The sequence below is a fragment of the Shewanella sp. 1CM18E genome (assembly GCF_023161665.1).
Classification (GTDB): Bacteria; Pseudomonadota; Gammaproteobacteria; order Enterobacterales; family Shewanellaceae; genus Shewanella.
In genome coordinates this window covers 115344-230686 of sequence record NZ_JALNTW010000005.1, presented here as the reverse complement: position 1 = coordinate 230686, position 115343 = coordinate 115344, and the positions used below count along the sequence as shown (strand labels likewise).

The 115343-nt window shown below is 43.9% G+C and carries 99 protein-coding genes (2 of these 99 cut by a window edge); 38 read left to right on the top strand and 61 right to left on the bottom strand.

Going from position 1 to position 115343, the window contains the following annotated elements; translation table 11 throughout:
• Both MSG37_RS09810 and greB read right to left on the bottom strand, forming a co-directional pair.
• Nucleotides 1-1223, bottom strand: partial view of a Tex family protein gene (locus MSG37_RS09810; RefSeq protein ID WP_248470462.1) — the 5' portion only. The gene continues 1126 nt to the left of window position 1, outside the view; 1223 of the gene's 2349 nt are visible here — the first part of the coding sequence; the start codon lies at nucleotides 1221-1223; its stop codon lies beyond the left edge, outside the window.
• Nucleotides 1224-1363: 140 nt separating this feature from the next.
• Nucleotides 1364-1843 (bottom strand): transcription elongation factor GreB, encoded by a 480-nt coding sequence (greB, locus tag MSG37_RS09805; protein WP_248470461.1) that lies wholly within the window; start codon nucleotides 1841-1843, stop codon nucleotides 1364-1366.
• A 440-nt stretch (nucleotides 1844-2283) separates the two neighbouring features.
• Between greB and ompR the strand changes: the two genes are divergently transcribed.
• The 3 genes from ompR (at nucleotide 2284) to MSG37_RS09790 (ending at nucleotide 6390) form a co-directional block, all read left to right on the top strand.
• Nucleotides 2284-3009, top strand: coding sequence for a two-component system response regulator OmpR (gene ompR / locus MSG37_RS09800; RefSeq protein WP_220778309.1), 726 nt, complete (start codon nucleotides 2284-2286; stop codon nucleotides 3007-3009).
• A 17-nt stretch (nucleotides 3010-3026) separates the two neighbouring features.
• Nucleotides 3027-4349: a two-component system sensor histidine kinase EnvZ gene (gene envZ / locus MSG37_RS09795; protein ID WP_248470460.1), complete on the top strand. Its 1323-nt coding sequence runs from the start codon at nucleotides 3027-3029 to the stop codon at nucleotides 4347-4349.
• 91 nt (nucleotides 4350-4440) lie between these two features.
• Nucleotides 4441-6390, top strand: coding sequence for a methyl-accepting chemotaxis protein (locus tag MSG37_RS09790; protein ID WP_248470459.1), 1950 nt, complete (start codon nucleotides 4441-4443; stop codon nucleotides 6388-6390).
• Between the two features lie 81 nt (nucleotides 6391-6471).
• Here MSG37_RS09790 and MSG37_RS09785 read toward each other — a convergent pair whose 3' ends face one another.
• The 10 genes from MSG37_RS09785 to caiT all read right to left on the bottom strand — a co-directional run bounded on the left by MSG37_RS09785 (nucleotide 6472) and on the right by caiT (nucleotide 17492).
• The gene (locus MSG37_RS09785; protein WP_248470458.1) at nucleotides 6472-6945 is read right to left on the bottom strand and encodes a peroxiredoxin; all 474 of its coding nucleotides are present in this window, start codon (nucleotides 6943-6945) and stop codon (nucleotides 6472-6474) included.
• Between the two features lie 84 nt (nucleotides 6946-7029).
• A complete protein-coding gene (locus tag MSG37_RS09780; protein WP_248470456.1) occupies nucleotides 7030-7926 on the bottom strand; it encodes a LysR substrate-binding domain-containing protein in 897 nt (298 codons plus the stop codon).
• Nucleotides 7927-8115: 189 nt separating this feature from the next.
• Nucleotides 8116-9057 carry an alpha/beta hydrolase gene (locus MSG37_RS09775; RefSeq protein WP_248470455.1) on the bottom strand — a complete coding sequence of 314 codons (942 nt, stop codon included), beginning with the start codon at nucleotides 9055-9057 and terminating at the stop codon, nucleotides 8116-8118.
• Between the two features lie 145 nt (nucleotides 9058-9202).
• The gene (gene caiE / locus MSG37_RS09770; protein WP_248470454.1) at nucleotides 9203-9811 is read right to left on the bottom strand and encodes a carnitine operon protein CaiE; all 609 of its coding nucleotides are present in this window, start codon (nucleotides 9809-9811) and stop codon (nucleotides 9203-9205) included.
• A gap of 132 nt (nucleotides 9812-9943) precedes the next feature.
• Nucleotides 9944-10795 carry a MaoC/PaaZ C-terminal domain-containing protein gene (locus MSG37_RS09765; protein WP_248470453.1) on the bottom strand — a complete coding sequence of 284 codons (852 nt, stop codon included), beginning with the start codon at nucleotides 10793-10795 and terminating at the stop codon, nucleotides 9944-9946.
• 93 nt (nucleotides 10796-10888) lie between these two features.
• The gene (gene caiD / locus MSG37_RS09760; RefSeq protein ID WP_248470452.1) at nucleotides 10889-11674 is read right to left on the bottom strand and encodes a crotonobetainyl-CoA hydratase; all 786 of its coding nucleotides are present in this window, start codon (nucleotides 11672-11674) and stop codon (nucleotides 10889-10891) included.
• 61 nt (nucleotides 11675-11735) lie between these two features.
• Nucleotides 11736-13289 carry a crotonobetaine/carnitine-CoA ligase gene (gene caiC / locus MSG37_RS09755; RefSeq protein ID WP_248470451.1) on the bottom strand — a complete coding sequence of 518 codons (1554 nt, stop codon included), beginning with the start codon at nucleotides 13287-13289 and terminating at the stop codon, nucleotides 11736-11738.
• 10 nt (nucleotides 13290-13299) lie between these two features.
• Entirely contained in the window at nucleotides 13300-14526 is a 1227-nt protein-coding gene (gene caiB, locus MSG37_RS09750) for an L-carnitine CoA-transferase (RefSeq protein ID WP_248470449.1), read from the bottom strand.
• 231 nt (nucleotides 14527-14757) lie between these two features.
• The gene (gene caiA / locus MSG37_RS09745; RefSeq protein WP_248470448.1) at nucleotides 14758-15894 is read right to left on the bottom strand and encodes a crotonobetainyl-CoA dehydrogenase; all 1137 of its coding nucleotides are present in this window, start codon (nucleotides 15892-15894) and stop codon (nucleotides 14758-14760) included.
• A gap of 41 nt (nucleotides 15895-15935) precedes the next feature.
• Complete coding sequence (caiT, locus tag MSG37_RS09740) at nucleotides 15936-17492, bottom strand: L-carnitine/gamma-butyrobetaine antiporter (protein WP_248470447.1); 1557 nt, start codon at nucleotides 17490-17492, stop codon at nucleotides 15936-15938.
• A 922-nt stretch (nucleotides 17493-18414) separates the two neighbouring features.
• Here caiT and MSG37_RS09735 point away from each other — a divergent pair.
• The 6 genes from MSG37_RS09735 (at nucleotide 18415) to MSG37_RS09710 (ending at nucleotide 24751) form a co-directional block, all read left to right on the top strand.
• A complete protein-coding gene (locus tag MSG37_RS09735) occupies nucleotides 18415-19188 on the top strand; it encodes an electron transfer flavoprotein FixA (protein ID WP_248470446.1) in 774 nt (257 codons plus the stop codon).
• 13 nt (nucleotides 19189-19201) lie between these two features.
• Nucleotides 19202-20143, top strand: a complete 942-nt coding sequence (locus tag MSG37_RS09730) for an FAD-binding protein (RefSeq protein ID WP_248470445.1) — start codon at nucleotides 19202-19204, stop codon at nucleotides 20141-20143.
• An 88-nt stretch (nucleotides 20144-20231) separates the two neighbouring features.
• Nucleotides 20232-21521 carry an FAD-dependent oxidoreductase FixC gene (fixC, locus tag MSG37_RS09725; protein ID WP_248470443.1) on the top strand — a complete coding sequence of 430 codons (1290 nt, stop codon included), beginning with the start codon at nucleotides 20232-20234 and terminating at the stop codon, nucleotides 21519-21521.
• Nucleotides 21518-21805: a 4Fe-4S dicluster domain-containing protein gene (locus MSG37_RS09720; RefSeq protein ID WP_248470442.1), complete on the top strand. Its 288-nt coding sequence runs from the start codon at nucleotides 21518-21520 to the stop codon at nucleotides 21803-21805. Before fixC ends, MSG37_RS09720 begins: the two co-directional genes overlap by 4 nt.
• Nucleotides 21806-22074: 269 nt before the next feature.
• Nucleotides 22075-23415, top strand: coding sequence for an MFS transporter (locus MSG37_RS09715; protein ID WP_248470441.1), 1341 nt, complete (start codon nucleotides 22075-22077; stop codon nucleotides 23413-23415).
• Between the two features lie 202 nt (nucleotides 23416-23617).
• Nucleotides 23618-24751 (top strand): hypothetical protein, encoded by a 1134-nt coding sequence (locus tag MSG37_RS09710; RefSeq protein ID WP_248470440.1) that lies wholly within the window; start codon nucleotides 23618-23620, stop codon nucleotides 24749-24751.
• 158 nt (nucleotides 24752-24909) lie between these two features.
• Here the strand turns inward: MSG37_RS09710 and MSG37_RS09705 are convergent, their stop codons facing one another.
• Nucleotides 24910-26412, bottom strand: coding sequence for an arylsulfatase (locus tag MSG37_RS09705; protein WP_248470439.1), 1503 nt, complete (start codon nucleotides 26410-26412; stop codon nucleotides 24910-24912).
• Between the two features lie 4 nt (nucleotides 26413-26416).
• A complete protein-coding gene (locus MSG37_RS09700; protein WP_248470438.1) occupies nucleotides 26417-26803 on the bottom strand; it encodes a DUF4345 domain-containing protein in 387 nt (128 codons plus the stop codon).
• A gap of 311 nt (nucleotides 26804-27114) precedes the next feature.
• Between MSG37_RS09700 and MSG37_RS09695 the strand changes: the two genes are divergently transcribed.
• Nucleotides 27115-28533, top strand: a complete 1419-nt coding sequence (locus MSG37_RS09695; protein WP_248470437.1) for a magnesium transporter — start codon at nucleotides 27115-27117, stop codon at nucleotides 28531-28533.
• Between the two features lie 64 nt (nucleotides 28534-28597).
• Here the strand turns inward: MSG37_RS09695 and MSG37_RS09690 are convergent, their stop codons facing one another.
• From MSG37_RS09690 to MSG37_RS09675, 4 genes are all read right to left on the bottom strand, one after another.
• On the bottom strand, nucleotides 28598-29797 hold the full coding sequence (locus MSG37_RS09690) for a hypothetical protein (RefSeq protein WP_248470436.1): 1200 nt from the start codon (nucleotides 29795-29797) through the stop codon (nucleotides 28598-28600).
• A gap of 14 nt (nucleotides 29798-29811) precedes the next feature.
• Nucleotides 29812-30795: a hypothetical protein gene (locus MSG37_RS09685; RefSeq protein ID WP_248470435.1), complete on the bottom strand. Its 984-nt coding sequence runs from the start codon at nucleotides 30793-30795 to the stop codon at nucleotides 29812-29814.
• A 23-nt stretch (nucleotides 30796-30818) separates the two neighbouring features.
• A complete protein-coding gene (locus MSG37_RS09680; RefSeq protein WP_248470433.1) occupies nucleotides 30819-31382 on the bottom strand; it encodes a hypothetical protein in 564 nt (187 codons plus the stop codon).
• Between the two features lie 227 nt (nucleotides 31383-31609).
• Nucleotides 31610-32371, bottom strand: coding sequence for a class I SAM-dependent methyltransferase (locus MSG37_RS09675; protein ID WP_248470432.1), 762 nt, complete (start codon nucleotides 32369-32371; stop codon nucleotides 31610-31612).
• Between the two features lie 282 nt (nucleotides 32372-32653).
• Between MSG37_RS09675 and MSG37_RS09670 the strand changes: the two genes are divergently transcribed.
• The 3 genes from MSG37_RS09670 to rlmJ all read left to right on the top strand — a co-directional run bounded on the left by MSG37_RS09670 (nucleotide 32654) and on the right by rlmJ (nucleotide 37366).
• Nucleotides 32654-34945, top strand: coding sequence for an OmcA/MtrC family decaheme c-type cytochrome (locus MSG37_RS09670; RefSeq protein ID WP_248470431.1), 2292 nt, complete (start codon nucleotides 32654-32656; stop codon nucleotides 34943-34945).
• Nucleotides 34946-35231: 286 nt separating this feature from the next.
• On the top strand, nucleotides 35232-36467 hold the full coding sequence (locus MSG37_RS09665) for a helix-turn-helix domain-containing protein (protein WP_248470430.1): 1236 nt from the start codon (nucleotides 35232-35234) through the stop codon (nucleotides 36465-36467).
• A gap of 56 nt (nucleotides 36468-36523) precedes the next feature.
• The gene (rlmJ, locus tag MSG37_RS09660; protein ID WP_248470429.1) at nucleotides 36524-37366 is read left to right on the top strand and encodes a 23S rRNA (adenine(2030)-N(6))-methyltransferase RlmJ; all 843 of its coding nucleotides are present in this window, start codon (nucleotides 36524-36526) and stop codon (nucleotides 37364-37366) included.
• Nucleotides 37367-37583: 217 nt separating this feature from the next.
• Here the strand turns inward: rlmJ and MSG37_RS09655 are convergent, their stop codons facing one another.
• From MSG37_RS09655 to MSG37_RS09645, 3 genes are all read right to left on the bottom strand, one after another.
• Nucleotides 37584-37811, bottom strand: a complete 228-nt coding sequence (locus MSG37_RS09655) for a hypothetical protein (protein ID WP_248470428.1) — start codon at nucleotides 37809-37811, stop codon at nucleotides 37584-37586.
• A 101-nt stretch (nucleotides 37812-37912) separates the two neighbouring features.
• Nucleotides 37913-39307: a M28 family peptidase gene (locus MSG37_RS09650; protein ID WP_248470427.1), complete on the bottom strand. Its 1395-nt coding sequence runs from the start codon at nucleotides 39305-39307 to the stop codon at nucleotides 37913-37915.
• A 121-nt stretch (nucleotides 39308-39428) separates the two neighbouring features.
• Entirely contained in the window at nucleotides 39429-40307 is an 879-nt protein-coding gene (locus MSG37_RS09645) for a LysR family transcriptional regulator (protein WP_248470426.1), read from the bottom strand.
• A gap of 103 nt (nucleotides 40308-40410) precedes the next feature.
• Between MSG37_RS09645 and MSG37_RS09640 the strand changes: the two genes are divergently transcribed.
• Nucleotides 40411-41838 (top strand): MATE family efflux transporter, encoded by a 1428-nt coding sequence (locus MSG37_RS09640; protein ID WP_248470425.1) that lies wholly within the window; start codon nucleotides 40411-40413, stop codon nucleotides 41836-41838.
• Nucleotides 41839-41872: 34 nt separating this feature from the next.
• Here MSG37_RS09640 and MSG37_RS09635 read toward each other — a convergent pair whose 3' ends face one another.
• The 3 genes from MSG37_RS09635 to MSG37_RS09625 are packed head-to-tail and all read right to left on the bottom strand — an operon-like array spanning nucleotide 41873 to nucleotide 44223.
• Nucleotides 41873-42583 (bottom strand): lytic transglycosylase domain-containing protein, encoded by a 711-nt coding sequence (locus MSG37_RS09635; protein ID WP_248470424.1) that lies wholly within the window; start codon nucleotides 42581-42583, stop codon nucleotides 41873-41875.
• Nucleotides 42580-43602, bottom strand: a complete 1023-nt coding sequence (locus MSG37_RS09630) for a DUF3137 domain-containing protein (protein WP_248470423.1) — start codon at nucleotides 43600-43602, stop codon at nucleotides 42580-42582. Before MSG37_RS09630 ends, MSG37_RS09635 begins: the two co-directional genes overlap by 4 nt.
• A gap of 51 nt (nucleotides 43603-43653) precedes the next feature.
• The gene (locus MSG37_RS09625; protein WP_248470422.1) at nucleotides 43654-44223 is read right to left on the bottom strand and encodes a LemA family protein; all 570 of its coding nucleotides are present in this window, start codon (nucleotides 44221-44223) and stop codon (nucleotides 43654-43656) included.
• A 1060-nt stretch (nucleotides 44224-45283) separates the two neighbouring features.
• On the opposite strand from MSG37_RS09625, the gene MSG37_RS09620 reads away from it, so the two are divergent.
• The 3 genes from MSG37_RS09620 (at nucleotide 45284) to yfcE (ending at nucleotide 49601) form a co-directional block, all read left to right on the top strand.
• Nucleotides 45284-46903, top strand: a complete 1620-nt coding sequence (locus MSG37_RS09620) for an AbgT family transporter (protein ID WP_248470421.1) — start codon at nucleotides 45284-45286, stop codon at nucleotides 46901-46903.
• Nucleotides 46904-47260: 357 nt separating this feature from the next.
• Nucleotides 47261-48880, top strand: coding sequence for an AbgT family transporter (locus MSG37_RS09615; protein ID WP_248470420.1), 1620 nt, complete (start codon nucleotides 47261-47263; stop codon nucleotides 48878-48880).
• 163 nt (nucleotides 48881-49043) lie between these two features.
• Entirely contained in the window at nucleotides 49044-49601 is a 558-nt protein-coding gene (gene yfcE, locus MSG37_RS09610) for a phosphodiesterase (protein WP_248470419.1), read from the top strand.
• Between the two features lie 96 nt (nucleotides 49602-49697).
• On the opposite strand, the gene MSG37_RS09605 is transcribed toward yfcE, so the two are convergent.
• The 3 genes from MSG37_RS09605 to MSG37_RS09595 all read right to left on the bottom strand — a co-directional run bounded on the left by MSG37_RS09605 (nucleotide 49698) and on the right by MSG37_RS09595 (nucleotide 55064).
• Nucleotides 49698-52856, bottom strand: a complete 3159-nt coding sequence (locus tag MSG37_RS09605; protein WP_248470418.1) for an efflux RND transporter permease subunit — start codon at nucleotides 52854-52856, stop codon at nucleotides 49698-49700.
• Nucleotides 52857-52865: 9 nt separating this feature from the next.
• Nucleotides 52866-54017: an efflux RND transporter periplasmic adaptor subunit gene (locus tag MSG37_RS09600; RefSeq protein ID WP_248470417.1), complete on the bottom strand. Its 1152-nt coding sequence runs from the start codon at nucleotides 54015-54017 to the stop codon at nucleotides 52866-52868.
• A 357-nt stretch (nucleotides 54018-54374) separates the two neighbouring features.
• Complete coding sequence (locus MSG37_RS09595; protein ID WP_248470415.1) at nucleotides 54375-55064, bottom strand: DNA-3-methyladenine glycosylase I; 690 nt, start codon at nucleotides 55062-55064, stop codon at nucleotides 54375-54377.
• Between the two features lie 174 nt (nucleotides 55065-55238).
• Here MSG37_RS09595 and MSG37_RS09590 point away from each other — a divergent pair, with 174 nt between their 5' ends.
• Nucleotides 55239-55883 carry a glutathione S-transferase family protein gene (locus tag MSG37_RS09590; RefSeq protein ID WP_248470414.1) on the top strand — a complete coding sequence of 215 codons (645 nt, stop codon included), beginning with the start codon at nucleotides 55239-55241 and terminating at the stop codon, nucleotides 55881-55883.
• On the opposite strand, the gene MSG37_RS09585 is transcribed toward MSG37_RS09590, so the two are convergent.
• From MSG37_RS09585 to prlC, 3 genes are all read right to left on the bottom strand, one after another.
• Nucleotides 55880-56452 (bottom strand): thioesterase family protein, encoded by a 573-nt coding sequence (locus tag MSG37_RS09585; RefSeq protein ID WP_248470413.1) that lies wholly within the window; start codon nucleotides 56450-56452, stop codon nucleotides 55880-55882. The genes MSG37_RS09590 and MSG37_RS09585 overlap by 4 nt on opposite strands.
• Before the next feature lie 105 nt (nucleotides 56453-56557).
• Nucleotides 56558-56755: a hypothetical protein gene (locus MSG37_RS09580; protein ID WP_248470412.1), complete on the bottom strand. Its 198-nt coding sequence runs from the start codon at nucleotides 56753-56755 to the stop codon at nucleotides 56558-56560.
• Between the two features lie 185 nt (nucleotides 56756-56940).
• The gene (prlC, locus tag MSG37_RS09575; RefSeq protein ID WP_248470411.1) at nucleotides 56941-58980 is read right to left on the bottom strand and encodes an oligopeptidase A; all 2040 of its coding nucleotides are present in this window, start codon (nucleotides 58978-58980) and stop codon (nucleotides 56941-56943) included.
• 276 nt (nucleotides 58981-59256) lie between these two features.
• Here prlC and MSG37_RS09570 point away from each other — a divergent pair, with 276 nt between their 5' ends.
• The 3 genes from MSG37_RS09570 (at nucleotide 59257) to gorA (ending at nucleotide 62296) form a co-directional block, all read left to right on the top strand.
• Nucleotides 59257-60039: a hypothetical protein gene (locus MSG37_RS09570; RefSeq protein WP_248470410.1), complete on the top strand. Its 783-nt coding sequence runs from the start codon at nucleotides 59257-59259 to the stop codon at nucleotides 60037-60039.
• A gap of 106 nt (nucleotides 60040-60145) precedes the next feature.
• Entirely contained in the window at nucleotides 60146-60616 is a 471-nt protein-coding gene (locus MSG37_RS09565; RefSeq protein ID WP_248470408.1) for a hypothetical protein, read from the top strand.
• Between the two features lie 324 nt (nucleotides 60617-60940).
• Nucleotides 60941-62296, top strand: coding sequence for a glutathione-disulfide reductase (gorA, locus tag MSG37_RS09560; RefSeq protein ID WP_248470407.1), 1356 nt, complete (start codon nucleotides 60941-60943; stop codon nucleotides 62294-62296).
• 106 nt (nucleotides 62297-62402) lie between these two features.
• Here gorA and MSG37_RS09555 read toward each other — a convergent pair whose 3' ends face one another.
• From MSG37_RS09555 to bamE, 3 genes are all read right to left on the bottom strand, one after another.
• Nucleotides 62403-64355 carry a BCCT family transporter gene (locus MSG37_RS09555; RefSeq protein ID WP_248470406.1) on the bottom strand — a complete coding sequence of 651 codons (1953 nt, stop codon included), beginning with the start codon at nucleotides 64353-64355 and terminating at the stop codon, nucleotides 62403-62405.
• Nucleotides 64356-64941: 586 nt separating this feature from the next.
• The gene (locus tag MSG37_RS09550; RefSeq protein WP_248470405.1) at nucleotides 64942-66033 is read right to left on the bottom strand and encodes an NADH:flavin oxidoreductase; all 1092 of its coding nucleotides are present in this window, start codon (nucleotides 66031-66033) and stop codon (nucleotides 64942-64944) included.
• Between the two features lie 272 nt (nucleotides 66034-66305).
• Nucleotides 66306-66671 (bottom strand): outer membrane protein assembly factor BamE, encoded by a 366-nt coding sequence (bamE, locus tag MSG37_RS09545; protein ID WP_248470404.1) that lies wholly within the window; start codon nucleotides 66669-66671, stop codon nucleotides 66306-66308.
• 1088 nt (nucleotides 66672-67759) lie between these two features.
• On the opposite strand from bamE, the gene MSG37_RS09540 reads away from it, so the two are divergent.
• Together MSG37_RS09540 and MSG37_RS09535 are read left to right on the top strand one after the other, a co-directional pair.
• A complete protein-coding gene (locus MSG37_RS09540) occupies nucleotides 67760-68995 on the top strand; it encodes a carbohydrate porin (RefSeq protein WP_248470403.1) in 1236 nt (411 codons plus the stop codon).
• 163 nt (nucleotides 68996-69158) lie between these two features.
• Nucleotides 69159-70262: a hypothetical protein gene (locus tag MSG37_RS09535; protein WP_248470402.1), complete on the top strand. Its 1104-nt coding sequence runs from the start codon at nucleotides 69159-69161 to the stop codon at nucleotides 70260-70262.
• A gap of 113 nt (nucleotides 70263-70375) precedes the next feature.
• Here the strand turns inward: MSG37_RS09535 and MSG37_RS09530 are convergent, their stop codons facing one another.
• From MSG37_RS09530 to MSG37_RS09510, 5 genes are all read right to left on the bottom strand, one after another.
• On the bottom strand, nucleotides 70376-70825 hold the full coding sequence (locus MSG37_RS09530) for a hypothetical protein (protein WP_248470401.1): 450 nt from the start codon (nucleotides 70823-70825) through the stop codon (nucleotides 70376-70378).
• 995 nt (nucleotides 70826-71820) lie between these two features.
• The gene (locus MSG37_RS09525) at nucleotides 71821-72975 is read right to left on the bottom strand and encodes a M20 aminoacylase family protein (RefSeq protein WP_248470400.1); all 1155 of its coding nucleotides are present in this window, start codon (nucleotides 72973-72975) and stop codon (nucleotides 71821-71823) included.
• An 81-nt stretch (nucleotides 72976-73056) separates the two neighbouring features.
• A complete protein-coding gene (locus MSG37_RS09520; protein ID WP_248470399.1) occupies nucleotides 73057-74043 on the bottom strand; it encodes a DMT family transporter in 987 nt (328 codons plus the stop codon).
• A 39-nt stretch (nucleotides 74044-74082) separates the two neighbouring features.
• The gene (locus tag MSG37_RS09515; protein WP_248470398.1) at nucleotides 74083-74862 is read right to left on the bottom strand and encodes an aspartate/glutamate racemase family protein; all 780 of its coding nucleotides are present in this window, start codon (nucleotides 74860-74862) and stop codon (nucleotides 74083-74085) included.
• 63 nt (nucleotides 74863-74925) lie between these two features.
• Nucleotides 74926-76092: a Xaa-Pro peptidase family protein gene (locus MSG37_RS09510; RefSeq protein ID WP_248470397.1), complete on the bottom strand. Its 1167-nt coding sequence runs from the start codon at nucleotides 76090-76092 to the stop codon at nucleotides 74926-74928.
• Between the two features lie 339 nt (nucleotides 76093-76431).
• Between MSG37_RS09510 and MSG37_RS09505 the strand changes: the two genes are divergently transcribed.
• The 4 genes from MSG37_RS09505 (at nucleotide 76432) to MSG37_RS09490 (ending at nucleotide 80267) form a co-directional block, all read left to right on the top strand.
• Nucleotides 76432-77112: a PAS domain-containing protein gene (locus tag MSG37_RS09505; RefSeq protein ID WP_248470396.1), complete on the top strand. Its 681-nt coding sequence runs from the start codon at nucleotides 76432-76434 to the stop codon at nucleotides 77110-77112.
• A gap of 19 nt (nucleotides 77113-77131) precedes the next feature.
• Nucleotides 77132-77515: a RidA family protein gene (locus MSG37_RS09500; protein WP_248470395.1), complete on the top strand. Its 384-nt coding sequence runs from the start codon at nucleotides 77132-77134 to the stop codon at nucleotides 77513-77515.
• A gap of 82 nt (nucleotides 77516-77597) precedes the next feature.
• A complete protein-coding gene (locus MSG37_RS09495; protein WP_248470394.1) occupies nucleotides 77598-78776 on the top strand; it encodes a diaminopropionate ammonia-lyase in 1179 nt (392 codons plus the stop codon).
• Nucleotides 78777-79316: 540 nt separating this feature from the next.
• Entirely contained in the window at nucleotides 79317-80267 is a 951-nt protein-coding gene (locus MSG37_RS09490; RefSeq protein WP_248470393.1) for a putative sulfate exporter family transporter, read from the top strand.
• Between the two features lie 359 nt (nucleotides 80268-80626).
• On the opposite strand, the gene MSG37_RS09485 is transcribed toward MSG37_RS09490, so the two are convergent.
• The 8 genes from MSG37_RS09485 to MSG37_RS09450 form a co-directional block, all read right to left on the bottom strand.
• Nucleotides 80627-81340, bottom strand: a complete 714-nt coding sequence (locus MSG37_RS09485) for a DJ-1/PfpI family protein (RefSeq protein WP_248470391.1) — start codon at nucleotides 81338-81340, stop codon at nucleotides 80627-80629.
• 208 nt (nucleotides 81341-81548) lie between these two features.
• Nucleotides 81549-82733 carry an HD-GYP domain-containing protein gene (locus tag MSG37_RS09480; RefSeq protein ID WP_248470390.1) on the bottom strand — a complete coding sequence of 395 codons (1185 nt, stop codon included), beginning with the start codon at nucleotides 82731-82733 and terminating at the stop codon, nucleotides 81549-81551.
• 221 nt (nucleotides 82734-82954) lie between these two features.
• On the bottom strand, nucleotides 82955-83191 hold the full coding sequence (locus tag MSG37_RS09475) for a hypothetical protein (RefSeq protein WP_248470389.1): 237 nt from the start codon (nucleotides 83189-83191) through the stop codon (nucleotides 82955-82957).
• Between the two features lie 26 nt (nucleotides 83192-83217).
• Nucleotides 83218-83976 carry a DNA-binding protein gene (locus MSG37_RS09470; protein WP_248470388.1) on the bottom strand — a complete coding sequence of 253 codons (759 nt, stop codon included), beginning with the start codon at nucleotides 83974-83976 and terminating at the stop codon, nucleotides 83218-83220.
• An 82-nt stretch (nucleotides 83977-84058) separates the two neighbouring features.
• Complete coding sequence (locus tag MSG37_RS09465) at nucleotides 84059-84595, bottom strand: core component of ECF transporter (protein WP_248470387.1); 537 nt, start codon at nucleotides 84593-84595, stop codon at nucleotides 84059-84061.
• The gene (locus MSG37_RS09460; protein WP_248470386.1) at nucleotides 84592-85233 is read right to left on the bottom strand and encodes an energy-coupling factor transporter transmembrane component T; all 642 of its coding nucleotides are present in this window, start codon (nucleotides 85231-85233) and stop codon (nucleotides 84592-84594) included. The genes MSG37_RS09465 and MSG37_RS09460 overlap by 4 nt, the downstream gene beginning before the upstream one ends.
• 19 nt (nucleotides 85234-85252) lie before the next feature.
• A complete protein-coding gene (locus tag MSG37_RS09455; protein ID WP_248470384.1) occupies nucleotides 85253-86617 on the bottom strand; it encodes an ABC transporter ATP-binding protein in 1365 nt (454 codons plus the stop codon).
• 17 nt (nucleotides 86618-86634) lie between these two features.
• Entirely contained in the window at nucleotides 86635-88587 is a 1953-nt protein-coding gene (locus tag MSG37_RS09450; RefSeq protein WP_248470383.1) for a TonB-dependent receptor, read from the bottom strand.
• A 464-nt stretch (nucleotides 88588-89051) separates the two neighbouring features.
• On the opposite strand from MSG37_RS09450, the gene MSG37_RS09445 reads away from it, so the two are divergent.
• From MSG37_RS09445 to MSG37_RS09435, 3 genes are all read left to right on the top strand, one after another.
• Nucleotides 89052-90398 (top strand): isochorismate synthase, encoded by a 1347-nt coding sequence (locus MSG37_RS09445; protein WP_248470496.1) that lies wholly within the window; start codon nucleotides 89052-89054, stop codon nucleotides 90396-90398.
• Between the two features lie 233 nt (nucleotides 90399-90631).
• The gene (locus MSG37_RS09440) at nucleotides 90632-91291 is read left to right on the top strand and encodes a 7-cyano-7-deazaguanine/7-aminomethyl-7-deazaguanine transporter (RefSeq protein ID WP_248470382.1); all 660 of its coding nucleotides are present in this window, start codon (nucleotides 90632-90634) and stop codon (nucleotides 91289-91291) included.
• A gap of 122 nt (nucleotides 91292-91413) precedes the next feature.
• The gene (locus MSG37_RS09435) at nucleotides 91414-91872 is read left to right on the top strand and encodes a GNAT family N-acetyltransferase (protein ID WP_248470381.1); all 459 of its coding nucleotides are present in this window, start codon (nucleotides 91414-91416) and stop codon (nucleotides 91870-91872) included.
• A 99-nt stretch (nucleotides 91873-91971) separates the two neighbouring features.
• Here the strand turns inward: MSG37_RS09435 and MSG37_RS21320 are convergent, their stop codons facing one another.
• The 3 genes from MSG37_RS21320 to MSG37_RS09425 form a co-directional block, all read right to left on the bottom strand.
• Entirely contained in the window at nucleotides 91972-92094 is a 123-nt protein-coding gene (locus MSG37_RS21320) for a hypothetical protein (protein WP_282446628.1), read from the bottom strand.
• A 557-nt stretch (nucleotides 92095-92651) separates the two neighbouring features.
• Nucleotides 92652-94790 carry an ATP-binding protein gene (locus tag MSG37_RS09430; RefSeq protein WP_248470380.1) on the bottom strand — a complete coding sequence of 713 codons (2139 nt, stop codon included), beginning with the start codon at nucleotides 94788-94790 and terminating at the stop codon, nucleotides 92652-92654.
• Between the two features lie 78 nt (nucleotides 94791-94868).
• A complete protein-coding gene (locus MSG37_RS09425) occupies nucleotides 94869-96290 on the bottom strand; it encodes a sigma-54 dependent transcriptional regulator (RefSeq protein ID WP_248470379.1) in 1422 nt (473 codons plus the stop codon).
• 227 nt (nucleotides 96291-96517) lie between these two features.
• Here MSG37_RS09425 and MSG37_RS09420 point away from each other — a divergent pair, with 227 nt between their 5' ends.
• From MSG37_RS09420 to moaA, 6 genes are read left to right on the top strand one after another with little or no spacing between them, the layout of a single operon-like run.
• Nucleotides 96518-97330, top strand: a complete 813-nt coding sequence (locus MSG37_RS09420; RefSeq protein ID WP_248470377.1) for a substrate-binding domain-containing protein — start codon at nucleotides 96518-96520, stop codon at nucleotides 97328-97330.
• Nucleotides 97327-98034, top strand: coding sequence for an ABC transporter permease (locus MSG37_RS09415; RefSeq protein ID WP_248470376.1), 708 nt, complete (start codon nucleotides 97327-97329; stop codon nucleotides 98032-98034). The genes MSG37_RS09420 and MSG37_RS09415 overlap by 4 nt, the downstream gene beginning before the upstream one ends.
• A 5-nt stretch (nucleotides 98035-98039) precedes the next feature.
• Entirely contained in the window at nucleotides 98040-98774 is a 735-nt protein-coding gene (locus tag MSG37_RS09410) for an energy-coupling factor ABC transporter ATP-binding protein (RefSeq protein WP_248470375.1), read from the top strand.
• 51 nt (nucleotides 98775-98825) lie between these two features.
• Entirely contained in the window at nucleotides 98826-99428 is a 603-nt protein-coding gene (gene mobA / locus MSG37_RS09405) for a molybdenum cofactor guanylyltransferase MobA (RefSeq protein WP_248470374.1), read from the top strand.
• An 8-nt stretch (nucleotides 99429-99436) separates the two neighbouring features.
• The gene (locus tag MSG37_RS09400; protein WP_248470373.1) at nucleotides 99437-101236 is read left to right on the top strand and encodes a bifunctional molybdopterin-guanine dinucleotide biosynthesis adaptor protein MobB/molybdopterin molybdotransferase MoeA; all 1800 of its coding nucleotides are present in this window, start codon (nucleotides 99437-99439) and stop codon (nucleotides 101234-101236) included.
• Nucleotides 101237-101257: 21 nt separating this feature from the next.
• A complete protein-coding gene (gene moaA, locus MSG37_RS09395; RefSeq protein WP_248470372.1) occupies nucleotides 101258-102244 on the top strand; it encodes a GTP 3',8-cyclase MoaA in 987 nt (328 codons plus the stop codon).
• A 194-nt stretch (nucleotides 102245-102438) separates the two neighbouring features.
• On the opposite strand, the gene MSG37_RS09390 is transcribed toward moaA, so the two are convergent.
• A complete protein-coding gene (locus MSG37_RS09390; protein ID WP_248470371.1) occupies nucleotides 102439-103905 on the bottom strand; it encodes a hypothetical protein in 1467 nt (488 codons plus the stop codon).
• 760 nt (nucleotides 103906-104665) lie between these two features.
• On the opposite strand from MSG37_RS09390, the gene MSG37_RS09385 reads away from it, so the two are divergent.
• Both MSG37_RS09385 and mutM read left to right on the top strand, forming a co-directional pair.
• On the top strand, nucleotides 104666-105118 hold the full coding sequence (locus tag MSG37_RS09385; RefSeq protein WP_248470370.1) for a hypothetical protein: 453 nt from the start codon (nucleotides 104666-104668) through the stop codon (nucleotides 105116-105118).
• A 102-nt stretch (nucleotides 105119-105220) separates the two neighbouring features.
• Nucleotides 105221-106036 (top strand): bifunctional DNA-formamidopyrimidine glycosylase/DNA-(apurinic or apyrimidinic site) lyase, encoded by an 816-nt coding sequence (gene mutM / locus MSG37_RS09380; protein WP_248470369.1) that lies wholly within the window; start codon nucleotides 105221-105223, stop codon nucleotides 106034-106036.
• A 37-nt stretch (nucleotides 106037-106073) separates the two neighbouring features.
• Here the strand turns inward: mutM and MSG37_RS09375 are convergent, their stop codons facing one another.
• From MSG37_RS09375 to modA, 11 genes are all read right to left on the bottom strand, one after another.
• Nucleotides 106074-106739 carry a VTT domain-containing protein gene (locus tag MSG37_RS09375; RefSeq protein ID WP_248470368.1) on the bottom strand — a complete coding sequence of 222 codons (666 nt, stop codon included), beginning with the start codon at nucleotides 106737-106739 and terminating at the stop codon, nucleotides 106074-106076.
• A gap of 112 nt (nucleotides 106740-106851) precedes the next feature.
• The gene (locus tag MSG37_RS09370; RefSeq protein ID WP_248470367.1) at nucleotides 106852-108351 is read right to left on the bottom strand and encodes a capsule assembly Wzi family protein; all 1500 of its coding nucleotides are present in this window, start codon (nucleotides 108349-108351) and stop codon (nucleotides 106852-106854) included.
• A 6-nt stretch (nucleotides 108352-108357) separates the two neighbouring features.
• Nucleotides 108358-108837, bottom strand: a complete 480-nt coding sequence (coaD, locus tag MSG37_RS09365) for a pantetheine-phosphate adenylyltransferase (protein ID WP_248470366.1) — start codon at nucleotides 108835-108837, stop codon at nucleotides 108358-108360.
• Between the two features lie 201 nt (nucleotides 108838-109038).
• Nucleotides 109039-109719, bottom strand: coding sequence for a TIGR01621 family pseudouridine synthase (locus MSG37_RS09360; protein WP_248470365.1), 681 nt, complete (start codon nucleotides 109717-109719; stop codon nucleotides 109039-109041).
• Between the two features lie 45 nt (nucleotides 109720-109764).
• Complete coding sequence (locus MSG37_RS09355; protein WP_248470494.1) at nucleotides 109765-110988, bottom strand: HAMP domain-containing sensor histidine kinase; 1224 nt, start codon at nucleotides 110986-110988, stop codon at nucleotides 109765-109767.
• Between the two features lie 82 nt (nucleotides 110989-111070).
• Nucleotides 111071-111748, bottom strand: coding sequence for a response regulator transcription factor (locus tag MSG37_RS09350; RefSeq protein WP_028766736.1), 678 nt, complete (start codon nucleotides 111746-111748; stop codon nucleotides 111071-111073).
• 3 nt (nucleotides 111749-111751) lie between these two features.
• On the bottom strand, nucleotides 111752-112273 hold the full coding sequence (locus MSG37_RS09345; protein ID WP_248470364.1) for a hypothetical protein: 522 nt from the start codon (nucleotides 112271-112273) through the stop codon (nucleotides 111752-111754).
• Between the two features lie 43 nt (nucleotides 112274-112316).
• Nucleotides 112317-112667: a NirD/YgiW/YdeI family stress tolerance protein gene (locus MSG37_RS09340; protein ID WP_248470363.1), complete on the bottom strand. Its 351-nt coding sequence runs from the start codon at nucleotides 112665-112667 to the stop codon at nucleotides 112317-112319.
• Between the two features lie 168 nt (nucleotides 112668-112835).
• Nucleotides 112836-113939, bottom strand: coding sequence for an ABC transporter ATP-binding protein (locus MSG37_RS09335; protein WP_248470362.1), 1104 nt, complete (start codon nucleotides 113937-113939; stop codon nucleotides 112836-112838).
• On the bottom strand, nucleotides 113920-114600 hold the full coding sequence (gene modB, locus MSG37_RS09330; RefSeq protein WP_248470360.1) for a molybdate ABC transporter permease subunit: 681 nt from the start codon (nucleotides 114598-114600) through the stop codon (nucleotides 113920-113922). Before modB ends, MSG37_RS09335 begins: the two co-directional genes overlap by 20 nt.
• Nucleotides 114600-115343, bottom strand: the 3' portion of a protein-coding gene (modA, locus tag MSG37_RS09325; RefSeq protein ID WP_248470359.1) for a molybdate ABC transporter substrate-binding protein. 36 nt of this gene lie beyond the right edge of the window; only the last 744 of its 780 coding nucleotides appear in the window; its start codon lies beyond the right edge, outside the window; its stop codon occupies nucleotides 114600-114602. Before modA ends, modB begins: the two co-directional genes overlap by 1 nt.

Here is a 115343-nt window from a genome sequence, read left to right as displayed (position 1 = left end):
AGCTCAGCTTTAACTTGGCTGATAAGATCAGCCGCTAGCTTGTCGGTCTCGCGTGATGCAGTGCCATTACCTACAGCGATTAGCTCAACCTTGTGCATTTTAGCTAAGTTTGCCAAGGTTCTAACTGACTTATCCCACTGGTTTTGCGGCGCATGTGGGAAGATAGTGGTGTGCGCCATCAGCTTACCCGTATCGTTAACGATAGCCACTTTCACGCCCGAACGTAGACCTGGATCTAAGCCTAGAGTTGCTTTCGCGCCTGCAGGAGCAGCCATGAGTAAATCACCTAAGTTGCGCGCAAACACTTTAATCGCTTCTTGCTCAGCAACATCGCGCATACGTCCAAGAAACTCAGTTTCCATCTGTAGCGCAATTTTCACTTTCCAAGTTGCCGCAACAACCGTTTTTAACCAAGCATCAACGTTAGAATCGCTAAGGCCAAGCTTAAAGTGCTCGATAATAATCACTTCACAGTAACTGGCTTGCTTAGCATCTTGATGCGGATCCGCATTGATATTAAGGCTCAGCATGCCCTCATTACGGCCCCGTAGCATGGCTAACGCACGATGCGATGGCACCTTGGTTAGTTTTTCAGAGTGTTCAAAGTAATCTCTGAATTTAGCACCTTCTTTTTCTTTACCCTTTACCATGCGGCTTTCAAGTACTGCATTTTGCTCTACTTGAGTACGGATTTTTTGCAGTAGCTCAGCGTCTTCAGCAAAACGTTCCATCAAGATAAAACGCGCACCGTCAAGCACAGCTTTAGCGTCGCTAAAACCTGCCGCAGCATTGATATATTCAGCCGCTGCGGTTTCACAATCTGCTTGGCGATTCGCCAATAAAAAGTCTGCTAACGGCTCAATACCTGCTTCAATAGCAATTAAGCCTTTAGTACGGCGCTTTGGCTTATACGGTAGGTATAGATCTTCTAGGCGAGTTTTACTATCAGCGGCATTAATTGCAGCTTTCAGCTCAGGAGTTAACTTACTTTGAGCATCAATGCTCGACAAAATAACATTACGGCGCTCATTTAAATCGCGTAAGTAACTTAAACGGCTGCTTAAGGTACGTAATTGTGCGTCATCCAAGCCACCTGTGGCTTCTTTACGGTAACGAGCAATAAAGGGTACTGTTGCACCATCGTCGAGTAATGAAATAGTGTCGGTAACTTGTTGCTGGCGAACGTTAAGTTCTTCAGCGATGAGCTGTGCAATATTCTGCATAAATAGAGGTCGAGCCTAGTTGATAAATGGGAATTTGCCAAAGATACCACAGCACATGGCTTTGGTTAATGCTAATACTAAGACAATTATGCTAATTACGCCGCTAAACCGCAGCGTGTGCGTCACATAAGTTGGAGAAACTACTCAAAACCTTGATAAGAGATGCGGTTGATATACCAAACTTGCTCGCCAGCAGGGGTCTTGATCACTGCTTCGTCATCAACCTCTTTTTTGAGCAGACCACGCGCCATAGGAGAGTCGATTGAGATGTAGTCTTTACGGCCAAAAATCTCATCGTATCCCACAATCTTAAACTGTAACTGCTCGCCATTATCGTTTTCAATTTCAACCCAAGCGCCAAAAAATACCTTGCCTTCTTGCGCAGGCGAGTAATCAACAACTTGCACATTTTCTAGGGTTTTACGCAAATAACGAACCCTACGGTCTATTTCACGCAGTTTTCTCTTATTGAAAGTGTAATCGGCGTTTTCGCTTCGATCACCCAAACTTGCGGCCCAGCTTACTATCTTAGTGATTTCAGGTCGGTGCTCACGCCAAAGATAATTTAGTTCTTTTTGCAGTTTTTCGAAACCTTCACGGGTTACGATAGCGGTTCTCATAGCGTCTACTTTCTATATTAAGGGTAACGGGAATAATCGGCATTTTAACCGAGGCTGCTAGCTCTACTCTAGCGTAATTGCACGCTACAGACTAGAAATCAAAGCCTAAGCCTCGCTTCAGTTATCGTGTTTCACATCTCATCGCAGACTGAGTTTTTAACCCTGAGCTCAGCAAAATTTACGTTATTGCCCCGATAATCGACAAAACAGCAAATTTGTTACAATTTAACGGGCCACAATGCGTTATAAAAAACATTATAATTCAGAGCATTAAAACTCTATTCTCAATTAACTCATGCTTAGATAGTGAACTAATTGAAATCTCACTAGTCATTTAATTAGCAAAGACGCTATATTAAGCAAGTACATAAGATTAATAACAAATTAGCTAGATAAGCGACAACATAAGCGCATATTGATAGCAATAAGGGGCCACAAGCATGGGACAAGAAACCTCAAAGATTCTCGTTGTTGACGATGATATGAGATTACGCGCACTACTAGAGCGTTACTTGATGGAGCAAGGTTATCAAGTACGTAGCGCAGCCAATGCTGAGCAGATGGACCGTTTGCTAGAACGCGAGAATTTTCACTTACTTGTGTTAGATCTTATGTTGCCCGGTGAAGATGGACTGTCTATATGTCGTCGTCTGCGGCAAACTGGTAACCCTATCCCAATTGTTATGCTCACGGCTAAAGGCGATGAAGTCGATAGAATAATCGGCCTAGAGCTTGGGGCTGATGATTATCTGCCAAAACCATTCAACCCGCGCGAACTTTTAGCGCGAATTAAAGCAGTTATGCGCCGCCAAACGCCTGAAGTTCCGGGCGCACCGACCCAGCAAGAAGAAGAGATCACCTTTGGTGAGTTTTCGCTTAACCTGGCAACGCGTGAAATGCACCATGGCGAAGAGAGTATTGCATTAACCAGTGGTGAATTTGCCGTACTTAAAGTACTCGTTAGCCACCCTCGTGAACCACTGTCTCGCGATAAACTAATGAATCTTGCCCGAGGTCGTGACTATTCAGCCCTAGAGCGCTCTATTGACGTGCAAGTTTCACGCTTACGCCGCCTGATTGAAAAAGACGCCGCCAATCCTCGCTATATTCAAACAGTGTGGGGCTTAGGTTATGTGTTTGTGCCTGACGGTCAATCGCGTAAATAGTATTGTCATTATAAAACATGCCTTTAACTAGACGTTGGTGGCAGCGACTCCTGCCACGTAGCTCTTTTAGCCAAACAGTAATGCTGATTGGCTGTTTGCTGCTGACTAACCAACTGGTTTCTTATATTTCGGTAGCGGTTTACTTTATTAAACCCAGCTACCAACAGATAAATCAGCTTATTGCCAGACAAGTGAAACTACTGTTTGTTGGTGGTGTAGATATTGGTCGCGAACATTTAACTATGGTCGATGCACTTAATGCTAAAGTCAGCGACGATACCATGCACTTTTATAACCAAAAACAAGCACGGCAAGCCGGTATTGAGCGAGCAACTTACTACAGTTTTCTCTCTTCACAAATGTCTGAATATTTAGGCGGCGAGGCAGAAGTACGCATTGCCCAAGGTGAAGAGTTCGAGATCTGGATCCGTCCACCTCAAGCGCCGTCCATTTGGATTAAAGTGCCGCTAAAAGGCTTAAATGAAAAGAACTTATCTCCATTAACTTTGTACTTAATGGTGATTGGCGCCTTGAGTGTTGCCGGCGGTTGGTGGTTTGCACGCCAGCAAAACCGACCGTTACGTCGTCTACAAAAAGCCGCAATCGCGGTATCCCGTGGTGATTACCCTAAACCACTACCGTTAAGCGGCTCGACTGAGATCGTTGAGGTGACTAACACCTTTAATCAAATGTCTCACAGCATGAAACAACTCGAACAAGACAGAGCATTGTTGATGGCGGGGATCTCACACGATCTGCGTACTCCGCTAACTCGTATTCGCTTGGCTTCTGAAATGATGGTTGAAGAAGATCAATACCTTAAAGACGGTATTGTTAACGATATCGAAGATATGGATGCCATCATCAACCAGTTCATTTCATATATCCGTCAGGATCAAGAAGGTTGCCGTGAGTTGGCGCAAATCAATGATCTTATTCAAGATGTGATTCAAGCGGAGTCGAATCGAGAAGGTAAAATTGATTCTGAGCTCAGCGAATGCCCGCCAATTCTCATGCAAGATATAGCCATTAAGCGGGTGATCAGTAACTTAGTCGAGAATGCTTACCGTTATGGTAACGGCTGGGTAAAAATCAGCTCACAGTTTAATGGTCAGTTCGTCGGATTTAGCGTTGAAGATAACGGTCCTGGAATCAAAGAAGAACAAATTCCTAAGCTGTTTCAGCCATTCACCCAAGGCGATACTGCTCGTGGTAGCGTAGGCTCGGGATTAGGGCTCGCGATTATCAAACGAATTGTAGACAGGCACCAAGGTAAAGTTATTTTAACTAACCGCACCGAGGGTGGACTCCATGCTCAGGTTTGGTTGCCGATTGAATAACAATGATGAGTTTAATTCACTGTTTGTTGTAATTTTTTTGTAACCCTAATGCCATATTCTTACGCCAATTAAAAAAAGATTGGCGTGACTTATGAAAATCTCAACCCTATCACTTTCAGCCTCTGCTCTGCTGTTACTTATCGCAGCTTTACTTGCAGGCGTCGTTTTTTGGAGCAGTGATAAGCGCCAATCTATCGAGCAACAAACCATACAGCTACAACAAATCCAAACATTGTTTCTAGTTGAAGTCAGGCGCGATCTTGACAGTTATTTATCCACTGGCGATGCTGGACAGCTTGAGCGAGCTAAGCTCAACTTAATCAGTATTCAAAGCCAGATAAATCAGCAGCATAATTTGGACATTACTGAGATCCAGTCTTCAATCGACAACTTTATCAATGCCTTAGATAAAGATTATCGCGCAGCGGGTAAATTGGCAGGCAACCCACGCCAGCTATTAGCTCACGCTGAATCAGAAATGATAGATAACAACCGCCGCCTTGCTGAATATGCGTTTCAAGGGCAAAGCGAGCATCCTAGTTTAGCCGAGCAATATCTTGCATTAACCTCACAGCTGCCGCCAATCATTTACGGTTTATCTCAAGTTACCGCTGGGTACCTAATCGACAAAGAACAGCGATTAAAATCCATCTTAGCCACACTTATTAGTGAACTAGAAGCATGGCACGATAAACTCGATGCACTGGTGCTTATAGGCGTTTATGAAACCGTAGAAGCCGATGAATTTGCCCTTGGTGACGATGAAGCTGAACAAATTGAAATCGGCGAAAGTTACCGTAATGAATTATTAAGCTTAAGCAATCGATACAATAAAGAAGTAGCCAATACTCACGCACTATTGATAGAAAATCAGCGTACACAGCAAGCGCTAATCGAAGATGTTGCAGTTATAGAAAAGCAATTACTTGATCTCGGCCAACAACAAAAAAAACAAAATCATCTACTTAAAAAAGAGTTGATGATTGCCATCTATACCATGGTGTCGGTTCTAATCGCATTTGCCATTGGCTACTTAGTACTTCAGCAGCGCCGAGTGATTAAGCCGTTAAAGCACCTCAATACTGCATTTTCAAAGTTAAGCGAGTCTAATAGTCGTGAACGTTTAGCAATACAACGTCGCTGCGAAACCGGACAGATTGCCGGCCACTTTAATCAACTGCTGCACCGCTTTGAACAAGAAGATGAACAGCAAAGACAACAAATCACTTTAGTCTCGCAATCACTATCGCAACTTGTTGAACGCATTAACCATATCTCAGTTAGCACCGAGCAAACCCAAAGTATTGTATTAACGGCACAAAGCCAAACCGAACATATCCGCGTTCTCGCTAAAGACGTTAGCCAAACCACGGACCAAGTAGAAAAGTCTGCGCAGCAAACTATGGTGCAAATGCAGCAAAGCCAGCAAGAGTCACAAGCAGTTCTCGATGCAACCGAAGAAACCCAAACCGCCGTGCAACATTGCCATCAATCACTTTCAAGCCTAACCACATCTGTTTCTGACGTGTCACGCATTATTGATGTTATCGGTAATATTGCCGAGCAAACTAACTTACTTGCGTTAAACGCAGCAATTGAAGCCGCCAGAGCCGGCGAGCAAGGGCGCGGCTTTGCAGTAGTAGCCGAAGAAGTGCGTAATCTATCTCAGCGCACACAAGTGTCATTGAAAGAAATAATGCAAATTCTGAATCAGCTAACCCAAGCTAACGGCGATTTGGAGCTAAGAGTACAAGGTATTGAAGAAGCTACTCAAGCGCAGAAATCCCGAGCTCAAAGTCTATGGCAAGCCGCACAAAGCGTACAAAGCCAAGCGAGTGAAATGGTGAGTACTGCTCAACAAGGCGCTAATAGCACCCTTGAGCAAGTCGCACACTTAGATGAGTTTGTAGCCGCAATGCAAAGCCTTAAAGAGCATGCACAAGCGTCATCAAAACAAAGCGATGTTATTGCCAAAGAAGTGCAGCAGAGTGTAGAAAGTATTGAGGTAAGCCTAGGAATACAAACAATAAAAACAGCCTAAAGGCTAAACAAATACAAAAAAGGAGCTTAACAGCTCCTTTAAATTTAATTCAGAGGTTATTCCCTGAAGTAAAAATCAACTCTAAAGCGTGGCTAAAATCGCCTCAGCGGTGCTCACTTCAAATGATTTTGGTGCTTCTACATTCAAGGTTGTCACCACGCCATTATCCACCACCATGGCATAACGCTGCGAGCGTACGCCGCCAAAGCCTACAGTATCCATATCTAGCCCTAAAGCTTTAGTGAAACTAGCATCACCATCAGCAAGCATCATCAGCTCAGCTGCATTTTGGCTATCGCCCCAAGCTTTCATCACAAATGCGTCGTTAACCGAAACACAAGCAATTAAGTCAACGCCCTTAGCTTTAAGTTGATCGGCAAATACAATAAAGCCTGGCAGATGTGCTTCAGAGCAAGTTGGTGTAAAAGCGCCTGGTACAGCAAATAACACCACTTTTTTACCTGTAAATAGCTCAGCAACATCATGGTTAACCATGCCATCTTTAGTGAGCTGAGCCAGCGTGCCCGCTGGGAGTTTTTGGCCTTGTTCAATCATCAGAATATCCCTTCGTTATGTGTTCAGTGATCAACATGCTAGTTGAATTAAGAGTAAACAAAAACCATAACCCTGTAAGGGCTTTTAATTATCAGTGGTTATTGTGGCGTATTCTTTAATGATCCAATCAACGATCTTCATAATGCGTGCGTCCCTTTTTCTTGAAGATTTATATGCGATTGAATAGGTCCATCCTGTATAACAATGCGGTAAATCTAATTTGATTAGGTTTCCAGAGTCGACTTCAACCTGCAATGTTTGCTCTAACCCAAGAACAATACCCTGACCAAAAATTGCAGCCTGAACAGCTAGCATATTGTGGTTATAGATAAACTTTCTCTGTAACGGCCCAACACCGACTTTGTTAACTCTAAACCACCCTTCCCAATCTACGCCATAATCTTTATGTTTTGAGTAGAGCAATGTTTGCTCATGAAACGTTTCCAACGAAACATTCGGGTGTTTATCTAGGTATTCTGGACTGCAATATGCCACCAGCTTTTCTTCCACTAATGGAATAATGGTGTAACCATCTTGAATCTCACGAGTGATAATAAAAATATCTGCGAGCATATCACTCATTTCAACATCATCTTGAAACATACCCACATTAATGTTGAACTCTGGATGCTGCTTTCTAAACTCAGCCATTTTGGGAACTAACCAGCGAGCTGCCAATGAGTTATAGGAGTGAACTCTAACTTCGTTGGACATGTCGGGGACTAGACTGGCGCAAACACTGTTTAAATCATAAAAAACGGGGGCTAATCTTTGACGCAGTTCAAGGCCTGACTCTGTTAGGGTTATCTTGCCCGCATTGCGATGAAATAGCTTTTCTAGGAAATAATCCTCAAGCAGTTTTATTTGTTGCGAAACAGCGCTTTGAGTTATGCACAATTCATTCGCAGCAAGAGAACAACTTTCTAATCTCGCGCATGATTCAAAAACCTGTAACGCCCTTAATGGAATGTTATTGTTCATAATTTATATACAAAGTTTAAATGCATGATGCGCCAGATTAGCACAGAGGTTTAAACTAAAAATGTAACTCTGAGCACATAAGGATAGGAATATCCTGCTGTTTATAGACTAGTTAGCAATTATTCGAATAAGCTCACGAAACTGTCTATTTTGCGAGCAACACCTAGCATTCAATTACATTGGTGACATTTAGATCTTTAGTAGATCTTGCTTAAGTTCATCAAGAAATTCATCGGCTTGATCGAATACGCCTAGCATTTTAATGAATCCATGGATTACCCCCTCAAAACAACGATGTTTAACTTTGACTCCATCGCTTTGCAGGGCTTGCGCATAAAGAAAGCCGTCATCACATAATGGGTCAAATTCGGCGGTATAAATAAAGGTTGGCGGTAAGTATTTATGACTTTGGGCATTAAGAGGAGAACAATAGGGATTTAGTGCGTCAGCTTCACTACGTAAATAGTGTCCCCAATAGTATTTCATACTGGCCCGCTGTAGCAGGTAGCCTTCAGCATTCGCATGAGCAGAAGGCGTATCCCAACCATATTGGACTGCTGGATACACCAAGACTTGATATGCCAGCTTAGGTCCATTTTCATCGCGCAATCTTAGTGTTACAGCAGCCGCAAGGTTACCACCCGCACTGTCACCTAGGATCCCTACCCTCTGAGGATCTAACCCAAGTAGTTCTGCATGTTCAAAGATCCACAAAGTTGATGAGTAGCAATCATCCATCGGGATGGGAAATTTATGTTCTGGTGCTTTTTGGTAGTTAATTGCTACAACAACAGAACCAGTGCGGTTTGCAAGCGCCCGACTAAAATGATCGTTGGTCTCGATATTCGATACAACCCAACCGCTACCATGAATGAAAATGATGGCAGGCTGCGGTTCATCATTGGCACACACTACTGGACGATAAATTCGAACAGGAAGATCTGCTGTGGGGCCGGGAATAAAACTATGTTCAATGGCAACAATAGGCTCTAGCACTCGCTCAGCTCGTGCTTTAGTCAGTTCATTCATATCTAGACGCCTAGACTCGGCTGGAGTCATATCCTCATAAGGCTTGGCGCCAGAGTCGCTAACTTGCTGTAAATACAGTGCAACTTTTGGGTCTAAAGGCATACAACTTTCCTTATATATCAATATTTAAACTGCTGTTAATACAAAATGAGGTGTACCGCCTGAGGCGCTAACAGATTTAAGCTTTATTGGGGTCGTACTCCCTCTTAAACCTTGAGCCATAAAGGCTCACTCAGGCGGAACCTAATCAATCGAGTTGCGTAAAACTTGCCTGAGGGAGTACTTGAGTCGTCCCTTTTAGCCTTGATCTATCAGGTTCAATCTGAACCAATGGCATTACTGGCTGCATGTTCTTTGCCGAGCGTCGTGACAACTCCTGATACTCCAGAGTATTGAGTCCTTTCCAATGCAGATCTTGTTCAGTTACCTCACGAACATACTTTGCTGGTTGCCCCATCAATACCTGCTTAGGCTCGCCTTGATAGCCCGCTTTTACAAAGCTCATAGCTGCAACCATGCTGTTTTCGCCAATAATCGCGCCGTCCATCACTACAGCGTTCATTCCCACCAATGCGTTACGCTTAATTACACAGCCATGTAAAATAGCACCATGACCAATATGACCATCTTCCTCTACAACCGTATCCATGTCGCAGTATCCATGCATAATGCAACCATCTTGAAGGTTACTGCCACGTTGTAATATCAGCCGCCCGTAATCTCCACGCAATGATGCATTAGGCCCAACATACACATTAGCCGCTATGATCACATCACCTATAAGAACCGCTGTGGGATGTACATAAGCTGTTGGGTCAACGACTGGTATTAATCCTTCAAATTCATAGCAGGGCATAAGCTAATTACTCTAAAAAGTTTGACTGACTCATCACTTAGCAATAACGCCTCGAGCATTAAAGCCACTATTACTAAGTACCGAATCCTTTAAGTGCTGTTTAGACAGGAGGCAAACACCTCCTATTTCGACTTACTTCCACTCAACTAATCCAAAATTGAGATAAAAAGTCTCTGGGTCATTTGCATCCATCACTCTAAAGTGCACACAGTTATCGCCCCACTTCCAGATCTGGGTTTTCACTCTGCATCCTGGATATAAAGATTTAGTTAACCGAGTCTTGAAGCGCGTAAGACGTTCTGGCTCACCAGTAATCATGGCTTGGATAACATGACGACATGCAACACCTGCGGTACTTACACCATGCAGATTTGGCTTAGGATGGCCAAACTCCTGAGCATAATCCCAGTCCACATGCTGCGGATGATCGTCACCTGATAAACGGTAGATAAGCGCTTGGTTTAATGGAATATCTTGCTCTATTTCAAAATCAGGAGCGCGCTCAGGGATCTCAACAATATCAGTAGGAGCCTTGGGGCCGCCAAAACCACCGTCATACAAAGCGCAATCCCAGCTTTCATTGGTAAACAGCTTTACTCCTGCTTCATCGAACGTTTCACCTATATGTTGAGCTAAACAGCCCCGCCCTTCACCGCGATCATATAGCCCTTTCAACAGCACCTTAGTGGTCAATTTCCCGGGGTTAGTAGGTAACGGCTGATGGATTTGTAAATCAAATCCCCAATGAAGTGAACCTCCCCAGTTAAAGCCGTAATCGATAGTTTTAGTCACTTCAGCATCAACGATCTGAGTGGCTGCAAAGATAGGTAACACCTTTAAGTTTTTTTCATACACATAATCGAGATCTGTTTTGCCATCACTACCTGCACCGCAACCTAATGCAAATAGCATCACATCTCTGGCTGTATATTCATTAATAAATGGGCCATAGGTTTGCCCTTGCATCTCTAATTTCAACGCCATCTGTAAATCCTTTCATTACCTACAAACAGTTAAATTAAGGCCTGACATTTCAGTGAAATATCAGGCTTTATCGAGAGTCAAAATCTAAGAAAACTATCTACCTTTCCAAACAGGATCGCGCTTTTCAGAGAAGGCTAATGGACCTTCTAGTGCATCTTCAGAGTGCAGCACTGATGGATAGTTTTTCAAACCGCCAGTTCGAATATGGCGATAACCATCTTCAACTGAAAGCTCACTCGTTTCACGGTAGATTTCTTTGATAGCTGCAATTGCTAACGGTGCGCCCTGAGCAATTTGCTGTGCAAGCTCACGCGCACTTGCCATTAATTGATCACTTTCAACCACACGATTTACTACACCCCAACGCAATGCTTCCTCCGCGCCCATACCACGACCAGTCATCATCAATTCATTTACGATTGCAGGCGGTAACAATTTAGGTAAACGCAACATTCCGCCGCTATCAGGTACAATGCCTAACTTAGCTTCTGGCAGAGCAAAACTCGCATTTTCAGAGCAAATAATCATATCTGCAGCTAACGCTAGCTCAAATCCGCCACCAAATGCATATCCATTTACAGCTGCAATCACAGGCTTATCAAGATCAAAGATTTCAGTTAAACCTGCAAATCCACCTGGGCCAAAATCTGCATCAGGCGCTTCGCCTTCAGCAGCTGCTTTTAAATCCCAACCTGCAGAGAAGAAACGTTCACCTGCACCAGTGATAATCGCCACACGTAACTCAGGATCTTCACGAAATGCTAAGAAGACCTCACCCATTTCAAAACTTGTTTTAGCGTCAATCGCGTTGGCTTTTGGTCTATCAAGAGTAATTTCTAAAATAGCGCCATTGCGGGTAACGTGTAATGATTCACTCATGCTAATACTCCAATATAGAGCCAATTCAGACTCATTTATTAAAAAGCTAATTAAGTTAACTTCACATCAGAAGTTTTTTTTGTACTTTGTAGGTACAGGTTCTTGGAAAAGATTTTTTTATTTCGACAAAAGATGGAACTTTAAATTTAGCCATATTCTCCGAACAAAAATTAAGAATTTGGTCAATACTTAAAGACACACCCTCATTAAATATTACAAAAGCTTTAACTGCTTCATCTCTAATTAAATCTGGCACACCAATAACAGCAGCATCTAGAATAAATGGGTGAGACATTAAAACTTTTTCAATTTCCGAACTTGAAATGTTTTCTCCCGACCTTTTAATCATATTTGTCTTTCTATCGACAAAATAGAATAGACCCATTTCATCCGCATAGGCTTTATCACCGGTATATAGCCAACCATCGGCACTTAATACTTCTTCGGTCGACTTTTGATCTTGATAATAACCCTTCATGATCGTTCGACCCGGCACGCCTTTAACCCAAAGATCACCAATCACATTAGCAGCTAGTTCTTGACCATTTTCATCGGCAATTTTAGCTTCATAGCCAAGACCAGGGCGACCGATTGACGGCCAATGTCGCTCCTCTGCTGGACTATCACCAATCAGGCCGACTAAGGTTTCAGTCATACCGTAAGAGTTAAACAGCTGCACATTAAAACGGGTTTCAAAATCAAGTTTTTCTTGATCTGAAATATGCAAGAAAAACAACATGTCACGTAGGCAATGGTCTTGCTCAGTGGCTACTTTTGGTTGCAACATCAAGGTGCGAACGATCATTGGCATACTATGGGTTAGTGTTGCCTTATAGTCACAGATTTGCTGCCAAAATTTACGTGCACTGTACTTCTCTAGCATCACCAACTTAGCGCCAACGGTAAAGGCCGCCATTGCCGCATTACATTGAAAATCTATGTGAAAACTCGGCATCATGGTTAAGTATGTATCGTCGCTTCTCAGACAGGTTTGCCACGCTGTGTAATAGCCTGCAAATTGCAAGTTACAATGAGTGATCTCCACTCCTTTTGGCCGTGACGTTGTCCCTGAGGTAAATAATATTTCGGCCACATCGTCACTACTAATCGTGACCTGTTTGACTAATTCGCTCTTTTGTTGGCTAACAAGAACATCGAAGTTCATTGAATCAGATATATCTATACTAGTGGTTCTTGTAACCAAAATATTATTTATTGAGTTACCTACTTGCTGTTTCATCTTGCTATAAATAGACAGAAACTCTTCTTCTATAACGACGGCTTTAACATCACATTTATTAATAATGAATTGACTCTCAGAAAATAGGTATTGATTATTGATAGGGACAATAATCGCACCTATTTTTGCGAGACCAAACCAACAGAAAATAAACTGCGGACTGTTATATAACTGCACTGCAACTTTATCGCCTTTATTAATACCCAAATTTAAAAATAAATTAGCTGTTCTATTAATTTCGTCATTAAGCTGACTATAAGTAAACTCTTGGACATCGCCGGCAGCATCCTCATAAACCAACGCTGTGTTATTACTAAATTTACGAGCACGCTCTTCCCACATGCATCTTAATGTTTTGCTACCAACGATATCCATTCTTCTAGCCTCACTTACACTCAGATACTTTTGCTAAGCCTTTTTCGCTTAAGCTCTGAATTTGCTCTTGTGAGTAACCAATATCTTCCAAGATTGCTGCGGTATCCATGCCATGCTTTGGCATACCACGCCAGATTTGACCTGGGTTATTCTTGAACTTAGGCATCACGTTCGGACCTCTGTAGGTCTTACCGTCAATGTTCTTCCACTCAGTAATAGACTCGCGTGCAATATATTGCGGATTGCTATCTAACTCAGGAATGGTCAACACTTTTGCACAAGCAACATTTAGCTCAGCGAATCTTGCCAATACTTCTTCAATGCTCTTTTGTGCTAAGTACTCGTCTAATGCATCTTCAATCTGGTAACCAAATGGACACTCAATACGATGAATAAGCTGCGTACCTTGAGGCACCTCCTCGCCACCATATAAATGCATGATATTCATATCTTTGAACATCTCTTCAATTTGCATACCGCCAACAAGCTCCATAACGATATAGCCATCATTGCATTTGTATAGGCCACAACCTGCATAGTAAGGATCTTTACCCTTAGTCATACGTGGGCAGACCTCGCCACCATTAAAGTGATCCATCATGAAATACTGCCCCATACGCAGCATCACTTCATACATAGCTACGTCGATACTTTCACCCACACCAGTTTCACGAACACGGTATAAAGCAGCTAGTGCTGAAGTTGTTGCCGTCATACCTGAAAAGTAATCCGCCGTGTATGGGAAGGCTGGCATTGGTTGGTCAATATCGCCGTTTTGGATCAAGTAACCACTGAATGCTTGAGCAATAGTGTTATATGCCGGCAAGTTAGTATATTCGTCAGTACCGTACTGACCAAAACCCGACAAGTGAGCAATTACTAACTTTTTGTTTTGCTCCCATAACACCTCATCGGTAATACCACGACGCGCAAAAGCAGGACCTTTACTTGCTTCAATAAAGATATCTGTAGTTTCCATTAGCTTAAGAAACGCATCACGGCCTTCATCTTTAAAAATATTAAGTGATAATGCATGAAGGTTACGGCGCGATAGTTCAGGGTAATTAGGCTGTACGCGAATGGTGTCAGCATAAGCAACGTTTTCAATCCAAATAACTTCTGCGCCCCACTCGGCAAGCATTTGTGCCGCGAATGGACCCGCAATTTCAATACCAGAAAACACCACTCTTAAACCAGCAAGAGGACCAAACGTAGGTGTAGACAATTTATTTGACATAATACCCATCTCTCTAAATATTCGAATAAAAACTCATCACGGCTCAATGCCGAGACAATAGTCATAGTTGAGATTTACCAAGCATTACAGCAGTGAAAGGCAAGCGTTGAGATTTGAGCTGCAGTGTCGATCTGCTTAAAATTAAAAAGAAGCGCTCAAATCCCACACTAGATACTGCCCAGATTAAGTACTCACTAACTCAGCACTTAATCTGTTAATCACCATGGTAAATTAGCGATAGCGTTTTAATACTTCACGGCCTAAGGTCAGGATCTGCATTTCATCAGAACCACCAGAGACACGGTCAACACGGATATCGCGCCACATCCGGCTAATACGGTGTTCACCAGCAATCGCATAACCACCTAGCACTTGCATTGCGGAGTCAATCACTTCAAAGCCAGCATTAGCACAGTAGAACTTGCACATCGCAGAATCACCCGAGGTCATGGTGCCGTTATCACACTTCCACGCCGCTTCATAAACCATGTTTTTCATACTGTTAAGCTTGATAGCCATGTGAGCAAACTTGTCTTGGATTAACTGGAAACGACCAATTGCTTCACCGAACTGAACGCGTTGGTTAGCGTATTTAGCCGCATCTTCAAACGCACAGTACGCTGCACCATAGTTAGTTAACGCCACTAAGAAGCGCTCTGAATCAAACTCTTCTTTAACACGCATGAAACCGTTGCCTTCGATGCCGAAAATATCTGACTCTTCTAGCTCAAACTCGTCGAATTGAAGCTCACAACAGCTATCCATTTTTAGGCCTAACTTTGGTAACTTACTCATCTTGATGCCAGGCTTTGACATATCGACAAACCACTCACTAAAGATTGGTGTTTCAGAGTCTGCATCTTTAGCCATCACCACAATGTACGGCGCACCCGCAGCACTGGTAATGAAGCACTTACTACCCGTTAAATACACCTTGCCATCGCGACGCTTATAAGTGGTTAGCAAACTGCCCACATCAGAGCCAGCACTTGGTTCAGTGATCGCCGAGTTCCACATTTGCTTACCAGTACCGCGTAGCGCCATGATCTTATCAATCTGCTCTGGACTACCATGTCTTAGCATCGTGCTGATCCCAGGTAGTTGATACAAGACGTACGTTGGAGCGCCTAAACGGCCTAGCTCTTCCCAGATCACTGCAAGCGTGACCATGCCTTCGTTAAATCCACCATGTTCTTCTGGCAACAACAAACTATCGATGCCCATTTCGGCAAGCTCTTTCACAAAACGCTCTGGATATTGGCTATTTTCATCACATTCTGCGAAATAGTTTTCCCAGTTTTCTTTAGCCATTAAGTCGCGGATACCTGCTACAAAAAGCTCTTGTTCGTCGGTTAATTTAAAATCCATTATTTATTCCTCTAAATTTCAGCAGTGGATCCCAGGTGTGGCTAAGCCTCTTCACCGACAGGTTTCCAATTATTTTTACGAGCATCTTTTAAGAAAGAGATGATAATCATGATGTTAACGATAATGAGCGGCGCACCACCGGCAATAATTGCGGTTTGCAATGGCTTCAAGCCACCAAGCGATAAAAGTACGATACCGATTACACCAACAAGCACAGACCAACCAACACGAACCCAAACTGGCGGTTCGTTATCGGCGTCAGCACCTTTACAGGTAGACATAGCCAAGGTGTAAGAACAGGCGTTAACTAAAGTCACTGTCGCAAGGAAACATAGAATGAAGAATCCCCACATTGTGATCGTACTGAAAGGTAATGCAGCCCATGTTTCGATGATCGCTCTCGCTGCGCCATACTGCTCAATCAGCTGTGGCATATTGACAAGATTTTCGTTCATCAAGCTCATAGTGTTACTACCTAGAATGGTCCATAAGAACCAGGTAGAAGCAGTTAAACCAGCCACCATAGTCAAACAAAGTTCACGTACGGTGCGGCCACGAGAAATTTTAGCTAAGAAGATACACATTTGAATGCCGTACACTACCCACCAAGCCCAGTAGAACACAGTCCAGTCTTGTGGGAAGCTTCCTTCACTTACAGATGCTGTATAGAACAACATACGAGGAAGTAGCTCTAGCATTACGCCAATAGAATCAGTGAAATAATTGATAGTGAAGCTGGTTGCACCAATAAGGAACACCCATACCAACATAATGATGCTCAAGTAACTACGTAAGTCACTCGCAATTTTGACACCTTTAGTTAGACCAAAAGCAACACAGATAGCATTAAATATAATCCATGCCGAGATGATTACGGTATCAACTTCAGGGGTACGTGGAATACCGAATAACCATTGAATACATTCAGTTACTAGCGGAGTCGCCAAACCTAAACTGGTACCCATAGCAAGAATTAGGGCAACAACATAAACGTTATCGATAAAGATACCGATGAAACCTTTGTGATGCTTACCCAATACAGGTTCTAATGTGCCGCTTGGGCGAACAACATCCATTTTCTTTACAAAAAGGAAGTAACCAAGTGCCACAGTAAAGAAGCCATAACCCATCCAAGGTAAAGGACCCCAATGGAACAAACTGTATGCAAGCCCTAACTCTTTAGCCTGAACAGATAATGGTTCAAGGTCGAAAGGAGGGTAAGTTACGTAGTAGTAAACCTCTAGAGAGCCCCAAAACAATACCGCTGCAGAGGTACAAGAGGCAAACATCAGGAAGATCCAACTTCCTGTACTAAACTCAGGTTTTTCCTGACCTAAACGGTTATTAGAATATGGACCCCATGTCAACCAAGCCCAGCCAGCTCCCATGAAAATCATATACCATTCAAATGCCCAACCCCATGTATGGGTCAAGTAATGAAATACTTCTTGAATCGCAACATTCGCCGCATCTAAGTCCCTTACTGTAAAGTAAGAAAGCAATACAACGGCGATTAATGAAGGAAAAAAGATAATCGGGTCAATAGTGACCTTTCTCTTTCCTGCTTTGGCATCTACATCCATCGTTTTATTGTTCATATTAATACTTCTCCCTCTCTATTCTAAGAGGATAATAGTTAAAGTTTTAAACTGAGTATTTACCGAATTATTTTATTACCTAGAAATAAAAGTCAAAAAACAAATATAACCAAGCATTTTAATCAATCACCAAACAACAATTTTAATTACTTATAAAAATGGATACATATAAGTAATTAATAAATCTAAATGAGCCCGCTGATTTGCGTAAGAATCATGCCAGCCATAATTTTGCTATACAGTGATCGTTATCACGTTCATTTGAAATAGAAACTCAACGGCTTAAAACTGGCAAAAATCGAGTTGTAAAAAATAAACTTTAATTTATGAAAAAACTAATAAATATTATCCCCAGGAACCCAAACACACCACTAAAAAACTCACAAAACCAGATAAAATCGATATATATCAATAACTAAAGACAAAACCAACTAGACGTAAAACACTAAATTAGAGCACTTTTAAACAACCAAAAAAGTTTATAAACAAGCTAAAAAACACTAAAAACTGTAATTCTAATAAGCGTATTAGAATTACTTAACAGGTATATTTAAGCTCTACTAATGAGATTATTAGCTCCAGTAAAAAGACCATTAGCCCACCTAATACCGATATTAATAAATCTAAAAACAACTTAAAAAAGCATATTAGTGAAACTAATATAGCTGTTAGAAAGACTAACTTCACCCCATCTATAAGTGTGACGAACATAACATTAGCTTGCTAATTTATCGCCATATAATTGATTCAACTTAGAATGGTTAACAAGAAGAAAAGTTTAATAACCTCTTTTAGAAATTTAATATCTTTAAGCGTTATTAATTTAAAACCCATTTTAACAATACCAAAACTAATAATTAGTTATGACATTCAAATTCTTATATTAGGTTTCTAAATACTTCGTATTTTAACGGGAGAAATAATGAAAATTATTACGTGTTATAAGTTAGTACCTGAAGAGCAAGATATCTCAATCGCATCTGATGGTAGCTTAGATACCAATAAGGCCTCACCTAAAATTAATCCATTCGATCTCTGTGCAGTAGAAGCTGGCGTCCAACTCAAAAGCCTTTTAGGTGACTGTAGTATCACTGCGATGAGTATTGGTGGTAAGGCGTTAGAAAACCCTAAATCACGAAAGGATATTCTTTCCCGTGGCCCAGATGACTTAACAGTTGTGGTAGACGAGAAATTTGAACACCTGCTACCACATCAGACAGCACGTGTATTGATGGCTGCAGCACAAAAAAGTGGTTTTGATTTAATAATCTGTGGTGATGGTTCTGGCGATTTATACGCTCAACAAGTTGGCTTACAGTTAGGTGAGCTACTAGGCATCGCCAATATTAATGCTGTTAGTAAGATTATCGCGGCAGAGCCGGGCAAGATTACAGTTGAGCGCTCATTAGATGATGAAGTAGAAGTATTAGAAATTTCACTACCAGCGGTAATTTCTGTATCTGCAGATATTAATGAACCAACTATCCCATCGATGAAAACGATTCTAGCGGCAGCTAAAAAGCCAGTAACAAGCCTAAGCACGACAGATCTTGAACTAACAGAGTTTCCAGCTTTAGTTGAACTCGTCTCTGTTATCGCGCCAAAACAAAAGGCTCGCCAAAATATAGTGATCGAAGGTGACGATGAGCAGCAGCTTGCCGAATTCGCAGAACACTTACGTAAAGCACTTAACTAATTAAGGATAAATGATGAGCAAACTATCTAATATTTGGGTATTTAGCGATATCGCTTCCCGTTTACCTGAAATGATCGCAGCAGGTGCTGCACTAGGTGAAAAAGTATCTGCATTTATTATTGGCGCAGAATCTGAAATTACAGCTGCTTACACATTAGGCGCAACCCACGTTTATTACTTAGGTGAAAAAGATAGTCAAAAAATTACTGAAGACTATAGCCATACGATTGCACAAGTTATTGCAGCAAATAGCGAAAATAGCTTAGTGCTACTTGCACCAACTAAACGTGGCAAAGCCCTCGCCGGTAAATTAGGCGTGCAATTACAAGCTGGTGTTGTAAACGATGTTACCGAAATCAACGTTGAAAACGGTGTATACGCTAAGCATATGGCCTACGGTGGTTTAGCGATAGCTGAAGAAAAAATCAACAGCCAAGTAGCAATTATAACGTTGAGTAGCGGCGTGTATGAAGCATTGCCGGTAGATCCTAGCCGCACAGGTGAAGCTATTAATGTAGCTTTTGTTGAACCAACAACAAGCATTACATGTATTGAGCGCCGAGTTAAACAAGGTGAAAGTGTTGACTTAGGCAAAGCTAAACGCGTTATCGGTGTAGGTAGTGGTATTGGTAGTCAGGAAAACCTACAAGTCGCCAATGAATTAGCAGCACTAATGGGCGCAGAGCTAGGTTGTTCTCGTCCTATAGCTGAAACTGAAAAATGGATGGAGCGTGAGCGCTACATCGGTGTATCAGGCGTAATGCTAAAACCAGAAATTTATCTAGCATTGGGTATTTCTGGCCAAATCCAACATATGGTTGGTGCTCTAGGTTCTCAGACAATTTTGGCTGTTAACAAAGATAAGAATGCGCCCATTTTCCAATATGCGGATTACGGTATTGTTGGTGATATCAATAAAGTCATGCCAGCACTTATTAGCGCTTTAAAAGCTTAACTGAAAACAGTTTATATCGTTATTTCAATCGCCTCACTCTTCACTATGAGAGGGGCGACTAGCCAAATATATGTAGAGAGTGACGAGTATGTCAGAAGAATCATTTGACGCTATCATCGTAGGAGCCGGGCTTGCAGGCAGTGTTGCTGCCTATGTTCTTGCGAAAGAAGGCGCAGACGTTCTAGTTATTGAACGCGGCAACTATGCTGGTAGCAAGAATATGACTGGAGGCCGTTTATACAGCCACAGTTTAGAAAGAATCATCCCTGGTTTTGCTAAAGAAGCGCCAATAGAAAGAAAGGTAACTAAAGAAAAAGTGACCTTTCTAACCGACGATACAGGCGTCACTCTCGACTACCACAACGGTCGAGAACAAGCTGCAATTGAAGAATCTTATACCCTATTAAGAGGCGACTTTGATCAGTGGTTAATGGGCAAGGCTGAAGAAGTTGGCGCTCAATTTATCAGTGGTATTCGGGTTGATGAAATCTTAGTCCAAGACGGTAAAGTCATCGGCGTGAAAGCTGATGGTGATGAGCTAACAGCCAAATCAGTGATTCTAGCAGAAGGCGTTAATCCAGTTCTCGGAGAACAACTAGGAATGGTGAAACGTATTAAATCTGATGCTATGGCAGTTGGAGCAAAAGAGTTAATCGAACTACCAGAACAAGTTATTCGAGATCGTTTTAACCTTAATGACGATGAAGGTTGTGCTTGGTTATTTGCAGGCTCTCCCGCCAACGGCTTAATGGGAGGAGGCTTCATTTATACCAATAAAAGCTCAGTTTCATTAGGCATTGTCTGTGGTTTACATGGTATTGGCAGTTCAAATAAAACTGTACCGCAAATGTTGGAAGACTTTAAAAACCACGCCATGATTAAACCTCTTATAGAAGGCGGTAAATTGATCGAATACTCAGGTCATGTTGTACCAGAGGCTGGTATTCATATGGTGCCAAAACTGGTTGATGATGGCGTATTAATTACCGGTGATGCTGCAGGCTTTTGTTTAAATATCGGCTACACAGTCCGCGGCATGGATCTGGCTATCGCCTCGGGTGAAGCCGCAGCAAAAGCAGTACTAGCTGCGCGCGAGAAAAATGATTTCAGTGCCCAAGGTTTATCTTCTTATCAAACATTATTAGAAGATAGTTTCATCATGAAAGATCTCAATTTATACAAAGAGTTACCTAAGTTCATGGAGAACCCACGCATTTTTAATCAATACCCTAAGATGGTTGCTGACATCATGCAAAGTATGTTCACTGTGGATGGTAGTCCATCTCAGCCTATTAGAAAAACGCTCATGAAGCACTGTAAAGAAGTCGGCTACATGAATCTAATTAAAGATGGATTTAAAGGAGTGACTTCGATATGAATAAACTAGTTAATGTAGACGTCAAACTTGGTGCCAATAAGTTCCATGTCGATGAAGGCCATTCACATATTATTTTAAAAGATAATCCAGATTTAAATGAATATCGAAAACTGGTTAATGCATGTCCTGCAGGGCTCTATAAATTAGAAGATGACGGAAGTATTCGATTTGACTCTGCTGGCTGTTTAGAGTGTGGAACCTGTAAGTTCCTTTGTGGTGAAACCATTTTAGAAAAATGGGAATACCCAAGAGGAACATTTGGTATCGAATATAGATACGGATAACACCATACAACTCAATTAATTTAAATGTAATTTAGGGTTGGAATATATATTCCGACCCTTTAGCCGTATTTTTAAATAATATATTTGTTGCTACATCACAAATGCAAAACCTTTATTAAAAAATATAAAAAAACACCATTCAAGTCACCGTTTTAATAATTTTACCGAGTACTATTCAATTTAAGTTTATAAAACGTACAAAATGGAGCTGACACCTCCAGATAATAAATAAAACATAAATCTTAAAATTATATTTGGTGGTAATTAGCATGAAACCAAGAACCAACTTCGATGATATGGAGTTTACTCCATTACACAAAAAAATAATGCTTTGGGGTAGTGGCGGGCCTTTTTTAGATGGGTATGTATTAGTAATAATTGGTCTAGCACTTCAGCAATTAACACCTGCCCTAGAGTTAGATGCACAATGGATCGGATTAGTTGGAGCCGCGACCTTAGCCGGACTCTTTATCGGCACAGCACTATTTGGTTATGTAGCAGATATATTTGGCCGAAAATTGATGTTCATGATTGATATTATTGCTATCGCAGTACTCTCTTTTGCAACCATGTTCATCTCCTCACCAATTGAACTTGTAGTTATGCGCTTTTTGATAGGTATTGTTATTGGTGCTGACTACCCTATTGCAACGTCAATGGTTGCCGAATTCTCACCTACTAAAAAACGAGCTTATACAATGGGCTTTATTGCTGCAATGTGGTACGTAGGAGCTACAGCAGCAAATATGGTTGGCTACTTATTATATGATGTAGAAGATGGCTGGCGCTGGATGTTTGGCAGCGCATTAATTCCTTGTCTAATAATACTTCTTGGCAGATTTCATCTTCCAGAGTCTCCAAGGTGGCTGCTCAAAAAAGGCCGAATTAAAGAATGCAAAGAGACAATGGAAAAGTACTTTGGTCCCAATGTTGATATAGCACATGAATCTGCAGAGCAAACTAAATACAGTAAACTTTTCGAGCCAGTTTATTTAAAAAGAATTCTATTCATTGGCTTTATTTGGACCTGCCAAGTTATTCCTATGTTTGCCATCTATACCTTTGGCCCACAAATTATTGAGCTACTCGGTTTCACTGATGGTAAGGATGCAGCCCTAGGTAATATCGTAATTAGCCTCTTCTTCATGGCAGGCTGTATTCCAGCCATGTATTGGCTCAACTCTATTGGCCGCAGACCATTATTAATTGGTAGTTTTGGCATAATGACAGCTTCTCTAGCGCTCTTAGGGATAGTTCCAGATCCTAGTATTTGGTTAATTATTGGCGCTTTTGCGACATATGCCTTCTTTTCTGGCGGCCCGGGAATATTGCAATGGTTATATCCCAATGAATTATTCCCTACTGAGATCCGCGCATCAGCCGTAGGTGCTGTAATGTCATTTAGTCGAATTGGCACCATTATTTCAACCTATGCATTACCCATTTTCATGGCTAACTATGGTATTTCCCCAACATTATTAGTCGGTGCTGCGATTTCATTATTTGGTTTAGTTATCTCTGTATTTATGGCTCCAGAAACTAAAGGCTTAACTTTAGAGACTACTAGCTCTACTGCATTTAAAAGTAAAGGTATAGCAACGAACAACTAATAAAGATTAAGGGGTATTTACAGCCAGCCGCGGGAAATACTCCTAATCTAACTCCAATTATTTATTAATTTGCATCTAAAAAATCATATTTAAAACTTAAGGAGTTAATATTTGAACAAACCAGTTATATACCCATAAAAATAAATTTAAAACAAACACAAATGATTCTCTTACTTATATAAAACACTGGGATAACACAATCATGAACACGAATAGAAAGATCTGCCTTTCATTAGTTGCAAGTGCACTCACTCTCAGCACTTTTAATATCCTTGCTGCAGAGCAAGAAGAAGATGGTATTAATATCCATGGCGGCGTACGTGTAAATTATGCTTATAAAGATTATAGCGAAAGCTCAAAAGATAAAGCTGGAGATTTTACCTTTGATATGGCGTCTTTGCGATTTGATGCAAAGCACGGAAACTGGGGGTTAAAGTCTGACTACCGTTTTACTGCTGATACTAACTATATAAAATTTGGTTATGGCTATTACAACTTCAATCCAGACTGGCAGTTACAATTTGGTATAAACAAGGTGCCATTTGGCAACCTAGGATATATTTCAAATAGTTATTGGTTTGGATTGCCATACTACCTGGGCTTTGAGGATGATCATGATATCGGTATAAAAGCCGTTTACGAGCGCAATGGCTGGCAAACTGATATGGCATTCTATAAAGGTGCTGAATATGGCCCTACAGAAAACAAACGTTATGCAGCAGACCTATACAGCGGCACAATTAACGGAACCGAATACCATAACGAAGAGACAAATCAAGTTAACTTACGCCAAACCTATAAAATGGAGCATCAAGGTGGCTCAACTACCTTTGGTGCCTCTATTGAAGCAGGCCAAATTTACAACTCAGAAACTGGTAACAACGGCGACAGGTATGCTTTTGCTGCGCATTTAGATAGTACTTTCAATGGTTGGAATCTACAGTTACAAGCGATGCAATATGAGTTCGATGCGGCCGATAGCGCTGATAGTAATAAAATAGGCGTATCAGTGGTTAGCTGGCAATTTGAAGTGGCATCTAAAGGTCAAGTGTATAGCGCAAACATAGCCAAAACACTTCCAACAGATTGGGGAAGTATAAAATTCTACAACGACTTTGGTTTAATGACCCCAGATGTGGATGACGACAGCTACGATAATAGTATGCAAAACGTTTTAGGTGCAGCTATCAGTGCAGGTCCAACATACACCCAAATTGATTTCATTATGGGTAAGAATATGACTTTCTCAACAGCTAACAACGACCATATCGGTCTGCCGGAAGTTGGCGACGACTGGGATAAACGCTTCAATGTCAGTGTTGCTTATTACTTTTAACTCGCTCCACACTCTTTTTGTGGTACCTACATTCTACAAGCCACTCGTAAAATGTTAATTTAACCACGTCACCCATAGCCTTCATTATTATGAAGGCTTTTTTTACACATAATAAAAAAAAGCCAGCCCATCAATAAGCTGGCATTCTATCTTCTAAGTTAGTTACCTACACCACCATTGTTAACAGGGCCAGTTTCAGACGTTACTGCCGGCCACTGCTTAAACGTTGCAAGATGCTGGGCCACCGCTGCTTGTGCAGGACCAAAGGCCCACATTTTTTGCCCCATCCATTTTAAATACATACCAGACTCTTCAGCCGCTCTTTCAAAAGGATCACGACGTAAATTAAACAATAACGGCGCATTTAGCTCTTCTTTAGGGCCACTCCAGCCTTGATTTTGTATTACAAAATGCGCTTTCCAATCACCGACCCTCACTGCTTGCAACTTATCTCGCTCGTAGTAAAAAATCTCTTTACGGCTTGAAGCGCCATTCTCTGTCAGTAGTGACATTTGATTATAGCCATCAAGGTGCGCCTTAAATCCTTTGTAACCCTTGAGCATTTGTTGCTTCAAATCATTAGGGCCACCAGCAGCATTTACCAGCGTAGGCAATAAATCCATGCCATCAAACATGCCATTATTAACGACTCCAGCAGGGATCTTAGCGGGCCACTGGATCAAAAATGGAGCACGAACGCCACCTTCCCAAGTTGTACCTTTTTCACCGTGGTAAGGCGTCATACCACCATCAGGCCAAGTCATGATTTCAGGACCATTATCCGCGGTAAAAATAATGATGGTATTGTCAGCAATGCCTAGCTCCTCGAGCTTAGCAAGCATCTCACCAACATGGTCATCAAGATCTTTCATCACCACTTCTTGTAAACCCCAACCATTTTGACCTAACATCTTTTCATACTTAGGCGATAAGTGAGTCCACACGTGGCCGCGTGATGGGCAATACCAAGTAAAGAATGGTTTATCCTCTTTCACTGCTTTTTCAATAAAATTAATCGCGTGCTTATTCACTTCATCATCAAGTGTACGCATTCGTTCTATATGCAATGGGCCGTCATCAGTAATGGTTTGGCCACCTTTGCCATCTGCTTTAGCATGAATCACATTGCGCGGCGCAAATTGCTTAAATGCTCCATCTTTTGGCCAATCAGGATCTTCGGTATATTCCATCGCATTAAGATGATAGAGCCAACCCCAATACTCATCGAAGCCATGCATGGTAGGTAAAAAAGCATCCCTATCACCTAAGTGATTCTTACCAAACTGCCCAGTAACGTAACCCTGTTCTTTCAGCAGTTCAGGTAATGTTGGCGTATTAGCATTTAAACCTACAGGCCCACCTGGCAAGCCAACAGAGTGCATACCGGTTCTTACTGGAAACTGTCCGGTTAAAAATGCTGAGCGTCCCGCAGTGCAAGAGGGTTGCGCATAGTAATCAGTGAGCAACATACCTTTTTCGGCAATGCTATCAATATTTGGAGTTTGGCTGCTCATCACCCCTCTGTGATAAGCACTCAAATTTGAAATACCAATATCATCTGTAAAAATCACAAAAATATTTGGCTTATTCTCAGCGGCAAAAGCTGCGGTAGATATAAATCCGTATAGGCAAATAACTAATATATACAAAATCCGTTTCATCTCTTTATCCCTCTTTTTCAGTTTTTCTTATCATCGCAATACCGACAAGGCCAAAACCAACCTCTAGTAGTAAATAAACGACTAATAACCAATGCGGCCAACCGTCAACAATAAGACTTAATGCTCGTCCAAACGCCAATCCAAACATAAATACAGTCAAACTATACAGGGCAGGTAATTGATACTTTCTAATGAATGCCCCAAGGCCCCAAAAAAGTACCAAAGCGAGATATAAGCCCATTACCGCTCTAAAAATATGGCTACTGTTTATTGAGCTAGCATCAATATCAAAAAGAAAGGCAAGTGAAGTGCTTGGTTGCAAGCCATAACCTAAGGCAATTGGCGTTAAACCCACTGCAGCAACAAGCAAAAATTGTTGTTGGATCCGCATCGACTGTCCTTGTTAAATACGATTTGTATTTAAGGCTAGTCGACAAAGGTTAGTATTCAAGGATGAATCATTAAATAATTAAGTCAGAACAGTAGCTAATGTTTAAAACCCTATTCGCAAAAGGCCCGTCTAAAAGTGGTATTTAGCAAGTATATCTGCCACACCGCGAGCCTCTACCGCACTTATCGAGAAAAATGCTATTATTGCCATGAATAACACTCAACCGCGACTGCGGTAAAAATCATTGCGAGTGAACAGTTTAATCAATATAGTTTCGCCCTTTTTCAAGCCTCACTTAAGGTCTGTTAGCCATGCCATTGCCAAAAGATGAACTCCCTATCGAAAACAGCCAAACGCTAAGCGATTCAGAATATGAAGCGCCTGAGTTATCTATGGTTGAAGTGAGTCAATCGGTTGAGCAACTGACCAATGCTGAAGGTGAAGAACAGGCAGAGCTTTTCGATGAAATGTTAGAAGAAGCAGAGCCAGGTACTGTGGCACTGCTGCTTGAATCATTACCGTTAGATGAGCGTTACGAGCGTTGGTTACAGGTTGATACTGACGAGCGCATTGCCGTACTAGACTTGATGCGTGCCGATCCGCGTAACGGCATTCTAGATGAGATGCCTGAACCTGAGCTCGACTTATTGTTCTCGCAAATCTCACCTGAAGACTTGATTGAGTGGAGTGATACGCTATCTGATGCGATGACTGAACGTGCGCTGTCGCAAATGGGCGAACGCCAACGTCAGCATTATGATCGTTACGACCAATACTCTGAAAATGAAATTGGTCGTTACGCTGAGCACCAATTTTTGGCACTAAACCTCACCTCTACCGTGTCTCAAGCACAGCGTTTTTTCCGTCGAATCAAGCTCGACTGTAACGATCATGTGTTTTTGCTCGATGATGACGACAAATATATTGGTAGCGTGCGCCGTCACGATGTATTTCGTGCCGCCCCAGAAGCGACTTTAGAAAGTTTACTATGGGAAGACAGTCGCTCAATTTTGGCAGATGCCAGCCTAATTGAAGCAGCAGAAGCAATTGAGCACAGTAACGAACTAGAAATCGCCGTCGTTGATACCAGCGGTATTATGATTGGCCGTATGACACTGCGCACCGCAACCGCACTGGTGCGAGAACACTACGAAGCGCAGTTAATGGCAACCGCAGGTATGGATGAAGACGACGATTTGTTCGCGCCGATTACCGTAGGTGCTCGCCGCCGCGCCGTATGGTTGGGGATTAACTTACTCACCGCATTTTTAGCCTCGGCGACTATTGGCTTGTTTGAAAATGTATTAGAGAAAGTAGTCGCGCTGGCAGTATTGATGCCGATTGTAGCCTCAATGGGCGGCATCGCTGGCAGTCAGTCATTAACCTTGATGATCCGCGGTATGGCCATGGGACAGATCTCCTCGGGTAACGTAATGTCATTACTCAAAAATGAACTGGGGATTGGTATTTTAAATGGTGTACTTTGGGCCACAGTCATCGGTCTTATTGCCGGATACTGGTTTAACGATCCTATAATGGGCACGGTAATCGGTGCAGCGATTCTAATTAATATGGCAGTTGCGGCAATTGCCGGTGTCATGGTGCCGATGATCCTGCAGAAAATGAATCAAGATGCTGCGCTATCGGGCTCGGTTATTCTTACTACTGTGACTGATGTTGTCGGCTTCTTCTGCTTCTTAGGCCTAGCTTCAATTTTGTATTTATACTAACAGTTGTATTTTCTGAGCACAGAAACCACAAAGCCTAGCTAACAGCTAGGCTTTTTTATGCTCACTATTCGTTCTTTTGCTGTTTCTCTTGCGGCACCAATCTCACCGGCACTCCCAATTTAACTAAATAATTGAGAATATATCGGCCGCTCCAAACCCAACCACTTAATGGAATGAGATGACTATCCACTCCAATTAGCTTTATATCACCATCAATATATAAACCTGGTGGACCAACATCGTCAGCTTCGGCCTGAACATCGGCGTGACTAATGTAAGCGACTTCAGCGTAGGATATCTTTCTCGAATCATGACCATTTATGCCGGGAGTTAATAACCAAAGCTGCTCTTTGGTAACACAGACCGCCTTAAACGTGCCAAATCTTATTTCGCTACAAAAAGTAAAAATAACCGCCAAGCAAGGGATGGCCAAAAAAACAAAAGTAATACACATCATAAACACCACGCCATAATCAGACATGGTCTCTGTCATATAGAAATAATCACCAAACTTAGTACGCCGGCGGCCAACAGGAAATAGAAACTTAAACAAGTCTGGCAGCCAACAAACGTAAACGTATAGGCCGACAAGCCCAAAGGAAAATGACTTAATACTATCTCGCCATGACTTTTTAGTGATTGTGTGCCCCGGCGTTATAGATAGATGCAGATTGAGCTTTGCAATAACCGTTTTGGCATCATCACCATCGAATGGGTCTTCTTCAAGAGAAATAGTGCCAACAAACACAAGCTCACTCTGTTTAACCATATAAACATCAAACCTTTGCTGAAGTAAACAGTTAGACTGCTTGTTCTCCAGCAGTAAATACTTCTCTGCCAAGGGCAAAACAAGCTCAGCTTGGCGATGCAAGCATCTATAAACCAATACAGACAAGCAGATTTGATAAGCCACAATGACCAGCAGTAACATGCTGATATTAGCCAAAGCATAGATATCGCTCGCAGCGACACTCACAAAGAAACAACCCAATACCCATTTATCAAAGCCAGATAATTGCGCAGACTTTGATATTCGTAACGCATCATCTTTCAGGTAAATGTGTTGGCGTAACTTAGGCTTAAAAACAAAACTGACAATCACATAAAGCGTTGCGATAGCGGTTAGTACCAGCAAAATAGCTTGAGCATCATAAAAACAGGCCCCAAGTAGCAAGACCACACCGATCACTAACGAGGCTTTCTGGAACATGCTTCGCGTAAAAGGGGTGAGGACTGTGTCTTGAATACTGGCTACTGTGTTCACTGTACCTCCGACACTTATCCGATTGGCGCTATGGCATCGATTAACTTACCCAAAAAGGCAGGCTCATCTTGGATAAAGCTATTCTTCTTATGCTCTATCAGTGTCACTTGAGGTAATTTGGCGGTTAAAATCAGATTCATCAGTTCTCGTTCTGACGGATATTGATAAAAGAGCTTACCCGTTACATAAGCATTATCTCGCTGCCACTCAGCGAACGATTTAGAAAAACCAGCCCCTGTTGGCACACGGATTTGAGCAAATAACTCAGGATCGATATAGCGAGCGAAGTTATAAAGGCCGTGTAATTCGAGTGCAAAACATTTTTCTAGTGCGCCATTTACTCGGCTGCGGGCAAAGCCTAGGTTAGCTTGCTGCAATGCTTCACTCGCGCGCTTACTATCAGCTTGCGTCAGCGCCACTAGAAAATTGATAACCGCACCATCCAACACTGGTAGCTTCTTTTTCAAAAACTTTTCAGCCAAAGCTAATGCTTCTGTTTGCTTAGAACGGTCTTGATAATACAGTGAGCTAATTAAATTCAGCGCAGGTGCGTTGTAGTAGGGATACTTGCAAATTGTTAAGTCAACAGGTGAAAATGTATGCATCACCTCAAAGTCATTACCTGCAAAAGCAGCCACAATATTGTGATAAAAACTGCTGTGATCTGTGCCACCAGCAGTGATGGCACTCGATAATAGTCTTTGCCTTGTAGACTGAAAGATAACGTCATTGAGCATCTGGCAATCCTGAGTCTTGAACGCTTGATAACATCCAAATAGCTCAACCGGCTGAGTATCTCGTAAACATCTCGCTATCGCCTTTGGCAAGTCATCTCGATTTGCAAGTAACTTAACCGTGTCTTCTGGCTCAAGTTCAACGCTATACAATTGCTGCAACTCATCCCATGAACGGATGTAAGGGTATGTCTCAGCAAAACGTTGCAGGCGTTCTTCGGCGAGTTTGTTATAAAGGCTTAAATACTTTTGGGCATTATCCATAATGATCTCAAGCAAGCATAAACTTATGTCGGTGTAGCGGCGAAATCAGCTGGGACAAAAGCGATGCCGCTAACGCAGGCTTGCTCTAGAGCAAGTTTGACTCGCTCATTGACATAATAAACCAATTTGTAATTCGATAGCGTAAAGCAGTCATGAGTGATTGTGGAGCCCAAAAACCGCTGTTTATCAAGCTTTTCACTCGACACCTTAGCATAGCCACCAATCACCTCTTTAAAACGTTTGGCATTAGACGCCACAGGATCAAGTAGATCATAATCGGCGATGCAATTCATAAATGTAAAACTGTGGTCAATCCTGTCAGCGTGCACCTCAACAGGCACAAACTGTAAACCGCTAAACTGATTTTCTAAGAAAATTTGCTGCACTTTTTCACTAGCCAGCAAACCAATACCCAGTTTTAAAAAGTCAGACATTGCCCGGCCTTCATAAAAAGTATCAAGGCTGACAACTGGCGGCGTAGCAAATGATTTAGGCTCGGTGTAATAAAAGTTGAGCTGCTGAGGTGGTTGCTCTGTGAAGCTCGCTTCGTCAGCTTCAAATACTGCAGACAACAAATAATAATTCATAAACAAATATACTCAGCAACCACTACGGAGCGAATGGTCTCTGATAATATTTTGTAAATCAATAGCATTTACTCAAAAACGAGTTCCAAACTTGCTATCGAATAATGTCACTAATTAGCGATTACCTAGCTTTGTTGGCGAGAGAGTAACAAATATGGGGCAACAAAAAGCCCCTTATTAACGAGTTTAATAAGGGGCTTTTTTAACAATAATTCTTACTTATTTTACTAAGCCGTCATTGCTGCTTTTACGTAAACATCGAAACGGTTTTTCTTAGTGGCAATCACCATGCTAGGTTTTACGCCATCTAAATCATCAGCATAGTCAGGGCGTTTAACTACGACGCGCTTTGTGGCTAATGCCATCGCAGGTGCTAGCAAGCCATCTGCATCAAGATCGGCCCCGACTAAGGACTGGAACACGCGCATCTCTTTTTTCACTAATGCAGATTTTTCACGGTGTGGATACATGGGATCTAAAAATACAACATCCACTTCGGTGTTCGATACTGCCGCCGCATCGGCTAATGAATCAATACTTGAGCCATGAAACAAGCTCATACGCTGTTGCATCCAACTACCAATTTCGGCGTCTTCATAGGCGCGGCGCAGGCCATCCTCTAGTAGCGCAGCCACAATCGGATGACGTTCAACCATTAACACCTTGCAACCAAGGCTGGCTAATACAAACGCATCGCGACCAAGCCCCGCTGTACCATCAACCACGGTAGGCATAACACCCTGCTTAAGCCCTACGGCTTTTGCAATTGATTGACCACGACCACCACCAAATTTACGGCGATGCGCCACTGCGCCTGAAACGAAATCAACCGAAATACCTTTAAGCTTCGGCTCATCACGCTTAATTAGCGTCAGGATATTATCTTCAAATACCAACTCAAACTCGGCGTCTGGATCATAAACCAATCCCCAGCGTTCGCAGGCGGATTCGATTGTTGGATAATGGCGATTAAAGAAAATGCTGGTCACAAGTAGGCTCTATGTTTGAGTGTTAACCTGCAGATAATACCACTCCTCGCTAAGAAACCATATCCAGCACTTTATCTTCTAATAAGGGTTTCAGCGCTAATTTGTGCAATTTCGCACCTCAAAAAGCCTCAAAACAGCTCAAAGCAACTGAAATCGACCTAAAAAACTTCAATATAACTATAAGTAGGTAGGTGTTCACATCCTAGTCAATCTGCATCAGGCACACTTTTGCTGTCGTTGATAAATCAAACGGCAATAAAAGAAATAAAAGAGAGATAAGTGATGATGAACGCAAACAAATTTAAAACAAGATTGTGCTACGCCACGCTTGTTGCTGCTTGCTCAATGAGCATGGTGGCATGTTCTGGCGATGACGGCAAAGACGGTGAAGATGGTCAGCCTGGTGGCAATACCACCACACAAGCTGAAGTGCTAACCTTAACCCTGACTAGCACCACCATTACCGATAACACCCTAAGCATCGACTTTAGTGCTGAAAACGAACTGGCGATTCCAGTAATAAAAATTGCCGCGATTAAAGTCAATGCCGCTCAGCTGCTGCCACAAATTGAAGGCGAACGCTCACAGTGGCAAAAGCTAGCAGGCGAAACTTGCTCACCTGCTAAAGGCTGCGAAGGCACCTTGGTTGATAACATGGACGGTAGCTACCGCTATACCATGAATGCAACGCTATCGATGGGCGATGTAAGCCATAACAGCGACTTTACTCAACGAGTGCTATTTAGCGTATTAGCAACAGACAATATTCCAGCCACTGAAGTTATTTCAGACTTTAAAGTCGATGGTAGTGAAGTCATCGATAATCGCGGCATTATCGACGGCAGCTCATGCCTGAGCTGTCACGACGATATCGCGTCAATTAAACACGGCGGCGCTAACATTGAAAACTGTGCAAGTTGCCACACTAGCAACAATATGGACAATCCAGAGATGGTTTGGCCGGTACTGGCTCACACCGCCCATATTGGTATTACTCCACAAGCGCTAGGTAACTGTACTAGCTGTCACTCGAAAGAAGTTAGCGAAACTGAGCTACAAGCCACGAACTGGAACTTAGTGCCAACCCGTGAAACCTGTTCTAGCTGTCACGATATGACAACTAATCCAGTGTACGATCACAGCACCCAACCTGATAACGCTAACTGCTTAACCTGTCACTCACCAGAGAACACTTATGACGTTCACATGAGTAAGTCAGAAAAAGCAGTCGCAGAAGATCAGCGCAATATCGTCAACATCAGCCTTGAAGAGGCCAAGCTAGTTGAGCAAAATGGTGAGCATTACGCTGAAATTAGCTTCGCTCTGCTTGATCGCCAAGGCGAGCGCATTAGCGTTGCTAACAACAATCCTGCCGACGCAGATTGGATTAAGAACCTACAGCTTTATGTTAACTGGGGCACCTCAGTCGACTTCACCACCAGCCGTGGTTACAGCATTTTTGTTAAGAGTAACAAGAAAGACATTACCCAAGATGGCAGTGGTGACACGCCAGCCGGCGAGCGTGAGCGTACACCGCTACACGGCTCACAAGACAATGTGTTTACTTACCTAATGGGTCCAATTGTTACTCAAGACGCTATCTCAGGCGACTTAATTGATGATGCAGGCTTTATCACTAACCGCTTTATTTACTGTTTCGATGACGCGCAAAATCTAGTGAGCTGTGACCAAGCCGGCCATACTAAAAACGCTGAAGCCAACAAGCGTTGGTTCTTTGATAAAAATGGCCTAACCGATGCGCCTGAAGCTAAGCGCCCAGTGATTGTGAGCAACAGAACCTGTGGTTCGTGCCACGGCTACGACGAGTTTAACGACAACTCTGAATTAGCTTGCCGCAGCTGCCATAGCCGCAATACCGAGATCAACAAAGAGCTAGCCGATACCACTTGTTTCTCTGGTCACGACCACGACGAACTTGGTGAGCATATTCGTCCATTTGAAGAGCGCGCCATGGTAGCTAAAGGTAAGCCGGGCTTCTTAAGTTCTACAGCTGATATCGTTGACCCATGCTTGGCTTGTCATAACCCGAACACCCCGCCAACTCAGGCAATTCGTGAGATGCACACTAAGCCAAGCGACTGGGATTATGTTGAACAGTTAACTGTAAGTCACCCAGACCACAAGGTATGGATGCACTCACTACATACAAACCAACGTGCCACTCAAGACCGTGAAAATGGCGTGCGTAACATTGAGTTCCCTGCAGATAAAGCTAACTGTTACCGCTGTCACGAAGGCGACACCTTTGGCGTTGACCGTCTAACAGCTGTGGGTCGTCCACTGGCATTAGATTTAGATTACAACCCAGATTCACGTGCTCACCCAGCCACCGATATCACGGTTGATGCTTACACTTCTCCAGTTTCAGCGACTTGCTACGCGTGTCATGCTAAGCAAGAAGACGCTAACGGTAAAATGGTGATCAACAAAGCCGTACGAGCCCATATGGAGCAAAACGGTGGTCGCTTTGGTGTTGCAGCTAACCAGCTGCAAGTTGAAGCGTGCGCAGTGTGTCACTCGCTAGACAACCTTAAACAGGTGCATAACCTTTAAGGTGAAGCCAAAAAGTAATTGATGTCCCTGCAAAAGATATCAAGCAGCCCAACGTTTTACGTTGGGCTGCAACTTTTTAATCAAGCGCAAAATTACCCTGTTAAACATTTAGCCAGCATTTGACGCTTGTATGCGTAAATCTATTTTCTCACAGCGACAAACTTATGCGCGAGCTGGCAACCTTGATGGAAAGCAGGAAGTGGATCAAAGTTTACGGGCAAAGATTTCCTCAGAAATAGACCTAAGAATATACTCAATTAGATATCTGTTTTATAAGAGAACGCCTGTGCAATTAACGCCAACGCTAAGCTTAAACGTGACTCAACAGCACCTTATTGATGCTGAGGACTCGTCACGTATTGAACTCAGCTATGCCGAAACAGCCGTTCTGCAATTGATGCTCAAACATCAAGGCACTCTCATTACCCGCGAAGCCTTACTAGAAGCCGGTTGGCACGACCGTGTGGTTTCCGCCTCATCGTTGCAGCAGTGCATTAGCGTACTAAGAAAAAAGCTCGCCAACTACCCAGATATTGAGCTAAAAACTATTCCTAGGCATGGCTATGTATTGCACTTAGCAACAAAAGACTCACAGGCGGCAAAACTCAAGCAACCTAAAGCCATTGTGCTATTTGCTATAGCAGTCATCCTGTTGGGGTTATTACTCGGCTACGCCTATTTTACTCATCAACAAGCGCCGTATAGTGAAACCAGTATCAGCACTAAACTGAACCACGCAACGGGTGAAATGACCGTTTTTAGCCCTAGCGCTGATGATAAGCTTAGCGTCAATATGGTCAATCAACGCTTAGGCAACCAAATAGCCCATGAGCCCAACTGGCAAGCGCCTTTCAAACAATTTAGTAGCTTTGCTTTGCTCAACCAGCAGATGGACAACTTTGCTATCTGTCCTGACTATCAAGATAATCAGTGCAGCGGCAAACAGCTGATCAATATCAGTAGCGAAACCGGTCATGGCAGTAAGCTGGCGTTATCAGACTTTTTGACCACCAAAATACGCATGGAACAAAAGACCTATAACAAGCTTGATCTGCCTGAGCTTAGAGCGCATCAGGGCGATCTTAAAGAGCAGGTTTATCATGGCGACTTGTACTTCTCTATCGATGATCATCGCTTGGTGCGGAGCGACATTCGCATCTCATTAGTCAACCTTGCACCAGATAATGGCATCTTCTATTTTGCCGCCTGCATTACCGATGAGGATTGCTATACCACGCCAATCCGTTACGAGATCCGTGGCCAATTTAAGCGCACCACCGAAAAATGGCAGCAGCGCAGAGTGGAGCGCTTTGATATCGACGTCAGTAAAACCACGCTATCTTCACCGAATGCCTTATCTGATACCGCGCAAACCATCTACCTCGCGCTAAGAAAACAGCATTTAACTCAAGCCCAACTGAGCTTTTATCGCATTTATCAAGATGACGGCACCGCTGTTTGGCAACTGCCATTGGTGAACGATAACGTTATGTGGATGCAACGCCAGACACTCAAATTATGATCCCTTGCCTGAGTTGATATATAATCTAACCTCTGTTCCTTTAGGCTAAAAACTCAATGTTAAGTTATCGTCACGGCTACCACGCTGGCAATTATGCCGATGTTCTCAAGCACGCTATTTTGCTACAAGTGCTTAAACTCATGCACAAAAAAGATAAGCCTCTGGCTTATATCGACACCCATGCAGGCGCTGGCGGTTACGCATTAACTGATGAGTTTTCAAAGAAAACCGGTGAATACCTCGATGGTGTAGCCAGACTATGGGAAAGAACCGACTTACCAGAGTCTTTAGTGCAATACATCGAAGACGTGAAGCACTTCAACCAAGGTAAACAAGAGCTAGAGTTCTACCCTGGTTCACCTGCTTTTGTTGATATGAACATGCGTGAAAAAGACCGCATGGTATTGCACGAACTACACGGTACTGACTTTTTAACTCTGGATGAGCAATTTAGCGGTGATCGCGCTGTACGCGTTATCAAAGGTGATGGTCTTAAAGGCCTGATTGCTGCAGTGCCGCCACTTGAGCGCCGCGGCGTGATTTTGATTGACCCAAGTTACGAAATCAAAACCGATTACCAAGATGTGGCTAAAGCGATTATCAAAGCCCACAAACGCTTTTCTACCGGCGTATTTATGCTGTGGTATCCGGTTGTGGATCGTGACCAAACCGAAGGCATGCTTAAACTATTAGCTGAAAGCGGCATTAAAAACCAATTACGTATCGAGCAAGCGATTAAGCCTGATAGTAATGAGTTTGGCATGACAGCAGCAGGTCTGTGGATCATTAACCCACCATGGCAGCTAGATACTACAGCTAAAGAGATGCTGGATTACTTAGAACGTCGCATCGGCCATAACGGCGGCAAGACAATCGTTAAACAAGAAGTGCCTGAGTAGAAGATAGAGCCTAGGAAAGCAAAGAAAGGTCCTAGGTGCGAGGTTCTAGGCCCTAGGAAAAGCTAAGACGGAAAAGCAACAATCAAAAGATGTCAGCCTCAACGAGTCAGTTTTGACCTTGCTTTTAAGCTTTTCCTAGCAGCCAACTTGTTGGCGCCCTCGCAGGTGCGTAGCACCGTCCTAGCAGTGAGCCTGCGAACGCCCTAGTACCTGATGCCTATAAACACTCTTGATCATCATTAACCTGACGAGTAAACACGCCCAAAATGGCATTGATGATCCCCACCTCTGTATCTCTATTATTCGCTGATGATTCCGAACTGCCGCCAATCGCTTGTCGTTGTTCTCTTTGCTCTGCGTTACCGTGAGCACCGCTAACAAAATCACAGCCGGCATTGGCTGCAGTGTTTGATGAACAGCCCGTTGCCACGATACTTATCAGCATTATCATCACAGTCCTTTGTACTCGCTTTTGCCTAAGCCCTTGTATAAGCCTTTGCATCAATTCTTTCCTTAATTATTCAAACAACGACTCAATCTGGTCGCTTAAAATGCACCTGCGGCCCCAGGAAATACCACAGGGCTTACGTTACCATTAGCACTCACACTGGCAACACCAAATAGGTAGTTATCAATCACCATATTATTCAAGGTGAATGACTCAACCTTACCGACATAGCGGCTATGGGTCCACTCAGGTTCAGTGGTTAAACGCCAATATACCCGGTAACCAACCACATCTTTAGCGGCACTTTGCTGCCAACTCAGTGTGGTATTAGCTGACACTTTACCCGCAATGGTCACTTCGCTTGGCGGCGCTGGAGCCCAAGCCATTGAGGCTAAACTTATCGCATTAAGCGCGGTGAGCTTGGCATTAAAATCAAAGTCGACACCCTCAATCACATCACCATAAGCAATGCCGTTCTCTACGCGAATATCTTGATGTTGGCGATCATAATGCTCGTTAGTTTCCATGATCCGCACCGCAGGAAAGCCTGCTTTATTGAACGGTAAATGGTGACCACCGCGACCAAATCTGTCTAAGCGGTATACCAACATTACATCGAGATTTGTCATGTATTGGTCAGCTAACGTTTTGATCTTACGAGCGAGATTGCGAGATGCTGAATCATTCTCACCACCACTGAAATAACGCTCTTTAGCTTCATCGGCGGTTTCTGCAATGCGCACACCTTCTGAAAATACTCGCACCGAGCGGTTATCGATAACGCCATTAATCCCTGCAATATTACCTATCATGTCATTATTGAGTACCGCTGTAACTCGCCAGCCTTGCTCTTTTGCATACTGAGCGAGCGTTGCTCCGCCATATAGGCCCTGTTCTTCGCCAGATAACGCGGCATAAACAATCGTGCCAGCAAACTGATACTGCGACAGCACCCTCGCCGCCTCAATCGCCCCCGCCACGCCAGAGGCATTATCATTTGCACCGGGTGAAATTGATTTAGCATTCATCACATCGGTTACGCGTGAATCAATATCGCCACTCATCATTACCACGCGTTTGGGGTCAAGTGTGCTGCGCTGAATGGCGATAACATTGACCACTTCAGTGGGATTAGGAATACGCTTTCCGGTGACGGTATCGCTTATGGCTATCACCTCTAAACAACCACCACATGCAGCAGATATTTGCTCAAACTCCGCCTTAATCCAGCGCCTTGCCGCACCAATCCCTTGGCTGTCTGATTGGGTTTCAGACAAAGTATGCCGGGTGCCAAAGCTCACCAGTTTAGCCACATCTTGATGCAAACGGCTTGCAGAGGTGGCGTTGGCAATATCGTATAAACGCATATCTTCAGTTGACGGGGCAGCCGTTAACTGCGCATCTTGGTTAGCAAAAGCGGCAGCAGGTATTAGCAGGGATAAAGCGGCCACGCTTGAGGTCACGCGGCTTTTGATTGAGGGGATACATTGCATAATCGGCGCATTCTTTTGTTGTTATTTTAAACAACACAGTAGCAAAATCCAGCGCCTAAAACAGATCAAGACGGTAAACAATTGTTAATAGGTATGTCAGTCAATAAACCGGCCTTGGCAGCTAATGTAATACTGAGTGTAACTCATCAAATAGCCAATGCATTACCGGGCCGATTTGCTTATCTCGGCGATTCACCACGCCCATTTCCACCAGCAATGGCTCGGTAATATATTCGGTTGAAAGCTCTTTTAAATCTTCAATATACCAGTCAGACTTGGCGACATGTTCTGGCACTAACGCCCAGCCCACGCCCTGTAAAACCAAAGCAACTATGTAGTAGTAGCTATCAATATACCAATAGTTTGCCGATAACGTTGCCGTTTGTGACTGCCCGGTAATATCGCAAATAGCCAACTGCCGATATTGCATCAGCTGCTCTAATGTCGGCGCGGGGCAGGCAGCTAAAGGGTGGGAGGGTGCGACCACTAAACTTTGTTTAAACTGACCAATCGACATAAAATCGAGCGAGTCTGGCAGCATGGTCGAGGAGTGAAACATAATGCCGATATCGGCGCGTCCGGCATCCACCCATGCACCAATATCCTCTTGCGAACCATTGATGATGGTGAGCTTCAGCAGCGGAAATTGCGTCGATATACGCTGAAATAACGCTTCAAATGCAGTAACTGGCACAGCTTCATCCATGGCAACAGTCAGCGAGATCTCCTCACCTGAGGTGACCGTCATTGCACGGGCATTTAAGCGTTGGCATTGAGCGAGTACTGACTGCGCTTCGATAAACATCTCTTCCCCAAGTTTAGTCAGCACTGGTAGCTTGGCGCTACGATCAAACAACTCAAAGCCAAGATCTGCCTCTAAGTTACTCACCGCGGTACTTATACGCGACTGCGCTTTACCCATTTTGCGCGCCGCAGCGGAAAATGAGCCTAGCTTTACCGAGTTTACAAATGCATTAAGCTCATCAATCGTCCAGTTCATCGCTCACTCGCTCATCTATACCAAAAACAGATAGTAACTAACTTTATTCAATCTCAAATACAGAGTAACTTGCCGAGCTTTATTGTTCAATATTGATATTCCTATGTTAGATCCAAGCATCGAAAACACACAGACTCAGTCCATTAGCCGCACATTCTGGCGTTATACCTTGCCAGCCATTGCCGCTATGTTAGTTAACGGTTTATACCAAATCGTCGACGGCATTTTTATTGGGCATTACATAGGGTTTGAAGGACTAGCTGCAATCAATATGGCTTGGCCAGTGATCTACTTTATGGTGGGTTTTGGCATCATGGTGGGTATGGGCAGCGGTAGCTTATTATCGATTCAGCGAGGCAAAGGTGATACCCGCGCCGCGCCAACCATTTTAACTAGCAGCTTAATGATTATGCTGGGGTTAGCTGCCATATCGACTACGATTTTAATCGCTTGTAGCGATCTATTTCTTAAGGCTCAAGGTGGCGCTGGTAATACCTTGGTCATGGCGCAGGAGTATATTGGCGTATTCACCTGGGGCGCTGTAATTACCGTAATAGCGTCAGCTATTCCTTTGCTGATCAGAAATGATGAAAGCCCAAACATTGCCACCGGCTTAATGGTGTTAGGCGCTGTGATCAATATTGCGCTCGACTATCTACTGATCGGCGTATTCGATTTTGGCTTATTAGGTGCATCAATGGCGACCATCAGCGCACAAGCAGTAGTTTGTGTCTTAGGCCTTATCTATTTTTGCTCAGCTAGAAGTAGCATTAACTGGTCAGCCAAATTTAGCTGGTTTAACGCCTCTTTTGCCAAGCAAATCGTACTGCTTGGCTCTTCTAGCCTATTTATGTACTTGTACACTAGCTTTGTGTTTGCGCTACATAACCGCTTATTCACTGAGTATGGTACGCCGCTCACCGTTGGCGCATTTGCCATCGTCGGCTACTTGATGGTGTTGTACTATCTAGTGGCTGAAGGCATTGCAGAGGGTATGCAGCCGCCGGTGAGTTACTACTATGGCGCTGAGCAGCATGAAAACATCAATAAGATGCTTAAGCTGTCGGTAAAAGTAACCTTAATTGCCGGTACCAGCTGGGTGTTACTACTCAACCTATTACCTGAAACCATGGTTGGCTTGTTTAACAATGACGATCCATTGTTAATCGCAACTGCGATTGATGGCATTAAAATGCACCTGTTCGCCATGCCGCTAGATGGCTTTATCGCGCTATCCTCAATCTACTTTATGGCGACTAACCAAGGCGTTAAAGCACTCGTCATCGCTTGTGGCAATATGCTAATCCAGCTGCCATTTTTAATGATTTTACCTAAATTTTTGGGCGTGAATGGCGTGTGGATGGCTATGCCACTGTCTAACATTGCTTTGTGTTTAATCGTGGTGCCTATGGTGTGGTTAGATATTAAAGCTCGCGCTAAAAAGGCCAATCAAGCTAAATCTGAACACACTAAATCTGAACAAACTAAGTCAAACAAAGCCGAGTTAAACCAAGCTGCAGTAGCACTATAATAATCTAATATTTTAGAGCATATTGCGAAAGCGCTTACCCTCTGCGGTAGCGCTTGAGCAGTATTTGCACTCGCTCCACATAGGCGCGAGTTTCTGAGTAAGGCGGTACGCCATTATACTGCTCAACCCTTGATGCTCCTGCGTTATAAGCCGCACACGCCAAGGTAATATCACCATCAAAACGTTTTAGCAGCTGAGCGAGATAACGGCTTCCAGCTGCGATATTTTCTTGCGGATGGAATGCATCAACCACGCCTAACTCTTTTGCTGTTGCAGGCATTAACTGCATCAAACCTTGTGCGCCAGTTTTTGATACCGCCGCAGGCTTAAATGCTGATTCAGCATGGATCACCGCTCGAATAAGTGCCGGCTCTAACTGGTAAGTGTGAGCAGCTGCGGCAATTTGTTGCTTATATAGCGAGGTAAATAGTGGGATTGATTGCCAGTTAATATTCGATTCTGATTGGCAGGCGTAACAGTCAAACAGTAAAACTTGGTAATGCCCTTGCTGCGGTGCATAGTCGCTGAATACTAAGTTGCCGTCTTCACTGCGATAGTGATAAACCTTTTCTCCCTGCTTAGTTTTAGCCACGTCAGAATTCATTGAGATAGGCTCCGAGTTGACAACTGAGCGAGCTAATGCACTTTTATTCGCAGGCTTAGCAACAAAGTGTGGCTTAGTGTTTTCTGCCGCCACGTTAGCCGACAATACCGCAAGAATGAGTCCCAGCCATCGAGCCATCATAACCCTGTCGATTGCTCAAGTTGCAACACATCGACAATAGCGAAAAGCTGCTTCATTTCTTTGTTGATCTGACTAAACTCATATTCAAAAGTCGCCGGCTTAAATATCGATGCCATCTCAAAGCGATCTTGTTTACTACCGAGCATGATCAGCAATTTATTACGGTAAAATGCACACTGGATCTTATTACCAAAACTGGCAGACAAGGCCTGTAAACGCTCCATAAAGCTCACGGTTAACAGATAACGAGCCTCAATTTGGTTAGTGGAAAATACATCGAATTGCTTTTCAAAAATCGGATCTTCTAGCTTTACTCGATCTAAGCTTTTAAACGAATCAGACAGGAAATTAACTAAGCCGCCTCGGGTTTTAACCACCACAGTATGACCTCGAAAATCTTTATGGCTACTGAGCTCTATCATGACACCTTTAAATACAGTGACCGTATCAGTCGATTTATCGCGCCTAACTTGCTTGGTCAAATGCAGTTCATTTAAGGCGATTTCTACCCCGTTATATGTGCCCTGCACATAATCAGAGAAGTTGGCATCTTCGTAGTAAGGTAAGAGCTTCGATGCCTTTAACACCGACAAACTCATTTTATGGTCGGCGCTGAATATAAAGTCCTGACCGAAATATTTAAAAATAAGCGGATAGATTTTCTGTTTTACATCATTTTTATAATGCTTAATCGGGTTATACAGCCACCACAATAAAGGCAAAGCCAGAACAACCAGGCCTATTAGGTAAACCATTAACGGCTCAGATAAGCGCATATATGGCATAAACATAAAGGCCAATACCGCAAGCGCAACATAGATAATACTGCAAAGATATAAACGCTTGCGGCAAGCTTTTAAACTGGCCACTCGGGCGTTTTCAAATTTACTGGTTAGTGGCTCTAGGTGCTGTCGATAATATTGAGTAAAAGCTTCTATCTCAGCAGAACTGGCGACAAGATTATTAGTTTGGCGCACAGCTCTTATCGGTGCACCAAACAGAAAACTAAAAATATTCATAATACTAGTTTTCTTGTCTTCTTTACCTCTATACGCAGCAGCAAAGTTACGCTATTTCAAGAAGTCGGCGGCATCTACTGGGGCTTTAGCAGCCTCGTCAGCTTCATAAAATGGCATCACCTTAACCTTGGCTATTGAGGCGATAATCGAACCAGGAAAGATCTCAACCGCGGTATTGAGTTCAGACACGGCCGAATTATAAAAACGACGTGCGGCAGAGAGTTGCGCCTCAACTTCATTATAAGTTTGCATTGCCTGCAGCATGGTGTTGTCAGATTTAAGCTCGGGGTAATTTTCAACGCTGACCATCAACTGCGACATTTTCTGGTTCATCTTTTCAGCGACTTGCAGGTGATTTTTAACTGACTCAGGATCAACGGCATCGTAGCCTTTGGTCGCCAACGCTCTTAATTCAGTGATTTCAGTCAGTAAGGATTTCTCATGATCCATATACTTCTGCGCAATTTTGAGGATGTTCGGCACTAAGTTGGCGCGCTTTTTAAGTTGAACATCAATGCCAGACAGGGCTTCTCGACCAGTGTTACGCTTTTTAATTAAGCTCACATACCAAAGGTAGCCAATAATAACCACTAGGCCTAACCCTAATAATATCCCTTCCATTTGTACTTCCTATTATTCTTTTTAATGGCAACTGACTCACCTTAACCGCTGTAATTGGGCCAAAACGGCAAAACCAGTTTCATTGTTATTGCCATACTGTTACTTATTTGAGTAACTAAATCCAGCTTATGTAAAGATTTATCCATTCTTTAAAAGCGTTACTTTTTAAGCACACATGCAAAAAACTCTCGCCATCTACCCTATAAGCTTATGTTTAAACGAACATTAATAGCTGACTTACCTCATTTTTATATTTAAATAAGCAAAATTAGCCAGCCATGCGTAAAATTTAACTTACAAATAATGTAACCAATTGAAAAGTTATAAATATATAACAAATATAATCAGCGTTTTTTTGAGCAACTTATTTCTCATTTGGGCTAATCCCGACTGTTTATCGAGTTAAAATTTAAATTTAACTCCACTTTTATTTAACTTTGCTCTTACTTGGCTATTTATCATGGTTTATCTGCAAGCGTTAGCCAAAATCAGCCATATAAAACAAACATCAGCAGTTATAAGCATCATAAATCTATTCAGCAACAGTACAGCTTGCCCTAGTTATAGTTATCCCACTCCTAACGGACAACTTATCCATTTATCCCCTTCGGACTCATTCATATGAGTCCTTTTTTTTGCCTGTGATTTAATTTTCCCTATATACATAAGCACTTTGAAATATTCATCCATCTACAAAACACGAGACAACTTTTATCCGCATAAAGTCGGACAATCATTCAGCCTAGATACAGCTAGCACTAGTTATAGTAATTCCACTCCCAACGGAAATTGTTAATCAATCCCTTTTAGACTCATCCTATATGAGTCTTTTTTTTGCCTCTAAATCTAGCCTGAATAATCTCATTACCCAGTTAAAAACCGCACTACAGCTCGATTTCTATGTTTTTGTTATCTCTGCTAAATCGTTCGATTTAAGGTTTAATTAATTTTATTTATCCATCATGACACATAGGCTTAACAATAAATGCTCATTAGTAGCTACTCAGGCCGCACATCAGTAGAATAATAAAAATAATAATTAATATTGAAGGAAGACCTTATGAGCTCCAATAACGGCGATAGCTTACCTTTGCCTGGTGACGTCCCCTCTGACCCCAACAATCAGCCTAGTGGTTGGTTTGTCCGCTTCCTTAACGTTGTAGAAAGACTCGGTAATTTACTACCTCACCCTATTACGCTTTTTGCCATGTTCTGCGCTGCCGTCGTAGTCATTAGTGGTATTGCTGGATACTTTGAATTAACCGTTGTTGACCCTCGCCCAGAGGGTGCATCAGGGCGCAGCGCCGATGGTCTTATCCATGTTGTTAGCTTGATGAACGCCGAAGGCTTGCGGATGATAGTCTCCAACTTGGTGACTAACTTTACCGGCTTTACCCCGCTAGGTACCGTGCTTGTAGCATTATTGGGGGTAGGTATTGCCGACCGTTCAGGCTTATTATCTGCCGCGATGCGTTTACTGGTTATGGGCGCATCTAAGCGCTTAGTTACAATGACCTTAGTCTTTGCCGGTATCGTTTCAAACACCGCATCAGAGCTAGGCTATGTGGTGTTAATTCCGATGGCCGCGATGATCTTCCATTCGTTAGGACGTCATCCTCTCGCCGGTCTTGCGGCAGCATTTGCTGGTGTATCTGGCGGTTACAGCGCCAACTTATTGCTTGGCACAGTGGACCCTCTGCTTTCAGGGATCACCGAAGCTGCAGCGCAAATGATCGATCCTGACTACTTAGTTGGCCCAGAAGTAAACTGGTACTTCATGTTTGTTTCTACCTTCTTAATCACCTTCTTGGGTGCATTTGTTACCGAGAAAATTGTTGAGCCAAAGCTAGGTAAATATGATGCTAGCGAAGCAGCGATTGATCTTAGCGAACAGAAGATGGATACCGTTAGTGCCCTTGAGAAAAAGGGACTTAAAATCGCCGGCCTTGCGGTATTAGTGATGTCTGCACTACTGGCGTTAACCATTATTCCTGAAGGCGCTCCGCTTAGAAACCAAGAGACGGGCTTAGTCGCTGGCTCGCCATTTCTAAAAGGAATTGTGGCATTCATTTTTGTGTGTTTCGCTATTCCTGGTCTGGTTTATGGCCGTGTAGTGGGCAGCATGAAGCGCGATATTGATGTCATTAACGCCATGTCTAGCAGCATGAGCAGCATGGGCATGTATATAGTTTTAGTGTTCTTTGCTTCGCAGTTTGTGGCTTTCTTTAAATGGACAAACTTAGGCGCTGTGCTAGCGGTATCTGGCGCAGATGCGCTCAATGCAGTAGGCCTAACGGGTCCGCTAGTATTTGTGCTGTTTATTATGATGTGTGGCTTTATCAACTTGATGTTAGGTAGTGCTTCTGCCCAGTGGGCGGTAACAGCACCTATCTTCGTACCTATGTTGATGTTAGTGGGTTACGCACCAGAAACTATTCAGGCGGCTTACCGAATCGGTGACTCGGTGACTAACCTTATTACCCCAATGATGAGTTACTTTGGCCTGATTTTGGCTGTTGCTTCGCAGTACAAAAAGAACCTAGGTATTGGTACGCTAGTTGCCACCATGCTGCCTTACTCAATCGTATTCTTTATCGGGTGGACCTGTTTCTTCTTTATCTGGGTATTCGTGATTGGTCTACCTGTTGGTCCTGGTGCGGCAACGTATTACACGCCTTAATCGTCAGCACTTACCTCGCGAAACCCAAAAGACCTAACTATTGATAGTTAGGTCTTTTTTCATCACCACCACAAGCAAACCCGACTGCCGCCTTACAAGTCTGTTTATCATCGACAGCCCATCAACTATGACTTTCTGTCAGCAAAGCCGTGCTATTGGTCACTATTGCAGCTTTTGCTTTATTAACAAGCGATCCATTTAAGGTTCAATTAATTTTGCTTATCCATGATGCCAGCAGCTTCAATTTAATAGAAGTCAGCATCTTAGCGCCAATCAAACGCTATTCCTGCCGCATATATACTCAAAGCAATACCAAAATAATTAAAAATAATAACAACATTTTGTAAGGAAAAACCCATGAGCAGTAATAACGGAGATCGCCTGCATCAGTCAGGCGGTGCCTCTTTAGATCCTAATAATCAAGTCAGTGGTTGGTTTGTTCGCTTCCTCAACATAGTAGAGAGACTCGGCAATCTGTTACCTCACCCCATTACCCTTTTTGCTATTTTCTGTGCGGCCGTTGTCGTCATCAGTGGCATTGCTGGTTACTTTGAATTAAGCGTGGTCGACCCTAGACCCGAAGGGTCATCAGGTCGCAGCAGTGACGGTATGATCCATGTCGTCAGCCTGATGAATGCTGAAGGTCTAAGGATGATCGTCTCCAACTTAGTCACTAACTTCACCGGCTTTACTCCGCTTGGAACGGTACTTGTTGCCTTACTCGGTGTCGGTATTGCTGACCGCTCAGGTCTATTATCTGCTGCAATGCGTTCACTGGTGATGGGAACATCTAAACGCTTAGTTACGCTCACTATCGTATTTGCGGGTATCGTTTCCAATACAGCAGCAGAGCTCGGATACGTGGTGCTAATCCCGATGGCGGCGATGATTTTCCACTCGTTAGGGCGTCACCCTCTAGCGGGCTTAGCTGCAGCGTTTGCCGGCGTGTCCGGTGGTTACAGCGCTAACTTACTGCTAGGTACAGTCGATCCATTGCTATCTGGCATCACCGAAGCCGCCGCGCAAATGATTGACCCTGATTACACGGTAGGTCCTGAAGCCAACTGGTACTTTATGTTTGCTTCAACCTTCATTATTACCTTTTTAGGTGCTTTCGTTACCGAAAAAATCGTTGAGCCTAAACTCGGAAAATATGATCCAAGCCAAGCCTCGAATGATCTTGCAGAGGCGAAAATGGAAGGTATCAGTGCAATTGAAAAGCGCGGGTTAAAGGCTGCAGGTATCGCAGTTTTAGTCATGTCGATCCTGTTAGCACTCACTGTGGTACCCGAAGGTGCACCGCTTAGAGATCCTCAAACAGGGCTGGTCTCTGGCTCGCCATTTTTAAAAGGTATTGTCGCCTTTATCTTTATCTGTTTTGCCATTCCCGGACTGGTTTATGGTCGTATCGTCGGCACTATGAAGCGTGATGTTGATGTGATTAATGCCATGTCTCACAGCATGAGTAGCATGGGCATGTATATCGTGCTGGTATTCTTCGCCTCGCAATTCGTGGCTTTCTTTACTTGGACCAATTTAGGTTCAGTGTTAGCCGTTGCAGGAGCGGATGCATTACAAGCAATCGGCCTAACAGGGCCGCTTGTATTTGTTATCTTCATCGCTATGTGTGGCTTTATTAACTTAATGCTCGGCAGTGCTTCAGCGCAGTGGGCGGTAACTGCACCTGTATTTGTGCCAATGTTAATGCTAGTCGGTTACGCGCCAGAAACCATTCAGGCCGCATACCGAATTGGTGACTCGGTGACTAACCTTATTACCCCAATGATGAGTTACTTTGGCCTTATTTTAGCGGTTGCAACCCAATACAATAAGAACCTGGGTATTGGCACCTTAATCGCCACTATGCTGCCATACACGATAGTATTCTTTATTGGCTGGACCAGTTTCTTCTTTATCTGGGTATTTGGATTCGGCTTACCAGTCGGCCCAGGCTCAGCAACGTATTACACGCCTTAAGCCCCTAATGCCAAACAAAAGGCTTAGCAGATTGCTAAGCCTTTTTCCTGATTGGTATTAGCCTTACTTCACAGCCGCTCAATTCGTTACAGACTATAATAAGTTCAATACTCATCTAACTAATAGCAGTCAAAGCTATTACCTGCAGAACAAGTCCTCGCTTATGAAACTATTTATCGCTTCTGATTTACACGGCAGTTTGCCAGCAACCCAAGCCATGTTAGCTCGCTTTGAAGCGTCCAACGCTGACCACCTTATTTTGTTAGGTGACTTACTTAATCATGGACCGCGTAACGCCATTCCTGAAGGTTATAATCCAGTTGCAACCGCTGAAGCACTTAATACTTATAGCAACAAGATTATTGCAGTGCGTGGTAACTGCGATAGCGAAGTAGACCAAGCCTTGTTGCAGTTTCCCATCACTGCTAGCTACGCTCATGTACTGCTACCACAGATGCGTTTATTGTTAACCCATGGCCATATTTATAATCCAGATAACCTACCACCACTGCAAAACGGCGACGGTTTACTCTATGGTCATAGTCATATTGCAGTGGCTGAATATCGCGATGATATTTTGCTATTTAATCCCGGGTCTACCACGATTCCACGTAACGATGGCCGTGCCTCATACGGTTTGATTACTGCCACAGAATGTCAGGTTCGCACTTTAGATAACAACGAGCTATTAGTTAGCTGTCCGATACGTCATAAGCTATAAAGAGCGTTATAGCCTAGAATAGTCGAGTGATTTCAGCCAACAAAAAGCCCAGCATTTGCTGGGCTTTTTAATGTTTAGCGCATTAGCGATACAAGATTACTTATTCGCTTTTGCTGCTTTCGCTTCTGCCTTAGCTGCTTTCGCTGCATCTCGCTCGCGCTTACTGAACATACGCTCAACAATCACGAAGAAGATTGGGATAAAGAAGATCCCCATAAAGGTCGAGCTCATCATGCCACCAAGTACCGCAGTACCGATGGCGTTCTGGCTACCAGAACCTACACCGCTACTAATAGCTAGCGGCACAACACCTAGACCGAATGCTAGTGACGTCATTAGAATTGGACGTAAACGCACTCGAACCGCGTGTAGTGTTGCTTCAACTAGACCCGCACCTTTCTCATAGAACTCTTTGGCGAATTCCACAATCAAGATGGCGTTCTTGGTTGCCAGACCCACAGTCGTTAGTAGACCTACTTGGAAGAATACGTCGTTTGGTAAACCACGACCATTCATCGCAATCAAGGCACCAATAATACCTAGCGGCACAACTAAGATAACCGCAAATGGTACTGACCAGCTCTCATATAGCGCCGCTAGAACCAAGAATACCACTACGATAGACAAGGCATATAGCATGGGCGCTTGGTTGCCCGATAGACGTTCTTCATAAGAAAGACCGTTCCACTCGATACCAAATCCTGGTGGTAATTTCTTAACCATAGCTTCGATGTCATCCATCGCCGCACCGGTACTGTAACCTGGAGCTGTACCACCTTGAATGTTCATCGCTGGCAAGCCACCGAAACGCTCTAGACGTGGAGAACCGTATTCCCAAGTTCCTGATGCAAATGCAGAGAAAGGTACCATTTCACCCTTATCATTACGCACATACCAAGAATCGAGATCCTCTGGTTGCATACGGTATTCAGCTTCACCTTGTACATAAACTTTCTTCACACGACCGCGGTCGATAAAGTCGTTTACATAGTTACCACCCCAAGCTGTACCTAGTACGCTATTGACCGAGTCAATATCAACACCTAAAGCACGTAGCTTACCGTGGTCGATATGAACTTGATACATTGGCGCATCTTCCTGACCATTAGGGCGTACACCCACAAGGTTAGGATTCTGTGCAGCCATACCTAGCAACATATTACGCGCTTCAACTAGCTTGTCATGGCCTTGACCATTCTTATCCTGCAAGTAGAAGTCGAAACCGTTAGCCGTACCTAGCTCAATAACCGCTGGCGGAACGAAGGCGAATACAAAGGCTTCTTTCATCCCCATAAACATGCCCATTGCGCGGTTAGCAACAGATTGAACATCTTGACCTGGTTCGCTACGCTCAGCCCAGTCTTTTAGACCGACGAAGGCGATACCCATGTTTTGACCGTTACCCGCGAAGCTGAAGCCAGATACGCTAAATACAGACTTAACGTTTGCTGCTTCTTCATTTAGGTAAAAATCAGTTACACGTTCAAGTACTTCTTTAGTCTCTTGCTGAGTCGAGTTCACTGGCAAAATAGCCTGTGTAAACAAGATCCCTTGGTCTTCATCTGGTAAGAATGCCGTTGGCATACGCATAAAGACCCAACCCACAGCAACTGTAATCGCGAGGTACACCATCATAGTGCGACCAGTACGCTTAATCATTGCGGCAACGCTAGCTTCGTAACGTGATGTTAGTGAATCAAACTTACGGTTAAACCAACCAAAGAAACCGGTTTTTGCATGGCTTTCGCCTTTAGCAATTGGCTTTAACATGGTCGCACAAAGTGCAGGCGTTAGAATAATCGCCACCATTACAGATAGCGCCATCGCTGACACAATCGTAATCGAGAACTGACGGTAAATAACACCGGTTGAACCAGACATAAATGCCATTGGCACAAATACCGCAGAAAGCGTTAAACCAATACCCACTAGTGCACCAGTGATTTGGTCCATCGACTTCTTGGTTGCCTCAATGGGACTGAGCCCCTCTTCTTGCATAACACGTTCAACGTTCTCTACTACAACAATCGCGTCATCTACCAGAAGACCAATTGCCAGTACCATAGCGAACATGGTTAGCGTGTTAATTGAGAAGCCTGCAGCGGCCAAAATTGCAAATGTACCCAGTAGAACCACAGGCACCGCAATCGTTGGGATTAGCGTTGCACGGAAGTTCTGCAAGAACAGGTACATAATCAAGAATACTAAAACAACCGCTTCAAGCAGTGTATGCACCACACCTTCAATTGATTTCTCAACGAACGGAGTGGTGTCGTATGGATAAACAACTTCCATACCGTCTGGGAAGAATGGCATTAGCTCACCAATCTTCTCGCGTACACCTTCAGCCGTAGCCAACGCGTTTGCACCAGTTGCTAGCTGAATACCAATACCTGCTGCTGGTTTGCCGTTAAAGTACGACTCAACCGCATAGCTTTCAGCACCCAGTTCTACACGCGCCACATCTTCTAGGAATACTTTCGCACCTGAAGTGTCTGCTTTAATGATGATCTTTTTAAATTGTTCAGCGTTTTGCAGACGGCTCTGAGCCGATACCGTTGCATTAAGCTCTTGGCCTGCAAGTGATGGAGCACCACCTAACTGACCCGCTGACACCTGGGCATTCTGCTCTTGAATCGAAGCAATAATGTCTTGGCTTGTCAGGTTATATTGCGTCAGCTTTAACGGATCTAGCCATATACGCATCGCATATTGCGCGCCAAATAGCTCAATCGTACCCACACCAGGTACACGGCTTAGCGGATCCTGAATGTTTGAGCCTACGTAATCGGCAATATCGTTTTTATCCAGTGAACCGTCTTGTGATACGAAAGCCGCTACCATCAAGAAACCCGCACTCGACTTACTCACGTTTACACCTTGCGCCTGAACTTCTTGCGGTAACAGTGGCATTGCAAGCTGTAGCTTGTTCTGCACCTGAACCTGCGCGATATCAGGATCGGCCTCAGCGTTAAACGTTAGGGTAATTTGCGCATTACCAAAGCTATCACTGGTCGATGAAATGTAACGTAGGTGGTCAAGACCTGTCATACGTTGCTCAATAACCTGAGTTACCGAGTCTTCCATCGTCTTAGCCGAAGCACCAGGATAAACAGCACTGATCACCACTGACGGCGGTGCAATGCTCGGGTATTGCGATACCGGTAAGCCCACAATAGAGAGCACACCTGCCAGCATCACAATAATAGCGATCACCCATGCAAAAATAGGGCGATCGATAAAGAAACGTGCCATAACTCTGCCCTATTTCTGTTGTGTTTCTGGTTTCTTATCAGCGACCAAAGGACCTGCCTTTACTGGCGCGCCTGGACGAATTTTTTGTAGGCCTTCAACAATTAGCTGATCGCCAACTTTCAAACCATCAAGAATACGCCATTGATTATCAATCACTTCAGCTGTGGTCACGATACGTGCTGCCACTTTGCCATCGTCGATAACCATAGCGACCGCTTGGCCTTTAGTGTTACGAGTAATGGCTTTTTGCGGTACTAAAATCGCTTCAGGATCGGTACCAGTATTTAGCACTGCACGTACATACATACCAGGCATTAACGTACCATCCGGGTTAGGGAACTCAGCACGAATAATCACTGAACCTGTGTTTTCATTTACAGTCACTTCTGCGAACTGTAATACACCTGTATGGCCGTATGGTGTTCCGTCTTCAAGGATCAATTCAACATTCGCATTGGCTGCCGCTTCAATTTGACCACGCTTTAGCTGAGACTTAAGACGCAACATTTGCGCGCTCGACTGGGCAATATCAATATTGATTGGATCTAACTGCTGAATTGTCGCTAATGTTTGGCTTTGGTTAGCCGTTACAAGTGCACCAGGTGTTACATCAGACTTACCGATGCGACCAGAGATAGGCGCAGTAACTTTCGTGTACTCAAGGTTAATTGAGGCTGTGTTAATCGCAGCTTTTGCTACAGTAACACGCGCCATAGCTTCTTTGTAAGCTGCATCGGCTTCGTCATAATCTTGCTGACTGATCGAGTTAAGCTTAACCAGTTTTGCAAAACGTAGTGCTTTAGCTTTAGCAGAAACCAAAGCCGCTTCTGCACTGGTTAGATCCGCTTTTGCACTAACAAGAGCAGCTTCATAAGTCGAAGGTTCGATCTGATATAGAGACTCGCCTTGCTTAACATCTCTACCTTCAGTGAAACCACGAGTCATGATGATACCACTCACCTGTGGACGCACTTCAGCTTCAAGATAAGCCTTACTACGACCTGGTAACTCAACCAAAATTGACTGCGGTTTTGCAGCAATCGTTATAGCGCCAACTTCCATTGGTCCACGTTGCTGTGGTGCCTGTTCAGCTTTTTGCTCACAGCCACTTATCCATAACGCCACACTTAAAACAGAGGCAATTTTCACTATTTGCCGCATGAGAACTCCTAATAAAGCCATCTACTCGGTAATATTTTTTTTGAAAGCAGAAAGTGCCGTCAAACCCACCTTTGGAAGCATAATTTTTTGTCGAATATATAACGCACCTTTATCTCATAATGGGCGCACGCCAACAAGAAAAATGCCCGTAAAAATTGTAAGCTAATGAAAATATTTGCATAAAATCAGCCACGTATGTTTCAGTTATGTTAATTGGCGCTTGGCTAGCCAAAACATGTTAGCCCTTAGTTTAAGCACAACCTATTAAGATATAGTCTATTAACATTAACTTAGCATTACTTTAAAGCGCCTAGCTGGTTCTATTCACTCTAAACAAAGCCAATTTGCAGCTTAAGATTAAATTCTGTTGTCACCCACACTACAAGCCAGTACACGGCTGATATCAGCCAAGCTTCTGCCGGACTCTTGTTGCCAGTGATTAAACACGTCTTGTACCTGTTGCAAACCGGCTTTTGAGCTAAATCCGTAATCAACTAGACCGTGCGTCTTTAAATAACCTTGCACATCATTGGTTAGTAAAAAGGTGTCTTTACCCATCGAACGTAAAAAGTAAGGTCCGGTGTTGCCACCAAGTCGGGTACCTTTACGTTTTAGCTCAGCCCACAAACCCGTTATGTTGTCAGTTGGCCAGTCAGCAATAAACTTAGCTAAACTGCCATGCTCACGGGCAATATCATTAACCATGTGGGCGTTATCGTAGATAGCCATGGTTTTTTTCAAGTGACGAATAAGTTTAGGATCGCTAGCACGATCTTGTAACTGCTCAGGCGACAGCATCAATACTTTAAACGGCTCAAAGCCAAAGAAGGCTTTTTCATACTCCGGCCATTTAGCTTCAACAATTCGCCATACAAAGCCACTTTGAAATACCTTTTTGCTGATCTCCGATAATAACTGTGCATCGCTATATTGAGTTAACTCTTGGGGGCTTAAGCCTGCTGGCAACAAACTTTCTAAGCCTTCATCGCCACCTTTACGCTGGGATGCTCGAGCGTAAATAGCAGCAAATTTTTCAATGTGATTCATAGTATTTCTCGTTATTTACATCTTGATTTGTCGCGGCTAAGCATTTGAAGCTAAGCGTGATTACCCCAATCCTCTTTACCTTTGCTCAAAGCCTTATGGCTTGTAGCATTGAGAGACCTCATGTTAGCGACTAGAGTTAATATTAACTAATCCTTTTACGAACCGACGTAGGCTATGGATCTGTACTATCACCCACTGGCACGCCAGTCACAAAAAACCTTGATTGCCCTTTATGAAAAGCAGGCTAATTTCTATCCCCATGAGATAGATTTAAATAACGCATTCAGTAGACGCAACTTACAACAACTATCTCGCTCGCAACGCCTACCGCTGTTACAGCTAAAAGCTGGCGAGTCGTTTAACGATGCCACCATTATTATTGAGTACCTGGATAACTACATTAGCTCTGGCACCCAACTCATCCCTATAGAAAAGACCCAAGCACTTTACGTGAGGCTCTACGACAGATTAAGTGACAATGTATTAGCTACAGCAATCGACGCTTGGTTTGCCTCACAAGCTCAATCTAATCAGTTAAAAACCAAGCAGTTTGAAAAAGACTTATTAAGTATTTTAGCTGACTTTGACCAACGCTTAGCTGATAACCACTGGGTATGTGGCGATAGCTTCACCTTAGCTGACTGCGCCTTTATTCCTTGCCTAAAGGCTTTGGAGGACAAGCTACACTTGTTGGATTATCAAAACATTGGTCGCTACTGGATCCAATCTAAATTGCGCGGCTCAGTAAACCAAGTAATAGAAGAGGTCGAGCTCACTTTAGCCACAACAGACCAAAGTGAACAACTAGCACAAACTTAACTCGCCGACTTAAACGCTATCGGTTCGTTGGCCGATGGCGGCAAGTTTTGCTCTTTCTTAAGCTGTAAAAACGCTTTCCACTTAATCACTTCTGCTGGCATTTCTGGTGCAGGCTCATTAAAACCCACTTCAGCTAGCATAGTTGGAATGGGCACTTGTTTGCGTTTACAAACAAATACACCGCGCACATGGGCAATACAGTGCAAGCCACGCTCGCTAACAAAGCGCTGCTCAATATAGAAGTACTTTTCGTCCCAACCCACCAGCTTAGTTTCGATATCAAACTTAGCAAACGGCTTGATATCGCGAATATAGGTGAATTCTGCGGCATTAACGATCGGCATCCAACCTAGCTTAATAAAACGCTTCAAAAAGCCCATTTCAGCCATCATATAGGTGCGGGCGAGATCCATAAAAGCGGGGTAACGTGAATTAGTCAGGTGGAAGTTGATATCGCAATCGCTAGGCAGCGCGCGATAGGCAATTTTGCTTGTACCTAGAAAATCGATTTTGTTGCAATGGCGAACACGCCATAAAAATAGCCACACCAACCTAAAATACAGATTCATTTGCAATACTACCTACCGTCCTTGAAAAGAGTCGAAAGGCTAACAAAGGTCATACCAGATCACAAGTGAGAAACATAATACCAATTAGTATAAAGATTTGGTCGCTCAGCGAGAATTTAGCGGCACTGAGACAAGGTCATTAAGTACTCCTGCTTTAATGACATTCGCTGCATCCATGCAGCTCGCAACGAGTGAGGAGCATAGTGGCTCTACGTTCAAGCTTGTTAACGCAGTATCAGCGCTGCTAAAACTCGCCATTCTGGAGCGTTTTTGGCTGCCTACTTCTGCGTTGAATAACTTCACAAGGGAACAACCATTCTTTCAGTTATTCGCCTTGAATTAGTTTGCCAAAAAACGCTCTGAGTAGATCAACTTGTTATACTAATTGGTATAACAACTACAAATGCCCACGATTACGGTAGGTGGTTTAAGGCTGAAAACAAAAAAGGCGCCTAAAGCGCCTTTTCAATGTGAGCTAACAAAATGTGTTAACCAGTAATACCACTGTGACGCAGTAATGCATCAGTTTGTGGCTCGCGACCACGGAAGCGTTTAAACAGCTCCATAGGTTCTTCACTACCGCCCATTTCTAAGATGTTTTCTAAGAAACGTTGGCCAGTTTCACGATTGAAAATACCTTGCTCTTCAAACAGTGAAAATGCATCGGCAGATAGCACTTCAGCCCACTTGTAGCTGTAATATCCTGCTGCGTAACCACCAGCAAAGATATGGGCAAAACTGTGTTGGAAGCGATTAAAGTCAGCCGCTTTAATTACCGCCACTTGCTCACGCACTTCATCCAGCTTTTGCTGGATCTCAGCGCCTTTAGCTGGGTCATACTCAAGGTGCATTTTGAAATCAAATAGCGAGAACTCAAGCTGACGTAACATCATCATGCCTGATTGGAAGTTCTTCGCCGCTAGCATTTTATCTAGCAGCGCTTTTGGTAAAGGCTCGCCAGTTTCATAATGACCAGAGATCTCAGCTAACGCCTCTTCCTCATAGCACCAGTTTTCCATAAACTGACTTGGTAGCTCTACCGCATCCCAAGGTACACCGCTAATGCCTGACACGCCGCCCACATCGATTTTAGTCAACATGTGGTGAATACCATGACCAAACTCGTGGAACAGAGTCGTCACTTCATCATGGGTAAACAGTGCTGGCTTGCCTGCTACTGGCGCGTTGAAGTTACAGGTTAGGTATGCAACCGGATCTTGCATGCCATTTGGCGTTGCGCGGCGAGCACGACAATCGTCCATCCATGCGCCACCACGCTTACCCTCACGTGCATACAAATCTAGATAAAAACTACCACGGTGCTCATTGTTGGCATCAGTGATCTCAAAAAAGCGTACATCTTTATGGTAAGTATCGAACTCTTTGCGCTCGGTAACGGTTAAGCCAAATAGACGCGACACGGTATAAAATAGCCCTGACAGCACTTTGTCTTCAGGGAAGTATGGACGCAAGATCTCTTGAGAGATCTCATATCTATGGTGCTTTAATTTTTCAGCGTAGAAGCTCAAATCCCATGGCTCAAGCTCACTAACACCACACTCTTTAGCAGCAAACTCTGTTAGTTCTGCAAGCTCAGTTTCACCTTGTGATTTTGAGCGGGCTGCCAACTCAGTTAAAAAATCTAAAACTTGTGCTGGTGATTCTGCCATCTTGGTTGCTAACGACTTATCAGCAAAACTGTCAAAGCCAAGCAGGTTAGCTAACTCATGGCGTACAGCTAAAATTTCGTCCATTAATGGACCGTTATCAAACTCGCCTGCATTCGGACCTTGGTCTGATGCGCGGGTGACAAATGCACGGTAGCATTCTTCACGTAGCTGGCGGTTTTCACTGTAAGTCATTACCGGCAGGTATGATGGGAAATCCAGTGTAAATAACCAACCCTCTAACTCTTTAGCTTCTGCCATCGCTTTTGCTGCGGCAACCGCTGACTCAGGTAAACCAGCAAGCTCAGCTTCATCAGTAATTAACTTAGTCCAAGCTTGAGTTGCATCTAATAGTTGGTTTGAAAAGTTGCTAGTTAGCTCAGACATACGCTTAACTAATTCGCCATAGCGTAATTTGTCGCTATCGCTTAAACCAATGCCTGACAGTTCAAAGTCACGCAGGCTGTTTTCAATTAGCTTTTTCTTGGCTTGTGGGTAAGTTGCAAATTCGGCAGATTCAGCAAGCGACTTATATGCTTCATATAGGCCTTGGTGCTGACCGACAAAAGTGCCGTACTCAGACAATAACGGTAAGCAGGCATCATGGGCCTGACGCCATTCTTCGCTGCTCACTACTGAGTTCATATGTGAGATTGGCGACCAGATCTTGCCAAGTTCGTCATCAACCTCTTCCAGAGGTGCAACCAAGTTGTCCCAAGTGAAATGACCTTGATGCTTGAGCACCTCTTCAATCTTGGCGCGACAATTAGCGATACCTTGCTCAACAGCAGGCTGAATGTGTTCCGGTTGAATACTTGAAAAAGGGGGAAGCTTGTTGCTGTTTAACAAAGGATTGCTCATCGATGATTCCTTAACATTCTATGTTGTTAGTTAAAGAGATAGGGGCTAATTGCCAGATATTCAATGCAGTCGGCAGAATTCTTTGCAAAGTAAACGTTCGCTATCAGCTCAAGCAGGGATTTTCTATGATAGATATCAAACTTTCCCAGTACAAACTTTATACAGAATGAGTATTGCAAACCATGTCGCAAACAAGAGTTGTTATCATTTACATTTCTTTACTTAAAACTACTATGTTCCTGTAAACTTCCTTTCGCCAAAATTTCGAGCTATACCATGAATAAAACTAGTCAATGTGGTGCTGCCATAGCGCTAATGATAAGTGCCTCAGCACTTGCTGATGAAGCGCCCAATATCGATGACTCCCACAACACCAAAATAATTGAAACACTCGCCGCTGATGATAGCGGAGAGATACAAGCGCTTGTCGACCTAGGTTGGGATTCTAAATACATCTCTGAAGGTCGCAACAATTTAGATAAAGGCGGCATTTATTGGGCCACAGCAGCCATTCAGAAAAACAACCTTAATGTGTATGCTACGGTGGGGCGTGGTGATAGTCAGCATTATACTGAATGGAACTTTGGCATAGAGTACGGCTTTGATTTAACCGACAACCTTAGCGGCAGCGTGGGCTACCAACGCTTAGAGTTTTATGGTGATGAGCGTGCCCATGACAATGAGCTATTTAGCAACTTGGAATATACGGCTGTCGATTGGTTAGTCCCATCAATAAGCTACACATACTCTACAGAGGCAAATGGTTCTTTTGTGGAAGTGAGCCTACATAGCAACTGGGAACTCGCACAAGGCTTCACTGTTAGCCCGTATCTTACCCAAGCATTTGATTTTAAATATGCGACTGAAGATCACGATGGTGCCAACCATTTTCAATTTGGTATTGAAGCTGAGTATTTGCTACCAAATAACTTAGTACTATCAGGCCATATCAGCCACTCCATAGCCCAAGAAGACATTAAACTCGAAGCTCGCAATAATGGTGTAACTGGCAGCCTTGATGAAACTTTTGCAGGAATCCATCTTAGCTGGAGCTTTTAATCGACTATAGTTAATAACCATTAGTGAAGCATCAGCAGTGAAGAACTAACGTTAACAAATATCAACAGATAACACGGAATGTTATCTGCAGTTAGAGGAACAAGGAATGTTGCATTTCAGTCTTTATCTGATCATTAGTCTCACCCTAATTTCTGTCAGTTCGGCCAGCATTGCCAATGAACAAACTAGCAATCCCCTCCCCTTAGGCAGCATGCTCGATGATAAAGGTCAGCCCATTATCCATAGCAATAAAAGCTATACCGATTTGCAATTTTCAGTGCAAAAAAACAAATCAAAAACTACCGCTCGCCCATTAAAAACCAGCAGCAAAAAGCCTAAAACCAAAAGCCGCAAACAACAACTTGCCAGTCGAAGCTCGGTAGCAAATAGTCCTAGCTGCCGCTGGCTCAATAGTCGAATGTCCTCGTTAGAGCGACAATTAGCCGTAGGAGTCAACGTTCGCAACTCGCATTATCAGCAAGAGCTGGATATCCGCCAAGGTGAATGGGAATGCATGAAATGCGGCGCCGAAGGTCCTGCCCAAGCCGACCACGCGACTTGCCAATATCGACGCTAATACCAATCATGAAGTACATCTGCCGAAGTAAGCCGGTCTACATGAAACCAATCAACTAACTTGAAGTGCTGCGCTGCCATCCCCATCTGAATCATAGGCAAAGCGATTTTATTCAAGTGATAAGCCCTTTATTGATTAGGCTGGATGGATTAAAAAATTCCCTCTACAATGGCTTGTTCTTGAACTGGCTAAAGCCGATTCTGTTAATTCGGCATTGATTGCTGGTCTTTTTAAGGCAAGCAACGTCTTAACCATAATTATCGTAATAGAGGCAGCCTTACTTTCAGCCTTTGTTGCACAGTTCGTAACTTATTGGAGATACACATGGCTCAACATTTTGATTATATCTGTCTTGGCGCGGGTAGCGGCGGTATTGCATCAGCAAACAGAGCAGCCATGCGCGGCGCAAAAGTGTTACTCATTGAAGCAAAAGAGCTTGGTGGTACTTGTGTAAACGTGGGCTGTGTTCCGAAAAAAGTTATGTGGTATGGCGCGCAAGTTGCCGAAGCCATGCACCTGTACGCTAAAGATTATGGTTTTGACGTTACCGTAAATAAGTTCGACTGGAGCACACTAGTTGCTAGCCGCGAAGCTTATATTGACCGCATTCACGGTGCATATGACCGCGGCCTAGAAAGTAACGGCGTCACTTTAGTTCGTGGTTATGGTCGCTTTGTTGATAGCCACACAATTGAAGTTAATGGCGAACACTACACTGCTGACAATATCTTAATTGCCACAGGTGGCGCAGCAACGATTCCAAACATTCCAGGTGCTGAGCACGGTATCGATTCTGACGGTTTCTTTGCGTTAAACGAACAACCTAAGCGCGTAGCTGTCGTTGGCGCAGGTTATATTGCTGTAGAAGTTGCAGGCGTACTGCAAACACTCGGTAGCGAGACTCACCTATTTGTACGTAAACACTCGCCACTACGTAACTTTGACCCAATGCTGAGTGAAGCTTTAGTTGAAGCAATGGCAATTGATGGCCCAACACTGCACACCAACAGTACACCAGAATCTGTTACTAAGAATGACGATGGTAGCCTAACCCTTAAGATTGAAAATGGTGAAAGCTACGATGTTGACTGCCTAATTTGGGCCATTGGTCGTCATCCATCAACAGGCAACATTGGCCTTGAAAACACTAAGGTTGAGCTAGACGCAAAAGGCTACGTGATCACTGATGACCAGCAAAATACCACTGACGCAGGCATTTACTGTGTTGGCGATATTATGGCGGGCGGCGTAGAGCTAACGCCAGTTGCAGTTAAAGCCGGTCGTTTATTGTCAGAACGCTTATTTAACGGCATGACTGAAGCAAGAATGGATTACAACTGCATTCCAACTGTAGTATTTAGTCACCCAGCTATTGGTACTATGGGCCTCACAGAGCCTGAAGCTATCGCACAATACGGCGAAGAAAACGTTACTGTTTACACTTCAGGTTTTACCTCTATGTACACAGCAGTGACGGCTCATCGCCAAGCTTGTAAAATGAAGCTAGTTTGCGCTGGCGATGACCAAAAAGTTGTCGGTATTCATGGTATCGGTTACGGCATGGATGAGATTTTACAAGGCTTTGGTGTGGCAATTAAGATGGGCGCAACTAAGGCTGATTTTGATGCCGTTGTGGCGATTCACCCAACTGGCGCCGAAGAGTTTGTTACTATGCGCTAACCCTTGCTAATCAAAGTATTAGCAATAAAAAAGCCGCTTATTAGCGGCTTTTTTGTATCTCGCGTTTGTCGATTAATGCCTGAACCTCAGGCATTAATCGTTAGCATTAGCTCGGAGTGTTTAATCTAGCTTGAATAGCCAGCTTAACTTCTTCTTGTGCTAATAATGCTTCTTCCTCTTCTTTGCTACGCATTAGTGCATCAAAGGCTACACGTGCTTCTTGAGCAAGCTCAGATGCAGCCAGCTTCGCTTCTTTGGCTTTCATCGAATCATCAGTTAACTGACGTAGCTTTTCAATGATCTCATCAGGTGCATCACCTAAATCAATGCTCGATTCACCACGCGATAGCGCCTCTTTACGTAGTTGCTTTTTCAGCATCCAGATCGCGTCGTTCGCTTCACGCTCAAGCTCTGCAGCTTCGATTGCGTTATCACGTAACAGCTCAAAACGAGCTAGCGCCTGACCTTCTTTGCTCCAAGGGTCAACATCTGGTAGATCAGAAATATTGATCACAGGGTCAACGTAATCATCTTGGTGCGCTAAGTCTAACGTCGCCGCCTTAACACCCGAGATCATTAGCATCACCGCGATAATCAATAACGGTAAACCACCGACAATTGCCGCAGTTTGCAGTGTTGCTAGGCCGCCCATAAACATCAATGCTGAAGGCATAAATGATAACGTGAAAGCCCAAAACAGACGGTTCCAACGCATTGGATCTTCGGTCACATTCGTTTGCACAACTGACGCTAAGATGTAAGAGATAGAGTCAAAAGTCGTTGCCGTGAAAATCACACATAACAAGGTAAATAGTGCGATGATCAAAGTACTAAATGGTAACTGCTCTAAAATCGCGAAGATTGCACGAGTCGCACCTTCAGCATTAAGAATGCTTACCACATCTAATTGGCCAGACAACTGCAAAGATAGACCGTAGTTACCAAGAATGATGAAGTACATAGAGCAACCTAGTGAACCGAAGAATACGGCACCAGATACCATCTGCTTAATCGTTCTACCACGTGAAATACGCGCAACGAATAGGCCCATACTTGGCGCAAATACTAACCACCACGCCCAGTAGAAAATAGTCCAGTCTTGTGGGAAATGCGTATCTTCAAAGGTACCCATACCACCGAAAGGTTCAGCCCAGGTCGCCATAACAAAGAAGTTAGACAGCATGCGACCAATTGAATCTAAGCCGGTTTCCAACATAAAGATTGTTGGGCCACAAACCAGTACAAACAGCAGTAAACCTAGTGCGCCCCAGAAGTTAATGTTACTTAAAATCTTAATGCCTTTGTCCATGCCCATGTAAGAGGAGTAAGCAAAGATACCAGTACATACCATTAGTACCGCAATTTGGCTGCCCGTCGATGCAGGAATACCAAACAGGTAGCTAATGCCTTCGTTAATCAGTGGTGCAGCTAAACCTAGCGTGGTTGCCGCGCCGCCCAATAGACCAAAGATAAATAGTACATCAATCACTTTACCTAACTTACCAAAGCTGTTTGCTTCGCCAATAACAGGCATAAGTGCAGCAGAGACTTTAAGTACAGGTTGTTTACGTACATAGAAGAAGTAAGCAATTGGAATTGCTGGGATCATATAGATACACCAAGCAATTGGTCCCCAGTGGAACAAGCCGTAAGTCGCCGCCCAGCGAACCGCTTCTTCACTGCCAGCCTCTAGCTGGAATGGTGGGTTTTGGTAGTAATAGGCCCACTCGATCGTGCCCCAATAAAGAATACTTGCACCAATGCCACCACAAAATAACATCGCAGCCCAAGATGCTAGCGCAAACTCAGGTTTTTCATCAGGATCGCCCAGTTTAATCTGACCAATGTCAGAGAAAACGATATAAATCATGAAGAAAAATGCCGCCAAACCTAGGCCTAAATATGCAAAGCCTAGTTTGTCGGTCATAAATGTTTTAGCAACTGCAATCCATTCAGCCCCTTCAGCTGGAAATAGCAATAACGGGATCACTACTGCACAGAGCAGTAATAGCGCACCGAAAAATGTCGGCTTGTCGATAAGCTCGAAGTGTTTTTTCATTTTTATTGTCCGCAACAACCTAAAAACAGATTTAATTAAGTGCACGCCACAGACTGCTCCCCGTGCTGAAAAAGGCCAGACGGGTTTTCTACTGAGAGAAAGAGTATGAATTATGTGTGTGAACGGTTTTTTTTGTGAGTCTTATAACACTCGAAAGTTATCCAGATTACGATTAATATGGACTAAAGATAAAATAATGTTAATTCAACTTTCTGTCGACAAACTTATGTCGCGAATAGACGCAATTTGTGACGTAGTTCTCATATATTCTGAGCGACTTAAAAACTACTGAATAATAATCAGCCGAATGTTAATAAAAGCCCGTCACAGCTTGCTATCGGGATAGATGGAAACAATAAAAGTCGCGAAGAACAAGACGCTAAACATCTATAAATAAGCATTTCGATTAAATATAGGTCGAAGCTAATATAATTAACAAACTGATGATGGGAACAACTGAAGTTTGGAGTTGGCTTATGGGGAAATACTCAAGTAAAACCAAACGTAAAGTTTAGCAATGAGTCGCAATAGCCTCAGGAAGAGTTGACGCCAATTAGCCATAATTAGCATCAACATTATCTACTCTTTAGCGCTTTTTATAGACGACGCAGAAATTACCGCGCTTGGTGCGGCATTTAGAACAACGCTCACAATCTACCTCTGCCAAACTGCCCTCTTGCCAGCGTTTTATCAAATGTGGCTCGGCTAGTAAGGGGCGAGACAGTGCAAAAAACGCAATTTTTGTAGTTTGTGCTAGCTCTTCAATCCCACGGATATCAGCAAGGCCGCCAACTGTGATCACTGGAATATCAAGCTCTTGACTAACCACGGCGCCATACTCGCGGAAGTACCCTTCACTTTGAATGGTATAACCATCAAATGCTTCACCTACCACAGTATTAGCATTGCCATGGATATTACCAGAGACAATAATCGCATCCACACCCACTGATTCTAACTTTTTACAGATGCTGCGGGTCTCGTCAAAAGTTAAGCCACCATCGAAAAACTCAGATGCTGTTAACTTGACTAAAATAGGGTAATCACCACCAACTAGTTTGCGGATCTCAGCGTAGATTTCCAGCAAAAAACGCATACGATTTTCAAGGCTACCACCGTACTCATCATCACGTTGATTGTAATAAGGGCTTAAAAACTGGTTAATCAGATAAGTATGTGCGGCATGGATTTCCACGCCATCAAAGCCTGATTCTTGTGCGCGGCGACTCGCCTCGGCGAATGCCTGAACAATGTAGTCAATTTCCTCTTTAGTCATTGCCTTACCCATGGTTTGGGTACCGCGTTCAGCAATGGCGCTCGGGGCGAATATCACTCGCTCACCCACGTTATAAGTAGTCTTAGTGCCGCCATAAGCTAGCTGCATAACAATCTTGGAGTCATAACCATGCACCAATTCGGTCAGCTTTTGGTATTCAGCAATAAACGAATCATCGTACATGCCCATCATGCCGGCGTTTGGCTTCTCTTCAGCAACGATATTGGCGTAGCCGGTCACAATCAATCCAACCTCGCCTTTAGCCAGCTCTTCATACACTGAGTACAACTTGTCCGTCATATGGCCAGTTTCGGTTGCCATATTTTCCCAAGTAGCACTTCTTACAAAGCGGTTTTTCAGTGTCATGTTGCCAATACGGGCGGGTGAAAACAAAGTGCTCACGTGCAATCCTCTTAAATCATATCTAGTGCTAATTAGCAGCCTTACCAAACAGCAAGGAAGCAGGCGCCGGATATTACGCGCAAAATATAAGAATTACCTTAAGCTAGGTTCAGCTTTTGAGAATAAGTGTTACTGAGGATCTAGTAACAAGAGAGCAGAGATAGAAAGGTGACAATAAGTTAAACAAAAGACCTCTTACCTTTTAGCCAAAAGCTAATCGAGTAAGAGGTCGAAACATGCATCCTATAAGGATTTATCAGACTATTTTACTTTTATAGTAAACCAGTCTTTACTTCAGACTCGCTGCTACTATAAGAGTAATCAGAAACTTTACCTGACTTGTTCAAAGTCACGTAAAGCACTTGAGACTCAACGTCTGTGCTAGAAAAAAACATACCCACGTAAGGAATAAATGAAATTGGGTTTGCACTCGCGTTAGCGTAGCTAAATGTTAGCATTTTACTACCGTCAGATGAGAAGCCAGAAGAAGTAGGCTTACCCAACATAGTAATAACCTGCTCTTCAGTTGTTTGACCTTTTTTCAATTTACTAACTGCAGACTCATCAATCTTATTACCATGTGTAGCACAGCCTGTAATCAGTAAAGCCAAACATACTAGAGCGATTTTCTTAAACATTTAAAACATCCATCTTACTAACTAATAAAGGAAAAATAGGCGGATTAACTTTCCACCTAAGCCACAACAATATTAGCAATATATTAATAATCAAAAGATGACATTTATCACAACTCAAAAGTGGCCGAGCAAGAACTAAACGATACAAGTGATTATTTTTACGATTAAAAGCAATCACTTATCAGAGTTCACTTTACAGAGCAAGTATTAACAACAGCAATAATTTAGCGGATATTTTCAACAAACTAGGCGTATTGCATCTAAGCTGCCAACGGCAAATAAACATTGATCAAATTTTATGCTACCATCAAGCTATAGCTCAGATTTTAAATGGATCTGAGCTTTAAAATAGCCAAAGGAACATGCTTATGGATACTCAAACCTTTATTGGAGTTGCGATAACAACTTATATCGTTTTAGGCACTATCATCACCATAATTGGCTACCGCCTCCTCAAACGCCGCCAATCAAAATAAAACGGTCAATGTTTTCATTTATGCCAATAGCGTACTAAGTGGTTAACTCTAAAAATAATTCATATAAGTCAATACCATAGCAATCAGGATGTTTTTCATTCACCGCTATCCCCAGTCTCAAACGACCTCCTAGGTCGCTTGCAAGAGTTCAAGGCTATTAACCACACAATAAACATGTTAAATTTAGCCACCATAAGACAACCCTAATAAAACATTAATCGCCAATATTAATAACGCGCATTAGTGCCAACAATAATCCGGTTGCCTATAACAGAGATTGAAGCGTGCTTTTATTGCAGTAACTCACCTGAACAATAAATTTACGGATGCACTAAAGATACATTACCTCTGCATGGAGCTTTTATGATGCGCTGCTGTTTAACTGCTGCCTTAACTGTAACCCTTTATCACCCTCAATCTCTCCCGCTTAGCTACCTAAAAGCTTTACAGCCAAAGTCTTGGGATCTCATTGCCTTACCACCACAGCGACTTTGAGCATACCTTACAAATAAATCCATCGAAAAGGATGTCGTTGCCGTGTTTTCAGACCTCTAAAAGAACCGCCAACAATCCTAATCAACACAATTGAAACTAGATCAATAAGGATAAATGATGACCCGTTACTCACTTGCCGCTTGTATCGCCTTGGCGTTAGCAACTAATGCGCAAGCAACTCCAATCGATGAAGAGCTTGCCGCATTAAAAGCTCGAATCGAGCAACTCGAAGCAGAGCAACAACAAGCAAAGGACAAAGCTGTAGAAGATGAGCAAAAAGCTCAACAAAGTAGCGTGAAATTCGGCGGCGCCGTGCGGGTTAATTATGCTTATGAAGATTACGATGATGACAATGCCGACCGTGGTGGTGACTTCGATTTCGACCTCTTTCGCATAGACGTTTCAGGTAACTATAAAGATCTGATCTTTTCTGCTCAATATCGCTGGTTTGAGTATATGAATGTTATCCAACACGCTTGGATTGGTTATAACTTTGATGAGCAACAGCAGGCCAAAATTGGTGTCACCCAAGTGCCTTTTGGTCTGTTAACTTACGCATCTAATAATTACTTTTTCAGTTCAAACTTCTACCTAGGGTTAGAAGATGATCATGACATGGGACTGAACTACACCTACAAAGGTGACAATAACCAATTTGACTTCGCCTTCTATAAAAACGATGAACAAGGCGGTATTGATGGTTTTGTCTCTGATCGCACCGACCGCTATGCCTACGATGTAGTGGGTATTCGATTAGACGGCGAAGATGCCTATGACGCGCCAAGTGACGGCTACGCAGCAGGAGAGGTCAATACCTTCAATGCTCGTTACGCCCACACCTTTGCGTTCAATGATGTAAGTGTAGAGTTAGGAGCATCACTGCAAGCGGGACAATTAGAAATTGAAAACGGCACTGACGGTGATAACGTTGCCGCCGCGATTCACAGCGTGATTAACTATGATCGCTGGAACGTAAAACTACAGATGACCGACTACAAGTACGATGTAGACGGTATGGATGTTGATCGTATTGTCGTAGCTGCTTATCACTTTTATGACTCCATTCCAGCTGAAGCAACCACCTATATCGCCAACCTAGCCTACAGCTTACCGGTTGAAATTGGCCCAATTTCAAATCTAACTTTCTACAACGATTACTCGTTAGTGACCGACAAGCCTGCTGCCATGGCGGATACCTTTATGAACGTTACAGGCATGGCGATAAGCGCAGGTGGACTTTATACCTATGTAGACTTTGTTGTCGCAGAAAACCAGCCCTTTATCGGCGGCACTATGGTAGGTGATGGCGGTACCAACACCCGCTTTAATATCAACTTTGGTTATTACTTCTAACTGAAAAGTCGGGATATTCAGTAATAAAAGATCGATTTATTCACCAGTAAACCGTTCTAAAAATGTTAGCTAACACCATGATTTTAAAAGATGATGGTGTTAGCATACATCCTCTAAATACAACTTGCGATACCCAGTCACGTTCCGATAAGAGATAACAATAATGTGCCCTAAGATGTTGCGTCTTACCTTAGCCTTTAGCTTAATATCCACTCTGACTTTACCGGCCTTTGCCGCAGATGAATTAACTGGAACTTGGCAAGGAACCTTAGGTAAAAGTAAAATCCGTGTCTGCTTTAATGAATACGGCACAGGCAGCTATTACTATCAGCGCTATTTAACGCCAATCAGGCTGGAACAGGTCGATAACCACTGGCAAGAAGACAAACAAACTGGCTTCTGGCAGTTTGATAATGTCAGCGAGCACCAGCTAATAGGCCGCTGGTCTAACAAAGAGTGGTCCAAGACAGAGCCAGCTCAAAATCAGTCAGCTAAATCGTTAACCATTAAGCTTGAACGCCAAATCAGCCCTGATGGCATCAATGATTGCAGCAGCGACGCCTATAACCAGCCGCTAGAAACCACGCCAAAAATTCGCCGTGGCAATTGGCAGCAGTTTGCCAATGCAGACTCCCTACAAGCCAACGCTAACAAAACTCACACCAGCCCAATAAGCTACCGCCAATTAACATATGGTTCAGAGCTCGGCCTCGAACTAAAAGGTGAGCAAACAGGTATCCCAGCAATTAACCAGTGGCTCAAGCAAAAGCTAACTAGCGAAGAACAGCTTGCAGAAACCTTTGAAACCCGCCGCAACATGCTGGCGCGAGTAGGCCAGCCAATCGCAGACGAAACCGGAGCTGAAATCGATTTTATTAACCAAGATTGGCTTAGCGTACGATTTTACCGCTGGGCAGCAGGTTATGGCGCTGGCGGCATAAGCCGCACTTACACCAGTTTTAATCTAAACGATGGTCAAGCATTCAACCCTTGGCAATGGTTTAAAAGCGACGCCCCTCTTGATGAAATGCAGCATCAACTGCCAGCTGCGCTGCGCGAAAAGTTATTTGCCGATATGCAAGTTTATGAAGATTGCGATAACTCAGACGGCTCCGGCTATTTCTACCTAACCCTCAGCCCAAAAGGCATCGAGCTTTGGGAAACACCCAACGGCAGCGGCTGTGAAAACGAATTCACCCTCAGCCCGCAACAGGCGATGCCGTTCGCTACTGAGTACGGTAAGAGTCAGCTTAGATTACTGGATTGAGACTAAGGTAGGCTCGATATATAAAGATAGATATCTTTCAATAAAAAACGAACTTATGGGGTGAGTTTTAAGTTGGGAGAGTAATTGAGGAGAGTTACGACTATAAAAAATACTCAGCTCTCTGGCGGGCTTCGACTTTTAGGGCGTACAAAGTAAGACTGGCTTTCAAGAATTAACAAGCAATAACTTACAGTGAACAGATATCGCCAAATTATCTGTTTTAGCAAGCCTAAAATACTGACATTTAACCCCGTCAGTTTTTCTAACCATACGTGCCTAGAAATGATAGTTTTTACTATTTCTAAAGGACAAATAGCCACAAAACGCCAATCAATTAAACCATCAAACTGTTTTAATTCACGAATAGCATTTTCAACTATAGCTAAATTAGCTCTATGAAACAGGGCTAATTTAGGTTCAATCGAACTACCGTTCACGTAGCCTACTTTGCGGCTTTTGGACATAAGCGAAGTACTAGCTTCAATTAACATCGAATGAAGCTTACTTAAGTCAATATCCATAGAACGACCATTACGATTGATGACGGTTAGCTTATTGTTCAATTATCCTCGCTAGAGCAAATATATCAGTCTTACTCAAAATACTTACTCTTTAGTAGAAGGTCTGAGCCTTCTCAGTGAAAAACAGATTACTTAGAAAATAATTTCAATGTAATCATATCCTTTGGTGTATATAGGTTTACAAATTACGTGTTTAGCCTGTTTAGGTTTCACGTTACGTATTGATGAAAATCAATTTTGCTTTTTACTATTAGCCTTTGATTTCTTCGATAACATCCTCCATATTCGATAGCCAACATAAGCGAAATAAACAGCTAATAAGTAGAAATCTCCATAATAGAATGTATCTTCTATAAATGGGGATAGCCTATCAACCATCTTCCAAATCGCTATTACTTTAGCTACATATTTTTTAATAGTTTTATGACGTCTTCTCATTTCATTACTCTCTGAAAAAGATAATAAAAGAAAAGACCCAAACTGTTTTTCACAATCCGCTCGCGAGATAACGGATAAAATCTACATGTGGACTTACTTAGACATTTTCAAGAAAATTAGTAAGCTAAATCAAAGTAATTTACTTGCAGAAAACACCTACCCCATCGAAGTTGCCGAAATACGTTGGAATAAATCGCGTGAATCCGACAGGGATGTCGGGTTAGCTTTCGCGGGGCAGGATGCCCCATCGGAAGCGTTAGCGATTTATCCATAAGTATGAGGAAGACAACTTCGTAGGGGCGGCTCGGGTGATGCAAGAGGGGGAAGCTGTTGTCCCCCTTTTGCCCGAGTGTGAGCTGGAAGCTCACGACCTTTATCAAGCGCAGCTTGATTGCTTACAGCTACAAAGCGTAAGTCAGGCACAGCATGATAGAATTATCAAACGCAGTTTGATTACTTTAATCGTTAGACGAAGTCTCCCCCGCCCCCTGCACCTTGCGCCCGCTTGCCGCAAAAACCAAGCAACAAAAAAGGCTATGAACCTAAGCTCATAGCCTTAATCTAAACCCTGCTATATATAGCAAATAGTTTATAACGAACTATTTAGCCAAACACTGCTCAACAAGCGTCTGCCAGTATCTCAGACCAGATACCAAGATATTGTCGTTGAAGTCGTAAGTTGGCTTGTGTAGCGCTACGCTACCACAACCACAGCCTGCGCCATTACCCACTAGGATGTAACAACCTGGTGCTTCACGTAGCATGAACGAGAAGTCTTCACTGATAGTGAATGGCTGACAGCTGCCGTTAACTTTATCTTCGCCAACCACGGTTTCAGCCGCGCGAATCGCGAAAGCCGTTTCAGCTGGGGTGTTGATAGTCGATAAGAAGCTGTTGTTAAACTTGTAAGTGTAATCAACGCCAGCAGACATACACTGACCCGCTACAACACGTTCAATCGCTTTTTCAATCTTGTTTAACGCGATATCTGTAAAGCTACGAGTATCACCTGTGATAGTCACTTTAGTTGGGATAACATTAACAGTACCGTTAGTGGCAAACTCAGTTACCGAGATAACTGCAGTTTCGTCAATTGCACTTAGGTTACGCGATACGATAGTTTGAATTGCAGTCACGATTTGCGCGCCAACCACGATTGGGTCAGTACCCATGTGTGGCATTGCCGCGTGGCCGCCAGTTGCTAATACTTCAATTTCAAAGCTACTTTCGCTTGCCATTACTGAGTGTGGGCGAGTCACAAAGTGACCTGCTTCAATACCCGGTAGGTTGTGCATTGCGTACACGCCGTCGATTTTCCAGCGAGTGAATAGGCCGTCAGCGATCATCGCTTTAGCGCCAGTACCGCGCTCTTCATCTGGTTGGAAGATGAAGTAAACCGTACCGTCGAAGTTTTTAGTTTGTGCCAGCTCATGGGCCGCAGCAAGTAGCATTGCCGTGTGACCATCGTGACCACAAGCGTGCATTGCGCCTTCGTTTACTGATGCGTAATCGAAAGTGTTTTCTTCATGAATATGCAGGGCGTCCATGTCAGCACGTAGACCAATTGAACGATCGCTATCACCACATTTTAAGATACCAACAACACCTGTGCCGCCGATGCCTGTGTGCACTTCAATGCCAAACTCTTCTAGTTTAGCTGCTACAAATGCTGCGGTTTCATGTTCTTGGGTACCAAACTCTGGGTGCTGGTGAATGTGATGACGCCACTCAATAACTTTCTGTTCGATATTCATATGCTTTTCTCTTATAACAACAAACCGGTGACTAGGTCACCGGTGATAAAAATTGATTTAATTTGCTAACTGAAAACTCAGTTACTGGCTACGACATGGCTTAGGTGCGATTGGCAACTCAGCTTCAACTTCTTCCGCTTTAGCCTTGTTCTTGTTGCCCAACTTCATGAAAGCAACCATCGAAGCAATAACCACAGCGATTGCAACTAAGCGCATTGGCGTTACCTGCTCACCTAGTGCAAATACCGCTAGGATGAATGAAGACAGTGGCATTAGGTTTAGCGCCATACCGGTACCGTCAACACCTACACGCTCCATACCGTAGATGTAAACTAGGTAGCTCATACCAGAGATACATACACCTAAGATTACGATACAAAGAATACGTAGTGGAGAGCTGAATACGTTCAATGCAGAGCTAAAGTCAGCGCCTACAACTAGTAGATACAAACCAAAACCTAGTGCAGCAAATACAAACTGGTGGAACATAGTCGCAACTGAACCGTACTTGTCTGCTAGTTTTGCACGAGCATAAGCCATAGTTGCAAAGCTTGCTGCAGAGCCGAAACAGATCAAGTGACCAATGTTAAAGCCGTTAGTTTCAGACTGTGGATCCATTACTAGAATCGCTACACCGATAAATGCACCTAGCGCACATAACATCTGCATTGGAGTGAAACGCTCACCGTGGCGTAGGAAACCAACACTCAAGATTAGGATTGGGATCAAACCTTGGATAACACCGTTTTCAGAAGCAGTAATGTAGTCCAAAGATAGGAAAGACAAGAAACTGAACGCACCTTGACCAATGATACCGCAACATGCAGCCCAGAAGATGTCCTTACGGTTTGCCCAGTTAAGCTTGAAATCAGCTTTCTTAGTCATCTTGCCAGTTGCAAGACCGATGTTGAAAATCAAACCTAGGGTAATAAACGCAACTGTATAACGTAACCAAACAAGTACTTGAGGATCCATCACCTCAAGAATTGGCGTACCTACGATCCATGGGATACCCCATAATAGACCTACGAAAATAGCAGCCATCCAACCTTTTTGTGTATTAGTCATTATAATTTTTCCAACAATATTTTATCGGTAGTCAACAGCTTAAGCTGTTTGATTATTTAGTAGCTTGCCGTAGCCTGGGCACATAGCAACGTTGCCAGTCAGGTGCATTGCATGCCAGAACATGGCAGAGTTACTGCACACCACTGGAATACCAAATTTGGCTTCAATCTCTTCGATGTAATCAAGCACGCGTAAGTTTGTGCATGACATAAATACTAATTCTGCGTCAGAATCTTTTAGCATCTGCTCTAGCGCTTCGAACATAGACTCTTTAGCCACTAGGGTGATGTCTGTATCGCGTTCGATACCTAATGAACCTAGGGTCACTACATCAAAGTCAGCATCAGTTAGCTGCTGATATAGCGGGTAGTTAACGCTAGTTGGGTATGGAGAAAACACCGCGATTTTCTTCGCGTTAAGGTGTTTGAAAGAGGCTTTCGCTGCAGTCCATGGGTTAGTAGCAGGAATGTCGCCACGGTTTTGAGTCAATAGACCAGCAACTTTTTCTTCGCCGATAATGATTGAAGCTGATGTGCAGCCAAATGCCATCACATCCATAGGCAAACCAGTTGCAATCAAATCAGATGCTTCAACGATGCCGTTAGCGATTTTATCAAGTGCTTCAGGGGTCATTTCGCTTGAGTAGTAAACGCGCGAGCTAAATACGCCTGCTTGTGTACCTAATAACTTAGCCCAATCCATTTCAAGGCTGTGGTCTGTGCTTAACTGCACTAGACCAATATGAATGCGGTTAATTCTTGGCGCCTGCTTATGTTCTAGCGGCTGTTCAAACGAGGTAAAAGCTTCAAAACTCATCATAGTGAGATTCTCTTCAGTAATGGTTTCTCCAGTCCCCTCCGGAGAAACCAATGGCTATTAAAATTATTTGATGATCAATAGTTCTGGTTCAGCGCGCTGGCTTAACCACTCTGCACCGTTCTCAGTAATCACGATGTTTTCTTCGTGAACCATAGACTTACCTGGTGCGTAAACCATGCCTGGCTCTAGTGTCATTACCATGCCTGGCACTAATAATGTGTTGTCAGTTGCAGTGTTAGATGGACGCTCAGTTAGCTCCATACCTAGGCCGTGACCTAGACGACCTACGTCGTTACCTAGTGCACCGTTAGCTTCTAGTACTTTCCACATTGCGTTGTAGATGTCAGAAGTAGTGTTACCTGGACGAGCAGCCTCAAAACCAGCAGTTGTTGCTTCGTAAGTTGCACGGTAAGCCGCTTTTGTTTGCTCACTTGCGTGGCCGAATGCCCAGTTACGGTCGAAGTCTGAGAAGTAACCGTCACGCACTGCACCGGTGTCGATGATTAGTACGTCGCCGTCTTCAATCACGCGGTCAGTAGGACCCATGATGATGCTGTCGTAACCGTCTTGGCCTGAACCTGCGATGATGTATGGACATTCATCAGCGCCTTCCATCAGCATGTCGATACCGAACTGCTTACAGATCTCACGCTCAGTCATACCTGCTTTTGCATAACCTGGGATCTTGTCGAAGCCCACGTTAGTGATGCGACAGATTTCGCGAACCTTGTCGATTTCAGCAACTGATTTAACTTGGCGTAATTCGTGGATAGCTAGAGATACGTCAACGAATTCTTTGCTTACTAAAGTCGTTAACTGTAAGTAGTTAGCTACTGGCATACGTAGGTGTGATTCAATACCTAGGGTTGCACCAACACGGCCGAAGCGAGCTGGTAGGCTGTTAAGTACGCTAGCCACGATACTGATGCCGTCGTCATCTGGACGTGGTGAAGCCCAAGTGTGGATATCTTCAACCCAAGTACCCGCCATACCGCTAGCACCGATTTCAGGAATAACAGCGATTGGCTTGCCTTCTGCAGGAAGGATTAGGAACCATGGACGAGTCGGGCTGTGCCAGAACTGGGTGTGAAAGCCTGAAAAGTAACGTACGTTAGGCTCGGTAGTTAACAGAATCGCGTCTACTTCTAGCTCACGCATCTTCTGCTGTGCTTTAGTCGCACGCATTTCAAATTCAGCTGTTGTAAATCCACGCTGTAATATGCTTTTCATTTTTATCTCCACATCCACACAACTGGCCTATTTGCCAAAAGGTCACTAAAGTGACCGGAAAACCGTTTTAGTCAACTATCGTTAACTTGGTGCGCATCATACTGTTTGCTGGATTTAAAAATGTGACACATATCTCATAGTCAAAATCTGTTAACTCAGGATATGCTGTTAAACAAAAAAATCATGACCAAAGTCAAATATTTTAAACCATAGTTAAATTTAACTTGCTTAAAACCGCAAAAAAACGTCCCATAGTTACATAAAGTTGATTCAAGGGTTGAATTGTTAACTCAAAAAGTTGACAATAACGGCATCTAAAGTTCACAAAAGTAATCTGAAATGATCAAAGCGGCAGAACAGGCATTTAAAACGGAATTTACACCTAGAGATCGTGAACTACTGCAAAGCTATTTCCATTTAGCTGAAAGCATGGCCGATTTAATAGGCCCTCACTGCGAAGTCGTGATTCATTCATTAGAAAGCTTTGAACAGTCGGTAGTAAAGATCGTTAACGGTCACCATACCGGCCGTAAAGTGGGTTCGCCGATAACAGACTTAGGCTTAAAGATGCTGCGTCAGTACGAACAAACCGGCGAGCTAACACCTAAGAGTTATTTCAGTAATAACAAAGGTGGCGAGATGTTGAAGTCGAGCACCTGCATATTACAAGGCGAGAAAGGCAGACCGATTGGCATGTTTTGCGTAAACATGAATTTGTCTTACCCGTTCCCAGAGATCATCAAGACGCTGATGCCAGATACAACCCAGCATCAAAGCTTTGATATGACAGAAAACTTCAGCTCATCGGCTGGAGATGTGGTTGAGCAAGCGCTAAACCACGCGATTGCAGAAGTTGAAGCAGATACTAGCGTCAACCTAAAGGGTCGCAATAAAGCTATTACTAAGGTGTTGTTTGATAACGGCATCTTTGAATTAAAAGAAGCAACTAACATAGTTGCTAACCATTTAAGCATTACCAAACATGCGGTGTATAAGTACATCCGTGAATTTAAATCCTAATTATCGAGATAACAACGCTATGAAAACTGTAATCCATACTGAAAATGCTCCAGCTGCAATTGGTCCATACTCTCAAGCTCTTGCTTTCGACAAGTTAGTATTCACCTCTGGCCAGCTACCGCTAGATCCAGTAACTATGGCTTTCGTTGAAGGCGGCGTTAAAGAGCAAGCTTACCAATCTCTAAAGAACCTTAAAGCCGTTCTTGAACAAGCTGGCGCAGGTACTGACACTGTACTTAAGACAACTTGTTTCCTAGCTGATATGGAAGACTTCGCAGTATTTAACGAAGTTTACACTGAAGTTTTCGGCACTGACGCAGCTCCAGCTCGTTCATGTGTTCAAGCTGCTCGTCTACCAAAAGACGCGCTAGTTGAAGTTGAAGCAATCGCCTTCATCAAGTAATACCTGTTTTAAAAAGCCTACTGTCCACTTACCTTTAGTGAGTGGACAACTGCCCTCTTGTTCATAATTTATAGTGGTTATCATGCTAAAGCTGACTCAAAATGATTTCTTTAACGGCGAGACTTCTGACCTTTTCACAGCTCAAGTTGCTGAAAAAACTCGTCAATTCCACCAGCAGATCGAAGCTTACCAACCTACTCCGCTGATCTCTTTAGAGCAGTTAGCGGCGCGCCTTGGTGTTAAAGCAATTCTGGTGAAAGACGAATCGTACCGTTTCGGCCTAAATGCTTTTAAAGTATTAGGTGGTTCATACGCTTTAGGTAAGCAACTTGCTGAACACCTAAGTGTTGATATCAGCGAAATTGATATGAAAACTGTAGCAGACAAGCTAAGCGAGCCTTTGGTTTTCGCAACAGCAACTGCTGGTAACCACGGAACAGGTGTGGCTTGGGCTGCACGTGAAATGGGCCAAAAAGCTGTAGTTTACATGCCAAAAGGTTCATCACAAGCAAGCGTAACTCGCATTCAAAACCTAGGTGCTGAGTGTATCGTTACTGATTGCAACTACGACGACACAGTACGTATCGCTAACCAAACAGCAACTGAAAACGGCTGGATGCTAGTGCAAGATACAGCATGGGAAGGCTACGATAAGATCCCTACTTGGATCTCTCAAGGCTACATGACTATGGCTGTTGAAGCGCAAGAGCAAGTTGAAGCTATGGGTCTAAAACCGACTCACCTTATGCTTCAAGCTGGTGTTGGCGCTATGGCGGGCGGGATCTTGGGTTACTTCGCTGACAAAGTTGGCGCAAACAACTTCAAGACGATTATTGCAGAGCCTGCAAAAGCAGATTGTATTTACAACTCTGGTATTAAAGGCGAAATGGTTGCAGTAACTGGCGAGCTAAACTCTATCATGGCAGGTCTTGCATGTGGCGAGCCTAACCCAGTAACTTGGCCTATCCTAAAGCAGTGCAGCAGCTTCTTCGCATCAGTTGAAGATGAAGTGACAGCAACCGGTATGCGCGTTCTTGGTAACCCGCTAGCAGGCGATACTAAGGTGGTTAGCGGTGAGTCAGGTGCACTAACGCTTGGCCTACTATACATGCTAGCAAGCCGTGAAGATTACAGCGAATACCGCGCACAGCTTGGTCTAGACCAAGATGCAGTAATCATGCTGTTCAGCACTGAAGGTGACACTAACCCAGACCGTTACCGTCAAATCGTTTGGGAAGGCATGCACAGCACTGCTAAATAAGTCTTAGACTTAGTCCTCTAAAAAGCCGCTTACTAGCGGCTTTTTTGTTTTTAAAAGAAGGGACGGACTTCGTCCTGATAGGTCCTAGGGCGTTGCTATGCACCTACTAGGACGCCAACAAGTTGGCTGCTAGGAAAAACTAAAAGCACTTCAAAAGCAGAGCGTTCCACTTTTTGCCTTTTGTTTTTCCTTCTTGGCTTTTCCGTAAGCAGCGTTCTGTCAGTGACGCAGTCACGTTCCCTAGGCCGCAGGCCGTCCGTCTTGGCTTTAAAAAAAGGTTCTAGGTTCTAGGACGTTCGCAAGCTCACTGCGAGGACGCCAACAAGTTGGCTGCTAGGAAAAGCATAACAGCACATCAAAAGTTACCCGCTGGAATTTCTTTGCTTTTCCTAGGACCTAGGTCCTTTCTTTGCCCTATCTTATAACCTTCTTAACATTCAATTTTATTTACGCTAACTGTCAGCACTATTTAATTTATTAAATTAAGCAGCAAGACTATAATTAAATGCCCAATTACAACCTTGTTAATAGCACCAACTAATGACCACTGAAGCAAGTAATAAAACCCCTAATAAAATCCACCTAGCGCTGTTTATTTTAATCGGCACAGCTTGCTTGTTGCCTATAGTGTCTTCACCAGTCGCGCTTATTTTAGGGTTCACGCTTGCCAGTATTGGCTGGGCGCCGGATCAAGTTCACCTTGGCGCACTGACCAAAAAGCTGCTCGCCTATTCTATTGTGGGTTTAGGCTTTGGTATCCAGTTAGAAACTGCACTCAGTATTAGTATTGCCAACCTGCCATTGATTTTAGGCTCTATTATCTTGACCCTTGTATTGGGTTTCGGCCTCACCAAGCTACTTAAACTAGACGGCAAAACCGGTCATTTGGTTGCCTCAGGTACAGCCATTTGTGGTGGCAGCGCCATTGCAGCCGTATCGCCAGCGATTAGAGCTAATAGCGAACAAACTGCAATTGCATTGGCCACAGTATTTATTCTTAACTCGATTGCGCTATTTATATTCCCGGCCATTGGCCATGCGCTTTCAATGAGCCAACATGACTTTGGCGTGTGGAGTGCGATTGCCATTCACGATACCTCATCTGTTGTTGGCGCAGCCTCAGCTTACGGCAGTGAAGCGCTAACGACTGCCACTACAGTTAAGTTGGCGCGGGCGCTGTGGATTATCCCTATCGCATTTATCAGCGCTATGCTGTTTAAAGGCGATAAGAACAAAATGGCGATACCTTACTTTATTGGTTTTTACTGTTTGGCGATTGCGGTAGCCCACTTTGTGCCTGCTGGAGAGGTCGTTTACGGGGCGATTTTTGAGGTCTCAAAGCGTGTTTTAGTAGTGTGCTTATTTTTAATTGGTGCAGGCATTACCATTCAAAAAATGAAATCAACTGGGCCTAAGCCGCTTATTTTAGGTGTGCTGTTATGGTTGGCAATTGGTAGCAGTTCACTGGCGTATATTCTGCTTGTTCACTAGATGAGTAGGGATAGCAATCCAACAATCTAGCCAAGATATATCAAACTAAAAGCAGCGCATTAACGGCGCTGCTTTTTGCTTATATGGCGCCAGATAAGTAACGAGAATAAACAACTAAACGCGCCTAAATCGATAAGTGCTCGCGTTAAGCCGCTTGTTAGCAAAGAGGCGACAATTAGCACTGCGCAGCACAATAATATTAGCCAGTTATTCAATGTAATCTCCCCTCTTAGGTAAGTTAACTGAATCGCTATTATTGGTGCTAATGTAATGACTCGCCAAGATCCTTTATTACTAATAAATAGCTTTATCTGATAAGGCTAGATGATTTACTTATATTAAGATAAGTTTTAAACAGTTTAGCCAACGGCATATGGGTCATTAAGAGGATCATCATTCCAGTCATACTCAGTGAGTGTTTGAATACGTTTGGCTTCAAGTTCGCCATGCAAATGCTTAACCCAAAATAGCGCCGCATCTGTGCCTGCCGATACCCCAGATGAGGTTAGAAACTTGCCATCTAATACCCAACGCGCTTTAACTTGCCAAGGTACATTGTCGTTCAATGAGCTCACCCACTGAAATGCCATCTTATTAGTGGTCGCCTTACGGCCGTTTAACACCGATGTCATCGCCAATAATGCCGTGCCTGTGCACACTGTAAACACGTTTTGGCTGCGGCCAATTTGCGCCACCAACCATTGCCTTAATGTGGTGTCATTCACTAAGCTACGGGTGCCAATACCACCTGGGATCAATAACAGATCGCAATCATAAGACTCTGTCATTAGGCAGTCAGCCACAACACGTGGGCCCTGATAACTTTTAACGATTTCTGTCGCGGCTACCAGTTTAATTTCTGTATTTGGCATATGACCTAGCATTTCGACCGGACCATGTAGATCTAAGGTTTCATAGTCGTCAAATACCAGCGCCAATATCCGATATTTGCCCTCGGTAAATGGCGTACTAGTGGTTAATGATGACGTACTCACAGCCGCTTGCACTGCCGGCGCTATTACACCGGTTGCCATTAGCACTGACGCCCCTTTTATAAACTGCCTACGTTGCATTTCTTTCCCATCTATTTTTGATTGACTGTGCGACTTTAGTCTTTAAGGATAATAATTAATTCAATGACTAAACTAATAAAATCCAAATCGTTCATCAAAAATAGAGACGGCGCAAATAATGCCAATTTGTGGGATCTCAATACGGCGGAAGGCCTAAGTTCAAGATGTAAAAAAGCGCCCATTGAGGGCGCTTCTTCGTAATGAATTATCAGTAAAATGGCGTTGGATCGATTTCTAAACTGCTTGGTGAGATCCCTTTTTCAATATTGAAAGAGGAGCGACGTAAATCGACGATCTCAACCTTGGTGTAGCAGCGCTTGGTCACCGAATAAAAGCATTTCACTTTAGGATGCAGTGCATCGCGACCAGTTGCTTCCCAGACGATACCTATACGTCCGTCAGATAGCTGCACTAACGAGCCTACGGGATACACGCCAATACAACGAATAAACTCGTAAACGAGCTTTTGATCTAGATGGAAAGGGGTCAAACTGATTAAGATTTTAAATGCCGCCGCAGGGCTCATTGCCTCTTTATAACAGCGAGTAGCGGTTAAGGCATCAAAGATATCAACAATACAACTCATGCGACCATGCAGCGGTATTTCATCGCCTTTTAATCCTCGTGGATAGCCGTTGCCGTCGAGTTTTTCATGGTGCATCAAACTGATGTCTTTACTAATCTGCGACAAACCTTTGGTTTGCGCCATGATCTCAACCGCATAAGTTTGGTGCAGTTTTACATGCTCAAACTCTTCTGCAGTTAATTTACCCGGCTTATTCAAAATATTACTATCGATTTTGATCTTGCCTATATCATGCAAAATCCCACCAATAGCAATTTGCCGCAGCATATCGGTATCGAAATTAAGGTAACGGCCAAAGGTCACTAACAAGAAGGCGACATTGATTGAATGTTCTAGCAGGTAGGCATCTTTCGAACGCAGCGCCGACACACATTTGAGCGCATCAGCGTCTAGCATTACCGACTCAATCATATTGTCGGCTAATACTTCAAATGGCTGGACTTCAACAGCCTTGCCCTCGAAGGTTTCAGACAAGACTTTTTGGATGAGATCTTTAGCCTCAACCATCAATTCTTTTGCTTGTTTCTGCCTGATTACGCGGTCGACTTTTATCGCTTTAGTAGCAGGCTTTGCTGCAACATCGGCTCGACCTAGGCCTAAATCGGGTGCAGAGCGTTCGCCATTCACCCATACATGGCTAATCTGATTCTTGTGTAGCTTTAAAATTGCTTCTGCACTACGAATTTGTCCGGCGCTGGCAATATTGACCTTACTTTTATTACGGTCAATAGCCTCAACAAACATGCCCACTTTTAATTCAGAAACAGCTATTTTAATTAAATGACTAGATTCAAATGAATCACCCATTATCTCTTAGGTCCCCGGATGATTTAATCAAAAATACAGCTACTGTATGTCGCTGTACCCGTCATAGTTTGGTGATGTTTCGACGCTATAAACAGAGTCCATCTATTATTTTCCTATGACAATTAGACCATTCTATTCTGGGATTTGTTAAATCACCAGAGACAAAGTTAATTAATCTCCGCTAATACAATTAATATTTGAGCTAATGGGTAATGAATGCGTTAACTAACTGGAGTGCTAACCACTACGGCACTGCGCTTATGGCACTGAAAACTACTCGGCTGCCACCGACGATACATACAGTTAAAGCAGGAACGCGCGACATTGTCGGTATGCTCATCTTCGTCGTCACTTAAAAATACCGAACACTCTTTAGCAGCCTCTCGAGCTGGAGCATAGTCTTCGACACCAAACTTAAATTGCCATAAGTCGTTAACTTGAATAAACCATTGCTGCATCGCTTATACCTCTAAAGCATTTAGTATTAATAAGGCTTTAATTGCTGTTTAGTTGCGTTGCGCCACTCACCCGACTCATTACTTACTAATAAGGCGAATTGATGCTGGGTATACACGGCTTTGATTTGGCCTGTTAGGTTAATCTGTGTATCGTGATTTAAAATTTCACCGGTTGTCGTAATCGCCGCTTGCAAGCCAGTTTGTTTAAGCATCTGCGCCACGCTCAGCTGCACAACTGCCGACTCATCATGATCTTCGCCCAAGCTTAATTGGCCTTTCACACGGCCATCTTGACCACTTAAACGCAAACCTAAGCCAGCTAGTGAGCCAATAATGCCCTGACCAGTGCCGCCATGCTCCGACAAATCCACGCCTAGCTCTGCCGCTAATTGATAGGCTTGCTCTTTGGTTTTCACTTCAACTTTGGACTGCTTACCAAATGCAATTAACTGGCCGATATTGTAGTCAGACTCTAAATCTAAAATCGCCAGCCCAGGATCGGCCGCTGCTGCAGATTCTTGTTTTAAATGCGCGATACAGATAGCTTTGAGCTCGGCAAAATCGAAGTCGGTTTCCACTTGAAAACACATGGCACTGTTGTGCGATGTATATGGAATATCTGGGTGTACAAATAACTGATGACGCGTAACAAATCGCGTTATTGCTGGGCGTGCGTCTTGTGGCACTAGTGGTGCCAGTTTCGCTGCAATCTCTTCAGCAATTTCGCCAGTACCTTTGGTGCCAATATCGTCAGTGTCATCAATGCAGATCAACCAAGCTTTCATCTAAAACCCTTATTGTTATGTTGTCGTGGCGAGCCAATTGCTCACCACGCAAATCTGTTTGCTAATCTTGTTTGTTAACCTGTTAATCAGGCTTTTTTGGCAATAAATCGTGGGCGTGCAGTCGCCGTAATACGGTAGGGATCAACAGCGCTGCCGCAACTGCAAATGCGCCGCCTTGTATAAAACTTAGGCCAAACTCTGCCAGCGCGACTTGACCACTCATTCCTACTAATAAATTGCTTATTAAGCCTTTGCCCGCCCAAGCTAAGCAGCCAACCAAGGCCAAAATAATGCTCTGCCAGCGTAAGCTAAATGCCCCAGCCATCAACAATAGCGTCAAATCCATCGCCATAGCTGGCAAGCCAAACTTAAGCAAAATCATTGGCCCGCCTTTGCCAACGCTTAGCATCATGGCAACTAAGCCCGCTAATAAGCCACAAGCTGTCATCGCACCAACGCGATTCACGACTCCGTAGCAAATAAGGTAGAAAAAGGTCATCAAAAACATTGAATGACCACTCAAGCCAAGCTTGAGTCGTAACATGCTTTTTAAAACCACCAGTAAAGTGGCGCAAAAACCAATAAATAACGCATCTTGTAAATCGAATGGAGACTTCATTCTTCCTCTCTTTTAGCAGGCCAATGTGTTGGTTTGCTCACACTGCCGAAATGGCGCAGCTTGGCAGCTTTTGCCATCTGCTTTGATAACTTAAGTAGTTGAATTAGCACTGGCAGCACCACGCAATAAATCAGTTCTGGCCAGTTTTTAGGGTTACGCAATGCCTTAGGGGTGATGTTGGCGCCCCGTAAACATTGAATGGCATAAATTTCTTTGGTTTCTTGCAGCATGTACGGCAACAATCCAATTGAGGCGGCAATAACAAATGCCCACTTGGCGGGTAAGCCCCAACTGAGTACTTCGCCAATTCGTTCGGGCTTTTGTGTCGCAGATAGCCACCAACCGGGCAGTAAGGCTAAGAACACGCGCAATACGACTATCACGCCTTCGAGCATCTGCCCTTCGCCGTGGATCAGGTAATAAAGCGGCAAGGTGAGCGCTAGTTGTGCTATGCCTAAGCGCAGTAACGCTGAGATTTTATTTTTCAGGTAGACGCCATGAATAACCAGCAAGGCGTCAACTAAGATCAGCCAGCCTAACGCGCTATTGGGCAAGAAAAATGCGCCACTCGATAGCACTAAACTCAGCAGTAGCGCCAAGGCGCAATACTGGGTGGCACTAATGCGAAAAACTGCCATTTTGTTTGCTTTACGCCCGTTAACCAACATTTGCTTGCTCTGTTATTTGTGCGCCATCACCTAGGTGACCATTTTCGATGAACCAGTAACGGTCAACAGCTAAAAATGGCAAACCACGATGACTCGTCAGTAAGATGCCACAGCCTTGCGCACTCAATTGCAGTAAAATTTGCACCACCTTGGCCACATGATATTTGTCTAAACCCGCAAAAGGATCATCGAGTAATAACAGCTTTGGCTGCATACAAACCAATGAAGCCAAAGCAATAATATGTTGCTGGCCATAAGACAGTTTGTGCGGAGAGCTATCGGCAAGTTTCAGCAAATCAAGTTCAGTGAGGATCTGCTCTGCTCGTGCCAGCGGTAATTTGAAACGCTTTAAACTAAATTGCAGCTCAGTTAATACGGTTTGCTCGAACAGTTGTCGATTAGGCCGCTGCATTAACAAGCCTAAGTCACTGCCATAAATCCCCAGTTGTGGGCGTTTATCCATTACCGTTACCGGCAAATTAGCAATATTGGCTTGAATACCAGCTAAAGTTTTCAATAAGCTACTTTTACCAGCACCGTTATCGCCTACTAGAGCCACAATCTCACCGCGGTGTAGCGATAACTCTTGCTCGCAATCAAACAGTGGTTCTTGGTCGGTAAAACGAAATTGATGCGGCGCGATATTCACTAGGCATTCACGATGACGAGGTTTACTACTCGGTCTAATATTAACCAGCTCGGCTGTCGTCTGAGCCTGTTGACGCTGGCCAGCTCTAAGCTTGCCGCCTTCTAGTAACCAGAGGTAATCAACTAAGTCAGCAAAAGCACTTGGGTTATGCTCAACCATCACTATCGCCACGCCATCCTCTAGCAAGGCTTTTAATACGCCATTGAGCTCTTTGACACCATTATCATCAAGCTGTGCCCAAGGCTCATCCAGTAATAACAATGAAGGGCTAAACACCAATTGCGCAGCCATCATTAAACGATATTTCTGCCCGAGAGATAACACCTCAACCGGCGTATCTAAGCTGGTATATAAACCGACTCGACGTAATGATTGCTGTACTTTTTCCACCATCAAATCAGCAGCAATGCCCAGATTTTCTAGTGCAAACGCAATTTCAGCCCCAACACTTTGACGTAAAACTTGAGCATTAGGATCTTGCATCACTAAACCAACCAATAATGATGGGGCACGATAAACGTCTCCCTCATAAGGTCGGCACTGCTCGCCAGCCAAGATGTGCAACAAGCTGGACTTGCCCGAGCCTGTTGCACCATTAATACAATGGCATTCACCACAATTAATCACCAAATTAAGATCGTCCAAGATCTCACTTTGGTGCGATCCATAGCCGAAATGAATCCCTTCTAATGCTATGATTTTCATATTCTTCCCCGAAAGCCCTAAAGCTGCCAGTTAATACCAACAAACACTTGGCGACCTGCTTGTGGCATAAAGTCACTTTGATAATAAAGCTCATCAAATAGGTTTGTAGCGCGAACGTATAGCTCTAGGTTGTCCTGCCAAATCTTCTGGCTCACACTTAGGTCAACTAAGGTGTAATTATCTAACTCAACACCTTTACCATTCACTTGGTCGATTACGCGTTCAGCATTTAAACGTGTCGATAAGCCAAACGAAAAGTCATAGCTGGCTTGCAGGCGCAAGTTGTGAGCAGGGCGGTATTGCAAACGCTCATTGGTAGCACGATCTTCGGTATCGATGTAGCTATAGGCAAACGTTAACCCTAGGCTGTCGAAATAACGATTCGTCATTTGCAAATCAACACCCATAAAACGATAGTCACCAATATTTTGCTCTTGGTTGTTATCATCTTTAGCGATGTAATCATTGGCATCAGTGATGTAACTACTGATATCTAATTGAGTGTCGAAAGGCAGAGTTTGCTGTAGACCTAATTCGAACTGGTTAGCAATTTCCGCTTTTAGGTTTACGTTGCCGCTGTTAGGTGCGTATAGATCACTGATCGATGGGTAGCGAACTTTGCGGGCTAGACCGGTATGGATGCGGCTTGAGTCTGTAACTTGATAAAATGCCGATGCTTGCGCCGAGAAGTCTGTTTCGCTGTTAACATCAAGATCGTAATTATGTACCGCAGCACCTATGCTGTAGCCATATGTACCGTCATCTTGATATTGGTACTCTGCAGCACCGGTATAAAGCATCAAACTTTCGTCGATATCGCCTGAGCCACCTTGACCACCACCAGTACCACCGCCGCCACCATTGCCTCTTACTAGACTACGTAATGACGTGGTATGCGATGACCAATCTTGTTTTTCAACAATGGCTGACGTAGTTAATACCGCGCCATAATCAAATTCACTAATGAATTGGATATTGGTACCACTGACTTTAGAAGAACTTTCAACAATGCTATTGAGGTTATTCAGTCTATGGTTATAAAAGTTTTCAACCATATCTGTTTGGTTGTAGTAAACAAAACCACGAACAACATACTTTTCGCTGATTTCATGAGCCGCACCAAGCTGCATGCTTTGCTCATTGAAGTCTTCAATTCTTGACGGGGTTTTCTTGCGGTCAACAGTCGGTGATTTACCCCACTCGCCATCACGTTGAGTGTAGTTAGCCATTAACTTAGTTGAATCGTTGATGAAGTAACTACCCTGGGCGTAATAGTTAGTTAATTTTCTGTCAGAGTTAAAACGTATATCACCAACTTGATTGCGAGTGTCTTCAAAATCATCAGGCATTGGCGTGCCGTCAGTTTCTTGATGAGTCACACTCATAATACCTTGCCAGTTATCACCCGAACCTGCTGCACTGATATCAGCATTTAGAGTATTGTCAGGTGCAGATTCAACTTTACCCGACAGCGAAGGTGATGCATCACCTTGCTTAGTAATGATGTTAATGACGCCCGCACTGCCACCTGGACCGTAAAGCACAGAAGTAGGACCAACTGACACATCAACACGTGCAATTTGGTTGGTAGGGATAACACTTGGGTCAAACTGACCGTCTTCAGTACTGCTTGCAGGCACGCCGTTAATTAAGAAAGTAATGTGGCGTGTTTTTAGGCCGCGGATATCCACGCGAGGAGTAGAATCACCACCTACGCGCACATAAATGCCAGGTACGTTTTCCAGCACTTGATCTAAGCTCTGTGCACCAGAAGCCTTAATTTCTTCCGCGTCTACGCTCCAATGAGTTGTCGCTGCTTCAGTTACCGAAGCGCGCTCACCGTGCACCACAATAACGTCGGTCACATCAAGAATTGGATCTCTTTCAATTTCATCAGCCTGAACTTGATAAGCCAAGCTCATAGCTAGTGCTAAGCTAGACACTCTCAGCACTTTTTGTTGTTTTTTCATCTAATTTCATCATCCTAACGATATATTTCGCGCTATTTTTAAAGAGCACTGACTATCGCTCAAGCAAATAAAACCATAAAACAAACCTAGATCGACTAATTTGGATAATAGGAAAAGCCGTCAATAGTAACCAAGGACAGTTTGACCCACCGTGCGCAACTAAAGGACAAAACGGGACATCTAAATCACACCCTTTAAAAGCAAGCTAAGCTTTGATGACACAGAAAAAATAAACATAACGGCAGAAGTGCTGTAGGCGGCAATAGCCAATAACAAAGCGATATTGTGATTTACTCAGGGAGAGCTCACATAGGTAGAGTGATCAACTTGACACTGTATGTTCTGGCTATTACTTTGTGGTAAAGATTCTTATTACCAAAGTGCGATGGGTTTATCCCAGCTAGAGGTCGCTCCTCTAAGCAGACCCTAATGATATTTGTTTGGAGTACTTATTGACCATCCCCATGCTGCCTCAAGCTATTAAGTCCTTAACCGACAAAATCAAATCATTCACGCTTCAACCTAACAGTGATCCAATAGTCCAGCTGTCTGTGGCAGTTGCACCGATCCCGGTTATTGCTTGGCTAGCCGCACAAACTACTTATCCAAGAGTGTATTGGAAAGGTCGCGACACCGAAGAAGAGGTAGCTGCTATTGGCTGCTGCAAAGACTTTTTCTTTGGTGATGATGTTGACGACATAGCACTATCGCTTGAGTACCAAAAACAACGTTCACTGACCAGTAATCAAGATATTCGTTACTATGGTGGCGTAGCATTTGATCGCCGCAATGAAAGCTGGCAAGACTTTGGTAAAGCGCACTTTGTGCTACCTAGAGTAGAACTGCGCCGCAGCGGTAATGAGTTCAAACTGCTAGTAAACCTAAACTTTACCGAGAATGAGTTCAGCGCTGAAATCAATAATGCTTTGCAGTCGCTACAAGTACTCGACGCGCCCAAGCCATTAACTCCTCCAAATAAGGTGGCATTAATGGGTCGCAGTGATCGACCAGATCGCTACCGCTGGGACGAACTAGTTAATCGGGTGACTCATCCAAAGTTTATTGAAGACACACCAAAAGTGGTGCTTTCACGGGTGACTCAGCTTGAGATCAATGAAGAAGTTGATCCATGGACTCTGCTGGCTTGCTGGCAAGGCCGAAACCCAACTAGCTTTCAGTTTGGTTTTCAATTTAGTCCAGCAAGTGCCTTTATTTCTTGTACGCCAGAGCGCTTATACCGTCGCCGTCAACGCGAATTGTTTACCGAAGCGTTAGCTGGCACCACTGTGCGTGGGCTTAATCAAGAAGAAGATAAAGCACTTGCTCAAGAACTATTAGACGACACCAAAAATAGTCACGAGAACCAGCTAGTACGCCAACACATAGTTAATGTGCTCAACCCACTTAGTAATTATGTCGGCGCTGAAGAAACACCAACCGTGTTTAAGCTCAGTCATATCCAGCATTTACATCGCTCGATCCGCGCAGAGTTAAAGCCAGGGGTGAATGACTTTCAGCTGATCCAAGCATTGCACCCAACCCCAGCGGTAGGTGGCTTGCCAAAAGAGTCGGCAATGAACTTTATTCGTCAACAAGAAGGCTATGTGCGCGGCTGGTATGCTGGCGCTTGTGGTTACTTCAACAAGTACGAAAGTGAATTTGCCGTCGCTATCCGCAGCGCCTTAATTGAACCCGGGCGCATTAACCTCTACGCAGGTGCAGGTATTGTTGCAGGCTCAGAAGCCGATAAAGAGTGGACTGAACTTGAAAACAAGCTCAGAACTATTCTGTCGATTCTAACCGAGCTATAACAGCGGAAATTCAATCAATTAAGCCAGTATCCACACTGATTTTCGACGGTTTATACCTGTTTATATTGCTAAACCGTCGAGATTTCCTCTTGCTCAATTAAAAAACTGCTCTATAATTTGCCGCCCCCAAGCTTGGGGACAACCATTGTTATTAACCAAAATTGTAAAATTATAGCGCTAGGCGTTATTGCGGGTTCCCTAACCCCGCCCGATTTAACTAAAAAGGCCACAAGATGTTGATGTTATCCCCTGCACAGCTTCGCCGTGCATTGCTGCTATTAGCCAGCTTTCATATTGCTATTATTTGTGCCAGCAATTACCTAGTACAACTCCCATTTTTAATATTCGGCTTCCATACCACTTGGGGCGCATTTAGCTTTCCATTTGTGTATCTAGCGACTGATCTCACTGTACGTATATTTGGTCAACAAGCCGCGAGAAAAATCATCTTTCTAGCCATGTTGCCCGCCCTAGTTATCTCGTATTTGATGGGCGTTATTTTCCACCAAGGCAGTTTCCAAGGTGCTGAGGCGCTACTGGAATTTAATAGTTTTGTATTTAGAATCGCATTCGCCAGTTTTGCCGCCTACCTTGTCGGCCAGTTGATGGATATTTTTGTATTTGCCAAGCTAAGAGAGACTAAATCTTGGTGGGTAGCACCATCAGCGTCAACGGTAGTGGGTAATCTAATCGATACTATTGTGTTCTTTGGCCTCGCTTTCTACGCCTCTACCGATGAGTTTATGGCAGTACACTGGCCTGAAATCGCCGCAGTGGATTACGGATTTAAACTGATTGTCAGTTTAGGCTTATTCTTGCCTGCTTATGGTCTGTTACTAAAGTTCTTACAAGATAAGATCTTACAGGATTCTGTTCACAAAAGCGCCGCCTGATAATAGTTAGCGCTTAACAACAACTGGACAGACCTGTTATAATTTCGCCAATTCGTTCACCTTTCAGCCAATGGTTTGGTTGTATCAGCAAGGTGAACTGGCGAAGTTATTGAGAGTGATACATGTACACCATCGAAATTGAAGCTGTAACTGAGTTTACGCCTGCAGTGCTTGAGCTTATCCAAACTGTTTACAGCGTTATCCCTGAATTTGAAAACGGCTATGCTAGCCAAGAGATCAGCCAGCGTTTACTTGCAGGCCCAGCGTTACTGCTTATCGCTAAGGTTGAAGGCGAAGTCGCAGGCTTTAAGCTTGGTTACCAAACTGAAGATAACGTGTTCTATAGCTGGTTAGGTGGTGTCGCACCGGATTTCCGTGGTCTTGGCTTAGCAAAGAGCTTACTTGAATACCAAGAAAAGTGGGCAAAAGATAAAGGCTATCAGCGTATTGACGTTAAAACTCGCAACTGCTTCCCTGCAATGCTAAATATGCTTATTAGCAGCCAATACCAGATCACCGCTATGGTTAGCGATGCTCAAAACCACAGCCAGAACAAGCTGCATTTACAAAAGCATGTTTAGCTTTACCGTTTTGGCGCAACCGCACCAAAGTAAAAAAACTTAATAGAATGTGACGAAAGTGTAGATAAAGCTTGCAAACCCAAATGAGAATGATTATTGTTAACTCGCGTTCCAGAACTCGGGATTACGGATAAAGTTCTCATCATCTTTACCTGCATAGAGTTCTTTATGCCTTTGACCATCTTTGCGGTCAGAGGTATTAGCACGACATTGCTCACACACTCTTAAGTGGCCGGGATTCTTTCCCGGCTTTTTTTTGGCTTAATTTCAGCCAATAGCAAATATCAGATCTTACAAGTAAAGCCGCACCTCATAACTCACTAATTAATAACAACTAAACCATGTTTACATAATTTAGGTTAATTTTTAGTGCATTATACTTGCACAATCAAATGATAATGATTATTATTTACATGCGTTCCAGAACTCGGTAATACTTAAAGGCATCTCATCTCCTTAAAGTTAGAGTTTTATTAAGCACGACATTGCTCACACACTCTTTGTGGCCGGGATTTTATCTCGGCTATTTTTTTGCCTAGCGTTTATTAATACTAATCAGATCAATGCTCTAATTATCGACAAAGCAGCTTACAGCGGAATAAAGACAGATTGTGAAGTGTTATAGCGAGTAAATAAGCTGCTGCGAGAACAAGTTGCGTAGACAAAATTAATCGCGCGCTAAAAACAACAACGGGTAGCCACTTGGCTACCCGTCTAACTATCTAGGTAAGGTAAGCTAATCAATCTAACAACTTAGTCTGCTTAGCTTTAGTTTGTTGCTAGTCTTTAGGTTTATCAAGGTGCTGACCATTAAACTGCAGACCTTCATAAGGCGTGTTAACTTGCTCCTCTATCGCCTTATGATACAGGCCAATGGTGAACAAGCTGCCTTTACCCACGGTAGAGCTCACCTCAATGGTGCCGCCAATACGCTTAATAATGCCGTAGCTGAGTGATAAACCTAAGCCAGTACCGTCTTTACGCGTGGTATAGAAAGGATCGAAAATGCGGTTAAGTTCCTCCTCTGGGATCCCCTTACCTTCATCTTCAACCTCAATTTTAACTCCAACCGGATCACCGTGTTGCACCCAATCATAAGTGCGGATCCAGATCTGACCTTTGCCATCCATCGCGTGAGCAGCATTAACCACTAAGTTAATCAGTACCTGCAGTAATTGCGGACGGTTAACTTGGATAGGATAACTCGCATTAAGCTCTTGGTTGAGCACCACTTGCTGTTTCTGGATTGAGTGACGCACCAGCACCAACATCTCTTCGATAATCGGCGTGATTTGATGCATTTCTAGCGGCGCATTAAACTCACCCGGTCGGCTGTATTGCAGCAAACTGCGAATAATGGTGCTGATACGGCCAACTTGTTGAATAACTAACTCAATTTCTTCTTCAACATCAGCGGCTCTGTCGCCAAGCTCATACTTAAGCAACTCCATATTGCCTAAGATAACTGCCGTCGGGTTATTAATCTCATGGGCAATACCCGCGGTCAGCTCACCGAGTGCAGTGAGCTTCTCGTTAATCACCAACTGCTGACGTGTTTCGTTAAGCAGTGCGACGTTAGCTTGTAACTCTTCGGTTTTCTCCTGCAAGCTGCGAGTACGCTCTTCAACCTTGACCTCTAGTTGCTCAGCTGCCGCCTGAATTTGACTATTACGACGCTGCAGTAAGTCCAACATGCGGTCAAACTGCTCAGCAAGATTAGACAGCTCGTTGTCACTATCAAGACCTAATGAACCGATACGCAAGTTGCGTCCAGACTGCACCGCTTTGACTACATGGTGAATACGCTCAATAGGTTGCAATAAGCTGTAAGCGCCGCGATAAACCAGCCAGCCAGACACCAGTAGTACCAACATTAAAATGGTGCCCAACTCGATAATGTTTAGCAGGTAGTTATGGATAAACGGCGATTCAGAGAAGCCGGTATAGATCATACCGATACGTTTACCATTAATATCTTCAAGTGGTGAATAAGCCGAAATAAACCAGTCGTTAAATACAAAAGCTCGGTCAACCCAAAGTAACCCTTGGTTAAGCACTTTTTCACGCACCTCAGATGATACTAAGCTACCCAAGGCGCGTCCCTTTTGGTCATCACCTTTCGGGAAAAAATGCAAAGGTACGTTGGTACTAATACGAATGTTATCGAGGAAAATGGTCACAGTGCCGATTGAGCGCTCAGGCAAGGTGCCTTTGTCGTACACTAAATCGCGAATATGGTCGACAATGCGGGTATCACGGTTAAGCATTATGCCGCCGTCGAGATACCAAGCCACATTGCCATTTTTACCTACCACAGGTAATAAACTGCGGCTCAACAGGCCACGCTTTTCTTGACCTTTAATCGGTTCATGGGCGCGCTGGGTTTTGATCACACTGATTTTTGCACGCTCAGCCAGTACAGGATCAATCCGTGCCAATCGGCTCGAATCAAGCACCATTAAGCCGGAGAAAGGCTCTACACCTTCAATATGCGGTAACATCTGCCGAAGATCCGGATCAGCTGCCGCCTCTGATACGCTCACCAAACGTAAAAAGTCCAGATTAAGATCTTTCTTCGCCTGTTCTAATACCAGCTGCAAATTAGCACGCTGCTCAATCGAGTCGCGGCCCATCTGCCTAAAATCATTTTGAAACGGCCAAGACTCCATCACCAATTGCAGTTGGTTTTCTTGATTATCTTGTACCGTTATCAGGGTGCTGTTTGCGACAGTCAAATCTGCTTTGACCTTCATAAACAGCTGTTTGCCAGTGTAACTAATATTCCAATAGATGGTAATAAACACCAAGCTAACTAGGGTTAGCAAGATTGGCAACAAGGTTAAAATCAAGATGCGATAGCGCACCTTAGCTTGCATTTGCTGCCAACTCACACCAAACATATTGGAAAAAAACGACACCTAAACTCCCCTTAGAGTGATGTTAATAACACGAGTTAACTAATACTGAGCCGAAAAATGCATGCTCTGCTATTAGTCTTACTCGGCTTCACCACCGAACCACTCTTTATATTTACGATCGAGCGTCTTACGTGACACACCAAGGTCGCGGGCAGCGGCAGATTTATTACCACCGTGCATATCAACCACTCGGGTTACATGGTCACGTTCAACATCTTTAAGCGCCCATTGTAATGGATAACCGGACTCGACCGCCATTTCTGCTTTCGGTTGTACTTTCCAATACTCTGCAGGCGGCTTGCCTAGCAAGATACAACGCTCAATCATATTACGTAGTTCGCGAATATTACCAGGCCACTCATGTTGTTGCAGCTTGAGTAAGTCTTCATGGCTCCACACCACTTCTTTTACCCCGAGTTCAGCCGCAAGCTGGCAGGTAAAGTGATGCGTTAATTCAACGATATCTTCAGGACGTTCACGTAGCGGCGGAATCACAATATCGAGCACGTTTAAACGGTAGAAAAGATCGCGTCTAAAGTTGCCCGCCTCGACTTCTTCCGACAACTTACGGTTAGTTGCAGCAAGTACGCGCACATCAATATTGATCTCTTTTTCACTACCCACAGGACGAATAGTGCGCTGCTCAAGTACTCGCAGTAATGCAGTTTGCATCTTCAGCGGCATTTCACCGATTTCATCAAGGAAGATAGTACCACCTGAGGCAAAGCTAAATAGCCCCTCACGATTACCTTTTGCCCCGGTAAATGAGCCGGCAGAGTGGCCAAATAGTTCGCTTTCTAAAAGCTCAGGTGCAATCGCGCCACAGTTAACCGGTACAAACGGTCCCTGGCGGCCACTTAAAATGTGTAGTTGGCGTGCAACCAACTCTTTACCTGTACCTGACTCACCCTCAATCAGTACCACAGCGTTAGTTGGCGCAACACGTTCAATAACATGTTTCACCTCTGTCATCGCATCACTTTGACCGATAATGGTCGATGATTGATTGAATGACACTTCACGGCGCAACATTAAGTTTTCGCGCTTAAGCAATCGACGCTCAATACAGCGGTCAACCGCCTTCATCATCTGCTCAAGATGGAATGGCTTCATTATGAAGTCTGAGGCACCAGCGCGCAGCGCCTTAATCGCCACATCCATATCGGCATAGCCTGTCATAAAGATGATGTCAGAGCGTCTTTCTTGATCGTTAAGCGCTTCATGCCATTCAATGCCTGAACGGCCTGGCAAGCGGATATCAACAATTAGCAAGTCAAAATGACAACGCGAGCGCAGTTGCTCAGCATCCTCAACACTTGAGGCGGTTTCAACGAGAGCAAACTTTTTAGCTAAGGCTTTTTTCAAAAAGCTACGCATGCCCGGTTCATCATCAACAATCAATACAGATACAGCAGAAGGAAGTGGCTTCATATTATTCATTCTCTGTCCCACCTTGTCGTTTGAGGGACATTTTGACTCATTATGCAATAAGTCTAACATTGAACTAGTCTAAATAGGTCACTATGAACCATATAATCGCGACATTGGGACATAATGTCTGTGCTTTTTCTGTCATCAATGCGATCTAGATCACAGCATAAAACACTAGTGTGAACTGAAATAAACCGATCACAGTCTGGCATCAAACTTGCTTTTAACGGGGGTATTCGATTTTGTTCAGACCCTCAGGTATCGAGAGGTCTATTTTATTTTCCATAGGAGCTAAAATGTTAAACCTTAAACGCGCTATTGGTCTTGCGGTTACCGCAGCACTGTTTGTTGGCATGCCAGTGCAAGCAACTGAAGTAATTAAACTTGCTACCACTACCAGCACTGAAAACTCAGGCCTACTAAAGAACCTACTACCTAAGTTTGAAGAGGAATCTGGCTACAAAGTACAAGTGATTGCTACTGGTACAGGTAAGGCACTAAAACTTGCTCGTCAAGGCGACGTTGATGTTGTAATGACTCACGCTCCAGGCGCTGAAGCTAAATTCGTTGAAGAAGGTTACGGCCGTCTACCACGTGGCATTATGGAAAACGATTTCGTTGTTCTAGGTCCGAAGAACGACCCAGCTAAAATCCGCTCAAGCAAAACTGCTGAAGAAGCGTTTGCAAAAATCGCTAAATCAGGCGTGCCTTTCATTTCTCGTGGTGACAACTCAGGCACCAACATGAAAGAACTACTTGTATGGAAAAACGCTAATATTACTCCAGACTTCAAAGGCTACACAGCAGTTGGTCAAGGTATGGGCAAAACACTATTAATGGCTAGTGAATTAGAGGCTTATACACTATCTGACCGTGGTACTTTCGTTGCTTATTCAGGTAAAATAGACCTAGCAGTTGATTTCGATGGCGGCCCAGCTCTAGCTAACCCGTACCAAATCATCCTAATCAGCGATAGCAAGTACCCAACGCTAAATCACAAAGGTGCTAAAGCACTAAGTGACTGGCTGATCAGCGCTGAAGCGCAAGGCATGATCAATAATTACAAGGTTCAGGGAGAACAATTGTTCAAGGCAACATATAGCGAATGAGTGAAGGCTGGTTAGCCCTTATACAGCAGGCATTAAGCCTGCTGTTTTCATTGGACCCCGAAGTGTGGTCCATTATTTCCGTTTCTTTTGCAGTATCATTTGCGGCATTAGCGATCACGCTGTTGCCATCTATGGTATTGGGCTTTCTCTTGGCCTTTACGCGTTTTCCCGGCCGCTGGTTAGTCACCAACCTTATCCAAACACTGCAATCTATCCCCACCGTTGTAATCGGCCTGTTGGTCTATTTGCTACTTACCCGTATGGGGCCTCTAGGGGATTTAAAGTGGCTATTCACCCAACAAGGTATGATTCTTGGCCAAATGCTAATTTGTGCACCTGTACTCGTAGCGATGAGCCAAGCTGCATTTACTAGCGTTGATCGCCGCGCTTGGGAAACCTCTCGCACCTTAGGCGCACCTGCTATGAGTGCTATTTGGGCGGTATGTAGAGAGCTGAAAGTGCCGCTATTATTAGCGATTGTAGCTGCCTTTAGTCGTATTTTGACTGAAATAGGTTGCTCGATGATGGTCGGCGGTAACATTGCAGGTGTGACCCGTAATATTCCCACTGCGATTGCACTAGAAACCAGTAAAGGGGATTTTGCTCAAGCTATCGCGCTTGGCTTAGTGTTACTCGTATTGGCGCTCATTTTGAACTTTGCTTTAGGTACGCTTAGAGGCAAAGCCGAGCCAAGGAGTCATTAACAACAATGGCCACTAACACAGCAAAAATCATTGCCAAAAATATCGAGATGCGCTTTGAAGATAAACATCTTTTTAGCGCCGATAAACTGGTATTTGAACAAAACAAAGTCATTCACCTACAAGGTGATAACGGCTGCGGTAAAACCACGCTGATGAAGCTGCTTGCAGGCTTTAATCAACCCACCGAAGGGACGATATACGCCGAAGGCTTTGCCATTGCTCCTTGGTGGCGTAGCAAGTCGATTACCGGTAAAGCCCTGTATTTACACCAGCATCCCTACCTGTTTGAAGGCAGTGTGATGTATAACCTATCCTATCCGCTTAGGTTTTTAACCACAGATAAAGAGCAGCTAAAAGCCCGTACTGAGCAAGCAATTGACAAAGCACAGCTGCGTCACTTGCTAACCCAAGCGGCATCAAGCTTATCTGGTGGTGAGAAGCAGCGTTTAGCCATTGCTAGAGCTTGGATTATTCAGCCTAAGCTATTAATGTTGGATGAACCGACTTCTAATATGGATAAACACTCGCAGCAATTAGTGCTGCAAATGATCGTCGACTTAAAACAACAGGGCACAGGCATGCTAATAAGTAGCCATCAGACTTGTTTGTTAACTCAAGTATGCGATCATGCTTGGCTGGTAAACAATAAAACCGTAACCACCGATTATATGAACGAATATACGCACACAGATGATACCAGTAGCCAAATTTCAGCTACATTGAACGTATCGGTTGGCTAATACCTAGTTCATTTTTAGCAAAAAATAGTAATAAACAATAGGGTAACAGTGATGGCAGCACAAGTTGATGCGGTAATCTTGGCAGGCGGTATGGCCAGACGCATGGGCGGTAACGATAAAGGTTTAGTTGAGCTGAGAGATCAGCCAATGATTAAACATGCGATTGATAGGATAAAACCTCAAGTTAAGGAGATCCTGATCAACGCAAATCGTAACCAAAACCGTTATTCTGAGTTCGGTTTTAAGGTGTTCAGTGATCAAGATAGCGGCTATTTAGGCCCGCTTGCCGGTATGATCACCGCAATGAGCGAGACTGATGCAGAATATTTATTAGTCGTTCCTTGCGATTGCCCACTGTTACCAACTGATTTAGTCGCTAGAATGCTAGCAAAATTAACGGCTGAAGATGCGGAACTTGCAGTAGCAAGCGACGGTAAGCGCGAGCAACCAGTAGTCATGTTGCTCAAGCCGAGTTTACGTGAATCAATGAAAGCATTTTTAGATGCTGGCGAACGCAAAATCGACTTTTGGTATGCCAAACACCACTATGTTGTTGCTGAGTTTTCTGATCAGCCCAATGCGTTTGTAAACGTAAACACACCAGAACAAAAACAGCAGCTAGGCGATGCCATAGCTAATGAAGAACATCACTAGAGGTGTAAATGAGCATACCTTTTACTAATCCGTTACCTATTCCAGTTCTCGGATTCTGTGCCTACAGCGGCACAGGCAAGACCACATTATTAAAGCAATTAATCCCAGAGCTTAATCGCCGCGGTGTGCGACTCGCAGTCATCAAGCATGCTCATCATAATTTCGACGTCGATATTCCCGGTAAAGACAGCTACGAAATGCGCAAAGCTGGCGCCAAACAGATGCTAGTTGCCTCGCATGTTCGCTGGGCATTAATGACCGAAGACGCCAAAGATGGCGACCCAGAATTACCGCATTTGCTCAAGCAGATTGAAGCCGACAAGGTTGATATCGTTCTCGTTGAAGGCTTTAAAAAGCTCGAACTGCCAAAGATTGAACTGCACCGCGCCGCTCATGGCAAACCTTTCATCCACACTCACGATGACAACATTCAAGCCATTGCCTGCTGTGATGACACAGAATTACCAAGCGAACTGCGCCGTCTAGACATTAACAACATTGAGCAAATTGCTGATTACGTAGGCGAGTACATTGCCGCATGGCAGCCTTGCCCAGTTGATCTACCAATGGCGCCAACTTGTGGTTGTGAATTAGATACCAGTACGACTCTGTCTGTGCGCCAGGGTATTGATAAGATTTTATCTTACGTTAAACCGGTTACTGCCATCGAAGTGGTTGATCTGGACGAGTTAGAAAACCGCGTATTAGCCAGCGATGCCATTTCACCTTTAGATGTACCGCAGCACACCAATTCAGCGATGGACGGTTACGCCTTTAAGCTAAGCGACAGCGCCGATGCATCCTACAAGATGGTTGGCGAAGTCATGGCAGGCCACGCTTACAACAGCACTCTGCAAGCCGGTGAAGCTGTGCGCATTATGACTGGCGCGCCAGTACCAGCAGGCGCAGACACCATTCAACTGCGCGAGCTTGCCAACGAGCAAAACGGCGCTGTTAGCTTTGAAGGTGAGCTAAACGTTGGACAACATATCCGTTTAGCAGGTGAAGACATCGCTCAAGGCGCAACCGCACTTGCAGCACATTCACGTTTACATGCCGCAGAGCAAGGCTTACTGGCCTCATTAGGTTTTGGCGAGCTACCTGTATTTAAGCGCCCTGTGGTTGCCGTGTTCTCAACTGGTGATGAAGTTTGCCAACCTGGCGAACCACTCAAAGCTAACTGCATTTTTGACTCAAACCGCTACACCATTAAATCAATGGCGAAAAAGCTAGGTTGTGAAGTCATCGACTTAGGCATTATTCAAGATTCAGAAGCTGCACTAGCGCAAGCGTTAAAAGATGGCGCAGCACAAGCTGACATCGTGATCAGTTCAGGCGGCGTATCAGTTGGCGATGCCGACTACATCAAGACAGTGCTTGAACAAGTTGGCCAAATTAACTTCTGGCGCATCAACATGCGTCCGGGTCGCCCGCTAGCCTTTGGTCAAATCGACGATAGCTTATTCTTCGGTTTACCGGGTAACCCAGTGGCAGTAATGGTGTCGTTCCTGCAATTTGTTCAGCCAGCCATTCGTAAGCTTGCCGGCGAGCAAAACTGGAGCCACACCATGGTGCCAGCGATTACCGACAAACCGCTACGTAGCCGCACAGGCCGCACCGAGTTTACTCGCGGCGTGTACCACCTAGCGGCAGACGGCAAGTTACATGTAACCACAACCGGTGCTCAGGGCTCAGGGATGCTTAGCTCAATGGTAAAAGGAAACTGTCTCATCGTCATTGGCGAGAAAGATGATCAGTTAAATCCAGGTGACACAGTTTATATTCAACCTTTTGCCGACCTCCTTTAAGAGGTTTTGTAGGTAGCCAGTATGAGTTTGATCGTTGACACTTTTGGTCGCACGGTAGAGTACCTGCGCCTTTCAGTCACTGACCGCTGCGATTTTCGCTGCGTATATTGCATGACAGAAGACCCGTGCTTTTTAGGCAAAGACCATGTACTTAGCCTTGAAGAACTAGCCTGGGTCGCTCAAGCCTTTACTGAGTTAGGCGTAAAGAAAATTCGCCTAACTGGCGGTGAGCCACTGGTGCGCACCGACTGTGATCAATTGGTCAAACTACTAGGCAAACTGCCGGGGCTTGAAGAGTTGTCGATGACCACCAACGGCTCACGTTTAACCCGTTTTGCCGCAGAGATGCATGACTCAGGTTTAAACCGCCTCAATATTAGTCTCGACACCTTAAAGCCAGACTTATTCACCAGCTTAACCCGTAACGGTAAAGTCGACCGCGTGATTGCCGGCATCGACGCCGCCATTGCCGCAGGTTTTAAGAAGATTAAGATCAACGCGGTGATTTTGCGTGGTCAGAACGATGATGAAGTTTTAGATTTAATCGAGTTTTGCCGCGAACGCGACCTAGATATCGCCTTTATCGAAGAGATGCCATTAGGCGTGATTGATGAGCGTAAACGCAGTCGCCATTGCAGCAGCAAAGAAATTCAAGACATCATCAGCGAACGTTACCCGCTTATCCAGTCTGACCGCCGTACAGGTGGCCCAGCGCGCTACTTCACCATGCCCGGCAGCGACATCCACGTTGGATTTATCTCGCCTCACAGCAACAACTTCTGCCACGAATGCAACCGCGTCCGCGTCACCGTAGAAGGCAAATTATTATTGTGTTTAGGCAATGAAAATTCGGTAGATTTAAAAGCCATCTTGCGTGAATTCCCCGGCGACATTGAAAAGCTCAAGACAGCGATTCTAGACGGCATCCAGCACAAGCCAAAAGAACACCATTTTGACCCAAATGGGGAAACACAGATCCTACGTTTTATGAACGCAACGGGCGGTTAACTGTTGCTTGAACAGTTACTTCTTCGCTTGGTTTGCTACGGTGATTTCTGTTACCACAGTCGTTAACTGTTAGCTTGGAGCTAGCTGTACGCTAAATACATAAAACCCGACGTAATGTCGGGTTTTGTTTTATTGATATTTTGCAATTTTAAATTAATGAGCAAAAATTACTCTTACATGAGTTGTAAGGATACTTAACGCAAATAATCTGTCAGCTCTTGGATTGGAGCATGTAGGTAGTCAGGCCTTAATAAATTCACATCAAGACTATTTAAGTGCTGTAAAAAATCAAATTTCCTAGTTTCTGCCATCCTGTCATCTTTTTTAGCGTGCTCAATAATTTGTGCAAATGTAAGCTCAGTAGATTGAACCACAGAACACATGAGATCAAATTCTTCGATATTTAGAAAATATGTATTTTCTAGCGGAATCTTTGAACGTTCATCAATACCATTGAAGATATCATCAATATTTTTTTTCGCTATCGACTCATAAAACTCAATGCCATTCCCTAAATAAAGCTCCCTATACGTGACAACCAATAAGTAATTCGTATTTTGATACTCAACTGAGTCAGAACCATTAGATCTTATATGATCGTTTAAAACATTAGCCTGTTTAATTGCTTTTAAGGCACTCGATTTCACTTTCCCCAAAATCACCTTGGCATCGTCAGAAACTTTTCCGAGATATGGCAACTCAACGCCTTTAGCATCAATAAATACGTTACAACCATCTTCTTTAATCACAAAGTCCACAACATTAGTATTCCGAGGAAGCCCAATTTTTATCGCAGTTTCTTCAACATACACTGACTTTGAATAATCCAGACCATTCTTTAGGTAGCTTTCAAAAATCTTACCAAAGTTATCCATAAACCATTGGGAGTTATCGCTTTTTAATAAATCATATATATACCCCTCAATACACCTTATTAGGATAAATTTATTCATACAAGTGTATCTTCCGTCTTGCCTCACGATTGGAAACTTTAAAAATGGCGTTTGCTCATACCATTCAGAGTATGTACCATTCGAGCAATCAACACTTTGAAGAATGCCTTTGACCTTATGCAACTCAACAGACAACAGATTCAAAGTTTTTTCTAAATTATTTCTATCAACAGCATCAAATATAGGTTCAAAAGTATCTACTGTTATAGACTTGCTAGTTTCAAATGCAGTAGATATGACCAGAACACATTGGCTAAAAGTTTTAATATCTAAATCAGTAATTTCTCGAAATCTCGTCTTTAACCTGTTGTTTTCAGGAAGGCTAGAAAATAGAAGCTGATTTGAACCTAGAATAGTTGTAGATAAGGTTTTCTGATACATAAACTGCTGATATGCCATATTTCGCATAAAGTTCCTGTAGTGGCTACCTTCACCTGGCATTTTCACCAAATTTCCTAAATCATATGTCATTGATAAAATATTATTAAACTCATTGTTCCTCAAAACTTTGGCATAATCAGGATTCACTCGATTCTCCAACAAGTTCCATTTCGCGATCAACATGATTATCCAAGGATGCCTATTTAACCTCTCTAGGTCGTTTGAGACTTCTGCATTCATATAGCGATATAACGCATCAAGCAAGTCAACCGCATCGTAACCACGAATTAAACTCTTTACTTTTTTTACTTGTCTTGAAAATTTCATTTTGCAGTCCCAATCAACCATAAGCTATTGAATATAAACTATTACCTTGAAAAGTACATTAATTAATCTTAACTTTATCAACACATCTCCCTCCCAGTTTTAAAGGCTATAACAGCAGCCATTTCTGGCTCTAAATTATCGTAATTGGTCACTATATCTATCAAGTGTAACTAATGGCCTGCAGCCGGCGTATGTGCAGACACTTCCGTGACACGCTGCAAGTCCATCCCTGGAGGCTCGGCCATGACGTCCATGTCATGGACGGTCACGGCCGTATCTACACGGGGTTAGAAAAGCACAATTCTTAGCTTTCACAGTTAGCCATAGAAAATGCAAAACCAACAGCAACTCAAAGGTTACAGAAAACACTAGATCCCCATCGAAGTTGCCGAAATACGTTGGAATAAATCACGTGAACCCGACAGGGATGTCGGGTTAGCTTTCGCGGGGCAGGATGCCCCATCGGAAGCGCTAGGGATTTATCCATAAGTATGAGGATCAACAACTTCGTCGGGGCGGCTCGGGTGATGCAAGAGGGGGAAGCTGTTGTCCCCCTTTTGCCCGAGTGTGAGCTGGAAGCTCACGACCTTTATCAAGCGCAGCTTGATTGCTTAAAGTCAGGCATCGCCTGATAAGAACCAATTGTTAGACAACGTCTAACCCACCGCCCCAAGCGGTAGCTTGAAACCAACCATTTGTGGTTAAACCAACTTGTAGATACACTTATAAAACAACCATCCACATAGCAATTACCCAAACAATGGCACTCTCGCGTAAAAAGTGGAACACCATCATCATCGTCGCCTCAGTGCTGATGATCTCCGTGCTGACTGTTATCGAAAAGAACAGTCAACGAACACCACTGCAAACTCAGGCTCTGTTTGATAAAGCCGCACCACTATCGCAACTGCAATACGGCGAGTTCTGGTTGCAGAAACGCCAATCCGGTTGGCGTTGCAGCAGCGAAGTGCTCAACTGCTTAGAGTGGGCTAACGCTTGGCAACAAGTGCATATTTCAGCACTCACTGAAAAACCTGAAACCGCCGAAGAAGCAATTGAACTGGTGATCCAAGTGGATGATCTCAATGATGCTCAGCTATGGGTGTTGTTTCAACAACAAGGCTTATTAAAATCCCCTGCTGGCAACTGGTATCAAGTGCCACCTAGCCTGCGCGAAGCACTCAAGCCAATTATTCGTGCCCAAGTAAACTAATACCCAAATAAAAGCGTATTCGTTACTCTAGAACATCGCTGTTGTCGGCAGCAGGTGCGACACATTATGCTAAACACGCAATAAGAAAAAGAGAGAGAATAAATGCCGGAACTCCCCGAAGTTGAAGTCACTCGCCAAGGTGTATCACCTTACCTAATTGATAACCAAGTCACCGATTTAATCGTCCGTAATCCGTCACTGCGCTGGCCGGTACCAGAGATTGCGAAGCAGATTATTGGCCAAACCATACGTAATGTGCGTCGCCGTGCTAAATACTTGCTGATTGATACAGATGCGGGTACGACTATCGTGCATTTGGGCATGTCAGGCAGCTTACGCATTTTGCCTGCCTCAACCCCAGTTGAAAAACACGACCATATCGATTTAGTGCTCGCTAGCGGTAAAGCACTACGCTACAACGACCCAAGACGCTTTGGTGCTTGGTTATGGTGTGAACTACCAGAGCAAGCACACCCGTTATTAGCCAAATTAGGCCCTGAGCCGCTGACAGATGCCTTTAATGCCCCTTACCTATTACAGAGCTTGGCTAATAAGAAAAAGGCCATCAAGCTGTGTTTAATGGACAATCATATCGTCGTGGGTGTCGGCAATATTTACGCTAACGAAGCCCTATTTGCTGCAGGGATTCATCCGCAAGCAGAAGCGGGTAAAGTCGATGCCGAACGGATTGAGATTTTAGTCGCTGAAGTGAAGCAGATCCTTGCTGGCGCAATCAAACAAGGCGGCACTACGCTTAAAGATTTTACCAATGCCGATGGTAAGCCAGGTTATTTTGCGCAGAAGCTGCATGTATATGGTCGCGGTGGTGAAACCTGTACTCAGTGCGGCCATCTACTTAGTGAAATCAAACTTGGCCAACGGGCAACGGTATTTTGTAGTTTGTGCCAGCCAAGATAGCTGGCAAGCACATATCAACAATACTGAGTTGGCGAGATTACTTTTCTTCAATAATCTCGCTTATCTGCTCTCTTAAGCGGGTTTTGTATAGGTAAAATGCGATAATTGAGGCGCAGACAAATAACCCGCCGCTAATCAGCAAACTCGTATTATCCGACAACCCCAGCCCTGCTCCCGCAAAGCTAAACACCATCATTTGCGGAATAAAGCCAATACCACTGCCAATGAAAAAGCGCCAAGCACTAATATGAGTTGAACCCGCTGCTAGGTTAGTCAAAAAGTTACTGCTCAATGGCAAGATGCGGATCATAATCATCTTTAAAATCGTACGATGCACAATCAAGTTTTCTAAACTCGTGAGCTTAGATTGAAAGCGTTTTTTTAAGCTATCTCTAAAAACAAATCGAGCAAAGTAAAAGGTGATTACACAGCCTAGTAACGCAGACAAACTCCCGATTAACGCGCCTTTTATACCGCCCAGCGCAAAGCCAAAGGCAAATGCCATAAACTGCCTTGGGCCACCAACACTGGTATACGCTGCGCCAACTAAAAACAACACCAGCAGGCCTTTATTGCCCTGTTCAGCTAAGTAATCTGCCAGCCAATTAGTATCAGTAAATGAACTAAAAATGCCCTGCTTAAACACGTAGATAGCCAGCGAAACCACGGTAATAATTAATAATATTTTGCCAAAACGCTGCATATCTAATCCGCAATAATTGTTTAAATATCTAAGCTGCCCAAGTCTTTATAGCATTCTGTAGCAGCAAAAAAGCCAACGTATCAACGTTGGCTTTTTTTATCGTTAAAGCGAGTTAAAACTTATATTCGTACGTACCAAATACCGTAGCATTGGTATCATTGTCTTGCACCTCAAATTCCGACTGAGATACCGTGCCGCCAACGCTCATCATGCCGTACCAAATTGGCATCCGGTAGCTAAGCTCTAGCATCAACAAGTCCTCTTTTAGCGGTTGCGGTGCCCAGCCATGAGTCGGGCTCTTACCATCTTTATTTAACTGCGCATAACGCAGTAGTGAGGTAAAGCCTTTGCTATTGGCGAACTGGCCAATTAACCCCAATACATACACATTAGCATCGCTGTCATAGGTGCTACCTAATGCACGGCCATAGTAACGTGAACCGCTTTTATAAGTTGAGTGCTCATAGAAACAGTTGAAAGCGTTTTCGTCTTCGCCACAGAACACCATGGTATCTGTGTACTCGAGGAACAACTTATATTGCTGGCCGTCAAAGTTAAAACGTGTATCGGCACCAAATAACTTGCCGCAATCTGCGATGTCCCAAGGTGCAGAGCCGTTCGAGTCTTCACAGGTTCTTTGGTAATACACGCCGAACGGCACATCATACCAAGTGTCGCTAAAACGAATATCGTAACCCGCTATCTGATTACCATAATTAGAACAGCCCACTTCATCTGAATTGTCTGCACGGCAATCTTTTTGCCCCGTAATCGACTTAAATGCGCTATCCCAACTACATTCTTGGCCATCACCGCAAAACTGCGTGGTCCAAGATACGCCCATTTCTAATTGTTCAAACGGACGAATTGAGCCGCGAAAATTCCACAATAGCGCATTGGGAGCATAACGCTCCTCTTCAAACATGCTTACCCCAGCGGTAAACGTCCACGGACCTAGCCAAGATAACCAAGGCGTTTCAAAGGCTGCGGCGTTATTACGGCTAAGCATTAACGATGGCATTGGACGCGCGTTATTCGATTTATGTAATGATGAGTCAAAGCTTGGCCCCCACCATTGCTCAATAGCGCCAAAGGTAAACATCCAGTTACCTAGCGCCATTGCTAGATAAGAGTCATCAAAACGAAACTCTTCATCATCTTCTGGATCGTAATTGGCCGATGCAGAAACTTTATAAGCAAAGCGCTCACCTAAGTATTCATAAGATGCGCTAGCTTCGCCTTGTTCTCGATAATCTGAACCAAAGTGTTGAAAGCGCGCGGCATCACTGCCAGCTGCGAGTTTTACGCTAACATTACCGCGATTATCGACCGCATTACGGTAGTAATAATTAACCCGTGAAAAAGCTTCAATCAAAGCAGGACTTAGCTGTGATGGCTCTGCCTTTGCTAAATCAGCGCCAATACCTGACCACATTAAAGGGTAAGTATTTACTGGTACTGTGATAACCCCTGCATCTGCTAACGCTTGGATATCGGCTCTTAAGTAAATATCAGAGGTATCAACCCAAGGCGCTGCAGTTGCTAGGCTTGAGCATGCTACTGAAAGGACTGATAAACACTTAAAGGTTTTGCTTTGAATACGCTTCAACATAGATAACTACTTGGCCTTAGTCGTTAATGCATTGGCCACTTCAATGTGGACAAACTGAGTTACATCGCCGCCATGCAGCGCAACCTCTTTTACTAAGGTTGAGGAGATAAATGAATTTTCTTCAGCTGGAGTTAGAAATACGCTTTCAAGATCTGGGCTTAATCGGCGGTTCATATTGGCGAGTTGGAATTCGTATTCAAAATCAGATACCGCGCGCAGTCCACGCACTAACACACTGGCATTTTGCTGTTTCGCAAAGTCCACCAACAAGCCACTAAAACCAACCACTTCAACATTATCAAGATGGGCGGTAACTGTTTTTAGTAACTCAACGCGCTTTTCTAAGCTAAATCTTGGCTGCTTAGAAGGGTTAGCGGCAATACCAATAATCACGTGCTCAAATAAATTAGCCGCACGCTCAATGAGATCTGTATGACCATTGGTCACAGGATCGAATGTTCCAGGATATATTGCTCGCTTATGCACGGTAAGATCTGCCCTTATGATAATTAGCGATAACTAAACTCAGCGCCCTGTTACAGGGCTTTTTAAGGGCTATATCCTACTCGTTATAGGCGGATTTGTGAATGAAAAAGCAGATTTACAATGGATATAGTCGTCGATTTTAACTTCTACATAAGCCTTATAGTACATCGACTAAACATTCTGTCTATTTGTGGAGACGGACTAACTTTTCTTGAGGCTTGGCCAAGTTAGCGCATTGGGCTGGTGCCATACGCTCAGCTGTGCAGCCACTTCTGGCAGGGCAAATATCTCACCTGAATTAGGTGCCACGGTATAGCCATAAATTTGATCTAGGTAGTCAAAGTACAAACTATAGGCATGCAAATACCCCCTGTCAGCGGCTGCGCCGCCATATAAGGTATCACCTAAAATTGGCGTTCCAATGCTGGCTAGCGCTACTCGTAGCTGATGAGTCTTACCGCTGTGAGGCTTGAGTAAATATAAACGCTCACCTTCTCCGACCGAGTGCGAGAAGAACTGAGTAATCGCTGGGTTTTCAGTCGTACGTAATAGCTTATGCATGCTGCGGCGCGATTTTGCCATATCGCCAATCACCCAGCCTTGCTTCTTTTTAGGTTTGCCTTTGGCTAGTGCCAAATAATACTTCTGCACTGTATGGGCCGAAAACATGCGAGTAAACTCTGCAGCGGCTTGGCTTGATTTAGCCAAGATAATTAACCCGGAGGTTAATGTATCGAGTCGATGCACCGAATATAGCTTAATGCCTAAATCGGACTCAGCCTGTGCCACCACACCAGCAGTGCCATCTTGGCTATGAAAGTGAACGTCGGCGGCTTTATTTATCACGATAAAATCGCGTTCATCGGCAATGACTTGGTACATTGGGATCCTAAATTAACGGGGTCGGCTTAAGTGCTGAATTTGAGGCTAAAACGTGATGGTCACTCTTAGCCCAGGGTAACTACTGCTAAGGGCTATTTTAGCATTATGCCGCGACAGAATCGCTTTCACCATCGACAAACCTAAACCTGTACCTTTGTGGTGTCGGCTTGGATCGAGTCTAACCAAACGCTCGAACACTTTTTCCCGCGATGATTCAGGGATCCCGGGGCCATTATCTTGAATAGAAATCACGTTACGGTTTTGCGAAATACGGATCTCCGCGCCCTCGCCTGAATATTTAATCGCATTATCGACTAAATTAAACAGTGCTTGGAATAACAGATATTTATCGCCACTGACTTGGAACTCTTCACCCGTTGTAAGCGTTAATGATTGACCGTTAAATTCAGCCATAGCCTCAGCCATTTCAAACAGATCTTGGCTAATCGCCACTAGGCTAACATCTTGCAGCTCAAGGGTTTGCTGGCCTTCCTCAATACGAGTTAGCGACAACATGGCATCAAATGTTGCGAGGCAATGATCTAGCTCTTCAGTAATGATGGCGCAGCTTTCGCTAAGCTCCTCTTTAGGCTTACTCGGCAATTGCTCTAGCCCTATGCGCAAATGCGATAGCGGCGTACGTAAATCATGGGCAATATTGTCAGTAACGCCGCGCACCGCAGCTAAATTTTGCTCGAGTGCATCAAGCACACCGTTAAACTGCTTTGCCAGCATATCAAACTCGTCTTGACGCCAACTGACAGGCAAACGGGTAGAATACTGGCCTTGTTCGATTTTCTTACTTAAGCGGTTATACTGCACTAAGCGGCGTAAAATTGCTTTAGAAAACAAGTAACCCAGCGCCAGCGTTAACACTACAGTAAGCATCAATGCCGTAATCGCAGCATTGGTAAATTTATCGATTAAGGTACCGAGCTGATCGACTCGGGTAGCAATTAGCATTGGCCCGTAACGGGTCATCACCATGCCGCCAGTTAAGATATGTAGCTTTTCAGGCCCGCCAGTAAATACCGGAAACTCACGTTTCTCCGGTAGCATAGGCATATCTTTAGGGATCATGCTCAGTGAGCCGACTAAATCGAGGGAGTTACGCCAAACAATTAACGCCACCATAGGGTCAGCACTTTTCACCTGAGTCGCAAAACTGCGTCTATCAAGGGTCAGCGCCATTTGTTGGTAGCGGGTCATTTCAGCGTCTAGATGCAAGTCCAGCTGATACTCTTGTTCGTTGATCAGCTGACGATACATCCCCAGTAACAAGGTGCCAATAATGACGGTTACTAGGGCTGAGAAAATAATGGTAATGCGCCAGGCACTACTCTGATAGGGCTTAATGCCCTTGGCGTAACCGATATCCAGCACCTCGTACGGTTTCGATTAATTCACCATGACCAAGCTCTTCAAACTTACGTCTAAGCTTAGCTATGTGTACGTCAATAACATTGGTACGAGGATCGAAATGGTAATCCCACACTGCTTCAAACAACAATGTACGACTAATCACTTGGTTAACGTGTTCCATTAAGTACTTAAGCAACTGAAACTCTTTTGGTTGCAATAAGATCTCTTGTCCATCTAGCGTGACTTTACGAGTTAACAGCTCAATGGTTAACGGCCCAACATTAAGATCGGTAATGGTTGGTTGTGACTCACCGCGCTGCATCAGCTTTTCAGCGCGTACAAGCAGCTCAGAGAAAGCAAATGGCTTAGTCATGTAGTCATCGCCACCCGCGCGCAAGCCTTTCACTCGCTCGTCTACGTGGCTTAGCGCCGATAAAATCAATACCGGCGTTTGGCTACCAGTTGCACGCAGCGCAGCAAGTAATTTCAGCCCATCGAGCTGTGGCAACATACGATCCAATATGATCAAGTCGTACTTCATACTGGTCGCAAGCAATAGCCCTTGATGGCCATCGGTTGCCGTTTCAATATTGTGCCCTTGCTCAACAAATCCTTTTACGACATATTCGATGGTAGTCGCGTCATCTTCAACCATGAGTATTTTCATGTTTTAATCCCATTTGAGCAGTGGTAGTAATTGTTTGTTTTCGATATCAAAAGCCAGCTTACGCTTACCATCAATATCTAAGAGCTCTAGCTCGATATAGCTGATCCCTAAATCGTTATCGACTTCCGCTTTGACGATATGGCCATCAGTTTCTTGGTTAACCAGTGTCAGCATATCCGACAAGGATACCCCATTTTTTTGCAGCATTAACACACCGGCTAGCTCGTCGTTATCGTCTTTTTTAAGACGAGCGACTTCACGTTCGATTAAGCTGCCATCGATCGCTCTGTATTCATATTCAGTGATGGTGTTAGCTTGCGGATCGATCATTTTGAATTCGTAAACTAATTCGCCATCTTCGATTTCCGCTTCAAATTCAGAGATCACCCCTTGGTACTTAGATTCAAGCTGCAACATCATCTCTACTGGCATTGGATAGTTGCCAGTAGCAAGGTATGAATATAGGCCTTGCCCCGCAAACGAGCTACCAGAAACTAACAATAAACCAATTAGCCAGCGAGCCATGGCTCCTCCGAAAATAAAACGCTAAACCACTTTAAATAAAGGATTATTCAGAAATTATACGCATGCTGTCAATTTCTATTTCAATACCTTGCCACTCATCGTCTACTTCACCAACAAGTTTAACTTTTGAATCTGCAGAAACTTCAATATCGCGCCATAGTGCGTTATCAATCTCAACTTCAACGTCGCCGCTTTCATCACGGAAAAGGTACTTTTCATCACCTAAGCTTTGTACTAAATAGCCAGTTAATTCAACTGGGGTGTCATCTTGGGCTTTTGCCGCTTCAGCAGCAGTTTTCACATGACTTGCAGGGCCTGGGCCATTATATGCAGCCATAGCAGGCAGCGTTAATACCGCAGACAAGATCAATAAACCAGTTAACTTTTTAGACATACAATAAAACTCCTCTCTAATATAGGAGTCCATTGTAGGAGATGCTATGTAATATCTAGATGGAGCAAAGATTAAACTTTGATCATAAGAAAGGGTAAGCGAATTAAGCTAGCCACATTCGCTTATATATACTGCTATCTATAGATATTAGCCCAAGCTTCTGTGCTGCTAATCTAAAATATGGATCAATTCAGATTTCAATGCCACTGTGGTCTCTGTTCCTACTGCTAATTCTAGCTGCTGCGCTAGATGCAGTGGCACTTCAGCATGGATCTTATGCTCAACGCCAACCACGCTGGCTAATACTCTTACGCTTTCGCCCATCACTAGCATTGAATCAACAGTAATATCCAGCTTATTAAAACTGCGGCACAAGCGGCCTTTTTTAATTGAGTTAAAGCGTACGCCTTGGTTTGGAATAACCCAGCGCACTTTAGTGCCGATATCTAAACTATCAAAATAGGTGCTAGCAATAAGGTGCTCACCAAACTTAAGCCAAGTGATCTGCCGCTCTTCTTCTTGCGCAATCACTTCAGCATCAAAAATATTACGTAGGCCCATTTGCTTAGCTACAGCTTCATCACGTGGACGAGTCAGCACTTCACGCGGACGTCCTTGCTGTAGCATCTTGCCTTGGCTGATTAAAATCATGCTATCAGCAAGCAATAAAGCCTCATTCAAGTCATGAGTCACCATAATAACCGGAATGGCTAACTGCTCTTTTAGTCTCGCAAGCTCCAGATATAAACGCTCACGGGTTTCTCTATCCACCGCAGAAAACGGTTCATCAAGCAGTAAGACCGATGGCTCACGTGCCAGTGCTCTTGCCAATGCAACCCGTTGACGCTGACCACCCGATAACTGTGCTGGCAACCTGTCAGGCAGACCATGTAAGTTAACCCGCTCAAGCCAATCTTTGGCGCGCGCTTCGCGCTCAGCTTTAGGAATATGATCTAACGCGGCAACCACGTTTTCCAGTGCGGTTAGATTCGGGAATAGACCAAAATGCTGCGGCACATAACCTAAGTGACGCTGCTGTGGCGACAACTGAACTTTATCATCAGCGTTAAACCAAGGCTTGTCACCATAGCGGATCTCACCACTTTCAGGCTGAGATAAACCGGCAATCATCCGCAGTAAAGTTGACTTACCACCACCTGATGGACCAACAACCGCTAATACTTCACCGGCTTTACAGATAAATTCGGCATCAAGCTTAATCGGTTTGGCTTGCTGAATACGGCAATATAGATCAGCGACGGTTTGCGACATGCTGGCCTCCAACACGTCGAGACAAGCTAGTCGTCAAGGCCAGTACAGTGACTGCAAACAGCAATAACACCAACGACATATTACCTGCACTAGCAAAATCGAATGCCTGCACGCTATCGTAAATTGAGATGGCAATGGTTTTGGTTTCGCCAGCGATATTACCGCCCATCATCAGTACCACACCAAACTCACCCAATACATGGGAAAAACACAACACCATGGCAGTGAGTACACCCGGCCACACCATAGGCAGCTCGATTTTAAATAACACTTTTAAGCGACTCATACCGCAGCAGGCGGCTGCGTCACGTACATCTTCAGGCACAGCTTCAAAAGCACGCTGAATTGGCTGAATAGCAAAAGGAATATTAACTAAGATTGACGCAACCACTAGCCCAGAAAAATGAAACACTAATTGGTGGCCAAGCAGTTGCTCTAGCGTGCGTCCAAGCCAAGACTCGCTACCTAAACCCACCAGCAAATAGTAACCAATAACGGTAGGTGGCAGCACTAATGGCACCATGACTAAGGCTTCAACCCAGGACTTACCCCGAAAGTGACGGTAAGCTAGAAAACGTCCGGCAATAATTGCCAAGGGGATCAAGATAAGCACAGTAACTGTGCTGAGTTTTATTGATAGCAGTAAGGCTTGCCAATCCATTAATTTGTCGCTCTCGCAAAGCCGTAATCGGCAAACACAGACTGAGCAGTGTCAGACTGCAAATAGCTATAAAACAGTTTAGCGGTTTCACCCGCTTTTAAGGTTAATACCATACGCTGATCGAGCGGCGTATAATATTCTTGTGGGATCACCACGTAATTCGCACGCGCCTTAAAAGGCTTAGCAACCGCTAAAGATAACGCCACTAAACCACCTTGCGTTGCGCCACTTACCGCAAACTGCGCCGCTTGTGAGACGTTTTCGCCAAACACCAAATTCGGCTGGATCTCTTGCCAAAGTCCTACTTTTTGCAGCACTTCTTTCGCACGTTCGCCATAGGGCGCATGGTCAGGATTAGCAATGGCAAAACGCTTTAATTGCTGGGATTGCAGCAGTTGTTTAACTCCTGCTAAATCGCCATCAAGCGGTAAAGGTGACGACTTAGGTGCCGCTATGGCTAACTGGCCAACCGCATAAATAACGCCGTCATCTGGGGTTTCTTTAGCTTGGCTTAATTGCTGGGTATAACGTTCGTCCGCGGACAAAAACAACTCAAATGGCGCACCGTTTCTAATTTGCGCCACAAAGTTGCCAGAAGAGCCGTAGGAGATCCGCACTTTACGCCCGGTCTCTTGGGTAAATTGCTTAGCAATATCATCAAGCGCAAACTTAATGCTCGATGCCGCTGCAATTGCTGGTACATCTTGCGCTGCGAACACGCCTTTACTGAGAACCAGTAACGG

Bases quoted from the DNA above. Each gene is read 5' to 3' on its own strand.
- greB (WP_248470461.1), bottom strand. From the start codon at position 1,843: ATGAGAACCGCTATCGTAACCCGTGAAGGTTTCGAAAAACTGCAAAAA.
- ompR (WP_220778309.1), top strand. From the start codon at position 2,284: ATGGGACAAGAAACCTCAAAGATTCTCGTTGTTGACGATGATATGAGA.
- envZ (WP_248470460.1), top strand. From the start codon at position 3,027: ATGCCTTTAACTAGACGTTGGTGGCAGCGACTCCTGCCACGTAGCTCT.
- MSG37_RS09790 (WP_248470459.1), top strand. From the start codon at position 4,441: ATGAAAATCTCAACCCTATCACTTTCAGCCTCTGCTCTGCTGTTACTT.
- MSG37_RS09785 (WP_248470458.1), bottom strand. From the start codon at position 6,945: ATGATTGAACAAGGCCAAAAACTCCCAGCGGGCACGCTGGCTCAGCTC.
- MSG37_RS09780 (WP_248470456.1), bottom strand. From the start codon at position 7,926: ATGAACAATAACATTCCATTAAGGGCGTTACAGGTTTTTGAATCATGC.
- MSG37_RS09775 (WP_248470455.1), bottom strand. From the start codon at position 9,057: ATGCCTTTAGACCCAAAAGTTGCACTGTATTTACAGCAAGTTAGCGAC.
- caiE (WP_248470454.1), bottom strand. From the start codon at position 9,811: ATGCCCTGCTATGAATTTGAAGGATTAATACCAGTCGTTGACCCAACA.
- MSG37_RS09765 (WP_248470453.1), bottom strand. From the start codon at position 10,795: ATGGCGTTGAAATTAGAGATGCAAGGGCAAACCTATGGCCCATTTATT.
- caiD (WP_248470452.1), bottom strand. From the start codon at position 11,674: ATGAGTGAATCATTACACGTTACCCGCAATGGCGCTATTTTAGAAATT.
- caiC (WP_248470451.1), bottom strand. From the start codon at position 13,289: ATGGATATCGTTGGTAGCAAAACATTAAGATGCATGTGGGAAGAGCGT.
- caiB (WP_248470449.1), bottom strand. From the start codon at position 14,526: ATGTCAAATAAATTGTCTACACCTACGTTTGGTCCTCTTGCTGGTTTA.
- caiA (WP_248470448.1), bottom strand. From the start codon at position 15,894: ATGGATTTTAAATTAACCGACGAACAAGAGCTTTTTGTAGCAGGTATC.
- caiT (WP_248470447.1), bottom strand. From the start codon at position 17,492: ATGAACAATAAAACGATGGATGTAGATGCCAAAGCAGGAAAGAGAAAG.
- MSG37_RS09735 (WP_248470446.1), top strand. From the start codon at position 18,415: ATGAAAATTATTACGTGTTATAAGTTAGTACCTGAAGAGCAAGATATC.
- MSG37_RS09730 (WP_248470445.1), top strand. From the start codon at position 19,202: ATGAGCAAACTATCTAATATTTGGGTATTTAGCGATATCGCTTCCCGT.
- fixC (WP_248470443.1), top strand. From the start codon at position 20,232: ATGTCAGAAGAATCATTTGACGCTATCATCGTAGGAGCCGGGCTTGCA.
- MSG37_RS09720 (WP_248470442.1), top strand. From the start codon at position 21,518: ATGAATAAACTAGTTAATGTAGACGTCAAACTTGGTGCCAATAAGTTC.
- MSG37_RS09715 (WP_248470441.1), top strand. From the start codon at position 22,075: ATGAAACCAAGAACCAACTTCGATGATATGGAGTTTACTCCATTACAC.
- MSG37_RS09710 (WP_248470440.1), top strand. From the start codon at position 23,618: ATGAACACGAATAGAAAGATCTGCCTTTCATTAGTTGCAAGTGCACTC.
- MSG37_RS09705 (WP_248470439.1), bottom strand. From the start codon at position 26,412: ATGAAACGGATTTTGTATATATTAGTTATTTGCCTATACGGATTTATA.
- MSG37_RS09700 (WP_248470438.1), bottom strand. From the start codon at position 26,803: ATGCGGATCCAACAACAATTTTTGCTTGTTGCTGCAGTGGGTTTAACG.
- MSG37_RS09695 (WP_248470437.1), top strand. From the start codon at position 27,115: ATGCCATTGCCAAAAGATGAACTCCCTATCGAAAACAGCCAAACGCTA.
- MSG37_RS09685 (WP_248470435.1), bottom strand. From the start codon at position 30,795: ATGGATAATGCCCAAAAGTATTTAAGCCTTTATAACAAACTCGCCGAA.
- MSG37_RS09680 (WP_248470433.1), bottom strand. From the start codon at position 31,382: ATGAATTATTATTTGTTGTCTGCAGTATTTGAAGCTGACGAAGCGAGC.
- MSG37_RS09670 (WP_248470431.1), top strand. From the start codon at position 32,654: ATGATGAACGCAAACAAATTTAAAACAAGATTGTGCTACGCCACGCTT.
- rlmJ (WP_248470429.1), top strand. From the start codon at position 36,524: ATGTTAAGTTATCGTCACGGCTACCACGCTGGCAATTATGCCGATGTT.
- MSG37_RS09655 (WP_248470428.1), bottom strand. From the start codon at position 37,811: ATGCTGATAAGTATCGTGGCAACGGGCTGTTCATCAAACACTGCAGCC.
- MSG37_RS09650 (WP_248470427.1), bottom strand. From the start codon at position 39,307: ATGCAATGTATCCCCTCAATCAAAAGCCGCGTGACCTCAAGCGTGGCC.
- MSG37_RS09645 (WP_248470426.1), bottom strand. From the start codon at position 40,307: ATGAACTGGACGATTGATGAGCTTAATGCATTTGTAAACTCGGTAAAG.
- MSG37_RS09640 (WP_248470425.1), top strand. From the start codon at position 40,411: ATGTTAGATCCAAGCATCGAAAACACACAGACTCAGTCCATTAGCCGC.
- MSG37_RS09635 (WP_248470424.1), bottom strand. From the start codon at position 42,583: ATGATGGCTCGATGGCTGGGACTCATTCTTGCGGTATTGTCGGCTAAC.
- MSG37_RS09630 (WP_248470423.1), bottom strand. From the start codon at position 43,602: ATGAATATTTTTAGTTTTCTGTTTGGTGCACCGATAAGAGCTGTGCGC.
- MSG37_RS09625 (WP_248470422.1), bottom strand. From the start codon at position 44,223: ATGGAAGGGATATTATTAGGGTTAGGCCTAGTGGTTATTATTGGCTAC.
- MSG37_RS09620 (WP_248470421.1), top strand. From the start codon at position 45,284: ATGAGCTCCAATAACGGCGATAGCTTACCTTTGCCTGGTGACGTCCCC.
- MSG37_RS09615 (WP_248470420.1), top strand. From the start codon at position 47,261: ATGAGCAGTAATAACGGAGATCGCCTGCATCAGTCAGGCGGTGCCTCT.
- yfcE (WP_248470419.1), top strand. From the start codon at position 49,044: ATGAAACTATTTATCGCTTCTGATTTACACGGCAGTTTGCCAGCAACC.
- MSG37_RS09605 (WP_248470418.1), bottom strand. From the start codon at position 52,856: ATGGCACGTTTCTTTATCGATCGCCCTATTTTTGCATGGGTGATCGCT.
- MSG37_RS09600 (WP_248470417.1), bottom strand. From the start codon at position 54,017: ATGCGGCAAATAGTGAAAATTGCCTCTGTTTTAAGTGTGGCGTTATGG.
- MSG37_RS09595 (WP_248470415.1), bottom strand. From the start codon at position 55,064: ATGAATCACATTGAAAAATTTGCTGCTATTTACGCTCGAGCATCCCAG.
- MSG37_RS09590 (WP_248470414.1), top strand. From the start codon at position 55,239: ATGGATCTGTACTATCACCCACTGGCACGCCAGTCACAAAAAACCTTG.
- MSG37_RS09585 (WP_248470413.1), bottom strand. From the start codon at position 56,452: ATGAATCTGTATTTTAGGTTGGTGTGGCTATTTTTATGGCGTGTTCGC.
- prlC (WP_248470411.1), bottom strand. From the start codon at position 58,980: ATGAGCAATCCTTTGTTAAACAGCAACAAGCTTCCCCCTTTTTCAAGT.
- MSG37_RS09570 (WP_248470410.1), top strand. From the start codon at position 59,257: ATGAATAAAACTAGTCAATGTGGTGCTGCCATAGCGCTAATGATAAGT.
- MSG37_RS09565 (WP_248470408.1), top strand. From the start codon at position 60,146: ATGTTGCATTTCAGTCTTTATCTGATCATTAGTCTCACCCTAATTTCT.
- gorA (WP_248470407.1), top strand. From the start codon at position 60,941: ATGGCTCAACATTTTGATTATATCTGTCTTGGCGCGGGTAGCGGCGGT.
- MSG37_RS09555 (WP_248470406.1), bottom strand. From the start codon at position 64,355: ATGAAAAAACACTTCGAGCTTATCGACAAGCCGACATTTTTCGGTGCG.
- bamE (WP_248470404.1), bottom strand. From the start codon at position 66,671: ATGTTTAAGAAAATCGCTCTAGTATGTTTGGCTTTACTGATTACAGGC.
- MSG37_RS09540 (WP_248470403.1), top strand. From the start codon at position 67,760: ATGACCCGTTACTCACTTGCCGCTTGTATCGCCTTGGCGTTAGCAACT.
- MSG37_RS09535 (WP_248470402.1), top strand. From the start codon at position 69,159: ATGTGCCCTAAGATGTTGCGTCTTACCTTAGCCTTTAGCTTAATATCC.
- MSG37_RS09525 (WP_248470400.1), bottom strand. From the start codon at position 72,975: ATGAATATCGAACAGAAAGTTATTGAGTGGCGTCATCACATTCACCAG.
- MSG37_RS09520 (WP_248470399.1), bottom strand. From the start codon at position 74,043: ATGACTAATACACAAAAAGGTTGGATGGCTGCTATTTTCGTAGGTCTA.
- MSG37_RS09515 (WP_248470398.1), bottom strand. From the start codon at position 74,862: ATGATGAGTTTTGAAGCTTTTACCTCGTTTGAACAGCCGCTAGAACAT.
- MSG37_RS09510 (WP_248470397.1), bottom strand. From the start codon at position 76,092: ATGAAAAGCATATTACAGCGTGGATTTACAACAGCTGAATTTGAAATG.
- MSG37_RS09505 (WP_248470396.1), top strand. From the start codon at position 76,432: ATGATCAAAGCGGCAGAACAGGCATTTAAAACGGAATTTACACCTAGA.
- MSG37_RS09500 (WP_248470395.1), top strand. From the start codon at position 77,132: ATGAAAACTGTAATCCATACTGAAAATGCTCCAGCTGCAATTGGTCCA.
- MSG37_RS09495 (WP_248470394.1), top strand. From the start codon at position 77,598: ATGCTAAAGCTGACTCAAAATGATTTCTTTAACGGCGAGACTTCTGAC.
- MSG37_RS09490 (WP_248470393.1), top strand. From the start codon at position 79,317: ATGACCACTGAAGCAAGTAATAAAACCCCTAATAAAATCCACCTAGCG.
- MSG37_RS09485 (WP_248470391.1), bottom strand. From the start codon at position 81,340: ATGCAACGTAGGCAGTTTATAAAAGGGGCGTCAGTGCTAATGGCAACC.
- MSG37_RS09480 (WP_248470390.1), bottom strand. From the start codon at position 82,733: ATGGGTGATTCATTTGAATCTAGTCATTTAATTAAAATAGCTGTTTCT.
- MSG37_RS09475 (WP_248470389.1), bottom strand. From the start codon at position 83,191: ATGCAGCAATGGTTTATTCAAGTTAACGACTTATGGCAATTTAAGTTT.
- MSG37_RS09470 (WP_248470388.1), bottom strand. From the start codon at position 83,976: ATGAAAGCTTGGTTGATCTGCATTGATGACACTGACGATATTGGCACC.
- MSG37_RS09465 (WP_248470387.1), bottom strand. From the start codon at position 84,595: ATGAAGTCTCCATTCGATTTACAAGATGCGTTATTTATTGGTTTTTGC.
- MSG37_RS09460 (WP_248470386.1), bottom strand. From the start codon at position 85,233: ATGGCAGTTTTTCGCATTAGTGCCACCCAGTATTGCGCCTTGGCGCTA.
- MSG37_RS09455 (WP_248470384.1), bottom strand. From the start codon at position 86,617: ATGAAAATCATAGCATTAGAAGGGATTCATTTCGGCTATGGATCGCAC.
- MSG37_RS09450 (WP_248470383.1), bottom strand. From the start codon at position 88,587: ATGAAAAAACAACAAAAAGTGCTGAGAGTGTCTAGCTTAGCACTAGCT.
- MSG37_RS09445 (WP_248470496.1), top strand. From the start codon at position 89,052: ATGCTGCCTCAAGCTATTAAGTCCTTAACCGACAAAATCAAATCATTC.
- MSG37_RS09440 (WP_248470382.1), top strand. From the start codon at position 90,632: ATGTTGATGTTATCCCCTGCACAGCTTCGCCGTGCATTGCTGCTATTA.
- MSG37_RS09435 (WP_248470381.1), top strand. From the start codon at position 91,414: ATGTACACCATCGAAATTGAAGCTGTAACTGAGTTTACGCCTGCAGTG.
- MSG37_RS09425 (WP_248470379.1), bottom strand. From the start codon at position 96,290: ATGTTAGACTTATTGCATAATGAGTCAAAATGTCCCTCAAACGACAAG.
- MSG37_RS09420 (WP_248470377.1), top strand. From the start codon at position 96,518: ATGTTAAACCTTAAACGCGCTATTGGTCTTGCGGTTACCGCAGCACTG.
- MSG37_RS09415 (WP_248470376.1), top strand. From the start codon at position 97,327: ATGAGTGAAGGCTGGTTAGCCCTTATACAGCAGGCATTAAGCCTGCTG.
- MSG37_RS09410 (WP_248470375.1), top strand. From the start codon at position 98,040: ATGGCCACTAACACAGCAAAAATCATTGCCAAAAATATCGAGATGCGC.
- mobA (WP_248470374.1), top strand. From the start codon at position 98,826: ATGGCAGCACAAGTTGATGCGGTAATCTTGGCAGGCGGTATGGCCAGA.
- MSG37_RS09400 (WP_248470373.1), top strand. From the start codon at position 99,437: ATGAGCATACCTTTTACTAATCCGTTACCTATTCCAGTTCTCGGATTC.
- moaA (WP_248470372.1), top strand. From the start codon at position 101,258: ATGAGTTTGATCGTTGACACTTTTGGTCGCACGGTAGAGTACCTGCGC.
- MSG37_RS09390 (WP_248470371.1), bottom strand. From the start codon at position 103,905: ATGAAATTTTCAAGACAAGTAAAAAAAGTAAAGAGTTTAATTCGTGGT.
- MSG37_RS09385 (WP_248470370.1), top strand. From the start codon at position 104,666: ATGGCACTCTCGCGTAAAAAGTGGAACACCATCATCATCGTCGCCTCA.
- mutM (WP_248470369.1), top strand. From the start codon at position 105,221: ATGCCGGAACTCCCCGAAGTTGAAGTCACTCGCCAAGGTGTATCACCT.
- MSG37_RS09375 (WP_248470368.1), bottom strand. From the start codon at position 106,739: ATGCAGCGTTTTGGCAAAATATTATTAATTATTACCGTGGTTTCGCTG.
- MSG37_RS09370 (WP_248470367.1), bottom strand. From the start codon at position 108,351: ATGTTGAAGCGTATTCAAAGCAAAACCTTTAAGTGTTTATCAGTCCTT.
- MSG37_RS09360 (WP_248470365.1), bottom strand. From the start codon at position 109,719: ATGTACCAAGTCATTGCCGATGAACGCGATTTTATCGTGATAAATAAA.
- MSG37_RS09355 (WP_248470494.1), bottom strand. From the start codon at position 110,988: ATGTATCGTCAGCTGATCAACGAACAAGAGTATCAGCTGGACTTGCAT.
- MSG37_RS09350 (WP_028766736.1), bottom strand. From the start codon at position 111,748: ATGAAAATACTCATGGTTGAAGATGACGCGACTACCATCGAATATGTC.
- MSG37_RS09345 (WP_248470364.1), bottom strand. From the start codon at position 112,273: ATGGCTCGCTGGCTAATTGGTTTATTGTTAGTTTCTGGTAGCTCGTTT.
- MSG37_RS09340 (WP_248470363.1), bottom strand. From the start codon at position 112,667: ATGTCTAAAAAGTTAACTGGTTTATTGATCTTGTCTGCGGTATTAACG.
- MSG37_RS09335 (WP_248470362.1), bottom strand. From the start codon at position 113,939: ATGTCGCAAACCGTCGCTGATCTATATTGCCGTATTCAGCAAGCCAAA.
- modB (WP_248470360.1), bottom strand. From the start codon at position 114,600: ATGGATTGGCAAGCCTTACTGCTATCAATAAAACTCAGCACAGTTACT.